The sequence below is a fragment of the Veillonella intestinalis genome (assembly GCF_943192895.1).
GTDB lineage: Bacteria > Bacillota > Negativicutes > Veillonellales > Veillonellaceae > Veillonella_A > Veillonella_A intestinalis.
Map to the genome: position 1 here is coordinate 1 of NZ_CALPCB010000007.1, position 115,343 is coordinate 115,343.

At 39.2% G+C, this 115,343-nt stretch carries 122 protein-coding genes (1 of these 122 running past the window's edge); 12 read left to right on the forward strand and 110 right to left on the reverse strand.

Going from position 1 to position 115,343, the window contains the following annotated elements; genetic code table 11:
- Nucleotides 1-165 precede the first annotated feature (165 nt).
- From NFR27_RS06525 to NFR27_RS06570, 11 genes are all read right to left on the reverse strand, one after another.
- Nucleotides 166-348: a hypothetical protein gene (locus tag NFR27_RS06525; RefSeq protein ID WP_251454735.1), complete on the reverse strand. Its 183-nt coding sequence runs from the start codon at nucleotides 346-348 to the stop codon at nucleotides 166-168.
- 9 nt (nucleotides 349-357) lie between these two features.
- Nucleotides 358-738: a single-stranded DNA-binding protein gene (locus NFR27_RS06530; RefSeq protein WP_251454738.1), complete on the reverse strand. Its 381-nt coding sequence runs from the start codon at nucleotides 736-738 to the stop codon at nucleotides 358-360.
- Nucleotides 739-741: 3 nt separating this feature from the next.
- Entirely contained in the window at nucleotides 742-1,341 is a 600-nt protein-coding gene (locus tag NFR27_RS06535; protein ID WP_251454741.1) for an ATP-binding protein, read from the reverse strand.
- Nucleotides 1,322-2,053 (reverse strand): hypothetical protein, encoded by a 732-nt coding sequence (locus NFR27_RS06540; protein ID WP_251454744.1) that lies wholly within the window; start codon nucleotides 2,051-2,053, stop codon nucleotides 1,322-1,324. The genes NFR27_RS06535 and NFR27_RS06540 overlap by 20 nt, the downstream gene beginning before the upstream one ends.
- Nucleotides 2,054-2,058: 5 nt before the next feature.
- Nucleotides 2,059-2,214: a hypothetical protein gene (locus NFR27_RS06545; protein ID WP_251454747.1), complete on the reverse strand. Its 156-nt coding sequence runs from the start codon at nucleotides 2,212-2,214 to the stop codon at nucleotides 2,059-2,061.
- Entirely contained in the window at nucleotides 2,192-2,503 is a 312-nt protein-coding gene (locus NFR27_RS10145) for an HNH endonuclease (protein WP_420910580.1), read from the reverse strand. Before NFR27_RS10145 ends, NFR27_RS06545 begins: the two co-directional genes overlap by 23 nt.
- Nucleotides 2,475-3,026 carry a hypothetical protein gene (locus tag NFR27_RS06550; RefSeq protein ID WP_251454750.1) on the reverse strand — a complete coding sequence of 184 codons (552 nt, stop codon included), beginning with the start codon at nucleotides 3,024-3,026 and terminating at the stop codon, nucleotides 2,475-2,477. Before NFR27_RS06550 ends, NFR27_RS10145 begins: the two co-directional genes overlap by 29 nt.
- Nucleotides 3,023-3,613, reverse strand: a complete 591-nt coding sequence (locus NFR27_RS06555) for an ERF family protein (RefSeq protein WP_251454753.1) — start codon at nucleotides 3,611-3,613, stop codon at nucleotides 3,023-3,025. The genes NFR27_RS06550 and NFR27_RS06555 overlap by 4 nt, the downstream gene beginning before the upstream one ends.
- A gap of 8 nt (nucleotides 3,614-3,621) precedes the next feature.
- The gene (locus NFR27_RS06560) at nucleotides 3,622-4,116 is read right to left on the reverse strand and encodes a siphovirus Gp157 family protein (protein WP_251454755.1); all 495 of its coding nucleotides are present in this window, start codon (nucleotides 4,114-4,116) and stop codon (nucleotides 3,622-3,624) included.
- A gap of 83 nt (nucleotides 4,117-4,199) precedes the next feature.
- Nucleotides 4,200-4,379 carry a hypothetical protein gene (locus NFR27_RS06565; protein WP_251454758.1) on the reverse strand — a complete coding sequence of 60 codons (180 nt, stop codon included), beginning with the start codon at nucleotides 4,377-4,379 and terminating at the stop codon, nucleotides 4,200-4,202.
- A gap of 4 nt (nucleotides 4,380-4,383) precedes the next feature.
- The gene (locus NFR27_RS06570) at nucleotides 4,384-4,686 is read right to left on the reverse strand and encodes a helix-turn-helix domain-containing protein (protein ID WP_251454761.1); all 303 of its coding nucleotides are present in this window, start codon (nucleotides 4,684-4,686) and stop codon (nucleotides 4,384-4,386) included.
- A gap of 52 nt (nucleotides 4,687-4,738) precedes the next feature.
- On the opposite strand from NFR27_RS06570, the gene NFR27_RS06575 reads away from it, so the two are divergent.
- On the forward strand, nucleotides 4,739-4,933 hold the full coding sequence (locus NFR27_RS06575) for a hypothetical protein (protein WP_251454764.1): 195 nt from the start codon (nucleotides 4,739-4,741) through the stop codon (nucleotides 4,931-4,933).
- On the opposite strand, the gene NFR27_RS06580 is transcribed toward NFR27_RS06575, so the two are convergent.
- Both NFR27_RS06580 and NFR27_RS06585 read right to left on the reverse strand, forming a co-directional pair.
- Nucleotides 4,920-5,135: a hypothetical protein gene (locus NFR27_RS06580; protein ID WP_251454767.1), complete on the reverse strand. Its 216-nt coding sequence runs from the start codon at nucleotides 5,133-5,135 to the stop codon at nucleotides 4,920-4,922. The genes NFR27_RS06575 and NFR27_RS06580 overlap by 14 nt on opposite strands.
- 33 nt (nucleotides 5,136-5,168) lie before the next feature.
- On the reverse strand, nucleotides 5,169-5,354 hold the full coding sequence (locus tag NFR27_RS06585; protein WP_251454770.1) for a helix-turn-helix domain-containing protein: 186 nt from the start codon (nucleotides 5,352-5,354) through the stop codon (nucleotides 5,169-5,171).
- Between the two features lie 219 nt (nucleotides 5,355-5,573).
- Here NFR27_RS06585 and NFR27_RS06590 point away from each other — a divergent pair, with 219 nt between their 5' ends.
- The 5 genes from NFR27_RS06590 to NFR27_RS06610 all read left to right on the forward strand — a co-directional run bounded on the left by NFR27_RS06590 (nucleotide 5,574) and on the right by NFR27_RS06610 (nucleotide 9,475).
- Nucleotides 5,574-5,954: a helix-turn-helix domain-containing protein gene (locus NFR27_RS06590; RefSeq protein ID WP_251454780.1), complete on the forward strand. Its 381-nt coding sequence runs from the start codon at nucleotides 5,574-5,576 to the stop codon at nucleotides 5,952-5,954.
- A complete protein-coding gene (locus tag NFR27_RS06595) occupies nucleotides 5,951-6,172 on the forward strand; it encodes an ImmA/IrrE family metallo-endopeptidase (RefSeq protein WP_251454783.1) in 222 nt (73 codons plus the stop codon). Before NFR27_RS06590 ends, NFR27_RS06595 begins: the two co-directional genes overlap by 4 nt.
- A gap of 2 nt (nucleotides 6,173-6,174) precedes the next feature.
- The gene (locus tag NFR27_RS06600; RefSeq protein WP_251454786.1) at nucleotides 6,175-6,681 is read left to right on the forward strand and encodes a hypothetical protein; all 507 of its coding nucleotides are present in this window, start codon (nucleotides 6,175-6,177) and stop codon (nucleotides 6,679-6,681) included.
- Nucleotides 6,682-7,054: 373 nt separating this feature from the next.
- Nucleotides 7,055-8,086 carry an Abi family protein gene (locus NFR27_RS06605; RefSeq protein WP_251454789.1) on the forward strand — a complete coding sequence of 344 codons (1,032 nt, stop codon included), beginning with the start codon at nucleotides 7,055-7,057 and terminating at the stop codon, nucleotides 8,084-8,086.
- A gap of 306 nt (nucleotides 8,087-8,392) precedes the next feature.
- The gene (locus tag NFR27_RS06610) at nucleotides 8,393-9,475 is read left to right on the forward strand and encodes a tyrosine-type recombinase/integrase (protein WP_251454791.1); all 1,083 of its coding nucleotides are present in this window, start codon (nucleotides 8,393-8,395) and stop codon (nucleotides 9,473-9,475) included.
- A 173-nt stretch (nucleotides 9,476-9,648) separates the two neighbouring features.
- On the opposite strand, the gene lpxA is transcribed toward NFR27_RS06610, so the two are convergent.
- The 49 genes from lpxA to NFR27_RS06855 form a co-directional block, all read right to left on the reverse strand.
- Nucleotides 9,649-10,461, reverse strand: coding sequence for an acyl-ACP--UDP-N-acetylglucosamine O-acyltransferase (lpxA, locus tag NFR27_RS06615; protein WP_251443450.1), 813 nt, complete (start codon nucleotides 10,459-10,461; stop codon nucleotides 9,649-9,651).
- A gap of 198 nt (nucleotides 10,462-10,659) precedes the next feature.
- Nucleotides 10,660-11,085, reverse strand: a complete 426-nt coding sequence (fabZ, locus tag NFR27_RS06620; RefSeq protein WP_251443453.1) for a 3-hydroxyacyl-ACP dehydratase FabZ — start codon at nucleotides 11,083-11,085, stop codon at nucleotides 10,660-10,662.
- A gap of 1 nt (nucleotide 11,086) precedes the next feature.
- Nucleotides 11,087-11,923 (reverse strand): UDP-3-O-acyl-N-acetylglucosamine deacetylase, encoded by an 837-nt coding sequence (gene lpxC, locus NFR27_RS06625; protein ID WP_251443456.1) that lies wholly within the window; start codon nucleotides 11,921-11,923, stop codon nucleotides 11,087-11,089.
- A 129-nt stretch (nucleotides 11,924-12,052) separates the two neighbouring features.
- Nucleotides 12,053-12,958, reverse strand: a complete 906-nt coding sequence (locus tag NFR27_RS06630; RefSeq protein ID WP_251443459.1) for a lysophospholipid acyltransferase family protein — start codon at nucleotides 12,956-12,958, stop codon at nucleotides 12,053-12,055.
- 9 nt (nucleotides 12,959-12,967) lie between these two features.
- Complete coding sequence (gene lpxD / locus NFR27_RS06635) at nucleotides 12,968-13,999, reverse strand: UDP-3-O-(3-hydroxymyristoyl)glucosamine N-acyltransferase (RefSeq protein WP_251443462.1); 1,032 nt, start codon at nucleotides 13,997-13,999, stop codon at nucleotides 12,968-12,970.
- 39 nt (nucleotides 14,000-14,038) lie between these two features.
- Nucleotides 14,039-14,518 (reverse strand): OmpH/Skp family outer membrane protein, encoded by a 480-nt coding sequence (locus tag NFR27_RS06640; RefSeq protein WP_251443465.1) that lies wholly within the window; start codon nucleotides 14,516-14,518, stop codon nucleotides 14,039-14,041.
- A 14-nt stretch (nucleotides 14,519-14,532) separates the two neighbouring features.
- Nucleotides 14,533-15,519 (reverse strand): hypothetical protein, encoded by a 987-nt coding sequence (locus NFR27_RS06645; protein ID WP_251443468.1) that lies wholly within the window; start codon nucleotides 15,517-15,519, stop codon nucleotides 14,533-14,535.
- Between the two features lie 51 nt (nucleotides 15,520-15,570).
- Nucleotides 15,571-16,080, reverse strand: a complete 510-nt coding sequence (locus NFR27_RS06650) for an OmpH/Skp family outer membrane protein (RefSeq protein WP_251443471.1) — start codon at nucleotides 16,078-16,080, stop codon at nucleotides 15,571-15,573.
- A 53-nt stretch (nucleotides 16,081-16,133) separates the two neighbouring features.
- Nucleotides 16,134-17,408, reverse strand: coding sequence for a hypothetical protein (locus NFR27_RS06655; protein WP_251443474.1), 1,275 nt, complete (start codon nucleotides 17,406-17,408; stop codon nucleotides 16,134-16,136).
- Between the two features lie 2 nt (nucleotides 17,409-17,410).
- Complete coding sequence (locus NFR27_RS06660) at nucleotides 17,411-19,537, reverse strand: BamA/OMP85 family outer membrane protein (protein ID WP_251443477.1); 2,127 nt, start codon at nucleotides 19,535-19,537, stop codon at nucleotides 17,411-17,413.
- A 73-nt stretch (nucleotides 19,538-19,610) separates the two neighbouring features.
- Nucleotides 19,611-20,267 carry a hypothetical protein gene (locus NFR27_RS06665; protein WP_251443480.1) on the reverse strand — a complete coding sequence of 219 codons (657 nt, stop codon included), beginning with the start codon at nucleotides 20,265-20,267 and terminating at the stop codon, nucleotides 19,611-19,613.
- Nucleotides 20,268-20,567: 300 nt separating this feature from the next.
- Nucleotides 20,568-21,200 carry a sigma-70 family RNA polymerase sigma factor gene (locus tag NFR27_RS06670; protein WP_251443483.1) on the reverse strand — a complete coding sequence of 211 codons (633 nt, stop codon included), beginning with the start codon at nucleotides 21,198-21,200 and terminating at the stop codon, nucleotides 20,568-20,570.
- A 19-nt stretch (nucleotides 21,201-21,219) separates the two neighbouring features.
- Complete coding sequence (locus tag NFR27_RS06675; RefSeq protein ID WP_251443486.1) at nucleotides 21,220-25,530, reverse strand: translocation/assembly module TamB domain-containing protein; 4,311 nt, start codon at nucleotides 25,528-25,530, stop codon at nucleotides 21,220-21,222.
- Between the two features lie 115 nt (nucleotides 25,531-25,645).
- A complete protein-coding gene (locus NFR27_RS06680) occupies nucleotides 25,646-27,133 on the reverse strand; it encodes a TolC family protein (protein WP_251443489.1) in 1,488 nt (495 codons plus the stop codon).
- An 18-nt stretch (nucleotides 27,134-27,151) separates the two neighbouring features.
- A complete protein-coding gene (locus tag NFR27_RS06685) occupies nucleotides 27,152-28,459 on the reverse strand; it encodes an MlaD family protein (protein ID WP_251443492.1) in 1,308 nt (435 codons plus the stop codon).
- The gene (locus NFR27_RS06690; RefSeq protein WP_251443495.1) at nucleotides 28,460-29,215 is read right to left on the reverse strand and encodes an ABC transporter ATP-binding protein; all 756 of its coding nucleotides are present in this window, start codon (nucleotides 29,213-29,215) and stop codon (nucleotides 28,460-28,462) included.
- Between the two features lie 26 nt (nucleotides 29,216-29,241).
- Complete coding sequence (locus NFR27_RS06695; RefSeq protein ID WP_251443498.1) at nucleotides 29,242-30,003, reverse strand: MlaE family ABC transporter permease; 762 nt, start codon at nucleotides 30,001-30,003, stop codon at nucleotides 29,242-29,244.
- Between the two features lie 311 nt (nucleotides 30,004-30,314).
- On the reverse strand, nucleotides 30,315-32,360 hold the full coding sequence (locus NFR27_RS06700) for a SpoIVB peptidase S55 domain-containing protein (RefSeq protein WP_251443500.1): 2,046 nt from the start codon (nucleotides 32,358-32,360) through the stop codon (nucleotides 30,315-30,317).
- Between the two features lie 18 nt (nucleotides 32,361-32,378).
- Nucleotides 32,379-32,681, reverse strand: a complete 303-nt coding sequence (locus NFR27_RS06705; RefSeq protein WP_251443503.1) for a biotin/lipoyl attachment domain-containing protein — start codon at nucleotides 32,679-32,681, stop codon at nucleotides 32,379-32,381.
- Between the two features lie 54 nt (nucleotides 32,682-32,735).
- Nucleotides 32,736-34,139, reverse strand: coding sequence for a phosphodiester glycosidase family protein (locus NFR27_RS06710; protein ID WP_251443506.1), 1,404 nt, complete (start codon nucleotides 34,137-34,139; stop codon nucleotides 32,736-32,738).
- A 240-nt stretch (nucleotides 34,140-34,379) separates the two neighbouring features.
- The gene (gene mreB, locus NFR27_RS06715; protein WP_277612540.1) at nucleotides 34,380-35,558 is read right to left on the reverse strand and encodes a rod shape-determining protein; all 1,179 of its coding nucleotides are present in this window, start codon (nucleotides 35,556-35,558) and stop codon (nucleotides 34,380-34,382) included.
- A complete protein-coding gene (gene murA, locus NFR27_RS06720; RefSeq protein WP_251443509.1) occupies nucleotides 35,530-36,792 on the reverse strand; it encodes a UDP-N-acetylglucosamine 1-carboxyvinyltransferase in 1,263 nt (420 codons plus the stop codon). Before murA ends, mreB begins: the two co-directional genes overlap by 29 nt.
- Nucleotides 36,793-36,963: 171 nt before the next feature.
- Nucleotides 36,964-37,929 (reverse strand): class II fructose-bisphosphatase, encoded by a 966-nt coding sequence (glpX, locus tag NFR27_RS06725; RefSeq protein ID WP_251443511.1) that lies wholly within the window; start codon nucleotides 37,927-37,929, stop codon nucleotides 36,964-36,966.
- 57 nt (nucleotides 37,930-37,986) lie between these two features.
- Nucleotides 37,987-38,631 carry a fructose-6-phosphate aldolase gene (gene fsa, locus NFR27_RS06730; RefSeq protein ID WP_251443515.1) on the reverse strand — a complete coding sequence of 215 codons (645 nt, stop codon included), beginning with the start codon at nucleotides 38,629-38,631 and terminating at the stop codon, nucleotides 37,987-37,989.
- 168 nt (nucleotides 38,632-38,799) lie between these two features.
- The gene (gene serS / locus NFR27_RS06735) at nucleotides 38,800-40,080 is read right to left on the reverse strand and encodes a serine--tRNA ligase (RefSeq protein WP_251443518.1); all 1,281 of its coding nucleotides are present in this window, start codon (nucleotides 40,078-40,080) and stop codon (nucleotides 38,800-38,802) included.
- Nucleotides 40,081-40,347: 267 nt separating this feature from the next.
- Complete coding sequence (gene lysS, locus NFR27_RS06740; protein WP_251443521.1) at nucleotides 40,348-41,889, reverse strand: lysine--tRNA ligase; 1,542 nt, start codon at nucleotides 41,887-41,889, stop codon at nucleotides 40,348-40,350.
- 47 nt (nucleotides 41,890-41,936) lie between these two features.
- Nucleotides 41,937-42,410 carry a transcription elongation factor GreA gene (gene greA, locus NFR27_RS06745; protein WP_251443524.1) on the reverse strand — a complete coding sequence of 158 codons (474 nt, stop codon included), beginning with the start codon at nucleotides 42,408-42,410 and terminating at the stop codon, nucleotides 41,937-41,939.
- A gap of 117 nt (nucleotides 42,411-42,527) precedes the next feature.
- A complete protein-coding gene (dusB, locus tag NFR27_RS06750; protein ID WP_251443527.1) occupies nucleotides 42,528-43,526 on the reverse strand; it encodes a tRNA dihydrouridine synthase DusB in 999 nt (332 codons plus the stop codon).
- Nucleotides 43,510-44,277, reverse strand: coding sequence for a type III pantothenate kinase (locus tag NFR27_RS06755; protein WP_251443530.1), 768 nt, complete (start codon nucleotides 44,275-44,277; stop codon nucleotides 43,510-43,512). Before NFR27_RS06755 ends, dusB begins: the two co-directional genes overlap by 17 nt.
- A 5-nt stretch (nucleotides 44,278-44,282) precedes the next feature.
- On the reverse strand, nucleotides 44,283-45,269 hold the full coding sequence (locus NFR27_RS06760) for a biotin--[acetyl-CoA-carboxylase] ligase (RefSeq protein ID WP_251443534.1): 987 nt from the start codon (nucleotides 45,267-45,269) through the stop codon (nucleotides 44,283-44,285).
- An 89-nt stretch (nucleotides 45,270-45,358) separates the two neighbouring features.
- Nucleotides 45,359-47,281: an ATP-dependent zinc metalloprotease FtsH gene (gene ftsH, locus NFR27_RS06765; RefSeq protein WP_251443537.1), complete on the reverse strand. Its 1,923-nt coding sequence runs from the start codon at nucleotides 47,279-47,281 to the stop codon at nucleotides 45,359-45,361.
- A 125-nt stretch (nucleotides 47,282-47,406) separates the two neighbouring features.
- Nucleotides 47,407-47,949 (reverse strand): hypoxanthine phosphoribosyltransferase, encoded by a 543-nt coding sequence (gene hpt / locus NFR27_RS06770; RefSeq protein WP_251443539.1) that lies wholly within the window; start codon nucleotides 47,947-47,949, stop codon nucleotides 47,407-47,409.
- Complete coding sequence (tilS, locus tag NFR27_RS06775) at nucleotides 47,950-49,332, reverse strand: tRNA lysidine(34) synthetase TilS (protein WP_251443542.1); 1,383 nt, start codon at nucleotides 49,330-49,332, stop codon at nucleotides 47,950-47,952.
- An 18-nt stretch (nucleotides 49,333-49,350) separates the two neighbouring features.
- Nucleotides 49,351-50,247 carry a Ppx/GppA phosphatase family protein gene (locus NFR27_RS06780; RefSeq protein ID WP_251443545.1) on the reverse strand — a complete coding sequence of 299 codons (897 nt, stop codon included), beginning with the start codon at nucleotides 50,245-50,247 and terminating at the stop codon, nucleotides 49,351-49,353.
- Between the two features lie 61 nt (nucleotides 50,248-50,308).
- On the reverse strand, nucleotides 50,309-50,794 hold the full coding sequence (locus tag NFR27_RS06785; RefSeq protein ID WP_251443548.1) for a S1 domain-containing RNA-binding protein: 486 nt from the start codon (nucleotides 50,792-50,794) through the stop codon (nucleotides 50,309-50,311).
- Nucleotides 50,795-50,925: 131 nt separating this feature from the next.
- Nucleotides 50,926-51,234 (reverse strand): cell division protein FtsL, encoded by a 309-nt coding sequence (gene ftsL / locus NFR27_RS06790; RefSeq protein WP_251443551.1) that lies wholly within the window; start codon nucleotides 51,232-51,234, stop codon nucleotides 50,926-50,928.
- Nucleotides 51,235-51,331: 97 nt separating this feature from the next.
- Complete coding sequence (gene folK, locus NFR27_RS06795) at nucleotides 51,332-51,805, reverse strand: 2-amino-4-hydroxy-6-hydroxymethyldihydropteridine diphosphokinase (RefSeq protein ID WP_251443554.1); 474 nt, start codon at nucleotides 51,803-51,805, stop codon at nucleotides 51,332-51,334.
- Between the two features lie 89 nt (nucleotides 51,806-51,894).
- Nucleotides 51,895-52,257: a dihydroneopterin aldolase gene (folB, locus tag NFR27_RS06800; protein ID WP_251443557.1), complete on the reverse strand. Its 363-nt coding sequence runs from the start codon at nucleotides 52,255-52,257 to the stop codon at nucleotides 51,895-51,897.
- On the reverse strand, nucleotides 52,257-53,093 hold the full coding sequence (folP, locus tag NFR27_RS06805; RefSeq protein WP_251443560.1) for a dihydropteroate synthase: 837 nt from the start codon (nucleotides 53,091-53,093) through the stop codon (nucleotides 52,257-52,259). The genes folB and folP overlap by 1 nt, the downstream gene beginning before the upstream one ends.
- A complete protein-coding gene (gene folE / locus NFR27_RS06810) occupies nucleotides 53,071-53,652 on the reverse strand; it encodes a GTP cyclohydrolase I (RefSeq protein WP_251443563.1) in 582 nt (193 codons plus the stop codon). Before folE ends, folP begins: the two co-directional genes overlap by 23 nt.
- Before the next feature lie 11 nt (nucleotides 53,653-53,663).
- On the reverse strand, nucleotides 53,664-55,220 hold the full coding sequence (locus NFR27_RS06815) for an ABC-F family ATP-binding cassette domain-containing protein (protein WP_251443566.1): 1,557 nt from the start codon (nucleotides 55,218-55,220) through the stop codon (nucleotides 53,664-53,666).
- Between the two features lie 148 nt (nucleotides 55,221-55,368).
- A complete protein-coding gene (locus tag NFR27_RS06820; RefSeq protein ID WP_251443569.1) occupies nucleotides 55,369-56,646 on the reverse strand; it encodes an amidohydrolase in 1,278 nt (425 codons plus the stop codon).
- Between the two features lie 148 nt (nucleotides 56,647-56,794).
- Nucleotides 56,795-57,739 (reverse strand): S66 peptidase family protein, encoded by a 945-nt coding sequence (locus NFR27_RS06825; protein WP_251443573.1) that lies wholly within the window; start codon nucleotides 57,737-57,739, stop codon nucleotides 56,795-56,797.
- Nucleotides 57,740-57,796: 57 nt separating this feature from the next.
- Nucleotides 57,797-59,395, reverse strand: a complete 1,599-nt coding sequence (locus NFR27_RS06830; RefSeq protein WP_251443576.1) for a peptide ABC transporter substrate-binding protein — start codon at nucleotides 59,393-59,395, stop codon at nucleotides 57,797-57,799.
- Nucleotides 59,396-59,415: 20 nt separating this feature from the next.
- Nucleotides 59,416-60,234, reverse strand: a complete 819-nt coding sequence (locus tag NFR27_RS06835; protein WP_251443579.1) for a serine hydrolase — start codon at nucleotides 60,232-60,234, stop codon at nucleotides 59,416-59,418.
- 172 nt (nucleotides 60,235-60,406) lie between these two features.
- Nucleotides 60,407-61,366, reverse strand: a complete 960-nt coding sequence (locus tag NFR27_RS06840) for an ABC transporter ATP-binding protein (protein ID WP_251443583.1) — start codon at nucleotides 61,364-61,366, stop codon at nucleotides 60,407-60,409.
- On the reverse strand, nucleotides 61,363-62,388 hold the full coding sequence (locus NFR27_RS06845; protein WP_251443586.1) for an ABC transporter ATP-binding protein: 1,026 nt from the start codon (nucleotides 62,386-62,388) through the stop codon (nucleotides 61,363-61,365). The genes NFR27_RS06840 and NFR27_RS06845 overlap by 4 nt, the downstream gene beginning before the upstream one ends.
- Complete coding sequence (locus tag NFR27_RS06850) at nucleotides 62,385-63,290, reverse strand: ABC transporter permease (protein WP_251443589.1); 906 nt, start codon at nucleotides 63,288-63,290, stop codon at nucleotides 62,385-62,387. Before NFR27_RS06850 ends, NFR27_RS06845 begins: the two co-directional genes overlap by 4 nt.
- Nucleotides 63,287-64,219: an ABC transporter permease gene (locus tag NFR27_RS06855; protein WP_251443993.1), complete on the reverse strand. Its 933-nt coding sequence runs from the start codon at nucleotides 64,217-64,219 to the stop codon at nucleotides 63,287-63,289. The genes NFR27_RS06850 and NFR27_RS06855 overlap by 4 nt, the downstream gene beginning before the upstream one ends.
- 259 nt (nucleotides 64,220-64,478) lie before the next feature.
- On the opposite strand from NFR27_RS06855, the gene NFR27_RS06860 reads away from it, so the two are divergent.
- The 3 genes from NFR27_RS06860 (at nucleotide 64,479) to NFR27_RS06870 (ending at nucleotide 66,613) form a co-directional block, all read left to right on the forward strand.
- Nucleotides 64,479-65,318: a pyridoxamine kinase gene (locus NFR27_RS06860; RefSeq protein ID WP_251443592.1), complete on the forward strand. Its 840-nt coding sequence runs from the start codon at nucleotides 64,479-64,481 to the stop codon at nucleotides 65,316-65,318.
- Between the two features lie 23 nt (nucleotides 65,319-65,341).
- A complete protein-coding gene (locus NFR27_RS06865; RefSeq protein WP_251443595.1) occupies nucleotides 65,342-65,854 on the forward strand; it encodes an ECF transporter S component in 513 nt (170 codons plus the stop codon).
- 237 nt (nucleotides 65,855-66,091) lie between these two features.
- Nucleotides 66,092-66,613, forward strand: a complete 522-nt coding sequence (locus tag NFR27_RS06870; protein WP_251443598.1) for a DUF805 domain-containing protein — start codon at nucleotides 66,092-66,094, stop codon at nucleotides 66,611-66,613.
- A gap of 64 nt (nucleotides 66,614-66,677) precedes the next feature.
- Here NFR27_RS06870 and NFR27_RS06875 read toward each other — a convergent pair whose 3' ends face one another.
- The 48 genes from NFR27_RS06875 to NFR27_RS07105 all read right to left on the reverse strand — a co-directional run bounded on the left by NFR27_RS06875 (nucleotide 66,678) and on the right by NFR27_RS07105 (nucleotide 113,863).
- The gene (locus tag NFR27_RS06875; protein ID WP_251443601.1) at nucleotides 66,678-66,827 is read right to left on the reverse strand and encodes a YvrJ family protein; all 150 of its coding nucleotides are present in this window, start codon (nucleotides 66,825-66,827) and stop codon (nucleotides 66,678-66,680) included.
- A gap of 50 nt (nucleotides 66,828-66,877) precedes the next feature.
- Entirely contained in the window at nucleotides 66,878-68,062 is a 1,185-nt protein-coding gene (locus tag NFR27_RS06880) for a hypothetical protein (protein ID WP_251443604.1), read from the reverse strand.
- A 77-nt stretch (nucleotides 68,063-68,139) separates the two neighbouring features.
- Nucleotides 68,140-71,823, reverse strand: a complete 3,684-nt coding sequence (gene cydD, locus NFR27_RS06885; RefSeq protein ID WP_251443607.1) for a thiol reductant ABC exporter subunit CydD — start codon at nucleotides 71,821-71,823, stop codon at nucleotides 68,140-68,142.
- Nucleotides 71,824-71,968: 145 nt separating this feature from the next.
- Nucleotides 71,969-72,595, reverse strand: a complete 627-nt coding sequence (locus NFR27_RS06890) for a PepSY domain-containing protein (protein ID WP_251443610.1) — start codon at nucleotides 72,593-72,595, stop codon at nucleotides 71,969-71,971.
- Between the two features lie 92 nt (nucleotides 72,596-72,687).
- The gene (locus NFR27_RS06895) at nucleotides 72,688-73,800 is read right to left on the reverse strand and encodes an AI-2E family transporter (RefSeq protein WP_251454794.1); all 1,113 of its coding nucleotides are present in this window, start codon (nucleotides 73,798-73,800) and stop codon (nucleotides 72,688-72,690) included.
- A gap of 77 nt (nucleotides 73,801-73,877) precedes the next feature.
- Complete coding sequence (gene hemQ, locus NFR27_RS06900; RefSeq protein ID WP_251443615.1) at nucleotides 73,878-74,669, reverse strand: hydrogen peroxide-dependent heme synthase; 792 nt, start codon at nucleotides 74,667-74,669, stop codon at nucleotides 73,878-73,880.
- Nucleotides 74,670-74,715: 46 nt separating this feature from the next.
- A complete protein-coding gene (gene hemG, locus NFR27_RS06905) occupies nucleotides 74,716-76,089 on the reverse strand; it encodes a protoporphyrinogen oxidase (protein WP_251443619.1) in 1,374 nt (457 codons plus the stop codon).
- The gene (gene hemH, locus NFR27_RS06910) at nucleotides 76,086-77,009 is read right to left on the reverse strand and encodes a ferrochelatase (protein ID WP_251454796.1); all 924 of its coding nucleotides are present in this window, start codon (nucleotides 77,007-77,009) and stop codon (nucleotides 76,086-76,088) included. The genes hemG and hemH overlap by 4 nt, the downstream gene beginning before the upstream one ends.
- 10 nt (nucleotides 77,010-77,019) lie before the next feature.
- A complete protein-coding gene (hemE, locus tag NFR27_RS06915) occupies nucleotides 77,020-78,048 on the reverse strand; it encodes a uroporphyrinogen decarboxylase (protein WP_251443625.1) in 1,029 nt (342 codons plus the stop codon).
- 42 nt (nucleotides 78,049-78,090) lie between these two features.
- Nucleotides 78,091-79,407 carry a tyrosine-type recombinase/integrase gene (locus NFR27_RS06920; RefSeq protein WP_251454798.1) on the reverse strand — a complete coding sequence of 439 codons (1,317 nt, stop codon included), beginning with the start codon at nucleotides 79,405-79,407 and terminating at the stop codon, nucleotides 78,091-78,093.
- A 370-nt stretch (nucleotides 79,408-79,777) separates the two neighbouring features.
- Nucleotides 79,778-81,484 (reverse strand): phage terminase large subunit, encoded by a 1,707-nt coding sequence (gene terL, locus NFR27_RS06925; protein ID WP_251454800.1) that lies wholly within the window; start codon nucleotides 81,482-81,484, stop codon nucleotides 79,778-79,780.
- Nucleotides 81,484-81,738 carry a hypothetical protein gene (locus tag NFR27_RS06930; RefSeq protein ID WP_251454802.1) on the reverse strand — a complete coding sequence of 85 codons (255 nt, stop codon included), beginning with the start codon at nucleotides 81,736-81,738 and terminating at the stop codon, nucleotides 81,484-81,486. Before NFR27_RS06930 ends, terL begins: the two co-directional genes overlap by 1 nt.
- Before the next feature lie 125 nt (nucleotides 81,739-81,863).
- Complete coding sequence (locus NFR27_RS06935; protein ID WP_251454804.1) at nucleotides 81,864-82,199, reverse strand: hypothetical protein; 336 nt, start codon at nucleotides 82,197-82,199, stop codon at nucleotides 81,864-81,866.
- Nucleotides 82,200-82,410: 211 nt separating this feature from the next.
- Nucleotides 82,411-82,920 carry a peptidoglycan recognition protein family protein gene (locus NFR27_RS06940; RefSeq protein ID WP_251454807.1) on the reverse strand — a complete coding sequence of 170 codons (510 nt, stop codon included), beginning with the start codon at nucleotides 82,918-82,920 and terminating at the stop codon, nucleotides 82,411-82,413.
- Nucleotides 82,920-83,378: a phage holin family protein gene (locus NFR27_RS06945; RefSeq protein WP_251454810.1), complete on the reverse strand. Its 459-nt coding sequence runs from the start codon at nucleotides 83,376-83,378 to the stop codon at nucleotides 82,920-82,922. Before NFR27_RS06945 ends, NFR27_RS06940 begins: the two co-directional genes overlap by 1 nt.
- A gap of 48 nt (nucleotides 83,379-83,426) precedes the next feature.
- The gene (locus NFR27_RS06950; RefSeq protein ID WP_251454813.1) at nucleotides 83,427-83,693 is read right to left on the reverse strand and encodes a hypothetical protein; all 267 of its coding nucleotides are present in this window, start codon (nucleotides 83,691-83,693) and stop codon (nucleotides 83,427-83,429) included.
- A 26-nt stretch (nucleotides 83,694-83,719) separates the two neighbouring features.
- Entirely contained in the window at nucleotides 83,720-86,068 is a 2,349-nt protein-coding gene (locus tag NFR27_RS06955; RefSeq protein ID WP_251454829.1) for a phage tail fiber domain-containing protein, read from the reverse strand.
- Nucleotides 86,016-90,689 carry a glucosaminidase domain-containing protein gene (locus tag NFR27_RS06960; RefSeq protein ID WP_251454832.1) on the reverse strand — a complete coding sequence of 1,558 codons (4,674 nt, stop codon included), beginning with the start codon at nucleotides 90,687-90,689 and terminating at the stop codon, nucleotides 86,016-86,018. The genes NFR27_RS06955 and NFR27_RS06960 overlap by 53 nt, the downstream gene beginning before the upstream one ends.
- A gap of 8 nt (nucleotides 90,690-90,697) precedes the next feature.
- Complete coding sequence (locus NFR27_RS06965; RefSeq protein WP_251454835.1) at nucleotides 90,698-92,860, reverse strand: hypothetical protein; 2,163 nt, start codon at nucleotides 92,858-92,860, stop codon at nucleotides 90,698-90,700.
- A gap of 6 nt (nucleotides 92,861-92,866) precedes the next feature.
- Nucleotides 92,867-93,532, reverse strand: a complete 666-nt coding sequence (locus tag NFR27_RS06970; RefSeq protein WP_251454838.1) for a virion core protein, T7 gp14 family — start codon at nucleotides 93,530-93,532, stop codon at nucleotides 92,867-92,869.
- 16 nt (nucleotides 93,533-93,548) lie between these two features.
- The gene (locus NFR27_RS06975) at nucleotides 93,549-95,876 is read right to left on the reverse strand and encodes a phage nozzle protein (RefSeq protein ID WP_251454841.1); all 2,328 of its coding nucleotides are present in this window, start codon (nucleotides 95,874-95,876) and stop codon (nucleotides 93,549-93,551) included.
- 4 nt (nucleotides 95,877-95,880) lie between these two features.
- The gene (locus tag NFR27_RS06980) at nucleotides 95,881-96,453 is read right to left on the reverse strand and encodes a hypothetical protein (protein WP_251454843.1); all 573 of its coding nucleotides are present in this window, start codon (nucleotides 96,451-96,453) and stop codon (nucleotides 95,881-95,883) included.
- 61 nt (nucleotides 96,454-96,514) lie between these two features.
- Entirely contained in the window at nucleotides 96,515-97,504 is a 990-nt protein-coding gene (locus NFR27_RS06985) for a phage capsid protein (protein WP_251454847.1), read from the reverse strand.
- Between the two features lie 21 nt (nucleotides 97,505-97,525).
- Nucleotides 97,526-98,263, reverse strand: coding sequence for a capsid assembly protein (locus tag NFR27_RS06990; RefSeq protein WP_251454850.1), 738 nt, complete (start codon nucleotides 98,261-98,263; stop codon nucleotides 97,526-97,528).
- A gap of 3 nt (nucleotides 98,264-98,266) precedes the next feature.
- Nucleotides 98,267-99,793, reverse strand: coding sequence for a portal protein (locus tag NFR27_RS06995; protein WP_251454853.1), 1,527 nt, complete (start codon nucleotides 99,791-99,793; stop codon nucleotides 98,267-98,269).
- Between the two features lie 10 nt (nucleotides 99,794-99,803).
- A complete protein-coding gene (locus NFR27_RS07000; protein WP_251454856.1) occupies nucleotides 99,804-100,088 on the reverse strand; it encodes a hypothetical protein in 285 nt (94 codons plus the stop codon).
- A complete protein-coding gene (locus tag NFR27_RS07005) occupies nucleotides 100,088-100,264 on the reverse strand; it encodes a hypothetical protein (protein WP_251454859.1) in 177 nt (58 codons plus the stop codon). The genes NFR27_RS07000 and NFR27_RS07005 overlap by 1 nt, the downstream gene beginning before the upstream one ends.
- Entirely contained in the window at nucleotides 100,257-100,739 is a 483-nt protein-coding gene (locus NFR27_RS07010) for a hypothetical protein (RefSeq protein ID WP_251454862.1), read from the reverse strand. The genes NFR27_RS07005 and NFR27_RS07010 overlap by 8 nt, the downstream gene beginning before the upstream one ends.
- Entirely contained in the window at nucleotides 100,727-101,464 is a 738-nt protein-coding gene (locus NFR27_RS07015; protein ID WP_251454864.1) for a hypothetical protein, read from the reverse strand. The genes NFR27_RS07010 and NFR27_RS07015 overlap by 13 nt, the downstream gene beginning before the upstream one ends.
- Entirely contained in the window at nucleotides 101,457-102,032 is a 576-nt protein-coding gene (locus NFR27_RS07020; protein ID WP_251454877.1) for an FAD-dependent thymidylate synthase, read from the reverse strand. The genes NFR27_RS07015 and NFR27_RS07020 overlap by 8 nt, the downstream gene beginning before the upstream one ends.
- 2 nt (nucleotides 102,033-102,034) lie before the next feature.
- On the reverse strand, nucleotides 102,035-102,238 hold the full coding sequence (locus NFR27_RS07025; protein ID WP_251454880.1) for a hypothetical protein: 204 nt from the start codon (nucleotides 102,236-102,238) through the stop codon (nucleotides 102,035-102,037).
- Nucleotides 102,239-102,255: 17 nt separating this feature from the next.
- Nucleotides 102,256-104,130, reverse strand: a complete 1,875-nt coding sequence (locus tag NFR27_RS07030; protein WP_277612541.1) for a DNA polymerase — start codon at nucleotides 104,128-104,130, stop codon at nucleotides 102,256-102,258.
- A 6-nt stretch (nucleotides 104,131-104,136) separates the two neighbouring features.
- The gene (locus tag NFR27_RS07035) at nucleotides 104,137-104,451 is read right to left on the reverse strand and encodes a hypothetical protein (protein WP_251454883.1); all 315 of its coding nucleotides are present in this window, start codon (nucleotides 104,449-104,451) and stop codon (nucleotides 104,137-104,139) included.
- Nucleotides 104,452-104,472: 21 nt separating this feature from the next.
- The gene (locus NFR27_RS07040) at nucleotides 104,473-104,646 is read right to left on the reverse strand and encodes a hypothetical protein (RefSeq protein ID WP_251454886.1); all 174 of its coding nucleotides are present in this window, start codon (nucleotides 104,644-104,646) and stop codon (nucleotides 104,473-104,475) included.
- Between the two features lie 167 nt (nucleotides 104,647-104,813).
- Nucleotides 104,814-105,590 (reverse strand): DnaB-like helicase C-terminal domain-containing protein, encoded by a 777-nt coding sequence (locus NFR27_RS07045; RefSeq protein WP_251454889.1) that lies wholly within the window; start codon nucleotides 105,588-105,590, stop codon nucleotides 104,814-104,816.
- 3 nt (nucleotides 105,591-105,593) lie between these two features.
- Nucleotides 105,594-106,457, reverse strand: coding sequence for a toprim domain-containing protein (locus tag NFR27_RS07050; protein ID WP_251454892.1), 864 nt, complete (start codon nucleotides 106,455-106,457; stop codon nucleotides 105,594-105,596).
- Complete coding sequence (locus NFR27_RS07055; protein WP_251454895.1) at nucleotides 106,436-106,615, reverse strand: hypothetical protein; 180 nt, start codon at nucleotides 106,613-106,615, stop codon at nucleotides 106,436-106,438. Before NFR27_RS07055 ends, NFR27_RS07050 begins: the two co-directional genes overlap by 22 nt.
- The gene (locus NFR27_RS07060; RefSeq protein WP_251454898.1) at nucleotides 106,596-106,964 is read right to left on the reverse strand and encodes a hypothetical protein; all 369 of its coding nucleotides are present in this window, start codon (nucleotides 106,962-106,964) and stop codon (nucleotides 106,596-106,598) included. The genes NFR27_RS07055 and NFR27_RS07060 overlap by 20 nt, the downstream gene beginning before the upstream one ends.
- Nucleotides 106,965-106,971: 7 nt before the next feature.
- The gene (locus NFR27_RS07065) at nucleotides 106,972-107,373 is read right to left on the reverse strand and encodes a PDDEXK family nuclease (RefSeq protein WP_277612542.1); all 402 of its coding nucleotides are present in this window, start codon (nucleotides 107,371-107,373) and stop codon (nucleotides 106,972-106,974) included.
- A complete protein-coding gene (locus NFR27_RS07070) occupies nucleotides 107,354-107,932 on the reverse strand; it encodes an ssDNA-binding protein (RefSeq protein WP_251454903.1) in 579 nt (192 codons plus the stop codon). The genes NFR27_RS07065 and NFR27_RS07070 overlap by 20 nt, the downstream gene beginning before the upstream one ends.
- Nucleotides 107,933-107,949: 17 nt before the next feature.
- Nucleotides 107,950-108,444 (reverse strand): dUTP diphosphatase, encoded by a 495-nt coding sequence (locus tag NFR27_RS07075; RefSeq protein WP_251454905.1) that lies wholly within the window; start codon nucleotides 108,442-108,444, stop codon nucleotides 107,950-107,952.
- A complete protein-coding gene (locus tag NFR27_RS07080) occupies nucleotides 108,416-108,889 on the reverse strand; it encodes a DUF3310 domain-containing protein (RefSeq protein WP_251454907.1) in 474 nt (157 codons plus the stop codon). The genes NFR27_RS07075 and NFR27_RS07080 overlap by 29 nt, the downstream gene beginning before the upstream one ends.
- Nucleotides 108,882-109,031 carry a hypothetical protein gene (locus NFR27_RS07085; RefSeq protein WP_251454909.1) on the reverse strand — a complete coding sequence of 50 codons (150 nt, stop codon included), beginning with the start codon at nucleotides 109,029-109,031 and terminating at the stop codon, nucleotides 108,882-108,884. The genes NFR27_RS07080 and NFR27_RS07085 overlap by 8 nt, the downstream gene beginning before the upstream one ends.
- A gap of 692 nt (nucleotides 109,032-109,723) precedes the next feature.
- Nucleotides 109,724-110,134, reverse strand: coding sequence for a hypothetical protein (locus NFR27_RS07090; RefSeq protein ID WP_251454911.1), 411 nt, complete (start codon nucleotides 110,132-110,134; stop codon nucleotides 109,724-109,726).
- A 239-nt stretch (nucleotides 110,135-110,373) separates the two neighbouring features.
- Entirely contained in the window at nucleotides 110,374-112,932 is a 2,559-nt protein-coding gene (locus NFR27_RS07095; protein ID WP_251454913.1) for a DNA-directed RNA polymerase, read from the reverse strand.
- 353 nt (nucleotides 112,933-113,285) lie between these two features.
- Nucleotides 113,286-113,420 (reverse strand): hypothetical protein, encoded by a 135-nt coding sequence (locus NFR27_RS10100; protein WP_277612544.1) that lies wholly within the window; start codon nucleotides 113,418-113,420, stop codon nucleotides 113,286-113,288.
- 13 nt (nucleotides 113,421-113,433) lie between these two features.
- Nucleotides 113,434-113,625 carry a hypothetical protein gene (locus NFR27_RS07100; protein WP_251454915.1) on the reverse strand — a complete coding sequence of 64 codons (192 nt, stop codon included), beginning with the start codon at nucleotides 113,623-113,625 and terminating at the stop codon, nucleotides 113,434-113,436.
- Nucleotides 113,626-113,641: 16 nt separating this feature from the next.
- Nucleotides 113,642-113,863: a hypothetical protein gene (locus NFR27_RS07105; protein ID WP_251454917.1), complete on the reverse strand. Its 222-nt coding sequence runs from the start codon at nucleotides 113,861-113,863 to the stop codon at nucleotides 113,642-113,644.
- A gap of 214 nt (nucleotides 113,864-114,077) precedes the next feature.
- Between NFR27_RS07105 and NFR27_RS07110 the strand changes: the two genes are divergently transcribed.
- The 3 genes from NFR27_RS07110 to NFR27_RS07120 form a co-directional block, all read left to right on the forward strand.
- Entirely contained in the window at nucleotides 114,078-114,251 is a 174-nt protein-coding gene (locus tag NFR27_RS07110) for a ribbon-helix-helix domain-containing protein (protein ID WP_251454919.1), read from the forward strand.
- A gap of 106 nt (nucleotides 114,252-114,357) precedes the next feature.
- A complete protein-coding gene (locus NFR27_RS07115; protein ID WP_251454922.1) occupies nucleotides 114,358-114,660 on the forward strand; it encodes a hypothetical protein in 303 nt (100 codons plus the stop codon).
- 1 nt (nucleotide 114,661) lies between these two features.
- On the forward strand, nucleotides 114,662-115,343 hold the 5' portion of the coding sequence (locus NFR27_RS07120) for a hypothetical protein (protein WP_251454925.1). 191 nt of this gene lie beyond the right edge of the window; 682 of the gene's 873 nt are visible here — the first part of the coding sequence; its start codon is at nucleotides 114,662-114,664; its stop codon lies off the right edge, out of view.

The following is a 115,343-nucleotide window of genomic DNA, read 5'->3' on the forward strand; positions in this document are numbered from 1 at the left end:
TCAAAGTGGATATCAGCTTTGCCTGTTACCATGCCCCTATACCGTGCAACCATCATCTGTGTTGCCTCGGTATAGTCTTTTTTTAATTTAGCGCCTTTAAAACGATTGAAGCGCTCTGCTTGGATATACTCATTAAGACTTGGGTACTCCAAATCAAGCCTAATCTTAATCATGCTTAAAATCCTCACATTGCTCTACACGCCAACTTACGGGCATTACACTGCCCCTAAAATTAATGCGTGTATTTGGGATTAATTTACGCTTGCCATCTTTAGTCTGATAGCACTTGTAATCGTCCTTTTTTCGATAACATTTAGTAGGACGTAGCCAGTCTGGAAATTTACTCATAAGCACCTCTTAAAACGGTATATTTTGCTCATTACCAAAGCTATCAAAGTTAGATGGCTCATTTGCCTGTACCTGTAATGACTGCCCTACAAAGTTAGCAATAACTTCCGTAATATAGCGTTTTTGCCCGTCCTGTGTTTCATAAGAACGGGTATTTAAACGACCTTCAACGAAACAACGGCTCCCTTTGCGCAGGTTACCAGCTGCTTCCCCTAATCTGCCCCATGCAACACAATTGATGAACGAAGTTTGTTCCTTCTGTTCATTGGTTGTAGAATCAAAATATGTGTTTGTCGCAGCCACTGTAAATGTCGCTACGGCTCTACCAGTTTTAGTAAAACGCACTTCAGGGTCACGCGCTAAGTTACCTAAGATTTGTACTGAATTCATGCTTTATCCTCTCCATTCTGGATGGCGTAAACTGGCACCACCCAACGTAATTAATCGATTAGTGCTACGCAAGCGATCTATCATACGCTCATCGTACTCAACCTTTAACTGCTCAACGGTAAGATTGGTTGTAATGATTGTAGATAGCCTACTATCGTACCTATCCGCTATCACAGAGGCAATCTTACGCCGTGTCCAACTCTCGTCACTCTTGCCTCTGTACTCACCACCCAAATCATCAAGGACAAGCAATGGTGTTGTCCTTAGCCGTTGCTCAAAAACGTATGACTCCTCTTTATCTCGCAATGTCAGTAACTTATCCAACAAACTCACCATCGAGATAAAATAAGCACTCCGTTTATTAGCTAACGCCGCTCTCATTACCGCAATAGCAGCGCACGTCTTACCTGTACCAACAGGCCCTTTTAAAATTAGCCCTAAGCCCTTATCAAGGTTTTGTGCGATGTTAGATGCGTAATCAAGGATAGTTTGATAAGCCTCTTCACTTGTATCTAATGTTGCAAGCGTTACATTTTCATAACGTCGTCCAATGCCATAAAACTTGTAGTCCAAAGGCTTATTATCACCACTCATCGGTTTCATTTTCCCATTTATCTGGTTTTCCTCCGCCTGCTGTTTGAGTTGTGCGATGAGTATCTGTATTTGACTCCCGATTTGTTCCGTTGTAATCATTCCTTTCCCATGTTCTTACGGCAGCTTGCCAATCTTTCATTTTGGCTTTACCAACAAGCCAACCATTGGATTCGTAGTAATCAACAAAACGATTAGCATCGACTCGATTATTTCGTTCTTTACAATACGCAATAACTTCACCAACAGAAGGCTTAACAAATTTGCTTGAAACCTTCTTTGTTTTACTTTCTTTACTATCTAGTCTAGTCTTGTCTAGTCTAGTCTTATGTATGTCATCGGATACTTTGTCGGTTACTTTATCGGTTGCTTGTTCGTCTACTTTATCGGTTACTTGCTCGGTTGCTTTATCGCTTACTTGTTCGTTTTGCTTTCCATTTTGGTAAGCAAAGTAATTCATTATGTATATCGTTGATTGTTGCCCTTGTCTTACACGGTAATCAATAAGTCCTGCCTGTTTGAGCGCATTGCGCGCTCTATGCAGGGATTGAACCGACAGACCTGTGTTAATGCTTAATACCATATTCGTCACATTAAATTCTCTTTTCCATCCACATTTGTTATTGATATGCATCAAACCATACCAAAGCGCTATAGCAGAACTTGAAAGAGGATTAGTCAGTAATAAATTATGGAATGCATTGATTTCATCAAGATATTTCATATACTTTACTCTATACAATCATCGTCATTGATGAGGTCTATAACATGTACTACAATGTCTTCTAATGCTTCAACAGCCAACTCACTACCGTATGGCTTATATTTTTTCAAATCATCAATCTTTTGATTCAATAATATTTCAACAACTTCTATCTTTTTCATAACTTTCAGTCCTTTCTTTGACTATTGTTAAAAGTAGTTTTTTAACTCGTCTACTATCTACCCCGTGTGCCACTTCGTGGTGGCAATGATTACAGAGTGTAGCTAAATTAGTTAACTCACTTGTACCACACTGCCCTCTACTCACTATGTGATGTACCTCACTCGGTCTATTACAGCCACATAAAACACAATGCGGATAACCATCAATGCTATCTCTCTCAATAGCCTGTTTACGTGTTCTTCGATATAATTTATCGTCCTCACGTTTCCTTTTGTTCAAGCTGCTCACCCCAATCCGCAATCAGCGATTTTATATAATCACTGGGATCAATAGCTATACCAAGTTGCCTACACTCGTCAACTAAGCACTCAATTAATCGGCTCATCTCGGCTACATTGTAAGTGCTAGAGCCACTATATAAGTAAACTCTCTTAACGCCCTCTAAGCGCTCATAATCATCAACAATTGCTAACCACCCTAAACCGTTGTGTCGCCATTTGCGTACGATACTATCTACTAAGTTAGTTGGTATACCTACTGGCTCGCCCTGTTGGCTATCAAGGATTGCTTTACGGTATACATCCTCTTTAGAGGTGTAGCCATTTTTACTTAATTCGAGTGCTATCTTTTGGCATAACAACCAACAGTAAGAGTTTGCATTCAATGAGCGTTTCTTGCTTTTCTTTTTAATTTCTACTGTATATTCATCATCAGGATTTAATTTACTAATTGAGTCATCGTGTGGAGCAGGTATTACTACCTGCCACCCGATTGACTGTAATAAGTTAATCCCCTTTGTTGACCATTTCATGACGATTTCTTGCTGTAACGGAAATCATTTACATAGTCATATAGTTTTTTGAAATCATCTTCCGTCAACTTACTCGATTCACTTCGTTTTAATACATTTTTGCAATAGTCCTTAAGCTGCTGTTCAGTCATACCACCTTGCAAAGCTCTATTTTTAATATTAGTCCATGTATAAGCCGATTTATCTTCTTGTTTATCATTAGATTCTCTGTTATCCATAGTGTCGGCATCTTCTACATCGTCAATAAGAAATAAACCATTTAAAGCATATTTCCGAGCATATGAAGATGTAGCTCCTGTCAGTTGTGAAGCATCCATCCCTTTTTTACTAGCTTCTTCTCTTGCGTAAGCTGTATTTGTGATAGTTTTATCACCATCTGTTACAGTGGCAGTCGTTTTAACGTAATAACGTCCATCAAGGTTAATTATTTCGTCGCTAATAGTTAATAACAAACCTTGTTTTTGTAACAACGGCTTAACTACTTCTAATATATCTTCACAACTACGGTACTTATATTTCCCAAAGCTATTGAATTGATTCTTCGGGGCTTTTAGTTCTGCTTGCACTGCTATTAATTTTTCAATCATAGTGCCTCCTATTTAATTTGAATATTTTGTTTAATCACTAATTCTGCTCCTGGAATATCTATCTTATTATTAATTGCTTGTTTTATAGCCGTCTTATCTGCATCAACAGTTACCTTAGTACGTTTATATTCATCAGGTATTGCTGCTAGATCCAATACATTTACAATAGTTGACTTCCTATAACCGATAGTAAAGCTATTAACATGAAGGCTCTTAACTCCTTTTACTTGCATAGCTATATCCAAATTAGCTTTAAGCATATCTATGAGTTTTTTTTGTCTCTCTTTACGTTTGCGCAATCGCTCTAATTCTTGCGTTACGCCTTCATTGTCAGCAGTGAGAATAGCAATAAATTTAGCCGTATTTTCAGCTTTTAATTCAATACTTTCATCAATCATAGCTAATGTATCCTGAATAGCCATAATATCATCTTCGTTTTCTGCCAATAACATCATATTTTGAAGTTCTTTATAACTATTAGTTAACTCATACATTCTTTCCATTTCAAAGGCTCCTGTGTTATACTAAAAATAGGTAATTTTACTGTGCCCCTTTAATCGTGTCCGCGATTGAGGGGCTTTTAATTTTATACATGACGTTTACCCAACAATTCCGCTGCGAAAAAACACGCAGCAGATGTTGCCACTACCGCCCAAATAGTAATACCATCGGCTTGCCCTACATCCACGGTACCAACGGTAGCAACAACACCAAAGCCTGTTATGCTGTACAAGATAGGGCGTATAATATCATCAATCACACGCATATTATCACTCCTCTACTAACCCACTACTCATCAAAAGTAACTCTGCTGTTGCTTTTTTGATGAGTTCTTTTAATTTTTGATTTTCTAGCTTAAGTTTTTCATTGTCAGCTTTGATTAACCGATAATTCCAAGCGTTAAACTCATCTTCTATGCCACATAATGCATCGATTTCTTTTTGGCTAAATTTAATCTTAGGTACATGCGGTAATCGGTGGATTACACGTTCATCAGCCATTTTATAAACTGATTTCTCTGATATACCTAAAATTTGAGCTACTTCTGGTACACCGTAAGTTCTACATTCCATAAGTCTCACCTCACTTTATGTTATAATCACCTTAGAAAGGGGGTGATTATAAATGAAAATCAATCAATTAGAATCTGCTGTTGTTTTTGAAGCACTAAAACGTTATGTTACTGAATTAAAATCATATCAATCAAATCACCCAGAACATGATTTTAGACTAGAGAAAGAAATTCAAATAGTTGATGATATAATGAAAAAAATTAAAGAAGAATACAAATCACTTAATATTCCAACTAATCTTTTATAGCTTTTTCTAGTTTCTTTCGTTTATTTTGGATAGATTTCCAATTAAGGGTCTTGTTATAGCAAGGCTCTTTTTTATTTTGTAACCTACATACCTCACAATAACGGTCTAATAACTGCGGTAACACAGGGTAAATGTCACCTATCTTACTTTTTGCAATACTCGTTAAAATTAATAACTTCAACTGCTTTTTGATTTTTTTCATATAATCACCTCTATTCTTTTACATTCCACAAAATCATTTAAGTAAAGTTTCAAGGGGCACATTAAAATAATTTGCAATTTTAAGTAACTTATCAGCTTTAGGAGTATATTTTCCATGCTTCCAAGCAGTCAAAGTAGCTGTAGGGATACCCGTTTCTTTAGATACTCTATAAGCAGTTACCTTATTTTTCTTTAGCAACTTTTCAAACTTTGTATACATGTATTTCTCCTTTCTGTAACTAATTTTTCTTTCATAAGCTATTGTCATTAACTAAGAAATGTGATATATTTTAGTTGCGACAATTATATAACAAAACTTAGTCATTCTAACCTATTCAGAAAGTTATCTTTGCTACAAGACTATAATATCAAAGTTTTCTTTCGCAGTCAATAGGTTTAAGAAAGTTTTCTTTCTTATTTTACGAAAGGAATTTTTGCTATGTATGAGAGATTTGAACAACTATTAAAAGAAAATAATATTACCCCGTATAGAGTGTCTAAAGAAACGGGCATCCCTACAGCAACACTTAGTTCTTGGAAAAAAGGCACATATACCCCTAAAAATGATAAACTCCAAATAATCGCAGATTATTTTAATGTTACGGTTGATTGGTTATTAGGTAATACAAACCTGCGCAATTTACCAACCGAAGGCTATTATGATGATCCAGAAGTTGCTCAACTAGCCAACGAAATAAAAAATGACCCCGAATTGCGAATTTTACTCGACGCAAAACGGAGCCTATCCAAAGAAGATATGGAAAGTGTTATTAATATTACAAAGTCTTTATTAAAAAAGGAAAGAGGTTTTGAGGATTGAATTTTTTTATCCATTTAGTTGATTTACCTTGTAGCGTTGGTGGTTATACAAGACAAAACGAAGATGGTACTTACACTATTTTATTAAATGCGCGCTTATCAGTAGCAGAACAACGTAAATCTTATATTCATGAGTTAAGTCATATTGAAGGCAATGATTTTGATACTGAAATGCAAGCAGATTTATTAGAGCGTATGAGGCATGAAACGGGGTATTAGTTATGAATATAAGCATAATTTTAAAATATATCGGTATTATTACCGTCTCATTACTTTGTATTATTATCTTTTTATTCTTAATAATAAAAATTAGAAGATTTTTTTTCGAGTTAGGAAAACCTTGGAGAGAAATCAATAGAAAAGGTATGTTACTTCATGCGCGATTATCCGGTCTAGAGTTAAAGAGAGCCCAAGACAATAACGAAGAATACGATAGAAATAACACTTATTTACTTTTGTATGAAGCCTGTGGTGGAGACAATCCTGAAATTATTATCAATTGCATTATTGATGACGATTATTTAATTAACGGACTAATAAACATATTAACACATTCAACTGTTTTTTCTTCATTACAATGGAATCAACAAGAAAATATACTTAATTTCATTGAAAATGAAATACAGATGTCTCCACAAATTGTATTAGTAATCAGAGTTAAAGAATTTTTTGGAAATGAATCTGCCGCTAATTATATACTGGATATAATTACAGGAAGATTAATATAACAATTAGTATTATCTTTTGGTCGATTGTTTTGTTATTGGTTAATTTGGTTTAAAGAGTAAAGGATTTTAGCCGAATTAGTGAATCTATGGAGTAGATATTGTAGTTAAATAAAAACCTCACCTATTGAAATGGTAAGGATAGCACTACAAACATATTCTATTTCATATATTTTTAAGCAATATTCTAACTATTTAAACTGATGTTATTTCGAATATTGTGTAAAACACACCTTAATTTCTATTTCCATATATTGACGACATACACGATGGGTGTTATTATAATATCAACAGTACCCATCACGCTTAGATATTGAATATAATTCATATCTAGCGCACCAGGATGGGTCTTTTTTTATACACGAAAGGTTTTTATATGATTATAAAGGAACCACTTACTATTAAAGAGCAAGTCAAACGACTTGCTTCTAGAGGATTAGAAATTGATGACGTCGAGGAATTAGAAACTTGGCTAAAAAATGTAGGATATTACCGCTTAAGTGGTTACTGGTGGGTATACGAAGATAAATATCCTAATGTAAGTCCCCGAAATCATAAATTTAAACCTGATATTTCATGGAAGAAAATAAAACATACCTATATTTTTGACCAAAAATTCCGCAACACTATGTTTACAGCTATTGAAAAAATAGAAGTCGCACTAAAGTCATTATGGGCACAACATTTATCAACAACTTATAATACTTCGCATCCTCACGAACGCAAAGATTTGTTCAAAGATGAAATATATCACAACAAAAACCCTTATACCACTTTAATAAATAACTATAAAGACAGCAAAGAACCGTATGCAATTCATTATAGAACTAAATATCCAGAGTTAAAAACTCCTCCTATTTGGGTCGTTACGCTAATCTTGACATTAGGTGATTTTTCTAATTGGCTAAAAGCAACCCCTAGCAAAGATTGTAAAGCAATAGTTAAGGATTTTCCTTATTCTCAAAAAGAAATAATCTCTATCTTAAGCCATTTACGTTGGGTAAGAAATGTATGTGCTCATAACGGACGCCTTTGGAACAAACGCACACCTTTTGTATTTGAAGCTCCAAATAGTGCTAAAGCAAGACTCATTTTTTCTAAAAAAGACCCAGCAAAACTAGATAGTAAAATCTATAATACTATCATTGTAATGTCAGATATATTAAAAGTAATCGATCCTAATTATCCTTTTACTTATTTTATAAAAGACATGATTCAAAAAAATAAGCATATCGATGCCGAACACATGGGTTTTCCATCAAACTGGTTAGAGCTCGATGAATGGAAAAATCCTACACCTGAACACAAATATAATAAAAAGAGAACTAGTCACAAACAAAACAAAAAACCTATCACTCTAAATCCAATTACACCATTATTCCATAGTCGATTGTGGAGAAAAAACTAAAAAAATCCCCCCTGCGCCAACAGGATAAAAAAACTAATATTCTACACTAAAGTCTAGACAAAACACTCTAGATTAATACCACTAAATTCACAAAATAGTTGGAGATAAAATTTTATCTCCACTATTTCGGTTAAAATGGTGGTGCAAATTATTTACTTTTTTCCAAACAAAAAAATCCCCCACCTGCGCCAACAGATGAGGGACGCCAATACAGCACTTAGAGCGCTATATCTACAGTAATTAAATTATAACACGCTCTAAGTCTATTCACTATACCTATTTTTAGACAAGGAGCGTGATTTTTTTATGCCGATAAAATTCAATAAAACCTTACGCAAAAAGGACAACGGTTGGCAAGTAATTATTAGCTATAAAACATCCACTAGTAAATGGCGTCAAAAATCCAAACAAGGTTTTGAAGAAAAGTGGATAGCTAAAAACTACGGTGACGATCTAATAGAGCAAATAAAAAAAGAGGCAGACCTTAATACTGACTACAAAGGAATCACTTTAGAAGAATTTACAGAGATATATAAAGCCGATAATAGAGATCGATTAACCTATAATACACTACAAGCAACAAAATATGCAGTAAAAGCTTTAGGTAATGTAAGATTTAAGTCTATTGAAGAAATAACCCTATTAGATATAAACAAGAAATTTAGAGAATCTAAACTATCAACATCTACTAAAAATTTATATATTCGCTTATTAAAAATAATTTTCAAGTACGCCGTATCTCCCTATAAAATCATAGCTCACAGTCCACTTAACGCTGTTAAAGAGCATAAAGAGAAAAAGAATATTACTCAGCACATATCATCTAAGGTTTACACGGCAAATGAGATAGAATCATTATTTACTGGGCTGAAAAATAAAAAGAAAAAGGAATACTATTACCAATGTTGCTTAGCTTATTACTGTGGCCTACGATATGGCGAAATAGTAGGGTTATCTTGGCTCGATATTAATTTTAATGAAAAAACTCTTTCTGTGTCTAGGCAAGTTGCTCGAACAAGTACCAAAAAATATAGCTTAACAGCCCCTAAAACAGCGGGAAGCATTCGAACCATACCGATGCCTCCGAAATTAATTGAAACGCTCTTAGAGTACAAAAAAATAGCCCCACAGAATGATAAACAACTATTGTTTCTCAGAAATTCCAGTACAAACTTTGTAAATGCCTATATCCATACTATCATCAAAGATAAAAATTTTCACGATTTACGGCATACATACGCAACAACACTCTTAGCGAATGGTGTTGATATAAAAACGGTTGCAGCCCTGTTAGGCGATACTGTACAGACTGTAATTAACAACTATATACACTACACCGAAGAGATGAGAAAAAAGGCAGCTATAGATGTTGCTAATATTTTTAAGTAGTTTTTTGACGATTATTTGCCGATTACTTGCAAAACGCCTGTATCTAAGCCTTTTATAAGTTTTATTACACTACACCATATTATATCAAATTTCGCCCTTTTTTTGAATAAAAAGAGCCTTCCCTTTCAAGGTCAAACTACTCCTTTGACCCGTTAAGGCAAGACTCTTACATTTTAATCACGGCGAGTTCGCATAATACCGCGGTCTGCATTGCGCAAGAAACGCAATAAATTTTCAATTTCGACGGAGGAATTCAATTGTAATTCCATTTCTTCAATAGCTCGCGATAAGCTATAACCAGACCGATAAATAATACGAAACGCTTGTTTTAAATCATGACGCACATCTTCTGAAATACCAGCGCGGGATAACCCTACTGAATTCAAACCAATAACACGTGCTGGTTGCCCATCAGCAATTACATATGGCGGAATATCTTGAACTACTTTAGCCATACCACCTACCATTGCATTACGACCAATTTTTACAAATTGATGCACACCAGCAATACCACCAATAACAACACGATCTTCTACTACTACGTGACCAGCTAGACCAGCGCAATTACTCATGATTACATTATTACCAACAATACAATTATGAGCAATGTGTGTACATGCTTGGAATAGGCAATTATTGCCAACTCTTGTTTCTTCACCTTCGCCAGTGGCACGACTAATGGTAACACACTCACGAATTACTGTTTCATCACCAATATTACAAAAACTTTTTTCCCCTTTGAACTTTAAATCCTGTGGTTCTAAACCTACAGCTGCACCAGGGTAAATTTCACAACGCTGTCCTATGGTAGTCCATCCACCAACTACTACATTCGCACCAATTTGAGTACCGTCACCAATGGTTACGTTTTCCCCAATTACGGCACCAGGACCAATAACAACACCTTTGCCAATTTTGGCATCTGGATGTACAACAGCTGTGCTATGTATATTGGAGGTAGCATTTTCCATGCCTACTACTATCATCTATGTCACTCCTTGCTCTGTTGAGATTGCGACTTTTGTTTCACATACTTTCCTTATTAATTACATAATCGTAGTAAAACAAAAATATTGAACTGCTATTTTACAGAACTTTTCACTCTAAAACAGAGAATTTTATCTAATAACATGGAGAAAATATACGCTTAACACACTTTCTCTTAATATTTCAACATTTTTCACTTATACAAGCGCAAACATGTATTCTCCAGTAACAGCTAATTTATCACCTACGTAAGCTTTACCTTCTACTTTACCCATTTTACCCTTGATTTTTACAACTTCTACTTCCATGCGTACTTGATCGCCTGGTTTTACAGGATGACGGAAACGAACTTTATCAATCCCTGTAAACATTGGTGTAAGTCCACGATTTTCTTCTGGATATAAGAGAGCAATGCCCCCTACTTGCGCCATTGCTTCAGTAAGTAAAACGCCTGGCATTACAGGATTTCCAGGAAAATGGCCTTGGAAGAATAATTCATTCATAGTAGCATTTTTAATGCCTACGGCACGTTTCATTGGTTCCAATTCAATAATGCGATCCACTAATAAAAATGGATAACGATGTGGTAAAATCTCCATAATTTCTTCAATATTAAGAATCATGTTAATCCTCCTTCATTTCTTGCAAAATTTGACGGGCTAAACGAGAATTTAATTCATGACTCGATTTTAACCCAATAATATGCCCTTTAATAGGGCCGAGGAGAAACAAGTCCCCTAAAATATCAAGTATTTTATGACGAACTAATTCATCATCATAACGCGGTACGGACAAACAAGAGGTATCATCATAGACTAACACATTATCCGTGTTACCACCTTTAGCTAGCCCCATAGCCTGTAACTGCTCGAGCTCATTCATAAAGCCAATTGTGCGAGCTGGTGAAATTTCCTTTTCAAAAACAGCTTCGGAATCTAAATGAATATCCACCTGCTGTGTTCCTAACAAAGGATGATTATTAATAGACGTAAAGGTTACGCGCAATCCATCATAAGGAACAATCAAAATATAGCGGTCGCCATCATAAATGGCATGAGATTGTTTCACCGCATACATAGCTCGTTTAGTATCTAATTCTTTAATGCCTGCTTTTTTCATCAAATCAACGAATACAGCGGCACTCCCATCACCAACAGGTGGTTCTGGTGAATTTAATTCTACATAGCAGTTATCAATACCTAAACCATAAAAGGCAGCTAATAAATGTTCTACAGTAAATACTTTAGCTTCGCCAGCTTCCAATGTAGTCGCACGATTAGTGTTAGTCACATTTTCAGGGCTTGCTTTTACTGAAGGATGTCCTGGTAAATCAGTACGTACAAAGATGATGCCTGTATTAGCCTCTGCGGGACGCAACGTCATGGTCACCGGCAAGCCACTATGGAGTCCTGTTCCTTCATAGGTAATCTCCTTAACAAGCGTCTTTTGCTTTAATACCATACGCCTCCTCCTTTCCTCTATTGACGATTCAACTCTTGCAATACACATACATCACTTCTGATGTCTATAGTCTTAAATGACACTGTTATTCATTATATACTATTCTCTAAAAACAAGGCAAGCTATTGCCTAGTCTTTCATTGGATCTGGTGGCACTTCAATCTTGCCGCCATAATAGCGACGAGTCCACTTCCAACGATTATGAATCCAGAACCAATCTTCTGGATAACGACGAATATAATCTTCAATCCATTCATTGAGTTGAGTCAATGTAACAGCGGTGTCACGTCTTTTATCCTCTGTATGCTCTGCATAAAATGGTTTATAGGCAGTCACAATATATTTTCCTTTATACTCATCATAACGAATTGTGACAGGAATAATAGGTACATCTCGCATACGTCCCATAACAGCTGGTCCTACAGGTGTTAATGTTTCATAGCCAAAAAATGGTACTAATTGACCTTTATCACCCGGGTCTTGGTCCATGATTAAACCAATCATAGCCCCGCCATGAAGTTCTTTAACCATTTCACGAACACCCGTTTTATAGGTAACATGTTGATGCATAATAGCTCTATATTCATTAATAAACTTATCTGCATCACCATTTTGCTTCATAGCCACAGAAATAAGCGGATACCCTTCAGACGCTAAGATGCCGCCTAGTAATTCCCAGTTACTACTGTGAATCGCCATTAAAACAGCTCCTTTGCCACCTTCCTGAGCATCATCAAGATATTCTCGGTCAACCCACTCAAACATCTCTTTATATTTACCATCTTTAATTTCTGGATAGCGCAATACATCGATAATCATACGACCAAAGCGAGTCGTGCTTTTCTTCGCAATGCGCCTAGCTTCGGCTGGATCATCTGTTATATTGCAAAACAAAATCTGTCCAATGGCCAATTTACGGCGCTTCGGTGGCAAACAAAGCCAACACAATTCCCCCAGCAGATGCCCAATGGCATACTGTAAGCTATGAGGTAACGCACAGATTACGGCGCTAAACAGTTTCATAAATCTATACATAGACGCTCCCTACTTTGCTGCTAATTGCTCTTTTAAAGCAGCTAACTCTTTTTCTAATTGTTTAATTGTCTTAGCCATTTCAGGTAAACGATTCTCATAGGCCGATAACTTAAGCCATTCCTTATGAGGCCGTTGTGGGAAACCTGCATAGGTACCATTCGATGGCACATTGCCAATAATCCCAGTCTTGCCTGCAAAGGTAACATTATCACCAATCGTAATATGACCAGTACAACCAGTTTGCCCTGCAAAAATTACATGATTACCGCATTTAGTACTACCTGCAATACCAACCTGAGCAATGAGGAAACAGTCTTCCCCAATTTCAACATTGTGGCCTAAATGTACAAGATTATCAATCTTCGTACCACGACGAACTAAGGTAGAACTCATGGTAGCATTATCTACACAGGAACAAGAACCAATTTCTACATCATCTTCCAAAATTACATTGCCCACTTGAGGAATGTGAGTATGTACACCATTTTCAGTAGCAAAACCAAAACCTTCGCCACCGATAACAGCTTTAGCCCGTAAAACAACACGTTTCCCTAAAATACAATTTTCATGGACAATAGCACCACTATAAATAACTGTATCTTCACCGATTTTTGCATTATGGCCAATATACACATACGGATGTAATACTACATTGTCACCAATAACCGCATTATCATAAATAACACAATATGGGCCTACTGTAACATTCTTACCAAAGGTTACATTATTACCAATAATAGCTGTCTCATGAATGCCTGTAGGAAATACAACTGGCGGATGGAATTTCTGTAAGATTTGTGCAAAAGCGACTTTCGCATTGGGCACTACAATTTGAGGAATACTCACATCTGCTAGGGGTGCCTCTACTATGACAGCACCTGCTTTACTTTGTCCAACAAATTCACAATATTCGCCCACGGCAAAGGAAATTGCCTGTGGCGCTGCTTGGTCAAGACTCCTAGTTTCAGCAATCTCAACTGTTCCATCACCTATTACTTTACCCTGTACACTGTTAGCTAGTTCCTCAACTGTATACGTCACTGTGAAAGTCTCCTCTCAATCCATTAATAAATGGTTAACTTATTTATTCTCTGCCTGCTGTTCGCCATTAGCAGCTGCTTGGTCTTTATTTTCAACCTTGCCCATTTTAGTCAATACTTCTTCTGTCAAATCAACGCCACCACTAACGAGTGCATTTTTTTCAACAACAGCAGTAATACTTTTTTCTTTAGCAATGGCTTGTACATTAGTATCAACAGCATTGCGGAACTCATTAATCATAGCTTGTTGATATACTTGCATTTCCTGTTCTGCTTTTTGTTTGCTCTGCATCATAGCATTAGCATCTTGCCCTGCACTTTGTTCCTGCGCTAAGCGTATATTAATTTCATTGAATTTAGCTTCTAATTTAGAACGCGTATCTTGGCCTTTTTGGCTTTCTGTCATAATTTTTTGCATATCTACATAGCCCACTTGTTCAGTCGTGCCACAACCAGCTACTAAACCAACGGATACCATCATAGTCAATCCAGCCAATACACGTTTTACATTTTTATTCATTCCTGAAAACTCCTTTATTGTGCTGCGCTATACGATGCAATAATAGCATCAGTTACATCTACAGCATTTACATTTGAAACTTCATTAATTACGATTAAATCTAAATTTCGTTCTTTTGCTACCACCATAGCTCGCATGCGTACATCTTCTAATATGGCATCATGCAATGCATCCACTTCACTTTGTTTAGCCTTCAAACGACCATCCCAAGCGGAGTTCCAATCTACAGGATTTGGCAAATTATTGGTAGCTAAAATAGAATCTGCTTTCGCTTTCATCATCTCATCGCGACGAGTTAATAATTCTTTTTGTAAATTAGCAGCATACTCATCTAGCTCTTTTTGTCCCGCTGCACGCAAAGACGACAACTCGCCATCAACTTTTTGCTCTAATACTTGTATATCATTGCTTTCAATAGACTGACTACGCTGTGCTAAAAGAGCTTTTAATTCTTCCTCTTTAGCCGCTCGTTCAGCCTCAAGTCTTGCCTTTTGTTCGTCTGTAAAAGCTAAAGGCTGCGTATTACTACTTAATTCTAATTGCAAATTAACAATTCGTAAATCAGCTTCTGTCATGTCAGTTTTTAATTCACTGCGATATTTAGCAATGAGTGCAATACGTTGCTTTTGATACGCAATATTTAATTCTTGTTCTTTCGCTTTTACTTTACTCATCAATTCTGTATTTAACAGGTCGGTAATTTCTTTATCAGAACCTAAAGATTGTAATGCTAAGGACTGTTCTTGAGATTTCAACGTTAAGGTTTGTTGCTCACTTTTATACTTAGCTTGCAAATCTTCTAATTCTTTTTTAGCTTTTGTATAGTCTTCATAAGCAGGATTAAATGAAATTACTTTCTCCATTTTTACAAGTCCCACTTTAGGCAAAGTAGCGACTCCTGTAGATTTTGATGAATCTAAGCGACTGTGAATAAAAAGCCCCAGTAATAAGGCGACAATCACAACGACAGCTACCAAAATCCAACGATAGGTTAGCTTCATTGTAACGCCTCCTTTCTACCTATCAGACTTTGCTCATCCTTAATCCATATATTATTTCTGAGTATTTGCATCCGTTGTTTCAGCACCACTGTTTAATTTTTTCTGTACTTGATCTGTAATATCTACGCCACCATATAAAACAGTACGTTTATCCATTACAATGGATAAACCTTTCGCATCAGCAACTGCTTTAGATGCTTCACCTACTTGGTCCTGAATTTTCTTCTGGATTTCCATCATCTTATCTTGTACTTTGCCTTGGTACTGAGCCGCTAATTCAGCTTTTTGATTGTCATCCATATTAGCGGTTTGATTATTAAATTCATCGCTAAGCTGTTTCTTGTATTCATCTAACTCTTTGTTAGCTGCCACAACCGCTGGGGAAGTAGCACTCAATACTTTAGTCGTATCAATCACACCAATATTACTGTTAGTATCTGCTGCCATGCTTGGAGTTGCCATCTGTGTATACGCGATAGCCCCAATACCTAGCAAGAAAATAACAGCAACAAACAAAGATACAAATTTCTTATTTTTTTGGTTATTAATTAACCGCATCATAGGCAATATACCTTCTTTCTTTCTAACATCTAATTACATTATAACCTATATTCTTAAATATAACCGATTAAACGTAACCATTTATTATCTTCTGTCACCACATATTCTAAGGTCAAGTAATTATTCAAATCATAGCCTAAACCAAATTCATTGCGGTGAATTTCAAAATCCCTTTGCGCTCTCACATGCCAACGTTCGCCGATAGTCTGACTAAGCCATACACGGCTATATTTATCAGATAGATTGTACTGATAAGCAATCGTTGTATCTGGCGTAATATGATACGCATAGGATGGATAAAACGACCACTTATACGTATCAGGGAAGAAATTGGTTTCTAAATACCAATCGCCCCGCCCCTGTTTTACCCCGGTAAAAAGCTTAAAACCTACATTATGCTCCGCTTCCGATCCCATGTCCAAATACGCTTCACCGCGCACAATATAGCGTGACGAATCCACCTGTATCTTAAGCAATAAATCAGTGCCTAATTGCAATTGTGGTGTCATAGATATACCAAAGCGTTCACTAGCCCGACTAGTATTTAAGCCTTGTTGAATATCCTTTAAAATATCACTTTCATGGCGAGCAATAAAAGCTACGGGAACACCTTCAAAACTCACTAAATAGGAGTCATAATAACTCTTGGTAGCAAAAAACAAACTAGACGGCAATGTATTAGAAGAAATCTCCGTGCTACTATGCCGCACCATAGCGCCTTGTGGAATTAAATACACCCGCACTTTTGTATCAGTGCCAGGTGTAATTTCTACTTGTGGAATAAATTCTGGTAAGGCCCCTTCTAATTCATTACGAACCAATTGACTGGTAACAGCACTAGCCCAATCTAAGGAATCTAACGGTGCCCCTAGCAAAATTTGTTCAATCCGTGGCTTTACAAATGCCACATCTTGAGCTACTAATTGCTGAGCTAAAGGTGTTAAATTACCATATTCAACTGACACCTCTACGGTTTGAATTGTCTGTCCATAAGGTCGTAAACGAACCTCTAATTGACTCGTTATACCTGGCGTAATCTCCAAAGACTCTACCGTATACCCATACAGAATGCGATCAATAATATCACTTGTCACTTTATGGTATGTAGCTTCACCAGCTCGTACAGTCTCTGTGTCAACACCAATATATAATTTATCAGCTGCCGTCTGCACCGCAGCGGTCATGCGTTTTGCCAATACGGCGGGCAGTGGTTGCCTGGCTCCTTCTAAACTCACTGTCACAGCCTCAATCGGCTCTGCATAAGCAACAGATGTAGCAGTAGCGGCCATATATATGGCCGCTCCCACCCGTAAGCCCCAACGCTTCATAATTAGAATTGTCCACCAAAGCTGAAGTGGAATTTTTTATCGTCTTTACTTACACCATAATCAAGACGAATTGGTCCGATAGGTGTAGTAATACGAACACCAGCACCTACTGAAATGTTGAAGGATTTATCATCATCATACCAAGTTACGTGTGGTGCATCCCAAGCATCACCCATATCAGTAAAGAGTACGCCCGTTACTTTCTTAAAGAGTGGTACACGGTATTCTAAAGTAGCATTGTACATTTTCTTACCGCGGAACTGATCATCTTCAAAACCACGAAGTGTATCAGCACCACCTAATGTATAAAGTGCGCTATAAGGTACATCCCCTTGAGCCCAACCAATACGGCCACGGAATGCAATTACTTGATCTTTACCAATCTGTTTGTAACTACGATATTCGCCAGTGAATTTATAGTAATCGAAGTCACCGCCTAAACCATGACCCGCCCATTGAACGGTACCAGATAAACGTTGACCACGTTTTGGATCATAGATGTTATCGCGGGAATCATATACTTTCTGCCAAGTAATACTATTAGTACGACCGAAGTTGTTCTTAATATACTTTTCACCTGCAAAGTCATGTTCTTCATTGTTCCAAGAATAACCAGAAAATCTTGCTCGTTCCTCTGGCGTTCCTGTCCCAGGACCAGCGGCATAGTTATAGCCACTGTTTTCATCTTCGTCAAATTTCCAGCCATCTTTACGAGTTTCAAGAGTCAAGTAATCTCGTGTATATTCGCCAGTCTGACGACCTAAGGAAATACTAATCCCCTTTTGCGTTTTTACATATTCAGAAATATCTTCCCCGTCAGAGTTGTAGTCTGTATAAGTATCTTCACGGTCAAAAATAGTTAAGCCAAGAGATGTCCCTTTATCATCAATCCAAGGACGCAAGTAGGATACAGAATAGTTTCTATAACCAGCTGTACCACCGAATTCCCAGTGAACTTTAATTTTATCACCAGTACCACGTAAGTTGTCTTCCCCAACTTCAACGATACCTACGAAGCCATCGGAATCAGAATAACCAGCACCTAAAGTAATCGTCCCAGTTTTATGTTCTAAAACGTCAATTTCAAGAACTACTTTATCTGGTGTAGAACCTTCTAACAAACGAACGTTAACATCGTCAAAATAACCTAAGTTATATACTTTTTCAACAGAACGACGAACTAAGAATTTATTGAAAGGTTGACCTTTCTTTTGGTTAAATTCACGAAGAATTACATAATCTTTAGTCTTTTTATTACCATGAGGTATGATATCTTCAACAATACCTTCTGTAATGGAAATATGAAGAACACCATTTTCATCTACAGCTAAATCATTAACACGCGCTAAAATATAGCCGTCACGATTATACGCCGCATTAATCCCTTGAATACGTTCGCCCACTTGCACTGTATTAAGCACTGTATTAGGCTGTACATTCAAGTAATTAACTAGCATTTCATTGCTGTATACAGTATTACCTTCAAATTGTACAGTTTTTACAATCGGATTCACGGTAACTTTATAAGCGACTTTAACACCTTCTGGCACAACAGTAATAACAGGGTTGATTTCAGATAAATAACCACTTGCACCAAGTGCCGCAATATCAGCTTTAATAGCCTCAACAGTTAAAGTATCACCAATATGATTTTTTAATAAAGCTACATATTCATCTTGTACTTCTGCTGGCAACCCATCTACAGAGAAACCAGTCATAACTTTACCAACATATGGTTGTAAGTCTTCATCAGTTACACTCGAAAAATAACGAGCATCTGGTGTAGTAATTTCAGTTTGTACACCGGCAGCTTGCTGTTCTTCTAATTTGGCCCCTTCCCCTTTAGCGACCGTTAATACACCTTTATCTTGTGTGGCCAAAGAGGAGTTGTCTAGTTCCTGACGCTTTGCTTCTTTTGCATCGGACTCCTGTGCCTCTTCAATACCACCACGAGCCGCGCTAATGGCATCTTGTGCTGCTGCATCGCTAGCTGCTACTGTACTAGCTACTGTTGTTGTATTCTGTGTGTTTGTGGCAGTTGTTTCATCTGCTGCCCAAACCGTAGTGCCACTTAATGCTGCGACTACAGCTACAGCCAACATGTTCTTATAGGCTCTCTTATTCATCATTTACTACATCCTCCTAAAAAATAATGCCTTCTTATTTTAAACATATTGTTATTACATATAAATGAATATATCCCTATTGTTCTTGTCCTCTCAGACTTCGTCCCCCTTCACGTACAGCCTCTTGAATCTGAGTTGTACTAATTACTGGTGTTGTAACTGTTTCGTTTGTTTGTGTTGTATTCGTGGCCGTTGATGTTGAATCTTCATAAGTATTGCCAACAGTTCCTGAAGTTGCATTAGCTTCCTGATTCTGACTATCTGTAGTTGCATTAGTTTCAACAATAATCTTTGAGTCAGTACTGGCCTCACCTTTAGACGTCTCAGTTGTCCTACTAGGAGCATTCATAGCTTCTGAATTAGTAGTTTTACCAACAGTGGTCTCCGGTGCTGATAAGGTAGTTGTACCCGTAGTACCATTAGATTTTTGCTCTGACTCTTGCAACAACTCTACTGAATTCGTAGCAGGCGTCTTTGGCACTGCTGACTGCTGCCATACATAATAGGTACCACTTAATACTATTATAATACCAATTACAACTGGCCAATACCCAATTCGTTGCCACAAGGTCGGCGTATGTTTTTCGTCTAAATGTTGCAATTCCGCCTTAGCTAGCATTAATTGTAGCTGTCCTTTAGTAGTCGAATCATCAGCATACGCTTGTTCAGCTTTATCAAGCCAAGTCTTAACTGAGCGAATGCGCTTCTCCATGTTGTCACTTGTCTTATTCATAACGGCCTCCTTTCATACTTACATACTCGTAAGAAAGGATGATTTTGTGAACTACTTATATCACATTAATCTGTTTTATTATAGCACAGATACGATATTTTATTAAGAATTCCTTGCAACTTCACGACTAGTTTATAATAATTTTTTAAAAAGTTTAACTTTTCAGCCTTTTTTAATCTAAAAATAAAATAAACTGCCCTGAAAGTTTTAACTTAACCGAGCAGTTCATCTTAATTTCTATATTTATTTTTACATTTATTTTCATTCAAAAACAAACTCTTTAGCTATTACAAAATAAGGTTAATCATTCCATATCTTGCGAGTGCGACTTAACATACCACGCAAACGTTTTATGCCTTGACGATGTAAACGATGAATATAGCTATTACTAGTAGATAATTCACCGGCTACCGAAGCAATGGAACGATCAGCTAAATACACCTGTTCCATTACATGGCGCTCATTGCCAGGTAAACGCTCTAAAGCCTCCACTACCACCTGTTGAAAGGCTTTTGATTCCACAGCCATTTCTATGGAAGGCCCTTCATCAGGTAATTGTTCCCACCAATATTCGTCATCTTCATTAGCAACACTTAATACAGTGCCACCCTTGCCCTCTTTTCGTAAGTAATCAAGGATACGCCCCCGTACACGGTGAACCGCATACAATGAGAAAGCAACACCTTTCGTATAATCAAAACGTTCCACCGCTTCAATTAAGCCTACCGTACCTTCTTGCACACAGTCCATCACATCATCCACTACTTGACGATGTGCCATAGCTTCGCGGAATACCAAGGGCTGGTAATGTTCAATGAGGGCCGTTCGTGCCGTTTCATCATCCCCATTGCGATACGCTTGCCATAAAGCTCGTTCTTCTTCTGGGGCTAATAATTTAATTTTTTCTAATTCAGCTAAATATGACGATAGCATAACGACCCTCCTTTCTTAATTAAAACTCATAACGCCATTGACCACCAATATACGAGTGATCATTGCTGTTCATCCAACCATTAATACTAAAGTTATTATTAATATCGTATTGAACACCATAGGACGTCAAATCATTATTAATCCCTTTACTTATAGTTACCATTAAATTAGGCAATAAATACTTACCAATTTCAATATTATAGTAACCATTTGTATCATCATTTACCGGTTCATTCGGATCTAACGAACCAGTTGTGATATTAATATGATCAAGGCCAAAAGTATCTTTTAAAGCACCTTCTACATAGCCCATTAAAGCTGAACGCACCCCAGCCGCTAATAACGCATTGGCATCATCAGAGGATACGCTACTATCATTGCCAGAGCTATAACCAAAAGTAAGTAAAGATACGATTTGACGATGCTCTAAATGAGGATCTGAGGTTAATTTTAAATCCATTTGCTCTACAGAGCCATTCACTTCCATATATACACGATATGAACGAACTCGCGATTCTGCCTTTACATGTAACCATGGTAAGAATGAGCCTTGCATAAAGTCAGCTTTACCTTCCGTAATCTTAAAGGTATTGTTCAAATACTTCAAAGTACCTTCTTTTACATGGAAGGAGCCTTCTACATGAGGGAACTCTGTAGTGCCACCAATATGAGCACCACCACCAAGAACAAAGTCATAAAGACCACTACTATATAAACGAACTTTTTTGCCCACATTAATCGTAAAATCTAAACCGATTGGGTCGCCCCCTTCAGTAGTTGTAAAGGATAAAGGAACCGTAATTCTATCTTTTTCTAAATCAAGATGTCCGACTACCGTTGGCAAGCCGTCTTTGAGCATAATCCCCACTTCACCATTTAATGGCCCTGAAAAATATTCATGTTCTACTTCTAAATTATTCAACTGCACAACACCAGCATAATTGGTTAAGCTAGTCCCTTGCCAACTTACTTCACCAGATAAACCTGCATTCCCTTTACCCATAGTAGCGCCGCCAATTAATTCAGCTTTCTGATTTTTGAAAATTAACTGCGCAGACACGTCCGCTAAATCTTTTTTCACTCCATCAAAATGAATTAACCCATTTTCCACACTAATGGTACCGTTAACCAATGGTTGATCATAATTACCAGTAATATGGAGGGCCCCTTTTAGTGGCCCTTCGCCTTTTGTAATAGTCGGGAACATAAGTGGCAATACAGCTAAATCAGCTTCATTCACATCTAAGGTCACATCCATAGCCGATGTATCCCCTGGCGGTAAATAACCTGATGTATAGAACGCAGCTAATGGCACAGTACCACGAAGTTTCGCTTTATACTCACCTCGTTGACCTACTAATTGTTGTAAGTGAATGACTTTATCTTCCATAGTCGCCATAGCATATACACGATCAAGGCCTACCCCATTATAACTAGCACCTGTTATTTCCGAAGATAATTCCACATGAGGATTTAAGGTCTTACCAGTTATATTAGCAATAAAATGGATATTGCCAGACGCAGGAATCGGTTCTTTCATCAACGGCATAAGCGCTTCAATAGCCACATTATTAGCCGCAATTTGAATATCACTATCTCCATCTAAATCGGCCGTCCCTACGGCAGCTAACATACCGCTACCAATAGGCAACTGACCTTTTCTAATTGTTACTTTTTTATCTTGTAGAGTTACTTCTAAATTAGCCGTGCCCCAAGGATTGCCACCTACTACAATATCATCAATAGTCCCTGTAAGTGTTATATCTGGATTCTTTAGCGTACCACCTACATCAACACGACCATTAATGAAACCACTTGTATCTGGTGCATTAATATTAGCAACCCGCAAGAAATTAGCTAGCTCACCATTTGTCATAGTCGCATAGCCAAATAGACGATGATTATCATCTAAGGACATCCCTCCATCAATGAGGAATTTGCCTTGTTCTCCTTCTTCAAAGGAAACTTTATCTAAATGAACTACCGTAGGATCTGCATAAATGCCACCAGCAACATTGCGTAAGGTCATACCATTAATACCGATTTCACTAGAACCTAAGGTACCTTGTACCACAGGCTTATCAAGCGTACCAGTAACAGTTCCTTCTACCGTAATATAGCCTTCCACATCTGCATAATCTTTAAGCCAAGGTCGTAAATAAATTGTATCGCCTAAAAAGTTAAAATTAAGCTGCCCATCTTTATAGCGACCATGGCCTCGAATAGTCGCCCCATACGCTTGTGCTATTAAATCACGAATACCAAATGAGTTATCACCATAACGGAACGCAAATCGGACATCACTAAATAGCTTTCCTTGCACTGACCCATCCCAAGCATGGACAAAGCCACGAGCTTGTGGATTAGCCAATGTCCCCTTAATTTCAGTACGCACATTAAGCCAACCCGTAACTGGCAATTCTGGTACAATGCTTTGCGCTACATTTTCAATACGCACAGAGTATGCACTAGCCTCTAAATCTAAAGCCTGAGAAGCCCCTAAATCAGCTGTCCCAACTAGATTATAATAGCCATGACCATCTTGCACAAAACCATTCGTAATAGTAACTAACTTATTTTGCATGGACAAATCAGCATATGCATTATCAAAACGAACACCTGCTACACGACCGCCTTCAGAGGCAAATTTAGCCGTTACCGTAGGGTTATTAAAAGCACCTTCTATCGTACCCGTAAGCGTGCCGGTCCCTTCCATAGGCTGTTGTGCATAATCACTAAACATACTTAAAGGAACATCTTTAGCATTAAAATTAAGTACTATATTCTCTGTAGTCGCTGTGCCATAAGCGGTAAAGCTACCTTCGCCAATGGTACCATTTAAGTAATTAATGCGATATTGTCCATCAGCACCATCAATCTGACCAGATAATGTATCAGTTACAATAGACTCATAGCCAATGCCATTCCCTTCAAACGTAGCAGCCACCGTTGGTGCCGCAGACTCTATATTTCCCTTCACATAGGCTTTACCACGAACAGCACCATGTAATGGCTCACCAATAGCTTGACCCACAAGCCCTAATGGAATATCTGTCCCTTCCAGCGACACTTCATAGTCTTGCGATTTTAGATTAAATTGCCCACGTCCACTTGCCTCGCCACCATTTAAGGCTAATTGTATGTCAGATATATCTAATACATCTTTGCTATAAGCTAACGTAGCAATACCTTTTTGTAAATTATAGCCTGCATAGGCAATATTATTAGCTTCCAAATTAGCATTTACAATAGGATCTGTGAAGGTACCATATACATGGGACACTGCACTCACAGAACCTGTAATGCCTTTGTCTAATAAAGTTTCAACTTGAATTTCTTGTCCCCGTAAGGTCAAATTAAGCGTTGGCGAATCCGAATCAGCCACGTCTACATTACCATGAGCAAAAAATTGTTGCCCATTAATAGCTACCCGACCATCCGTAACAGTAATCATCGTGCCATTAAAATTAACATGGCCTGCCCCTTGGCGGAGTTCATATGGCATTGGCCCTAAATCAGGATTGCTATAATCAACGGCCATATTCTTAATGTCAACGCCGCCTTCATAAGTTAAAGCACCCGCTTCACGTTTTATTGTCAATGCTACATTTTCAACAGTCCCCGCCAAAACTTGCGCACTCACATCAGCTGGAATTAAATCATTCAAGTAATCTAATGTTAAGGATGGCGCTTTAACAAATAAAGAAAAATCTGCTGACTCATCATTACTATACGACGCCTTTACCGTAACAGGCTGCGCATCTACATTAGCAGACAAAGCTCCATCAATAATCGGATAGTCCCCTAATTTAACAGCCCCATTGATGGCCGCGACCTCCGTCTTACGACCATTGAGCCAAGCTAGTTTAGCAAGCCCATTATTTAGAATAATATTGCCCCGAAATTCCATAGGCTTATCGCTGTCACTTTGTTTTACCAAGGACGTAATATTCCAAGTATTGTTAGTCGTTTCTACGGCATATACAGTGGGATCCGTTAATGTAACTGAATGAATCAGTCGCAGCGCTGACGATTGTGTAAATGGTAATTTAGCGGCTTCTAATATGTCTAATGATACTTCTGTATTAGGCACATCGGCAACTAACGCACCATGCTGATCCTTGATCTGCAAATCATCAATATGAACTGTCCCATCCCAGCCAATTTTAAAGCTTTTATACGAAGCAGTACCATTAATTGCTGTATTTAATTGTTCTTGTACGATAGGTCCTACTATTTGCTCGCCGACTGGCCGCATTAATTGTGCGCCACCAAATACTACAGCAAGCGCAACAGCTGCTGCCAGCCATCTTCGCTGTCCCTTTTTCATTTAAAACTCCTCGCACATAGCTAATACAATCTAAATATAGTAAACGTCAATAACGCTTTATTGGTTATGGTTATATCACTATTATTATACAGCAATCCCCACACTAAAATACACTTTATTTGCTAGCGTCAGCTACTAAAGCAGATAACATTTGACTTGCCTTAGCTTCATTAACTAACATTTCCGCACCACCAATTGGTGTTTCTAAAGGAACGCCCATAGCTGTTTCTAAAGAAGCTACCGCAATATTGTAATTAAATAAAGCATCTACATAATTATTACGAGCTGTTTCTAACTCTGTTTCTGCATCTAGTACATCAAGGTTAGTACCTACGCCAGCACGATAACGCAAGGATGCAATACGGAAGTTTTCTTGCCCTTGTTCTACCGCCACTTTAGTGCTTTGAATGGTCTGTTCTGCAGACTTCATATTTAAGTAGGCCTTACGAACTGCAAGATTAATGCTATCCATAGTTTGATAATTAGCTTCTTTTGCTTTTTCTAAATTTGCTTCTTGCACTTTAATGGTTTCTTTAGTAGCGCCACCGTCCCATAGACTCCAGGATACAGCTGCCCCAATTGTCCAGTTGTCATTATCGGTACCACCCCAGTCACTGCCAGACCAAGCCTGCTTTGCAGTAGCACTTAAGGTTGGTAAATAACCTGATTTAGCCGACTTAATAGCTTCTTCTGCTGCTTTTACAGCCATCGTACTCTGAACAAGTTCTGCACGATGAAGCATTGCATAAGCCTGAGCTTCATCAAGACCTACATTATAAGGTTTATACCCAAGGGTACTATCCGCTGTTTCAACACTAGTATTTACAGGTAAACCGATGGAATTATTAAGTGTTGCTTCTGCTAAATCAGCAGCATTTTTAGCTTCTACTAAAGAAGTCTGCGCATTAGCCAAGGAAGTCTGCGATGCTAATACATCGGACTTCGCAACAATCCCTACATTATATTGTTGATTAACATTCGTTAAATGCCCATCATAATCTTTTACAGCTTGCTGTGCAATATCTACCTTATTGCGAGCCTGAATGAGCGTAAAATAGTTAGTAGCCGCCGTTAATTTAGCCGTTTGGCGCTCAGCTTCTAAGGCTGCATTATAACCTTCACGAGAATATCGTGCTGATTCAATAGCTGCTTCTGTCTTGCCACCAGTATAAATAGGTACAGCTAAGGTAAATGTATTACTAGCAGATTCACCTACTACGGTAGCACCAGTTACTTGACTGGTACTACTACCACGACCACCACTATAGCCATAACTAATTGTAGGGTTTTTAGCTGCTGCCGTTGCACTTACTTGTGCTTTAGCTGCTTCATAAGCCCAACCAGCTTGACGTACATCACGATTATTATTTAAAGCTAATGCTACTGTATGAGGCAATGTTAACGATACTTTATCGCCAATAACTTCATCGGTAGCTATTTTATTCGCTACTGTTTGTTGTGTTGTAACTAAGGCCGCTTGCTGATATTTTTTAAGTTTACTATCTGTTACTGTACTATCACCTGTTGTAGTATCTGCTGCCCATACGCTAGTAGCTGTTAACGCTAACATAACAGCCAAAGAGAGTGCTTTTTTATTTACCATCCTTATTACCTCCAAGTATTAAAAGACATGTCGAATGCCATAGAAATTACCACCGTTTTCAGCACTAAAAGGTCGAATAAATTGCGCCACCGCATAGGTGTCTTCAAATAAACGAATCTCACTGCGAATACGGTAACGTGTATCGTTTAAATCCATAACAGCTGCTGAGATAACAAAGGGGCCATTTAAACCATAATCTAAACCGATGCCCACATCACCATCAAAGAGTCCGCCACGGAATAATAAATCATCAGCTACAAACTTACCATAAGTAAGTTCTAAATGACTATCGTCACCAATATTAGTCGCCCCTAAAGTAAACATACTCTTGCCAAACTGCAAACGAAAATCTGCATTTGGATTATATTTATTTAAAGTAGTGTTATATAACAGCTCCATATTGGCGCTAGCCTTAAAAGGGTACTTTTTTCCAGAATCATCACGGCTATCTACATCTCCACCAGTTAGACGATTTAACTTCGTTGTCAATTGAGCTGTATTATGCAACGTTTCTTTAATATCCTTACTACTTTGTGGATCTGTTACGACCCCTTCCATAGAGGCAGCCATATTATTTAAACTAGTGGTAGTCGTTTTTAAATTACTTAAAATTGCTCGCATATCACTAGCCGCTTGACCATCACCATTTAATTCCGTTAACGAGGTATCTAATTGTTGCGTTACATCAGTCATATTACGAGTAATATTCGCCATATTAGCAGTAATTTCATTTAAATTACCTTCATTAGCTGCTACCATCTGATTCATTCGAGCTGTAAGTTCAGCTGTATTATTAGCGATGGATTCTGTAGTCCGCAAAGCATTACGCAAAGACGTCTGAGTTTGCACATCACCAATAATATTATTAATGGAACCTACCGTTTTATTGATTTCTTCCATCAATACCGTAGCTTGTTTCATGGTCTTATCAATGTCACTTTGACCATCACCACGAATCTTATCACCGTCTTTTAAATACGATTTTGAATGACCTGGTGTAATCTGGATGAACTTATCACCTAAAATTCCATCATTAGCTAAAATAAATTCAGAATCTACCGGAATCTCCGTATCCTCTTTAATTTCCATCGTCAAAGTAACCCCTTTGGCGGTTACTTCCATATCCGTTACACGCCCTACAGCGACACCAGAATACTTAATCTGATTGCCTGTCTTTAAGCCTGTTACAGACTGAAATTCCCCAATAATCTGCATTTGCGGCGGTTGAAATAATTCTAATCGACCTAGGAATATGACACAAGCCGCAAATAAGCAAAGGCCAATTACGGTAAACAAGCCTACCTTAGCCTCCGTGCTCCACTTCATTTATTCGATCCCCCTATCTGCGGTTTCAAGCATATCACCGCCATGTATAAACTGTTGTACCAACGGATTCTTAGATTTTTTAAACTCCGCTGGACTCGAAACTTCAATAAATTTACCATTATCCAATAAAGCGATGCGATCCGCCACATAAAAAGCCGATTGCATATCATGCGTAACTACAATAGAGGTACAGTGAAAATGTTTTTGCATACCTCGAATCAATTGGCTAATGGTCCCTGACGTAATAGGGTCAAGCCCTGACGTAGGTTCATCATATAAGATAATACTTGGGTTTAAGGCAATGGCCCTAGCCAAGCTAATTCGCTTTTTCATACCACCAGATAATTCGCTGGGCATATAATCGCCTGTATCTGGCAAACCAACTAAATCTAACTTTTCTTGCACAATATCTTTAATATCAGCATTTTTCATTTCTGTATGTTGCCGCAAACCAAAGGCTACATTTTCTGAGACAGTCATAGAGTCAAATAAGGCAGAATATTGAAATACCATGCCCATTTTTTCACGTACCTTATTGAACTCATCTTCAGCTAAACCAACTACATTCGTTCCATCTACAAGAATTCGGCCACTATTTGGTTGTTGTAAACCAATAACGAGACGTAAAATTGTACTTTTACCGGCCCCACTACCACCCAGAACAACCAAGGTTTCACCATCTTCTATTTTTAAATTCACATGATCAAGAATGACTCGGTCTTCATAGGCCACTACCACATCTTGCAGTTCAATCATGAATCTATCCTCAACTTCTATTTAATTTAATATAACAACAACGATAAAAAGTAATTGAGTACAAATACCAAAATAATACTTGTCACTACCGAACTAGTTGTCGAATTACCAACCGCAGCGGCTCCCATCTTAGTATACATACCTTTGTAGGACCCCACTAAGGCTATAACGGCCCCAAATACACTGGCCTTAATTAAACCATAGGTTAAATCACTAGTTACGGCAAATAATTGAATGGAATCTGTATAGGTCATACCCGCCATGCCTTTGAACACAGTAGCCACTACATAACCGCCACCAATGCCAATAAGCACGCCATAAAAGGCCAAAATAGGCACCATAATCATACAAGCAATTACACGGGGTACCACTAAATAACCAATAGGATTAACAGCCATCACTTTAAGCGCATCAATCTGTTCGGTTACTTTCATAGTCCCTAATTCAGCAGTAATAGCAGCCCCTACACGCCCGGCTAGCACGACGCCTACTAAAACAGGCCCCAGTTCACGCCCCATAGCAATGGCCATAATGCCACCAACAGTACCTTGAGCGCCATAGCGAATCAAAATATCTGTAATTTGCAAGGTCATAACAGCCCCAGCAAATAATAATGTCAAACTAATAATAGGTAGCGAATCGACACCCAAATGAGCCATTTGATATATAACATGCCGCCAGTTAGCCTGTCGTAATTGTTTTATTGTTTGTCCAATTAAAATAACTGCTTCGCCACAACGCGTTAACCACAGCAGTACTTCTCGGCCAATCGCTTCTATCCAATGCAAGGATATTCCTCCTCTTACAACTAAGCCTATTCAGCTTTCAATTTCCATGTTAGCAAAAATTTTACTGAACATGATTACTACCCCTCATTTTAGCACAAAACTAGACGCATTGTCATCAGTACCAACGAGGAAACTGCCTATTTTTTTCGATTATTTTTAAAAATTTTCACTTCTTTTACAATTTGGGTCATGTATCATTCATACTCCCCTTATTCTTGTTTAAGAATATGCCAAAATAAAGAAAAAGCTATATGACCAATCAAGTCAGATTAGTCATATAGCTTTTTGTATGCGGAGGCCAAATCTTTAGCCTAATTAGTATTTGTTTCATCAGAAACAGTAGAGTCACTACTTTCATTTTCAGATTCTGTTGGTTTTACGTCCTCTTTATGGCTGTCCTCTACCTTTTCAGTGCTAACACTATCTTTTGCCGTGGCTGGCTCAGAAGCAGCTTTTTTAGAATCCTCTTTTGTAGCTGCGTCCTTATTAGCCTCTTCCTTCTTTGATTCTTCTTTTAACTTTTTAGCATGTTCTTTCGCCAGTTTTGCTTTGGCTTTATCTCGATCAGCTGGTGACATAATCGTTAAGACAAACTGACCGTCACCACGAATAACATACTCTGTATCGATTTTAGCTTTATATGGCTCTTTGTCATTTTTATCATCAATACCTGGAATATTTTCCTTAGCTTTAGCCTTTGGTACAGCCCCAGGAATTGGAGTATCTTCTACACCATCAATTTTAGCACTCTTAGTCGTTGTACTATCACCGTCTTCAACCATACTTACGCCATCTTCTAAAATTTCAACCACAATCTGATTATTCGTATCAGTATTGCGTAATTCCTTGTAGAACTCGTCAAAATCTTTATACGTTTTCAAACGGCGAATGATTTCATCTGTTAAATTGTATTTTTGCTTTTCTAACAGATACGGCAATGGTATAACGCCACCACCACGAACTTCTAAGGTCACTTCACCTAGTGGTTGATCCTTTGGCACTGTGAAGAAAATTTCCTTAGTTACCGGTTCACCACGAAACGGCTGTAAATTAACATTAATAACAATCGTATCACCAGGAGATGCTACAGCCGGTGACAAAGTCGCATCTGCAATCATAGCCGTCTTCGTATCTTTAGTAACCGCTGCATCTACTTGAATGCCTGCAATTTCATAATTAATGAAACGATTATTCATAAGCGCATCTAAAATATTATAAAATTCATCTACACTTTTTACGCCAATGGATTCAGACGAATAGAACATGTTAGTTCTCTCTAAGATAGGTATTTTATTATCTCTTGGTTGAATCTTCACCGTTACAGTAGAAGTACCTTCACCGCTGCGATCAAGGGTCTTACTTAAAAAGCTATACATAGCAGTGGCTCCTAAAGTTGGTGTCAACTCATCGGCTTCTACCACTTTTACACCTGCTTCACGAGTATGATTCATGTCTAAATCGCGAATAGTGATGCCCATCGGAATCCCACTGATAATTTTTCCTGAAGTACCAGCAATCCCGGCCCCTCGGTCTTCTGTAATGGCCCCAACTTCTGCACCCATTGAGCCCAACTTAAATCCAGAATCCACACTTTTTACAACGGTGAAAATAGAGGCATTATGCATAAAGTAACCTACAGATCCACGTTTCAAAAAGGGATGTCCAAAAGCAACTACTTTATCATTATCTACATATGTAACAGTACCAATGGCACCTAATTTTAAATCCCCATCGACTAACAACGCTGCCACTGAACCGCCAGCCTTCAAGGGTTTAGCTACCTCATCACCATCAGCAGCCGCCGTATCATAGGTACTATATTGATAATCTGGCAATTTATTTTTCATATATGTTAAGGACTCTGGATCAAATCCATATGCCATAAGTGGAGTTCCCAAAGGAATCAACTGACTATCACGCCAAGGATTCGCTAGATTTTTCTCATAAGGAATATTCCACATCTTAACCATATCTTCAATCGGTGTAATCATACCAATCGTGCCATCAGCAAAGCCCCAACCATAAGCAACAGCACCGACTAATTTGCCATTTATATAAGCAGGGCTACCACTCATGCCATGAACAATCCCGCCGGTCTGATCCATAATAGGGCCTGAAAACTTAGCTAAAATCAAATCACCTGAAGGGCCACGATCTTTCATAACACCTAATACTTTTAAATTAAAACTGGATATATCGTCACCAGTCACAACGGTATCAACATGCCCTTCCATTCCCGTACGCACATCTGACACAGGCAAGAAATCAACAGCCTGCGCTGAAGATGCTACTGTACAATAAAAGAAAAGCGCCAGTACACCTTTCATATACCGGCGTGATGAACGAATGAACTTCATTCATATCTCCTCTCTATACTATTTACCATCAACCACGGCTACAACCTGAGCACGTGTTACTTGATCGCCATTCTTTACGGATACATTGGTAACTACACCGTTAACCGTAGAACGAGCAGCTGGCATTGGACCCGTTAAAGATTGAACAGTAACAAGTACATCCCCTTCTTTAACAGCAGTACCTACTGGTACTACCGACACTACTTGTCCAGTTAACACTGACTCTTGGTTGACATTGGCTGCGGAGGCATTGAAAACAAAGCCGGTTGCTACGCTTAAGCCAATAGCAGCCATTACAAAAAATTTCATATATTTTTTCATATAAATTCCTCCTTTGACTAACGTCTATATATATTATAACACGAAATAGCAAATTTATTGGGGAAAGATTAGAAAGTGCGTATATTGAGCGGGGCCATTCGCCGTTTGATCACGGTGTAAATAGGTGCCATTAACCCATATATCAGTATCAGTTTGCCCCCCTATATCTAAGCCATTAATAGCGCCTAAGTTTTTAAGCAAACGACCACCTTGCGGCAAAGTAATACCTGTATACGCCCGATAATTACCGGTTGCTGCAAGGACAATTAATGTGCCGTCAGGGTTTACCCCTAGTAAAGTCCGTCCACGAAATTGACCATCATCATGGCCAGTTACTACTGAATCACGTAAAACAATAGCCTGTCCTTCAGCAACTAGTGTACCGGCTCTACTAATAGAAACTACAGGTTTTATAATTTGTAAATCTACCACATCACCAATCATGAGTTTATCCAATACTGGTATCATTGTGCCATGAGCAGATAATACAATATCCCCAGTCGTAATAGGTGAATTAGCTTTTGTTTTAGCCACTACTACATTCTTTCGAATCGTCACTTCTTGACCGTATACATTGGTATGGGTATACGTCCCATAATCCGTATTATAAGCAATTAATTCATTTTCACCACGAGGTTTATTAACACCATTTACAATATATGATGTTTCACCTTCAGTTAATTGCAAGGTTGGCGTCTCTAATGAAAATACATAACCTTGACTTGGTATATACTGAATCATTGCAGTAGGCGTAATCGCTGAAGCTTTTAAAATATTTACGCCATCAGCTTGACCTCTTTCAGGTTCAATTTTACCGTTTATGTCTTCAGCACTAAACTTATCTCTAACTGTGTCTACATTTACTAACCCTACAGCAATAGCACCTGCAGGCGCCACATCTTGTAACACTTCGCCATCGCCCGCAGCCTCTATTCGCTTACCCCCTTCTGAAGGAACAAATTCTAATACATCAACCTTCACTCGACCTGTATCAGTATTCGTATCCCACTGAGTATAGGTTACACCAGATTTCAAAGTCTTCATTGTCCGTTGCTCATATGTATTAAACAAATCAAGAACAACACGATCTGGTTGATTTAATGTAAAAATATGGTGTCGCACATTTTGATTCACTGTCAGACTCATATCAAGTCCATCGTCAGTAGTGCTTAAACTCACACCTTTTAACACCCCAGTAGTGCGATTATTATATTGAACGGGACCAGTAGTCTTATTAGTAGTATCTCGCAAATGTACTTTTAACTGCTGTGCTTTTTCATTATAAATGGAGCTCCAGCCATCAGGAAGACCCTGCATATCTAAAACGACTCTCGTCTGCCCCATTTCATTGGTTGCACGAACGGCTGTCAAATCTGCAGCAGTACAATGAAATAAAGCGCCCGCTCCCATAAGACCTGCTAACACAGCTATTTTGAGCTTTTGCTTATATGCGTTCATAGTCCCTCCTAAAATGATTACCTACTCTATCCCTTACAGACTGCAATACACTAACAGCCTTCACAAATACAAATTCATATATTCAAAATATATATATTTTATTATATACACACGCCTTAAAACGGCAAAAATAAAGAGCCTTATTTTTTATTATATCATATCCACTCGTTGAAATGATGAAATATCCCCATATAAAAAGTGAGCTCTTAAAGAGCTCACTCATAATGTATAGCTAATATTTTATTGTAATTCTTCCAAACTATCTTGGAAGCGATCCATTTCACGAAGGGCCCGTCCCGTCCCTACAATAACAGAATATCTTGGATTATCTACTAAATAAGCAGCCACGCCAATAGCACGTGTAATCAAACGGTCAAAACCACTGATAAGCGCACCGCCACCGGTCAAAATAATACCATGATCACAAATTTCTGCTACTAATTCTGGCGGGGTTTTCTCTAAGATATCCTTAATCCCTTCCAAAATAGTATTTACTGGCCGTTCAAGAGCCTTTTGTACTTCTTTAGATGTTACTGTAATCGCCTGTGGCAAACCACTAACGATGTCGCGTCCTCGTACGGTAATTTCCTCAATAGGCGCTTTTCGGTCTACAGTACCAATAGCAATCTTAACTTCTTCAGCAGTGCGACGGCCAATCAGTAATTTGCGGCGACGTTTAATATAGTCAATAATGGCTTCATCAAACTTATCGCCCCCCATCCGAAGGGACTTACTCACTACTACACCAGTAGTGCAAAGAACGGCTACGTCCGTAGTGCCACCACCTACATCCACAACAATCGCCCCTGCTGAGGCGGCTTTATCTAAACCCGTGCCTAATGCAGCGGCCAACGGTTCTTCAATAAGCACCGTTTTACGCGCCCCTGTTTGTAGTACGGCTTCAATAACAGCACGTTTTTCCACTGGTGTAATGCCAGAAGGAACACAAATTACTACACGAGGTTTAAATAATGTTGAGGCAGGCAATACACTTTTAATATAATAACGAAGCATAAACTCCGTCATGTCATAATTATTGATAACCCCATCTTGAAGCGGTCGAATAACTTCAATATCAGCTGGTGTTCGCCCTAACATAATCCGTGCATCTTCACCGACAGCCACTACTTCATGAGTATGAATATTCCAAGCTACATAAGCAGGTTCATCAAGAACAACGCCTTTACCTTTTATGAAAATCAAAACATTAGTTGTACCCAAGTCAATGCCGATATCGTAGGCCCACCACAAAGCTAAGCGTTCAAACGGTGAAATGCTAGTGCGATTCTTACGACTCTGATTCTTAGGCGTTGTCGTAGCAATAGGTTGCGTGCTTCGTTTGCGTCGCTCCGCCCGCTTCTGCAAAACGTCAGCACGACTTACTTTCTTCTTACTCGTCCACCCGAACAATGTCAGCACCTAGCCCTTTTAATTTGCCTACTAGGTTATCATAGCCACGGTCAATATGAGATAACTGTGTTACTTTGGTAACCCCTTCAGCTGCTAAACCAGCACAAACTAAGGCAGCCCCAGCTCGTAAATCAGTGGCCCGTACTTCAGTGCCCTTTAATTTAGACACCCCATCAACAATAGCACGACGCTCTTCAATACGAATCTGAGCACCCATTTTTTTCAACTCATCTACATGCATAAAACGGTTTTCAAATACCGTTTCCATTACTGTACTTGTACCTTCCGCAATAGTAGTAAAGGCCATAAACTGTGCTTGCATATCAGTTGGAAATCCTGGATATGGCAATGTTTTAATATCCACAGCCTTCACATGTCCATCAGAAACAACGCGAATGCCGTCTACGTCTTCTTCAACACGCACGCCTGCTTCTTTAAGCTTAGCTACAACTGGTTTCAAATGCTCTGACAAGGCATTCTCTACATATACATCGCCGCCAGCCATAGCCGCTGCAATTAAATATGTACCCGCTTCAATACGGTCAGGAATTACTGTATGAGTAGCTCCTTTTAACTCTTTAACACCTTGAATACGAATTACATTAGTACCAGCACCGCGAATATCAGCACCCATACTATTCAAATAGGTTACTAAATCAACAATTTCCGGTTCTTCAGCAGCATTTTCAATAATAGTCTTACCTTCTGCCATAGACGCTGCCATAATCACATTTTCTGTAGCGCCTACACTTGGGAAGTCTAAATAAATCTGATTGCCTTTTAGACCTTCTGGTGCAGTAGCTAATACATAACCATCACCCATTTCAATAGTAGCACCTAAAGCTTCAAAGGCTTTTAAATGTAAATCAATCGGGCGACTACCGATAGCACAGCCGCCAGGTAAAGAAATACGCGCTTCCCCACGACGCGCCAATAAAGGCCCCATCACTAAAAAGGACGCCCGCATGCGGCGTACTAATTCATAGGGAGCTTCTGTAGCCGTAATGTTAGCGGCATCAAATCTAATTTCTTCCTTAGCTTCATCTCTAGTAACTTTAACCCCTAAAGAGGCGATTACTTCGCAAATTGTATGTACATCCTCTAAATGAGGCACTTCTACTAATCGACTTGGTGTCGATGCTAACATAGTGGCCGCAATAATCGGCAACACCGCATTTTTAGCGCTACTTACACGTACGCGACCATTCAACGGTTTACCTCCGTTAATGATGAGCTTTTCCAACAATACTTCCTCCCATAATGCAATCTATTCATCTATAGTCAAGATAGTTTTATCCATAAATTCTACCTTATAGTATACTTTAAATCAGCTTGTTCAGCAAGTACCCTATAGACGTAAAAAGAGGAACCTTCTTACGAAGGCTCCCCCTTATAATCACTGAATTTTTAACAATTAACGAGCTTTCATGGATTTTAATTTGCGATCTAAACGATGAATAGTATCTACAAAACGAACTGTACCTGTTTTATAACGCATTACTACAGATTCAGTACGAGCACCACCAGCAAAATATTTAATACCAGCTAAAATATTACCTTCAGTAATAGCTGTAGCAGAGAAAATAACATCTTCTCCATGTACTAAATCATCAATTGTTAATACTTTATTTAAATCCGTAATCCCCATAGCATGGCAACGACGAACTTCTTCTTCATTTTCTGGTAACAAACGAGCTTGCATATCCCCACCAGTACATTTCAAAGCAGCTGCTGCCAACACGCCTTCTGGAGCACCGCCAGTACCGATAACCATATGGATACCAGAACCTTCAAGACCACATTCCATAGCTGGATTTACATCACCGTCAGTAATCAAACGAATACGAGCACCAGCTTGCCGGCATTCACGCATAATTTCTTCATGACGTGGACGATCTAACATAACAACGGTTAAATCATCAATACCACGTTCCATTTTTTCAGCTACACGACGTAGATTTTCAGTAACACTAGCATTTAAGTCGATAACCCCTTTAGCACGAGGACCTACACACAATTTTTGCATGTACATATCTGGTGCATGAAGAAGGCCACCTTTAGGTGCTATAGCTAATACAGCAATAGAACCATTTTGCCCTTTTGCAATTAGGTTGGTCCCTTCAATAGGATCCACCGCAATATCTACAGCTTCACCACCAGCACCTACTTCTTCACCAATATACAACATTGGTGCTTCATCAATTTCCCCTTCACCAATAACAACAGTACCAGAAATTGGCACAGTATCAAAGGTCTGGCGCATAGCATCTACAGCGAGTTGATCAGCGCCGTCTTTTTCACCACGACCTAATAAACGACCACTACGAAGCGCTGCAGCTTCTGTTACACGTACGAATTCCAAAGCTAATGTTCTATCCACAGTTCGTTACCTCCTTAAAATGCCCGTTTTACATAGGCAGGGCCACACCTGTTCCCATTATTTATTGGCTGCTTCCCAATCGGCTAAGAATCTAGCAAGGCCTGCATCCGTTAACGGATGCTTCATAGAGGCAGTTAACACTTTATATGGCACTGTAGCAATATGAGCACCCGCTTTAGCACATTGTGTCATATGCATTGGTGTACGTACACTAGCAGCAATAATTTCTGCTTTAATGTCATGCACCATAAATACTTCAGCAATATCTTCAATCAAAGTAATACCGTCCATGCTCATATCATCAATACGACCTACAAAAGGACTAACAAAAGTAGCTCCTGCTCGTGCTGCTAATAAAGCTTGGTTAACGGAGAATATCAAAGTAACATTTGTTTTAATGCCTTCTTTGCTAAGAATAGATACTGCTTTTAGCCCTTCTTCTGTCATAGGTACTTTAATCACTACATTACTACCTAATTTTACAAGTTCATGAGCTTCTTTCACCATTTCAGGCGCTGTTGTAGCAATAACTTCTGCACTAACAGGACCTTCTACTAAATCAGCAATTTGTTTAATTACTTCTTTTAAATCACGTTTTTCCTTAACAATTAAGGATGGATTGGTAGTTACCCCTGCGATAAAACCCATTTCATAGGCTGCTTTAATTTCATCAAAGTTGGCCGTATCAATAAAGATTTTCATAAGAGCTCCTTTTTATTACAACGATACAATATATTACATTCTATTAGGCTTGCGCAACAAATGTTACGTTCGCAATTACTTAGATTACGTTAAACAATGTTACACTCGCCATTACTTACGATACTTAAATCACTTATCTTAAACCACATACTTAGCGTAAACAACACTTTATTTTACTGGTTTAATAACTTCTACGCCACCCATATATGGTTGCAATGCTTTAGGAATACGTACAGATCCATCAGCTTCTTGATTGTTTTCTAAAATAGCAGCGACCGTACGACCTACTGCTAAGCCAGAACCATTCAAAGTATGTACAAATTCTGGTTTGCTCTTAGTATCACGACGGAACTTAATATTACCACGACGAGCTTGGAAATCAGTCATGTTAGAGCAAGAGGAAATTTCACGATAACAACCTTGCGCTGGCATCCAAACTTCTACATCATATGTCTTAGCGGAGCCAAAGCCAATATCACCAGTACAAAGTGTAATTACACGATGTGGCAATTCTAATAAGCGAAGCACTTCTTCTGCATTATCAGTCAAGGATTCTAATTCTTGATAGGAAGTATCTGGTGTTGCAAATTTAACCATTTCAACTTTGTTAAATTGATGTTGACGAATAAGACCACGTGTATCACGACCAGCCGAACCTGCTTCAGCACGGAAACATGCTGTAAAAGCTGTATAATATTTAGGCAATTCATCAACACTCAAGATTTCACCACTGTGGAAATTAGTCAAGGTAACTTCCGCGGTTGGAATTAAGAAATATTCTGTATTTTCTACTTTATACATATCTTCAGCAAATTTAGGTAATTGCCCTGTATTAGTCAAGGTCTGACGAGTTACCATATATGGTGTCATCATTTCTGTATAGCCTTGCTGTTCTGTATGAAGATCTAACATAAAGTTGATTAACGCACGTTCTAAACGAGCACCTAAGCCTTTATAGAATGTGAAACGAGCACCACTTTCTTTAGCAGCGCGCTCCCAATCTAAAATATCTAAGCTTTCGCCTAAATCCCAATGAGCTTGAATTGGAAAATCAAATTCACGCGGATTGCCCCAGCGACGCATTTCAGGATTGTCATTTTCATCTTCCCCAACAGGAACAGAGCTATCACACATATTTGGCAACATAAGTGCAATATCTTGAAGGGCTGCTTCAGTTTCACGAATTTTACCATCTAACTCTGAAATGGTATCCCCTACTTTTTGCATTTCAGCAATTTTATCATCAGCGTTTTCTTTATTACGCTTTAATGCACTAATTTCAGCAGTTACTGCATTACGTTGTGCTTTTAACTGTTCTACTTCTTGAATCAACTCTTTGCGCAAATCATAGAGTTTTGCAAAGTTTTCTAAATCACCAGTGGTGTGGCGATTATCTAAATTTTGTTGTACTGCTTCTAGGTTTTCTCGAACAAAACGTAAATCTAACATATCCATAACCTCTTACTAAAAAAGTGTCCCCTTAGGACCCATGTATTATTAATTACACTTAATCATACCACATCTAGTTAATTTTTACCACGGAAAAGGACTTTTTTGCAATGCAAAAAAGATAGTTTTGCATTACAATAAAGCCCATTTTGCATTGCAGTAAAGCTCATTTTGCATTACAATAAAGCTCATTTTGCATTACAAATGACCGTTCGCCTATACAAAAAGGCTAGCAACGGCAACTCCGTTACTAGCCTCTTAGCTTTTTTATTTATCAGCACCTTCGCTGTCTTCTGTATCAGTTGGTTTTACATCCAACTCAGGTTTCATGAGTGGGAATAATAAGACATCACGAATAGAAGCTGAATCAGTTAAGAACATAACTAAACGGTCAATACCAATACCAAGACCAGCAGTTGGAGGTAAACCATATTCAAGAGCGGCTACGAAATCTTCGTCCATGCGATGAGCTTCATCATCACCAGCAGCACGTTCTTGTAATTGTTTTTCGAAACGCTGACGTTGGTCAATTGGGTCATTTAACTCGGAATAACCATTTGCTAATTCACGACCATAAACAAAGGCTTCAAAGCGTTCTGTAGTCAATGGTTTCTCACGGTTTTGTTTAGCCAATGGGGAAATTTCCATTGGATGACCATATACGATAGTTGGTTCAATTAAGTTTTCTTCTACATAATCTTCAAAGCAAAGATTAATGATTTTACCAATACCATCGCGTTCGCTATATTCTACATTCAAACGATCCGCAATAGCACGAGCTTCTTCTAAAGTTTCTACCGCATCGAAATCTTCGCCGGTATATTTTTTAATCCCTTCTTGCATCGTAATACGATTCCAAGGTGGCGTTAAATCAATTTCAGTGCCTTGATAATTAATCTTAGTTGTACCTAATACTTCTTGAGCACAATAAGCTACGATATTTTCAGTCAATTCAATAGCATCTTCAAAATTACCATATGCCTGATAGGATTCCATCATTGTAAATTCTGGATTATGACGATTGTCAATCCCTTCATTACGGAAAGAACGGTTGATTTCAAATACTCGCTCTAAACCACCTACAATTAGGCGTTTCAAATGTAATTCTGGAGAAATACGCATATAAATGTCAATGTCCAAAGCATTGTGGTGGGTAATGAACGGACGCGCTGCCGCACCACCAGGAATCGCATGAAGCATTGGTGTTTCTACTTCCATGAAGTTATGAGCATTCATATATTGACGCATTTTAGCTACGATTTGTGTACGTTTCACAAACGTATCGCGCACTTCTGGATTTACAATTAAATCTACATAACGTTGACGGTAACGAAGTTCTGTATCTTTTAAACCATGCCATTTTTCAGGTAATGGACGCAAGGATTTAGAAAGCAATGTTAATTTATCAACTTTAATCGTGATTTCACCCATATGAGTGCGGAATACATGACCTTCTACACCTACGATATCGCCCATATCAAGCATTTTAACATGCTTATATGCCTCTTCACCAAGCATATCTTTACGCAAATAAATCTGAATATCTCCCGATAAATCACGAATATTGGCAAAGGCAGTTTTACCGTGGGATCGAATTGTCATAACACGACCTGCCACAGTTACTGGTTGGTCCTCAAAATCACGGAAGTTGTCTTTTATTGTTGCCGCATGCTGCTGTACTACAAAACGCTGGCCAAAAGGATACACTCCGTCTGCCTCGTATTGTGCAAGCTTTTCGCGACGAATTAACATTTGATCATTTAATTCTTGTTGTTGTTCTTGTACGGTAGTCGCTTTTTCTTCGCTCACTTACATGGCCTCCTAACTTCATACGTCATCGTATTGAATACTTCTACTTAGCTAATTGCTAAAATTTTAAATGTTGCTACTCCATCAGGTGTGTTTACTTCTACTTTAGCACCTTTTTTCTTGCCTAAAATAGCACTACCTACAGGGGATTCATTGGAAATACGATTATTGAAAGGATCTGCTTCAGAAGACCCTACAATTACATACTCTAATTCTTCATTGTATTCTTCGTCAAATAGTTTAACTTTACTACCTACGGATACAACATTCTTACGAGTGCTTTCATCAATAATTTTAGCCGTATTAATTTTGTTTTCTAATTCGATAATATGGCCTTCAATGAATGCTTGTTCATTTTTTGCATCATCATATTCTGAGTTTTCACTAATATCACCATATTCAATAGCTGTTTTAATACGCTGAGCTACTTCAATACGACGTACAGATTTGAAATGCGCTAATTCTTCTTCTAGTTTTTTAAGACCTTCTGCGGTTAACAGCGTTTCTTTTACTTCTGCCATAATAGAACTCCTCTTTCTATATTTCATTTAGCTATAAAGAAAAAGTGTCAATATACTGACACCTTTACTTTATCATCACATATATTTACGTAATTTACTCGTAACATTATATCAATATTACATTGCCGTTGTCAATTCTGCTTCATAAGTGGCTAAGGCCTCTTTAAAAGACTCCATCGTATGTAATGTGTTAATCCGATTGCGCCACTTGGCCGCTTCTGGTAATCCTTTAATATACCAGCCCGCATGGGTCCTAATTTCTCGAACTCCTAGCGGCACACCTTTATATTTACATAGTAACTCAAAATGGCGACGCAACATATGAAGGCGCTCTACTGCCGTTGGCTTAGGTAATATTTCACCAGTTTGCAAGTAGTGATTCACCTCATTAAACACCCACGGATTCCCTTGTGCACCACGCCCTATAAGTACGGCATCACAGCCTGTCTCCTCTAGCATCGCCTTAGCAGATATGGCATCCACTACATCACCATTCCCCAAAACAGGAATCGACAAAGCCTCTTTAACAGCTTTAATATACGTCCAATCAGCCTTACCCATATACATCTGCTCTCGAGTACGGCCATGAACAGCTATAGCTGCTACACCAACAGACTCAATCCGCTGAGCAAAATCAAGCACATTTTTAGACGTCTCATCCCAACCTAGCCGCATTTTCACCGTTACTGGTATCTTCACGGCTTGCACGGCCGCTTCTGCCACACGCGCTGCTAAATCTGGTGTTTTCATAAGCGCAGAGCCATCACCAGATGAAACTACCTTTTTCACAGGACAGCCCATATTAATATCTACTATGTCAGCGCCCGCGCGCTCTACCACCTTAGCCGCTAAGGCAATAGCTTCAGGATCAGAACCAAAAATCTGCATAGACACAGGATGTTCTACGTCTTCCATAAACAGTAAGTCTTTTGTATGCTCATTTTCATATTTAATGCCCATAGCACTTACCATTTCCGTGCATACTAACGCTGCGCCCTGTTCTTCAGCCAGTAAACGATACGCAATATCGCTAACCCCAGCCATAGGTGCTAGTATAGCGCGTCCAGAAATAGCCACTGAACCAATATGCCAAATGTCATTATTTATTTCTTTCATACAATAATCGTAATCCTTCTAGTGTTAACATAGGTTCAATATGATTAATTACATTTGTTTCCGCATTGATTAAATGAGCTAACCCACCAGTAGCAATTACTTTAACATTCGGCGGCATTTCTTTTTTCATACGCCCTACAATACCTTCTACTTGGCCTACATATCCAAAGAGTACGCCTGATTGCATGGATGTCACCGTATTGCGACAAATAACTTGCCCTGGATTACGCACCTCAATACGAGGTAATTTAGCAGCTCGTTGGAATAATGCTTCTGCTGAAATTTGTACCCCTGGTGCAATAGCCCCACCAATATAATCACCATTTTCTAAAATGGCACAATATGTAGTGGCTGTCCCAAAATCAATGACGATTAATGGGCCACCATATTTTTCATAAGCCGCTACAGCATTTACGATGCGGTCAGCCCCCACTTCGCGAGGATTGTCATATTTAATGGCCATCCCCGTTTTAGTTCCAGGTCCTACAATAATCGGCTTTACATTAAAATAACGTAAACATACCCGTTCTAAGGTTGGCATCAATGGTGGTACTACGGACGAAATGATAATTGCCTCAATATCATTCACATTAACCTGACGGTCATGGAAAAATAAATTCATAATAATAACGCCATACTCATCAGTAGTGCGTACTCGATCCGTAGAAATGCGCCAATGACCTACCAATTCCTTTTTATCATATACGCCTAGAACAATGTTGGTATTTCCTACATCAATCACTAATAACATGTAAATTAGCCTCCTACTTTATGTGCTGGTCGTATGGATACGTCACCGGCCACCACTCGTTCTACGGAGCCATCAGCACGTTCTATCATAAGATTGCCATCTTGATCAAGGTCGATGGCCTTACCTTCATAGGTACTACCTGGAGCCCGCACTTCTACTTGCTTGCCTAGGGTAATACTTAGTTCTTTCCATTCTGCCAAAGTACTATTAAATCCTTCAGCCAATACTTTATTATACTGCATTTCTAATTCTTCTAAAATAGTATTTAATGCTTCACGCCGGTCTACCTCAACACCTTCCATAGCAAAGGAGGTAGCAATGTCTTTTAAAAAGTCAGGAATTTCCTCTAAAGTGCTACTCGTATTAATTCCGATCCCCATGACAATGTAAGAAATTTCTTCCATAGAACCGTTCATTTCAGTTAAAATGCCCACTAATTTACGACCATTGACAAGAATATCATTAGGCCATTTAATGCCAGCAGTCTGTAAGCCTAACCGACGAAAGGCTTTGATTAACGCTACAGCAGCCATAAGAGTACATTTAGGAGCCTCTATAGGTAAAAATTTAGGACGCAAAATTATACTGAACCATAAACCTTTACCATAGGGAGAATACCAGCCACGATCCAAGCGACCTCGACCAGCCACTTGCTCTTCAGCCACAACTACAGTGCCTTCCGGAGCACCCTCATTAGCTAAATCGCGACCAATCCGATTTGTAGACTCTACACTCTCTAAATACTGATAATTGCGTCCAAATGTCTTAGTGGTTAATACGGATTCCATTTCAAGCCAGCTCATTACATCAGGCTCTTCCATGAGTCGATACCCCTTTTTAGTAAATGATTCAATAACATAGCCTTTTTTGCGCAGTGCTTCTATATGTTTCCAAATAGCTGTGCGGGATACATCACAATGTTCTGACATACGCTGACCTGACACAAAATTCCCTTTATTCTCACGTAACAATTCTAAAATTGCATCTCTCATAACGCCGGTGCCTCCTTTATGAAAAAGGGCCGCCTACCGGCGGCCCTATGCCAATCGGTGTATACCGATTATTATTCGCTTGTATAAGGCTAGTTATCTTTTGCAGTTGATTCTTCAGTCGTTGCTGTAGATTCTGTTGCAATCGCATCTGGCACAATAATACCAGCTGCTTCTAACGCACTTTTTGCTTCATTTACTTCTACCTTATTAGGGTCTGTAATGGTACCGTACTTATACAAGTTTTCAATTTGTTCATGATCAATGGTTTCTTCTTCTAATAACACATTGGCCATATTATGTAAAAACTCAATATTATCCGATAACAATTGCATTACATCATTGTATGCTTCAGATACTATTTTATGCATTTCTGCATCAATTTTCTCAGCTACTGCTTCACCATAGTTACGTTCATGACCAAGGCTACGCCCTAAGAATACTTGTTCTTGATGTTCCCCAAATACAAGTGGTCCTAATTCATCACTCATGCCAAGACGAGTAATCATATGACGAACAATGTTTGTCACTTGCTGTAAGTCACCAGAAGCACCACTACTGATTTCCTTCAACACTAATGCTTCTGCACAACGACCGCCTAAAGCTACACGGATGCGTGCTAACATTTGTGATTTTGTCATATAGTTTTGCTCTTCTACTGGTAACATCATAGTGTAACCACCAGCACGGCCACGAGGAATAATCGTTACCTTATGAACTGGGTCTGCTTCTGGCAATAAATGAGCCACAATCGCATGCCCTGATTCATGGTAAGCTGTTAAACGACGTTCTTTATCACTTACAACATGACTACGACGTTCTGGACCATAGCTTACTTTTTCACTAGCTTCTTCTAAATCAGCCATGGATACCTTTTTGCGGTTTTGACGAGCGGCTAACAAAGCTGCTTCATTAAGTAAATTACTTAAATCAGCACCAGTAAACCCAGGTGTTTTCTTCGCAATAGTTTGCAAGTTAACATCTTCATCTAATGGTTTATTGCGAGCATGCACTTTCAAAATAGCTTCACGACCACGGAGGTCTGGTTTATCTACTGTTACTTGACGGTCAAAACGACCTGGACGAAGTAATGCTGGATCCAAAATATCTGGGCGGTTAGTTGCCGCAATGGTAATGATCCCTTCATTAGCACCAAAGCCATCCATTTCTACAAGCAACTGATTCAAGGTCTGTTCACGTTCATCATGACCGCCACCAAGACCAGCACCACGTTGACGACCTACTGCATCAATTTCGTCAATAAAGATAATACAAGGCGCATTTTTCTTAGCTTGGCTAAAGAGGTCACGCACACGAGAAGCACCAACACCAACGAACATTTCTACAAAGTCGGAGCCACTGATGCTAAAAAATGGAACGCCCGCTTCACCAGCTACAGCACGAGCTAATAAAGTTTTACCAGTCCCTGGAGGGCCAAACAATAGTACCCCTTTAGGAATTTTAGCGCCAATCGCATTAAATTTACCTGGATTACGTAAAAACTCTACTACTTCTTCAAGTTCTTGCTTAGCTTCATCAGCACCAGCTACATCCTTGAATGTTACATTTACTTTGCCTTCACCCTGCATTTTCGCACGGCTTTTGCCAAAATTCATTACGCGCCCACCACTACCTTGAGTTTGTTGCATAATGAAGAACCAAACACCAATTAACAAGAAAATTGGTAATACAGAGCTAAGAAGCCCCATCCACCAAGATGGTTGTTCTGGTGGTTTTGCTGTAATTTCAACTTCATTTTGAGTCAGTTGATTCATTAAGGTAGGATCTGTTGGTGCATATGTACTAAACTCAGTACCATTCTTTAATGTACCTACAATGGAGTGATTATCAGTAATGGTAATCTTTTCTACCTTTTTCTGAGCTACTTGCTGTAAGAAGCTCGTATAGCTAATCTCTGACTTTGCCGTATTTGTACTGGAAAACGAATTAATCACTGTAGCAGCCGCTACAATAATTAAAATGTAAAGCAGTGCATTTTTCATAAAACGACCCAATCTATTACCCCTTTCACAAAGTTCTCAACATGGAATCTGCCATTTCTATATCGAAAAATATACTCTGACAAACATATTAACATATTTTCATCGTACATACAATGCATTTCATTGTATACATTCGATTACTTCGATTGATACACTTCTTCTTTCAATATACCAATATACGGTAAATTGCGGTATTGTTCGGCATAATCTAGGCCATACCCCACTACGAAATAGTCAGGTACAACAAAGCCTTGATAATCTACATGAACTTCAACAGTACGACGATCTGGCTTATTAAGTAAAGCTACTAAACGCACACTTTTAGCATTACGCGCTTTTAAATTTTCCAATAAATAATGTAGTGTATTACCCGTATCAACAATATCTTCAACCACGATGACATGCTTGCCATCCACTGGTTTATCAAGGTCTTTTAAAATACGTACAACCCCACTACTTTCAGTGCTATTACCATAACTAGAGCAGGAAATAAAATCAAGTGTCACATTTCCCTCAATAGCACGTGCTAAATCGGCAAAAAACATAACCGCCCCTTTAAGGACGCACACAAGTACAACGTCTTCACCTTTATAGTCAGCAGAAATTTGTTTACCTAATTCAGCAACGCGTTCCTGTAATGCTTCTTGTAAAATCAATACTTCCTTAATGGAATCTAACATTTAATCTTCCTCCTCGATAGAACAAGCCCAATACGTAGTTGCCTGTTCGTCCCATACAATTGTGAGCGCCTTAGGCTTAACTAAAGCAAACACTACCGCATCACCACATAAAAACCATAACGAATCTCGCTCGGCTTGTGGAATCTTTTGATCAATGAGCCAATCTTTTAGCTTATTATGACCCCAAATGTATCCATCTTTACGACGTAACGCTATGCGATCACCGGTTTGACGATGGCGCAAGTTAGGACCTTCCTTGGCTAAGTGTTGTGGCACAAGTATGGTCTCACCAGCCTGCAACGGCGGTGCCTCTTCATGCGGTCCTAACCAAGTAACCAATCGCTGTCCTTTCAAGCGATATCTTATGTTTGCCTTCGGTGTAACGTTTAAACGTCCAACTTGTATTATATCATATTGTGCCGTAACCTTCATCTGAGAACGAATAAAATATTTCCTTTTTTTTCCCTTAACCACAGCTCGAAGTTCTTGTAATTGTGCTTGTGAAAAGGTGCCTGTATCCTGGAAGAAAGCCATAATTCGCTGCCACAAACGATAGAATAAAGCCTCAGGCAACGCCGCTACAGCTGCTCGTTGTAAGATAATTTCGGGCTTTGTTTCATCAATAGAGCAACAGACCCGCTCCCATACTTCGTCGGTTGCACCCTGCAAATACGTTTCATCAGCTACCATATTCTCCCCTAAACGAGCTAATGTAGCCACTATATTAGGATTGTAAGTCTTCAATAGAGGCAACAACTCTAAGCGTAAACGATTACGCAAATATAAGGGTTCATCATTTGTCATGTCATGAGCATATGTAAGCCCCAACTCTTTTAAATATGTTAAGATTACTTCCTTAGTTACTCCTAAAAAAGGACGCCATAAATCCTGTTCCACACAATGCATCCCCTGAAGTCCTTTAGTACCAGCCCCACGCAGTAAATGAGCCAATATAGTTTCCCCTTGGTCATCTTGATGATGCGCTGTGGCAATATACGCATAAGCTTCTTTCTTCATTATGTCTCTAAAAAACGCATACCGCAAATCACGACTCACCGTTTCTATCGATTGTTTACGTTCTTTAGCCACCTTCGCTGCCTCAATGGTGAATTCATAAAATGGTACCCCATATTGACTAGCATATGCCTTCACCAACAGTAATTCATCTCTGCTCTCAGAACGCAAAGAATGATCTACACAAGCTACGCCTAATTGTAAATTTGCTTCTGTGTTCGCCCCTTTGCAAGTAACTAACCAATGAAGTAAAGCTACTGAATCAGGACCACCTGAACAAGCTACCAAAACACGACTTCCCTTTGGTACCGTTCCATGAGTTCGTTCATACGCCAAAACTTGAGATTCAAAACGCTGAATACTATTCATTGTTCCTTCCTCTTACTCTTATTTAACTAATCTAGCGGCCATTCCCTCCATGCCATCTCGTTCACTAACAATTACATAAGGGATTTCATACCAATCCATAAAGGATGTTAGAATTTCGCCACCGGCTACAATAATATCAGCCCTATTACTAGGAAGCCCTGGCACTGCCAAACGCTCTTCTGGCGTCATATAACGCAATTCTAATAGCATCGCTTCGATAACCTCACGGCTTAACTGATGGCCTTGAATCACACCTGGATTATAAACCTCCAGCTTCAAATGCATAGCCGCTAAGGTAGTCGCGGTGCCGCCAACAGCTATAAACTCACCAAAAGGCCCTTCTATAGGTAATGGCTCAAACCAAGGTCTCGTCTCTTGCCACACTTCTTGTGGACCTTCATCCGAACGCTCTTTCAAACGCACCGCCCCAATAGGATATGACCGTTGCCAATAAGTCCGCTCATGAGTCCCTAAAGCTATTTCCGTACTGCCACCGCCAATATCAATAAGCCCATAGTGACGACTATCTGCAGGAAAAGTTGTTACAGCCCCTTCAAAACCAAGAGTCGCTTCTTCTTCACCACTAATAATGTGTGACTCCATAGGGCAAACCTCCATAGCCTTCGCCATAAAGTCAGCCCCATTGCTCGCTTCTCGTATAGCACTAGTAGCCACTCCTACCACCTGAGTTGCTCCATAAGCTTTAATGGCCTCTTGAATCTCTACAAGAGCGTCAAGACTACGTTCTATCGCTTCAGCTGTTAAATTTCCATCAGTGCTTCGCTTACCTAACCGAGTACTCCACAAACGTTTAGGCTCCCACTGCCATTGGCTAGCTTCATAGGTTCCTAACAAAAGTCGAAATGAATTGGATCCTAAGTCAACAATGCCAATTTTCTTTATATTTTCACTCATATCGTCACCTCAATATATGGATATAAAAAAGATGATGCGGAGCTCCGCATCATCTCATACATTAATCTCTGCGACCGCCTCGACCGCCTCGTTTGGATTCTGTATTACGTTTTAAATCAGTTAATCGTTCTTCGCTATCTTTTAAGAAACGACTCATTTTATCTTCAAAGGACATGCCACCACTTTTACGGTCAAAGGAATTACGACGATTCCCTTCATGAGCTGCACGATTATGTCCATCATGTTGATAAGGACGAAACTCTTTTGGCTCACGCCCTTCACCTTTAGGAGCGCGTGCTGCCACTTCTGGCTTAGGCTGTGTTTGCTTAATAGATAAGCTAATTTTACCTTTTTCATCTACACTAAGAACTTTAACTTTTACCTTGTCTTGTTCTTTAATAAAATCTGAAATATTTTCCACATATTCATTTGCTACTTCTGAAATGTGCACTAACCCAGTTTGTTTGTCACCTAAATCTACAAACGCGCCAAATTTCGTGATACCCGTAACTGTGCCTTCAAGAACACTACCAACTTCAATGGCCATGCTAACCCGATGTCCTCCTAAATTCAAAAAACTGTTGTTGCACCTAATCTATGCACACTATGTTCATTATATAGGTCTATGAAAAACCTTGTCAACTGCTATTTCACGAATGTCCTAGCTTACTTTACAGTTTATTTTACATACGGTACCTCGCCTGGTTTTACGAGGCCCAATTCTTCGCGCGCCACCTCTTCAATTGACTTAGGATCTTGCAATCGTTGACGCTCTTGTTCAAGGGCTTCATTACGTTCTTTTAAATCCTTAATTTGAAGTTCTAATTGCTGTTGTTGTTGCTTAATCATATAAATCTCATAGCCTGTACGAAAAATGATAAACACACCAACTACAACAAAAATAATCTGTAACCAAAACACTACAGTGTTTCGTCTAGGTTGTGGCCGTTTGCGCTTTATATTTTTTTCTCTCGCCTCATCTGCCATAACTGTACCTCTTTGTCTATCAACCTTGTGAATGAACCTATTATAACATCATTACCAAAGGGGTTCAATTACATTTTAATGGCTTTTTAACAAGATATTATGCTTGTAATTCTGCGATACGCGACGCTATTGATTGCCCATGAAAGGCAAAATCAGGATACACTTCCTGCAATGGTACCAATACGAAAGTTCGCTCCCACATATAGGGATGAGGAATTTGTAATTCTTCGGTAGTAACAGACAATGGCACGCCATCCTCAGCTTCAGCCCAAACAATATCCAAATCTAAAGTCCTAGGCCCCCAATGAATAATACGCTTACGGCCTGCCGCCTGTTCTAATTGCTGCATAGTATGTAACATATCCACTGGTTCTAAGGACGTCACCACTTTCGCCACTCCATTTAAAAATGGCCCTTGTTCTGTATTGCCCCAAGGTGGCGTTTCAAGCCAAGTAGACGGTTCTACTACCATGATACCATCAGTAGCTCGTAACCCTGCAATAGCCTGATCTAAATAAGCTTGGCGATCCCCTAAATTCGAACCTAAACTAATATAATACACATAGTTCATATTATAACCTCATCTGACATGCAGTGATTTAATCCTATTATTAAATACGACCAATTATTAAATACGATCAAACGGTGACACCCAAACCTTTACATCTGCCCACGAGTGATTGTAATTTCTGCATAGTCCAACATACCTGGAATAGGCACTGCTGGTTTTCGTACAGCGACAGCCAAACCAACTATACCGCGATAATTATTCCACAATTCATCAGCAATTAAAGTGCCTACCTTTTCTAATAGCTTATGTGGTTCGCCTGTAACAATCCGTTCTACCGTATTATAAATTTCTACATAATTAATAGAGTCTTCTAACAAATCAGACTGTCCCGCTTTTGTTAAATCTGTCACAACAGTTACATCCACAAAAAAACGTTGCCCTTGGCTTGTTTCAGAATCTAAATGGCCATGATAACCAAAAAAGCCCATGTTCTTTAAGACAATCTTATCCATTAAAACTCTCCTCTCAACAAGGTATCCGCCACTGTTAAGGCTTTCTTATGCATGTCCACATTGTGAACGCGAACCATATCAATACCTTGAATTAAGCCGGTAATACAAGCTGCCACAGTACCTTCATCCCGTTGATCAGCGGGGCACTCATTGAGCATAGTACCAATAAAACGTTTACGGCTAGGGGCTAACAATACAGGATATTCATAGGCCGTTAGCTCGCCTAAACGTTGCATAACCTCAATATTTTGCTCGCCTGTTTTACCAAAGCCAATACCCGGATCAAGCCAAATATTCTGTGGCATAACCCCTTCTTTTAACGCAATATCTACAGAAGCAAAAAAGAAAGCCTTCATATCTTCAATAATATCACCATATTCTGTATTATCTTGGTTATGCATAATAATAACCGGTACTTTATATTTAGCCGCTACAGCAGCAATATCAGGGTCATACCGAAGCCCCCAAATATCGTTTAAAATATGAGCCCCCTGAGAAAGTGCATAATCAGCTGTTTCAGCGCGGTATGTATCAATTGATACGGGCACCTTAGACGCCTCTAAAACAGGCCCTAACAAAGCTTCCATACGGCTAATTTCTTCTGCCACGGAAATATGAGTATGCCCTGGTCGTGTAGATTCTACACCAAGATCAATCACATCAGCCCCTTGAGCAACCATTTCCTTAGTATGCGCTACCGCCGCCTTAGGATTATTATATTTCCCCCCATCAGAAAAAGAATCGGGGGTGCCATTTAAAATACCCATGATGAGAGTGCTATTATTCAACTCTAAGGTTTTACCGTCACTCCATTTATAACTGCGTCGTTTGAACATCCGTCGTACCTCCTAATATAGCCATAGCTTCTTCTCGAAGTTGACCTGTCTTACTTAGTACGCCGCGACATTCCATCGTCACCACTGCCGTACCTTGCTGTAATTCACCTTTTATAAGCATACATAAGTGCGTCGCCTTAATGCGAACTACAACACCTTCCGCTTGTAAATCCGTTTCAATAGCTGTTGCTAGCTCTCGTGTCATCCGTTCTTGCAACTGAGGCCGTTTTGCAAAAACATTTACCAGATCACTCAATTTGCTAAGGCCTGCAACACGCCCTTCTTTTGGTTGATACACAATATCTACATGACCAAAAAAAGGCATTAAATGATGTTCACATACAGAATAAAAAGGTATATCAGTAACCGCTACCAAACCTTTATACTCCGTAGGAAATATTTCACCCCATATATCTGCACTATTAACATGCATACCGGAGAACAAATCTTCATATAAAGTAGCTACACGCTGAGGTGTTTTTTCCATCCCAGCCGCCTGTAAATCAATGCCCAAAGCTCTTAAAAATTGAGCAATACCCTCACTGGCCTGTTCTTTCATAACAAGACCTCCTATACGATTTTAGTGGTCCAATCCTCTACATTCCACTCATGAGTAATCCAAGAGCGGTAAAATTCTGGTTCATGGCTTACCAATAAAACCGTTCCTTTAAAACGACGTAGGGCGTCAGCTAATTCTTCCTTAGCTGCCACATCTAAATGATTCGTCGGCTCATCTAAAACCAACACATTATAAGACTCTTGCATCAACTTGCAAAGCCTTACTTTGGCGTTTTCACCACCAGACAACACACGCATTTGACTTGTAATATGCTCATTAGTTAACCCGCATCTTGCTAAAGCCGCTCGCACCTCCGCATTAGTCATAGCCGGATACGCATTCCAAATATAATCTAATGCAGTCATATCATTATGAGCACTGTCTTCCTGCTCAAAATAACCTACCTGCAAAAAGTCGCCTCGCTCAACGGTACCTGCATATGGTTTAATAAAACCTAACAGTGTTTTTAATAAGGTTGTCTTACCTAAACCATTAACACCTCGAACGGCTACCTTTTGACCTCGTTCTAAGGACACTTTAACAGGTTTTGTTAAGGCTTCATTATAACCCAGTACTAAATCTTCACTCGTCACAATGAAACGACTTGGCGTACGCCCTTCCTTAAAGCCAAAGGAGACTTCCAAATGCACCTTAGGTTTTTCTAATAAGTCCATTTTTTCTAATCGTTTAGCTCGGGAATTCGCCATACCGCGCGTAGCAACGCGAGCCTTGTTGCGCTGAATAAAGTCTTCCATACGAGCAATTTCTTGCTGTTGTCGCTCATAGGCTTTTAACGCCTGCGCCCGCTGTACTTCATAGGCCGCTAAGAATTGTTCATAATTGCCTGTGTAACGCGTTAGCTGAGCTTGTTCAATATGATAAATTACATTAACTACAGAATTTAAAAATTCCATATCATGAGAGATGAGAATAAAAGCATTTTCATAAGCCTGCAAATAAGTTTGCAACCAAGCAATATGCTCCACATCTAAATAGTTAGTTGGTTCGTCTAATAATAAAATGGTAGGCTTTTGAAGTAATAATTTAGTAAGCAATACCTTGGTGCGCTGACCGCCACTCAACTCATTAACTAAACGGTCTAAACCAATATCCACTAGACCTAATCCTTGCGCAGTCCGTTCAATGGTAGCATCAATTTCATAAAACCCTCGTTGCTCTAATTCTTCTTGCCACTCACCAGTTTTCTCTAGCAATTCATTCATACGATCTTCGTCACAATCTGTCATTTCATTATAAGCGGCTTGTAACTGACCTTCTAATTCAAATAAATCACTAAACGCATCGCGCAATACATCACGAATAGTCTGTCCTTCAGCCAACACACTGTGCTGATCCAAATAACCTACAGTCCCTTTATTAGACCAAGTAACCGTTCCTTCATCAGGTAAAATTTTACCCGTAATGATATTTAAGAACGTAGACTTACCTTCACCATTAGCACCAATCAATCCAACATGTTCACCCTTTAACAAGCGGAAAGAAGCATCATCTAAAATTTGACGTGCTCCAAATCCATGGGTCACATGGGATACTGTTAATACACTCATCAGTCATCTCCCAACACGTATATCTAATGTAAAAGCCGCCTGAAACAGACGGCTTTATTAACCATATTATATTTTACCTTTATTTTATAGGGATGTCAAAAACGCCACCTATAGCCATTACTTTCATGCATACTATCACTTTTAGTAATCAAGATTGTCCTTGTTGTTGCCACCAATGACGTAATGCCATAATAGCCATAATATGGGCGCCTTTTTGAATGGCCGCCAACCCTGCTGGCGAGCCTGTAGCTTCAGCAAATTCTGGTGTATGTAACCCCATATGCTCACCAATCGCTAATGTCAATTGTACCGTTGGTATCTCATGCGACACATTACCCATGTCAGTGCTACCCTCTGCTACATCATCAGGCAGAATAGTCGGTGCCACGCCCCACTCAGTCATGACTTGCGCCGCCAACTGTTGCCACCCTTTATCTTCACGCAAATCTTTAAAAAGTGGCTCATAGTGTTGGTATGAAACTTGTGCCCCTTGTGCTTTAGCAATCATATCAGCGGCACGCTTTATCGTAAGCAACACTACATTTTCTAAAAAATCCACTGTATGAGCTCGTACAGTCATATGTAGGGTAGCTGTATGAGGAATCATATTAGGCGCTTCACCAGCTTCAGTAAATATCTGACCTATGACGACCTCTGATCCCCATTGCGCTTTTAAGCGATTGACTTCACTATATAAAGCTACAGCACAATCGAGTGCATTCACACCTTTATCGGTCAAATTCGCCACATGAGCGGTTCGCCCATGAAACGTAACTTCCAATGGATGACTCGCTAATGATGAACCGCCCAATTCATTTACATCCGCTGGATGTGTTAACAAAGCACCTGCATAGCCTTTAAACACACCAGCTTCAGCCATAAATACTTTGCCACCTACAGTTTCTTCAGCGGGACAACCAAAAAATGTAGTGTGCGCTTCTGGTACAGCTGCGGCAAAGCCAATAGCAGCTCCTGCACTCATAGCGGCAATTAAATTATGACCACAACCATGTCCTAAGCCTGGTAATGCATCATATTCACCAAGAAAAGCCATCTTATATACGTCACTTTCTCTAGGATTTTCTTTAGTGCTTTCTTTAGTGCTTTCTTTAGTGCTTTTGCTAGTACAGTCGCTATCACTTCCACTAACACTTTCTAGACCGCCTTTATCAGCACGTAAAGACGTTGCTAATTCAGGAATCCGCCCCTCACTTACATCCACAGTAACTGCAAACCCATATTGCTCTAACAACTGACTGATAGCAGCTACAGCTTTATGTTCTTGCAAACCAAGTTCAGGATTTTCATGCAAATAGGTAGCTAATTCAATTAGTGACCCGTCTGCCTCTTGAATCGCCTGACGAAGGCGTTGTTCACGAACTGCAAGCGACTGACTCACCGCTAATACGTCTTCCTTATTATGCATGAATACACATTCCTTTCTAGTTTCTTACTAACTTCTTTCTAGCTTTTTCTAGTTTTCTTTAGATTTCCTAGCTTTTTTCTAACTTCTTACTAAATTTTTGCTAACTCTGTCCTAGGCCTACCTTCTGCCTGCAACGTACTAACATAACCTATGAATCACCATGAGGCAATATCAATAACGTATTAGAAATAGCACGAAAACTTACATAGGCCCCTAATGGAAGCGCCCAATGAGGCGCCCCATGTCCAACGGGAACATAACACACAAAGGGTTCAGGACTCTCGTCCGATCGCTCAGCCATCATATGATCTAATACTTGAGCCCCTATTTCATAGACCTCATCCTCTGCATCCCCTTCACAATCTGTAAAAGTGCCTAAAGCAACACCTTTCACTTGTGACAATATACCTTGCCAACGAAGCTGCTGTAACATTCGGTCAATTTTATAAGGCGGTTCACCAATATCTTCTAGGAGCAAAACAGCATCACGCCAATCAGTTAAATCAGGCATATATGGAGTCCCTCCTAAACTACAAAGCATGGCTAAATTACCACCTAATAAACGTCCTTCCTCCATATTAGCACCAATAAATCCACGTGGTGGTGCCAATAAAGGTTCAATAACCGAAGTACGCCCTTCTAATAAATCAAATAGATGTTCTATATCGCTTTCACGATTTGCTTGTAACCAATCTACCCCCATAGGCCCATGATAGGTAATTAAACGGCTATATTTCCCAATGGCACAATGCAACGCGGTACAATCACTATAGCCAACGAAAGGTTTTCCATGGTGGCGAATGCCTTCATAGTCTAATAAATGTAGATACCGTACGGTTCCATAGCCACCACGCAAAGCAATCACCGCATCACAAGACGCTGTAGTCATTAATTCATTAAATTCTTGAGCCTGCTCTTCCGGGGACCCACCATATAGGCCTTCACGAAAACAACTAGACCCAAACAAGACATCATAACCACGTTCCTTGGCTATAACCTCAAGCTTAGTTAAATCCTCTTTAGCCGCTGATGCAGGAGCCGTAAACCCTAAGGTCATACCAGGCTCTATTCGTTTAGGCCATATCCAATCCATTCTAATCTCCTACTTCAAAACATGTGTTCATACACTTACATACACAATTTAACAGAATTATTTCCGATAGGCTTCTTTAAAATCTACGGTGCCCAAACTGGACCAGAAGAAACCATCAATTGTATCGCGTACTACATACGGTGTAGTCGTGAAATAAATCGGCAATATTACCGTATCTTCAAAAAGCATTGCTTCCGCTTCATGCATTAATTGACTGCGCACAGTTAAATCCGTCGTCATATGAACCCGTTCCATTAACGCATTATAAGCAGTGCTATGATACTGCGCATCATTAGCTTCATCAGAAAATACATCTAAGAAAGTCTGTGGATCCGCATAGTCACCAATCCACGAAGCACGAGCCACTTGATAGTGGCCTTCTTCACGATTAGCCATAAATACCTTAGTTTCTTGATTCTGCAAAGATACCGTAGCACCTAGCTCATTTTGCCAAATTGCCTGCACCGCTTCAGCAATAGCCTTATGCATTTCATTCGTATTATACAATATAGTCACTGGTGGTAGTGGTTTATTAGGCCCATAGCCAGCTTCTGCTAACATACGTTTAGCCTCCGCCACATTATAAGCAACTAAAGCACCGCCTTCTTGCCGAAAATCCTGCCCTGTTCCTTCATCCGTAAGCCCTGGTGGCACAAAACCATAAGCTGGTGTTTTGCCCCCATGAACAATGGTATCAACTATCACTTTCCGGTCAATTACCATGGAAAAGGCTTTTCGCACCAATGGATTATCAAATGGTGGCGCAGTAACATTAAATACATAGTAGTAGGTCCCTAATGATGGCGCCACTTTGAAAAGCCCTAACTGACTTAACCGCTCTTGGTCGGCTACTGGCGGTTCTACCATAATATCCGCAGCCCCACCTTCTACCAAAGTAAGACGCGTACTTTGAGATTCGCTAATAGGCCACTCCATAGCGTTTAAGCGTACTTTAGCAGCTTCCCAATAGCGTTCATTTTTTACAAATTGTAACTCTGCGCTATGTTGCCATTTTACTAATTTAAATGGACCATTGCCAATCAATGTGTCTGCATTAGTAGCCCATGTATCAGGTGCAGCCTCTACAATATCAGCTCGCACTGGATAATAAGCATGAAAAGCTGTCAGCCCTAAAAAGTAAGGCGCCGGTGCTGCCAAGGTAACGACTAACGTATGATTATCGATAGCTTTTACCCCTACTTCATCTGCGCTTGCTTTTTCTGTATTATAGGCTTCCCCATTTTTCAATACATAGAGCATATACGCATTGTTAGCAGCTACAGCAGGATTTAACGCTCTTTTCCAAGCATATTCAAAGTCATGAGCTGTCACAGACTTGCCATCCGACCATTGTGCGTTAGGGCGAATATGAAAAGTATACACCAAGCCATCAGCTGAAATCGACCAAGATTCCGCCATCCCTGGTTCTGGTATATCCTTTTCATTTAAACGAGTGAGCCCTTCAAAAATAGCCAACTCTACCGTAGATTCAGGCAACGTCGATGATTTGGCTGGATCCAAAGTAGACGGTTCTTGCTCTAATGCATAACGCAATGTATCTGCTGGTATGGTTTCACCACTGCGACTACATCCAGCCAATACAGTTACGCTCAATATTAATATAAGAATTATACTTACTATTCCCAGTCGTCTCATACACAACTCCTTACGCCACCTTAAGGCAGTTTATTATCTAAAAAGTCCTTCATACTTCGCCCCATCTGAGCGCCAAGCAAGATACCTTCCGTATTAGGAACCTGTGAAATAAAAGCAATTAAACCAAAAGTGCCTTTCACTAATGGCAAAAGACCTCCATCATGTTCTACTTCTTCAAGCACCCCTGTTTTGTGATAGAACACCACATCTTCCCCCCAATAAAAGGGCAATTTATCACGAAATTGTTGACGTCCTAATAATTGCCACATTTCATAGCCTAAAGGCCCCGTTTCACGTTGACGATAAATATATTCATACAAAACCATTAAATCCAATACCGTCATTACATTCTCTTGACCCGCTTCACGAGCTACCGTATCCATCATAAAACGATTAAGGCGTGTATCTTTTAAACCTAAAGTTAAGGCAAATTCATTGATAGTATCCATGCCTAAATGGTGAATTAATAAATTAGTAGCCCAATTATCACTCAAAACCATCATGAGCCGACAAATTTCTAAATAGGTAAAACGATGGTGCCCCTCTAACTCTTGCAAAGCGCCACCACCTAATACACGAGCTACATCGCGAAGACCAACTGTATCCTGTATATTAATCGCCCCTGCTATCGCCTTACTGAAAAGAGTTGCCATAATCAACACTTTTATCATACTAGCACTGGCATGAACAGCTTCCATCTTACGGCTAGCAATCTCTACCATGGGCAATTCGTCATCTAAACGAACTACTAAATACGACACCTGTCCAGTAGGTGCTAAGCGATTAATTAAATCATTTAATTCTATTTCTAAGCCTTTCCCAGCTAGTAATTTTTCCATCTACTGCGCCCTACTTTCTTGGCTACTACCATACCATGCCTACACTTACACTTACACTTACACTTACACTTACACTTACACTTACACTTACACTTACACTTACACTTACACTTACTATCAATTGTACTCTATGCCTAGTACAAATATCTAATGTTACGTTTCACTCAATTAGCTATCGCCGCCAACAAGCTACCTTTTGTGAGCCACGAACCACTAATGGTGGTTTAGCTTCCTCACATTGTCCTATTTTTTCAGGGCAACGGGAAGCAAATGGACAGCCCTGAATCTCAGCTAAAGGACTTGGCACTTCACCACTAAGAACTGGGCCTATTGTCATATGTGGCGCCAACGGAGCATTCAATGTAATCAACGCTTGCGTATAAGGATGTAGCGGCGTTTCATATACAGTCGCAGTAGAGCCTTCTTCCACCACATTACCTAAATACATAACGGCAATGCGCTGGCTCACATAACGCACCATATTCAAATCATGGGAAATAAATACATAACTAATGCCTTGCTCCGCTTGTAATCGTTCTAACAAAGATACAATTTGTACTTGAATAGATACATCTAAAGCGGAAATTGGCTCATCGCAAATGATACATTGTGGCGAACTAATCAGTGCCCGTCCAATGCCAATACGCTGCCGTTGACCGCCACTAAATTCATGAGGATACCGTTCGCCCTGAGCCTTACTAAGGCCCACCTGCTCTAACACCGCCTCTACCTTAGCTCGTTTATCCCCATCACTTAAAGTAGTTCCTACAGCGGTGCGCACATTCAAGGGCTCCATTAAACTTTGCCGCACAGTCATACGGGGATTCAAAGACGCATACGGATCTTGAAACACCATTTGAATATGATTCAGCACATGTGCCTGGTCATTAGAACTGGCAATTTCACGACCTGCTACGGTCAAACGGCCTGCTGTCTTAGGATATAGCCCCATAAGCGTTCGCCCAAATGTGGATTTACCACACCCAGACTCACCAACAAGCCCTAAAGTTTCACCTGGGGCTTGTTGCAAAGACACCCCTTCTAAAGCTCGCACTACTTGTCGCTGTTGTTTCAAAAGGCCACGCCGTAAAATAAAGTGTTTGGTTAAATTCTCTGTTTCCCAAATATTCATACGTTCACCGCCTTTTTCTCCTCTTGAAGCCAACAACGTACACCATCCGTAAGACTTGGAATTTCACGAGCACAAATACGCATGGCCTGCTTACACCGAGGGTGAAACGCACAGCCAGCAGGTACACTAAACATATCAGGTGGTTGCCCCCCAATAGCTTGTAAAGTGGTAGTCGCACTAGTTGGTAAAGAACCTAATAAACCTTGTAAATAAGGATGTTGTGGATTACTTAACAGTCCTTCTATAGTCCCAGTTTCCACAATTTGACCTGCATACATAACAGCCATGCGATCACATAATTGAGCAATGACACGCAAGTTATGAGAAATAACCAGCAAACCCATATGCTCTGTTTTCACTAATTCTTTTACAAGTAATAAAATTTGCGCCTCTGTCGTTACATCAAGTGCTGTAGTTGGCTCATCGGCCAATAATAAAGCAGGACGACCAGCTAGTGCCATAGCAATCACTACACGCTGGCGCATACCACCACTCAATTCATGAGGATATTGTGTCAAACGACGAGCTGCATCAGCAATGCCTACCTTTTGTAATAAATGTAACGCTTCTTGTGTTTCATCGCCTACTGTTTGCTTATGCCGCTCTGCCCCTAAACGAATCGCTTCTTTCAACTGAGTACCAATTGACAAAATAGGGTTCAATGCTGTCATCGGATCCTGAAATACCATTGCCACCGTAGTACCACGTAATTGACGCCATTGCGATTCTTTATAATTTTTACAATCTTGACCATCTACCGCCAAAGTATCTACAGTTAAATTAACTCTATCTTTAGGCAACAAACCCATCAAAGCCTGTAAAGTTACTGATTTTCCACAACCAGACTCTCCCACCAAGCCCACTACTTCACCGGGCTGAACGCTGAGGGAAACGCCTCTAACAGCGGGTACAGGACCAGCAAAGGTCTGAAACGTAACTTGTAAATTTTCTAAAGATACTAATGGATCCTTTTTCTTTTCCCTTACATTTCCAGTTTCAGTTACATGCATACTTTGACTCATCGTTTCACCTCCCCTTTTGGATCTAAGGCATTACGCAAGCCATCTCCAAAGAAGGTAAAACCTAACATAGTAACACCAATAGCAACGGCAGGAGCAATGAGTTGAAACGGATATGAACGCATAGAGTTAATACCTTCTGCGGCCAATACACCCCAACTAGCCATCGGTGCGTTTACCCCAAGCCCGATAAAGCTTAAAAAAGCTTCCGTAAAAATAGCTTCAGGAATAGCTAAAGTCATGGTAATAATAATAGGCCCCACGCAATTTGGCAACATATGGCGGAATAAAATGCGCCATGCAGGCACGCCCATAGAGCGAGCCGCTAATACATACTCTTCATTCTTTAAGGTCACAATTTGGCTACGTACAATACGAGCCATCGTGAGCCAGTAAGCAATCCCTAATGCAATAAAGATCGAGGTTAACCCTGGCGATAATACTACCATCAGTAAAATTACATATAGCAATAGAGGAATGCCATATAAAATATCCACAAAGCCCATCATCAGACGGTCTACTTTACCACCAAAGAAACCAGCTACGCTACCATAAATTACACCAATGACAAGATTAATAGCGGCCGCCACAAAGCCAACAGATAGTGAAATGCGCGCGCCATATACAACCCGTACATATAAATCACGGCCTAGTGTATCTGTGCCAAACCAGTGCTCACTAGATGGACCCTGATTTGCATGAGCTAAATTTTGATCTGCATATGTATACGGGGATAACCAAGGCCCTACAATAGCTAAGCAAAGCATACATACAATAATAGCTAGCCCCACTAAAGCTAACTTATTTTCTTTTAAACGTTGCCACCCATTTGGCCGTGGACGATACGTCGTTTCAGCCACCACCGCTTCCGGTGCTAATGGTAAAAAATCATCAACAGCTCTCATGGCGTATCCTCCTCTTCCATTGTTACCCGTGGATCCACTAAAGGATACACTAAATCGACTAATAAGTTAAAAGCAACTACAAGAGCACTATAAAATATGGTGACCCCTAAGATAACGGTATAATCTCGATTGTAAATTGATGTTACAAAATACTTTCCAAGACCAGGAATTGCAAAAATTGTTTCTACAATAAAACTCCCTGTTAATAAAGCCGCTGCTAAAGGTCCTAAATAAGTAAGCACTGGTAAAATAGCATTGCCTAACGCATGTTTTATAATGATAGTCCCATTAGACAACCCTTTGGCGCGGGCTGTTTTAATATATTCTTGTTGTAATACATCTAACATTGTTGCTCTAGTTAAACGGGCTATAAACGCCATAGGCTGTGCTCCTAAGGTCATAATAGGCAACACCGTATAAGCTGGTCCCTTCCAAAGCGCTACAGGGAAAATCGGCCATACAAACCCTAGCCAATAAACTAATAAGGCACCAATGATAAACGTTGGTACTGATAGCCCCAAAGTAGAGCCAAAGGTGATTACATAATCTAGCCAAGTATTTGGTTTCAGCGCACTGCCAATACCCGCTGTAACACCACCAATTACAGCAAATAACAATGCCCCCAAACCAAGTTGAGCCGATACAGGGAAGGATTCCCCTATAATATCATTAACTGAGCGGCCTAAATATTTATACGATGGTCCTAAATCAAGCTGTACTACATGTTTCATGTAATCGATGTACTGTTGCCACACTGGGTCATTAAGATGATAGGTCGCTTCAATCGAGGCCTTAATCTGTGGTGGCAATTTTTTCTCTTCGGTAAAAGGGCCTCCAGGTATAGCATGCATAAGCATAAAAGTAATAGTAATTATGGCCCACATAACTACTACAGCGCCGACTAACCGTTTTAGTAAATAGGTCCCCACTGCAATCACTCTCCTTAGTTGATAATATTTATATATCTATTATACACGAGTCTGCCTCATTTCCTATGATTGAATATCAAATCTAGCTCATGTGTTCTGTATACATTATTACACAAAGCTCCATCTGTCCTATGATAAATAAAAATTCTGTATATTTACATATGACACATAATTTCCTACAATGTATTTCATAAAAGAGAAGTATCAACTAACAAGCGCCATATCCGGCAAAACTATCAAAAGAAAAGAGGGTTATTATATGCAAAATCCAGTTCCAGTTGTACTATCAATCCAAGATATGAGTTCTATTGGCCGTTGTTCTTTAACAGTTGCTATGCCAATTTTAAGTGCCTTCGGTTCTCAAGCAGTGCCATTTCCAACAGCACTTTTATGTAATCATCTGGAATATCCCAATTATGAAATGGTCGATTTCTCTGAACACCTTCGTCCTTTCATGGATTGCTGGGAAAAAAATAATATTACTTTCGATGCTATCCAAAGTGGCTTTTTAGCTTCACCAGAACAAATTCATATTGTTATTGAAGCGATTAAGCGCTTTGGCAAAGATAAACTCATCATCGTTGATCCTGCCATGGCCGATGATGGCAAACTATATTCTGTATATAATGACACCATGGTACAAGAAATGAGTAAACTCATTGCCCATGCTCATATCATTAAGCCAAACTATACGGAGGCAAGTTTCCTCTTAGGACAACCTTATGAGCCAGAAAGTGTAGATGAAGCAAAAATTCGTCAACTATGTAAAGAACTTCATAAATTAGGACCACGTCATGTTATTATGTCAGGTGTCCCTCATACCTCAGAAGCTATCGTTGCTGTATATGATGGAGAAACAGATGATTTACAGCTTGTGAGTACTACCTTAGTCCCAGTCAAAGCACATGGAACAGGCGATATCTTTACAGCCACCTTAACGGGTGCTTTAATGCAAGGGTATGATACATTAGAAAGTGCTAATATTGCCGCTAATTTCACTACTGATGCAGTAAAATATACACATGAAACTATTGGTTCTATGCATGATGGTTTATTATTTGAACGCCTCCTAGGACGTTTAAGCAATTTAATTAAATAAAAAGACTAAAGGAGGTCTAACCATTGAAATTTTCTATTCGTGATGTTATTTATATCGGTATGCTATCTGCCCTTTGTGCCTTAGCTACCACTCTATTAATTCCGTTACCTACGGGTGCTATGGTTCATCTTGGCTCAGCCGCCCTCTTCACTATTTCCGCCTTATTTGGCGGTCTCTATGGTGGTCTTGCGGGCGCTATCGGCTCTGGCCTTTTCGACCTTGTTATGGGCCATTCTGCGTATACCCTATTTTCAATTGTTATTAAAGGGATTTCAGGGCTATTAGTAGGCTATCTAGTAGTTGGCTTTAGACCCAATCCTCGTAAAGCGCGTGAGTCTAATTGGCTCCGCCTCCTAGCTGCTATGTTAATTGGCAGTGTTTGGACTGCACTGGGCTATTTTGTAGCTTGGCACTATGTACTTAATAGTTTTGCCGCTGCAGTTAGTCGCTTACCTGCCACATTCTTAACTAGTGGTGTAGGTATCTTAGTGGCCTTCTTCTTAGTAAGAGCCCTACGGAATGTCATTCATAAGTAGATATAAAAAGGCTGTCATCAAATGTGTATTCTATGCTACATTTGATGATAGCCTCTTTTATTCTGACTTTTATTATAACTTTTAATTTATCTTTTATTCTATCTTTTTTCTATCTTTTATTGTAGCCGTTCTTATGCTTATTAACGTGTAACTTCACCTACTACTTATTTTTTCTAGTCACCAACTACTATCTCATGATATAATAATAAAATTGAAGAACTAGAAAAGGAAGATTTCATGGATGTTTTATTTAATATAGGTCAAGCATTTCTAATGGGCCTAATTGCCTTCGCCATTACACGCTGGGGCTATGTCAACAATATACAAATATTATATCTCCACGGTAGACTTAATCGACTACAATTCTTATTAGGTCTTATAGCCTTAACATTTGCAGTAAGTCTATTTAATAATTTAATCAATACTATGATGGCCAATGTAGTTATATTAATTTCCTATTGGGGGGTTCGCATATTAAGCTTTTTGGGTCATGCTGTAATTTTGTCCCTCTATTATGTACTCTATGCTCGGCGCTTACAAGATTTCTCACTTCATGGTATTATCGGGATTTGTTGGTGTATCTTTATCGCCTTTACCTATCCCTATTTACCTATAAAATCAACTAGTGCCGCGTTTATGGTCATTATTTGGCTTGTTAATTTTGTATTACTCGTTATCCCTGGTAGTGGTAAACCAAATCGCTATGGAATGCCTGCGATTTGGCCACAAAAACGTGTACGAATGCAAAAAGAGCGATAGTCTTATGTAGTAATCATTATTGCTAAACAATATAGATTACGAGTGAGACTATCGCTCTTTCTTTTTACCTTCGTTCGTAAGTTTTTAATGTAAACACTAATTCATTAATAGACGCACTTAAAGAATCCATTTTATGTTCCAGCCGAATCAGTAGATAAGCGGCTACAACCATTGGAAATCCATAATTCGCCGTAGCTGTTAAGATGGCTTCCATAAAAACACCTCCTCACTGTTATACATTCCAGTGAGGAGGTGTTGTAAAGATTACCTAATAAGCAACATCCATTCTAATAAAGTACAGACGATATAGGCAATAATAAATTTAATTTTTTGTTTACGATCACGATCTTCATCAGCAATTTTTAAGCGTTGTGCCAAAAAGCGTTTATCTCGAATTTGAAGTAATAAGTCACGAATACTAGCTTGACTTTTTTCATCGACCTCTTTGCCATTCTTTTTCAAAGCTTGTTGTTGAATTAGAATGCGGCGCTGTAGTTTACGCATCTGTATCTTAATATTATTATGGACAAACACACTTTGCCATTTTTTTCGCGAATCAAAGTACATATAAATATACCTTGGAATGTTCATCACAATAAAACTAATACACAGAATACCTAAGGAAATTAAGAAGTATGTTGAAAAAGAAAATTCAATCGTTTCTGTTGGTAAATAGTGATGTAAGATGACAAAACTTATCCAAACCCCGATAGGCAATAGTAAAGCTGCTGCCATATCAATGGAACGAACCCAACTCGTTTTGACGGGTACCTCTGGCACATTGTAAGTTTCTACTTCATCACGAAAGGCATAATATTCTAACCGTAAAACAGACTGCTCTGTGCGCGCATTAATTAAAATGGCTGGTCCTTTTGCTTCAGGGCAACGATTAGGCCAAGAAATTAAGCGACGAATCGGACTATCTGGGGCTAAATCAAAACGAATAATCCCCTTCTTTTCAAAACGAACTGTAGAACTATCTTCGCCAATTTCAAACGGATTAAAGAATGTACCTAAAAGGCTTAAACTCCAATTGCCCATTAAATGAACAATCGTATTTAAAATAAAGCCGCCCATATCGACATCGGACATATTAAGTTTCACAGAAAAGCTTGATGCATAATCATCAAACCACAAATCTTCAATGGTAAATTCTATGGTAATTACGTTACCTAAGGTAGTAATAATCCCTAGATACACTTTATTATTTGCTTCAAATTCAAATGTAACAGAATAAAACAACCAATGATTGCGCAATTGTGCTTTGAGGATACGATTGATCGCATCTTCTTCTACATTAATAATGCGATGATCATATAAATCGACCTCACTCGGTGTCGACGGCGTTGACTCAACTGGCACGGGCGTAGCAGTTTCAACTGGCTGCTTGCGTGATCTAGCTGTCATCGATTCTGCTATCTCCAATAATCGCGTGACTAGATTATTCATAACGCCTCCTATGGATTTAGCACATTGTTAACATTCCAATTATACCATGAAACGTCCTTTTTTTGAACCTTTTAAAACTATACCGTTTCCATTGATAGTCTACGGTATGCATAAAAAGCACCTCGTTTTGCCATCAACTCATCATAAGAACCATCTTCTACAACCCGACCAGCTTCAATAAATAAGATGCGATCCATCTTTTCTAAGCCACCTAAATGATGCGTAATATAAAGCACCGTTTTATCTTTCATAAGAGTATATAAGGAAGCCTGTAATTCCTGACGGACAACTTGATCAAGACCTTCCAATGGTTCATCCAATAATAATACAGGACTATTACGAAGCCATAAGCGAGCCAAGGCAATACGCTGTCTTTGACCACCACTTACGCCAGCGCCGCCACTCCCAATGATAGTCTTTAGGCCTTGTGGTAAAGATGTCACCCACTGTGTAAGGGCCGCAAATTCTAGTGCTTTCGCCAATTCTTCGTCGGTAGCTGTCGGTTTAGCTAAGCGAATATTATCCTCTACTGTAGCATGGAATAAATAGGTATCCTGAGTTAAAGCGCCATAACAAGCTCGAGCGGTAGCAATCGGCATGTCTCGCAATTCTTGATTATTTAAATAAATATGGCCTTCATATTCATAAAAACGTTCTAGCATCGTTAATAAAGTAGTCTTACCAGAACCACTCGGCCCTACAATGGCGACTTTTTCCCCCGCCTTAATATGAAGGGACATGTGACGATACACATATTCTCTATCATAAGCAAAACTCACCTTGTCTAAGCGGATGCCGATTGGTCGTCCTACTTTCTCACTAGCATCTTCACCAACTACTGATTTGGATAAATTATGACTAGCTGCCACATCAACAACTGCTGGTGGTTGCTCGGCTAATTGAACTAAGCGTTTCATAGCGGCTAAACTTTCACGCCCATGATACCAAGCAATTGTCAATGGCCCTAAAGCTTCAAAGTAAGACTGCAAAGAAATCGCCACTACAGCAATAAAAATCCCCGTCTGCTGACTGCCATGAGCCAAAGGAATCATAATAATAGCCCCAGCAACCATAGTAAATTGAGTAAGACCAAGGAATAATGTATCGCCTAAATTAGTACCACTATGAACTCGACTTTGTGCGGCAGTCAGTTTCTCAAATTGCTGACTAACTAACTGAGTAACACGAGTTTCTTGCTTGTACGTAATAATATCCATAATGCCAGCTAAGCTTTCTACAATCGTTTCTTTAATTGTACTGCGCTGCGCTAATACAGCTTCCGTTGCCATCTGATTATGACGATACACCAAGAAAGGAATAACTATAGCCCCTAAAAAGAACGCCAAAGCTAGTAACCAGACTAAAGAATAGCTAAAGAAACTCAAAAAATAAAAACCCAAGGCCGTTAATAAAACAGCCCCTACTGGTGGAATAATGACACGTAAATAGAAGAATTGCAAAGTTTCAATATCTGCCATAATACGTCCCAAGATATCTCCTGAACCAAGACGATTTAATGCAGCTGGCATCAATGGTTCTAACTTTTGATAGAACCATACACGTAAGCCATAAAGCCCTTGAAATGCCATATGATGCGATACATAACGTTCTACATAGCGACAAACAGCACGGCTAATACCAAAGAAACGAACGCCTACAATGGATAAACTCAATGCCGCTAATTCAGGGCGTAAAGCCGCTGATGTTATCAACCAAGCTGACGTAGTTAAAAGTCCTACATTCATAAATACGGTTAAAAAGGAAAAGAGTAAGCTTAGCCATAAAGAATTACGTGCTGGCCCTAATACGGCAAACAAGCGACGTAAAGAATCAAACGCAGATATGTCTTTATTAACTTCAACTTTCGCATTCTTTGTTTCAGTATCTGTACTAAAGCCGCTAACCTCTGCTGAGGAATCGCCAGAAGTAGTCCCTATACTAGCCTCACCAGAAGTAATAGCTATACTAGCCTCATCATAAGTAGTATCCTCTACTTCAACAGGAGGAATTATGCCTCCACCTAGGCCTGCTTTAACTAATTCACTAAAATACCCTTGATTATTCACTAATGTTTCAAAAGGCCCTTGCTCTACCAAAGCACCTTCTTTAAGCACTAATAAACGATCAGCCCAACGCATAGTTTGCAAACGATGACCAATGAGTAATACAATTTTATCTTGCATCAACCGCTGTAAAGCGGTAGCCAAACTTTGTTCAGTCGCCACATCCAAATGGGCAGTTACTTCATCAAGCACCAAAATAGGTGATTGTTTTAAAAAGGCCCGCGCTATGGCAATACGCTGCCGTTGGCCCCCTGAAAGACCTAAGCCACCTTCACCAATTAATGTATCAAGACCTTGAGGCAATGAATTGACAAAAGACTCTGCTTCTGCTGCCACTACCGCTTGCTGAATGGCTTCTTCTGAAACAGTTTGCCCAAATGCAATATTTTCACGCAAAGTCCCTCGGAACAAATGAGGCTGCTGAGGTACAAAAGTAACCGCATCACGCCATGACTCACTTGCTAGCTCCAATAAGTTTGTGCCATCTACTAAAATTTCACCAGCCGTTGGTTGCATGAGGCGCAATAATAAATGAGCTAATGTACTTTTACCAGCTCCGCTACCACCAACTAACATCGTCACTTCACCACGACGCAACGTGAAATTAATATTTTCTACAGCCCAAGCCATATTACTATTGGATCGAGCGGAATCCCCTACCTTATGACCTTGCCCATAAGCATATGAAACATTATTAAATGAAATCGACTCTATATGAGTAGCTGGCTGCAAGGAACCTGTAGTTGGTTCTTCAATAGGCAGTGCTAAAAAGTCATCAATTTTAGCTAAACTCACTTGCCCCGCCATCCCTGTATGGAAGGCTGCCCCCAATTGGCGCAAAGGTGCATAAAACTCAGGTGCTAATAAAAGGACAAAGAAAGCTGGTAAAAAAGTTTCATGTCCATACAATAAGGCCATCCCCATATAGACAGCAATAAGGGCCGTACTAATTGTGCTAACTAATTCAAGAACTAAAGCCGACAAAAAAGCCACCCGCAACACGCGTAGCGTAGAGTCTCTAAATTCGGCTGATAAACGAGCAATAACCTCTACTTGTTCTTCCGAACGGCCAAATAACTTAAGTGTAGCAATCCCTTGAAGCACATCAAGGAAATGGCCGCTTAAAAAGCTCATGCGCTCCCATTGTTCCTTATTCATAGATTCAGCTTTTTTGCCAATCAAAATCATAAAGAAAGGGATTAATGGAAATGTAATTAATAAAATAATAGCAACCCAAGGCGCAGCATCAATGATAGCAATCGCCATGACCAAAGGTATCATCATAGCGTAGAGCATCTGCGGTACATAGCGAGCGATATAAGCCTCTACATTTTCTAAGCCATCGGTCATTAAATGGACCACATCACCATGTCGTTCGCCAGTAAAAGGCCCCAAATCTAATAAATGATACCATATTTTTTGTCGTAAATCTTGCTTAGCCAAAACAGCTAAATGCCCTGCGGTCCGTTCTTGGCAATACGTGGCAACCATCCGTACTATAATAGCACCAATAAGACAAAGGATTGTTCCCCACACAGCCTCGAGCGACTGACCTTCAAAAAACGTTTTTTCAATCAATACTGCAAAGAACCAGGCTTGCCCTACAATGCCCAATGTTCCTAGCAAACTAAAAATCCCTAAACCTATAGCCTTTCCCTTAAACCGAAGTAACTCTTCACGAGCGGTTTTGACTATCACAGAAGCCTCCTACTATAAAAAAGGAAATGCACATGTTACGATGTGCATTTCCTAACTCTTACATAATGCGTATCATTTATAATACACAAACTCATTATGTCATTAATCACTGCTCATTAGCAGTTTATTAGCAATTAATTCCTAATTAATCGCCCCAAAGCACAAAGCCGTCATCATCTTCATCAGGAATTTCAACTTTTTTAGGTAATGTTTTCGTAATAACATCACCAGTGGATGCATTAATCAATACATCTTGCTGGACAAGGCCTAATTTATCATCTGTATGATAAATTGTCACTTCATATTTAACATTGCCTTCTTCAGCTTCAAGTTTCCAACCTTTGCTAAGCGCATCGCCACCAATATTAGCAACAGCTACGGCTTCAGCTTTCTTAGGTTCAATCACGTTCAATGGATTGAATACTTTATTTGGAATATCTTTTTCTTTGCCATCAACTTCTTCTTTTAATATTTTAGAAGTAATAACATCTACGGAAATTTTATACGTATTTTTTAATGTATAGCCAGTTACTTCATAAGCAAAACGGCCACGATCTGGTTTCAAAGCAATAGAATGAACTGCCGAATTTGGATATTTTGCTAGAAAGATTCCTGCCACTTGGCGCATTGTCAAAATCATAGACTGATTCGGACCTTCAACAATTATTGTAGGATTCATATCCGCCGCTGCCACTGGTTGTGGTACTGCTATAGACGCTATGCCTACAGCAAATGCGCAAGCTAGCACGCTAGCGAAAGATTTCTTTTTCATATACTAACCTCCTGGACATATGTATACGTTGTTATTCTTTAAGTATACCATAGAGACTTATGAAAACTCAATTTTGAATCTAAGTTTAAATTTTATGCCTCTTCCAAACGTTTATCTACATCTTCTTTAAGCAATTTGTAAATAGTTGCTGCCAATGGCACACTTAATAAAATACCTGGTACACCATATAAAGTGCCACCAATTGTAATCGCTGCAAATACCCAAATACCTGGAAGCCCTACAGAACCACCAACCAAACGGGGATAAATAACATTACCTTCAATTTGTTGCATAACCACAAGAACAATAATAAAGATTAATGCATCCATCATACTTACGGATAACAGCATAACGAGTCCCATAAATCCGCCTATATAAGCACCTAATAAAGGTACTAATGCGGTTAAACCAATAACGCAGCCAATGGTCATAGCATATGGTACGGAAAGACACCATAAGCCAATCCCCACCATGACACCAAGAATAACCGCATCTAGAAATTGTCCTACAAAGAAGCTACTAAATACTTGGCTAGCTACACGCCATACATGAACAACCCCACGTATATGTTTTTCTTTACCATAAGCGCGCGCTAATCGTCCAAACTGACGGCGTAAGGCTTCTTTATCCAACAATACATAAATTGCAAAAATAAGACCAATGACTAAGTTAAACACCATTTCAAAGGCATCGCTCATAGTCTGCACAATATATCGTCCACTATCAGCCCCAATTTGTCGCAATTGTTCTACAATATTCTCGGTTGAAATGGAATTCATCACATCAGCCGTTGATAAATATGGTGTATTATTAATAAACTGATTTACCCATTTAGACGATTCTTTATACAAATCTGGCAAAGCCTGTACGATAATCCCTAACGAATGAACTAGCTGTGGAATCGCCATACGACCTACGAGGAAAATAGCTAACAATACTGCTAAAATGGCTAAAACTACGCATACCGGCCGTCTTGTGGCATGTTGCCAACCACTCACTTTCGTAGGGAAATAAATACGCTCAAATCGTTTTACAATAATATTTAAGATAAACGCAATTAGAACTCCCCAGATAAGCGGCATAATCGCATTCATCGCCATACGGAAGGATTCCAATACAGAGTCAAATTTGATTGTAAATAATAAAACTAAACCACTAAGTATAATTAAGCCTATAATCGACTTATACTCTTTAAAAAAATTCATACGCCTCTTTCCTTACACTTATTATATTGTATTGTTAAACACTCGACTTCATATCAGTAAACATAACTAGCATTGAATTATGCAAATAGTGCGTCTAAACCCGCTTCATCTAATATAGTCCCTACTGTAAATGGACCAAACAAACCAAAACGAGCACTTACTTCATCAAAACGCATTTCATTAACAATTTTCTTAAACTGTACTGCATCATCAGACATAAGGGTAATACCCCATTCCCAATCGTCAAGACCGCAAGCCCCCGTTGTAAATTCTTTAATCGTTTCTTCGTACTTCTTACCAATTTGGCCATGGGAACGCATCATACGACCACGTTCAGCACGATCAGTCATATACCAGTTATCCTCTAAATTACGTCGTTTACTCATAGGATAGAAGCACATATATTGTAAGCGAGGAATATGTGGATATAAACGAGCCTGCACTTTTGGATGATTAATATCCGTTCTCATATAATTGCTTACTTCAATAACCGACACAAAGGAAGCGGTTGGCTCTAACACAGCACCAATTGCCAATTTACGAAGGGCGATTTCTTTGGCTGTTACAGCTTCTAAAGTTGGCTGTAAGAACCAAATCATAATGTCCCCTTTACCACCGGCTACATTATATAAAGCATAACTTGATGTTTCCGCTTGATGTTCTGCTTCTAACTCTGCAATAAAGGCTTTAAACTGTGCTAAAGCTTTTATCTGGCGTTCAGTATCCCAGGACTGCCATTTTTCAAAATTAATTTTATATGTTGCATGAATACTAAACCAGCCTTCATAAGTAAGAACCGCTTTTTCATCAACACTTGCAGCATCACTATGTCCAACGTGACCTGGATGGCCCATATGTTGTTCACTCATTATAAATTCCTCCTTAAACATATCTATTTTTATATTTTATTACAAATTAACGTTCATTAACCATATGCTGTACTAATTCCTGAGCTTGACGCACGCCATCAGGCATGCCCACTCCATCAAAAGGAGTACCAATCATATGTAACCCTGGATAGGCTTTAGCCGCATAATCTTTTAAACGCCCTACCAATTCACGATGTCCCACCTTATATTGTGGCATACTTTTATTAAGTCGTGTTAATTCCACCCAAATCGGCGTTGCTTTAAATTTCATAATACGCTGGATTTCACGGATAGCTAATTCTTTAAGAGCCTCCTCATCAAGACGTTGTACTGTATCATCACCAGGCTTACCCATAAATACCCGCAATACAACTTTATCTTGTGGCGTTGTCTGTGGCCATTTAGCGGTAATATATGTACAAGCCGTTAACGGCGTTTCACTCTTACGCGTAATTACAAAGCCCGTGCCATCTAGCGGAGCATCAAAGCTAGCACGATCAAAGCCCATCACGGCAATTGCACAAGATGATAAGTCCATATTCATTAACTGTTCAAAATGTTTATCTTCAGCAAACCACGCTTTATAACTCTGTGGTGGCGTAGTAATGATAACATCATTGTATGGACTTTTAACCGTACCACCAAGCACGTAACCTTGGGATACCTTTTCAATGGATGTCACAGGCGTACTCTTATGAAGCGTAACATTAGCTGGCATTTGCCCAACTAAGGCATCAATAATAGATTCTAAGCCTCCTGTGAGTTGACGGAATTGACCACTCGGTTTAATATGACTATTCGCCCGTTGCTTACGCGCAGCCAGCATACCTTTAACCATATTCCCATGTTTTCGCTCTAAGCTATGAAACTCTGGAAAAGTAGCATCTAGGCTAAGTTCATAAATATCGCCCCCATAAATACCTGATAACAGAGGCTCTATCAATTTATCCATCATCTCTTGGCCCAAATGGTATTTGAAAAAATCACCAATGGACACATCCCCATCCGTAGGGTATGGGCTTTTGAAAAAGTCTTGCATAGCCCGAATTTTACCAGGCCAGGATAACAAGGTCGACTTAGCAAAGGGTACAAATTCTGTAGGAATGCCCACAATAGCACCACCAGGCAAAGGATACATAGCGCCACGGTCATAAATAAATGCCTGACCAGTCGCATTTGTTACAATCGTATCACCTAGACCTAATTCATTAATTAAGTCAGTCATCGCTTGCTTACGCGCTAAATAGGAGTCAGGCCCTACTTCTACAACATAACCGTCTACACGTTTTGTCTTTATTTTACCACCAAAGCGGTTATCTTCTTCAAATACATCAATTTGCCAGTCTGGTTTGGCTTGACTTAAATAATAGGCTGCACTTAGCCCTGTCAAACCGCCACCAATCACAGCTACTCGACTCATTCTTTCACCTCGTCTTTTATCGGTAAATGTCGCACTGCCTGTGCCATAGCCTTTACAAAGGTTTCATCTGTATTTGGCATGGACACACGCCAATAGGACACATTTAATTCATCACAAAGCGCCTTACACGCTATATCATTATCATAGAGTATCTCTAAATGATCACATACAAAACCTATAGGCACATACACAATAGCGTCAGCTTCTTGTGCTACTTTTCGTGTCACTTCCATTACATCAGGCGTTAACCAGTCACCACGCACACCTGCACTTTGCCAAGCCATCTCATACTTCGTAAGCCCCACTTGTTCAGCAATACGTTGAGCCGTAGCCTCTACCATTTGAGGATATGTATCCCCCATATGAATTACATGATAAGGCAAGCTATGCGCTGTAAAAATAACCGCCACATGCTGCGCCTTCACCTTAGCCAATGTCTGAGCTAAAGCCTTGCTCCAGTACACTAAGAATTCGGGCTCCTCATTCCAAGCCGTTACCTCACCAATAGATAGACCATAGCGAGCTGCTCGACGTTTAGCCCGTTCAAAATATGAAGCTGTAGCAAACATGGAGAAATACGGAGCCATAACAATGGCAACTGCCTCCGTCAAACCAGCCTCACCCATAGCAGATACAGCATCTTCAATAAATGGTGCCATATGCTTATGACCAATAAATAATTCGTACTCTACAGTTTCACTTGTTTCATTGAGCTGTTTTGCTAATAACTCCGCTTGTCCCTTTGTAATAGCTGCTAATGGTGACAAGCCTCCAATAGCCTCATAACGGCTTTTTAAAACGGCTACCTCAGCCTCCGTCGGGGCATAACCTCGACGAATACTTGTATAATACGGCATTAAATCCGCTTCTGTTTCGGGCGTACCATACGCCATCACTAATAAACCTATCTTTTGTTTCATCTCGCCCCCGTTAGCAACTCGATACTTCATGCACATACGTTACAATCCGTTTGAGCACTTCCGGATTCGCTTCTGGTACCACCCCATGGCCTAGATTGAAAATGTGCTTACCATGAGCCTTACCAGCTGCTAAAATGCAATCAATTTCACGCTGAATAATCGGCCAATCAGCAAATAAATAGGCCGGATCTAGATTACCTTGTACAGCCTGTGTAATACCCATAGCCTGCGCTTCTTCAATGGAACAACGCCAATCAAGACCAATTACGTCGACAGGCAATGTTCGCCATTGAGGTAATAAATGATATGTACCTACCCCAAACATAGTAATCGGCGTTGTCGGATATTTAGCTTTTAATGAGGCAATCAACTCTTCCATAAATGGATAAATTCGAGTGGCATATTCACTAGCACTTACAGCGCCAACCCAAGAATCAAAAATTTGTACAGCACTCGCACCTGCTTCAATCTGTGCCCCTAAATAAACAATACTCATGGCCGTTAATTTAGCCATCAACGCATCCCATAAATCAGGACGAGCCACTAACATTTGTCGTGTTTTTTGATACGTTTTAGAAGGACCACCTTCTAGCATATAACTGGCTAACGTAAAGGGAGCGCCACCAAATCCAATAAGTGGCACTTCTAATTGCTCTTGTGTCAAAATGCGAATTGTTTCTACTACATGCGGCAATGAAGCTGCCACATTTAATTCCTGCAAAGCTTCAATATCTTCAGCAGTACGAATCGGGTTGCCAATTACAGGACCAATGCCAGCTTTTAATTCTACATCAACTCCAATAGGCACCAATGGAGTCATAATATCTTTGTATAAAATAGCGGCATCTACATCATATTCTTCTACCGGTAAGCGTGTAATATAAGCACATAATTCCGGTTGTTGGGTAATCTCGAACAAGGAGTATTTTTCCTTAATACGGCGATATTCAGCTTGACTGCGACCAGCTTGTCGCATAAACCATACAGGGCAATGAGTTGTTTCTTCCCCGTGGATTGTTTTTAAATATGTCATATTCATAGTTAGTCCTTTAGTTATCTAGTGTCAACCAGTTAGTTTGACCTAAAAGTTTGACATTGATTTATATATAGATTTTCTATCTTCAGTTGCTTTTCCGTACACACTATATATCATTTTGGTATCTGCATGACCTACTTGAGGTGCTATATATTCAGGTTTGATACCATTGTGAAGACACATGGATATATAAGTATGCCTTGCGATGTGTGGAGTTAACCTGTGAGGTAGTCCAATAGCTTCCCCTGCTTCTCTTAGTTCTCGTCTAAGTACCTCATAGTTAACATGTGAGATATTCCACTTGTTCACTATAACCCACTTTGTCTTAGCAGTCTTCATTGCTTCTTCCAAAAGTTTCCATAGGTACTCGTCATACACATACACTTGACGCTTACTGTAGACATTCTTAGGGTCTTTCACGGTGTACCCTACATCAGTGTACCCTATGGCTTTAGACACATCAATAATTACTAAGTTGTCATCTAGTAGTTCTATGTCTGTCCATTGGAGTGCCAATGCTTCACCCGCACGTACCCCTGACTTGAATAATAAGTGTATACATAACTCTAATCTATGAGATACAAAGTAGTCAAAGACATCATGTAGTTGAGATTTTGAAAGTGGTACACGTTTGTCTAAGTGGTTTTGCTTAGGATATTCTACAAATGGTCTTAGGTCTTTCTCAAGGACTTCACTGGTGTACAGTGTTTTTAATGCTCTTGTGATAATTGCCTTGACGGTCTGTACGTTGCTGTGTAGGTGTCCTCTAGTAAATTCATTGAGACACTTAGGGTTTATCTTAGACACTGGTACTTTTTTAAAGAAGTCTTTTAAGTGTTTGTCTATAGCGGTAACGTATTGAAGTCTTGATGAATCTGTTAAGTTCTTATTGGTTTTGTAGAGGTTTCTACAGTACCAATAGAAGCTATCATGATATTCGTCAAGTTCCCTTTTGGTCTTCGCTATGTCACCCCGTTCAGCTATCCACTGTTTCCTAAGTTCTTGACAGGCTTCCCTTGTGGGTAGACCAGTTGATTTCCTATATATTTCCTTTCCATTGTCATCGTAACCTATCGGAAACTGTGAAAGATAATAATAGGTCTTACCATTAGGCTTAGTGATTTTATTAATTTTTCCTGTGCTTATCATATGGTGTCCTTTCTCATGGACTACCACTGAACAACGACTACTTATAGCATATCGTTTAGGATAAAATTTGTAAAGGAATTTACTATATATTTCTTCAGTTAATATAAAGTGTCCCCTTTCATCTCTCTCAACGTCTTCCATTTGTTTTAGTTTTTTTCTTATTGTCGCTTCGGTAACGTTAAGGTCACTTGCAATATTTCTTACTGTTAGCATGTAGCACTTCCTTTTAAATAAAAAAAAAAAGACCCCTACATTACTCTTGTAAGAGTTTTGCAAGGGTCTTCAGGAGAACCGATATTTATTTAACTGGTGGGGTTTGTCTTTAGGGTGACGCATGGAAACCCCTATATGAACATAGTGGGTTCCCCTTTAGTACACTAAAGGACTTCTCACCAGTGGTAAAAGGGTGGAGATACTTTAGTAAGCTAAAGGACATTCCACTAGAATCTATAGGTATTCTATATGTATATACCTTTTGCTTTCTTTTATTTTCCCTTTCTCCAATTAGTGTGCCAATTAAAAGTGTATATAGTGTTCCAATTACATTAATCAAAAACATAATTAGTTAATTCGTCCACTGCCACTAGAATTTCTTTAAAAAGTTAAATCTGCCCCTAGTGTCAGCTTCTTTATCTTCTTTCCACATAACACCTCTATCAGGGTCTAACCACTGTTCCAGTTGCTGTTCAATGATTTCATCTCTACCAAACTGCTCGTCCCTATCCATTTGTTCAATCCAATATTTGACTGCCATTGTAACTGCGTCAAGTCTATCATCATGAGCAAGGCTACCCCTATCTCTACTTAAACGTGTCATTTGGTAGAACAATGAATACTGTTGGTTCATCTCATACACTGAAAAGTCATCATGGATAACTTGAGTGTTCACTATGAGTTTGTGTCTCATCATTACTGGTTCAAGAGTGTCAATAATACGTGCTTCCTTTTGTGCATAGTTTTTAACCTCACTGATAGTACAAGGGTGTGTACGAATAACCACTGGTGTAAACAATTTGGTAAACATACCATCACCAAAGTTACCCTCAATGACTATCTCATTGACACCGTGATATTTTGCTTTGTTAGCTAACTGCTGTAAGACACTATCAGCGTACCCATCACGATACCCACCAACTTCCATGAGGAACAAGTAACCATTGAGATACTTAATGACTGCATAAGCGGTTTCGTCCTTACCTCTACCACTGGGATCAATCGCCATGACTGTCCCACTGTATGGTAAGGTGTCTGTACTGCGACTGTTAGGTTCGTGGTAATAGTCACCTTTAAGACCAACACAAGGCACATCAGCAAGCCTGTGCATTCGTTCATTAGACCAACTGTAGGTGATACTGGCTTCATTAGGGTCAAGGCTAGACACAATTAGGTCTGAAACCTTCAATGGGTATTTCTCAACATCACTTAAATTAGTATTAAGCATAAACTGTAAGGCGAACCCTGCTTTACCATAAGACAACCTACGTTTATATATTTCTTCCTCATTGAAACGTTTTGGGTCTGTTGGTTTTCCAGACCATAGTTCAGGGTCACTATCGTAACGGTCAGCAATTACTTTAGCTAAACGGTCACCATAGAAGTCCCTTTCGCTTTGTGTTTCAGGATACATAACTGTCCATATGCGTGCCTGATAGCCACGATTAAGTAACTCATTGTACAAACTCATTTCATTTTGAGGTGTACCCAAATAAATAATGAAGCCATCAGGTTTGATAATAGCGTCAAACTCTTTTACGGCTTCGCCTAGTTTATCCCTTTGAACTTGTGTACCACTGTTGTTAGGAATTTCAACGTCATCTGCCAATAGAATATCTGCACGACTACCAGTGATTTGTCCTGTGATACCCACTGATTTAACTGATGGGGAAATGTCAGGAACTGCTTCGCCAACATCAAATTGGTTCTGTGTGTCACGTTGTCCTCGTCTTGGTAGCAGGTGTTCAAGGAAGTCAAGAGTACGAATGATACTCCTAATGAATACTGCATTGGCGTCTGCACGGTCTTTACTAGCAGAAACAATTTCAATCTTTAACTGTGGGTCACGCCACAAAGACCACACACAAAAAGCACAACTGATAAATGACTTAGCTACCCCACGAAACCCTTCAATGATAAATCGGTCATTCGGTAAGTTCTGTAGGGTGTGTGCAATGTCATACTGTAGTTCAGTAGGTTCAGGTAGACCAATGGCTTCCCATACCATAAATAGAAAGACACGAAAGTCTTCCTTAGCTTTTTGAACCTGTTCTTTTGTCCACTGCGTACTTGCCATTAGTCTATATCCTCATCATCAAAAATAGGAATTTCTTTAGGTGTAGCGTTGACTGCTTGAGTGACAATAGTTGTAAGGTTAGAAGTCGTTTCAAGTCTATGGTCTTTCATAAACCGTCTGACTTTCTCAAGGAATGCAGGATTTTTTCTAAGTTCAGGGTCTTCTAGTCCCTCTTTAAGTGCCATTACCTCGAGTTCTGCTATTGTGTCTATTTCAGCCCGTCTATCAAAAACTTTAGGTTTATTATCTTTCATATCTTCCTTTCTATGCCTGTAGAACGCCATATGAGCGCCTGCACTACTATTCAGGTATTAAATCCTTAGAAGTATCACAAACGCTCTCTACGGCTCTTCTAGCGCGCTTATTTTAGATGTAATAGTTAGAACCACTTTGTAACTGTGGCTTCAATTCGTTTATCTTTGTCATTTTTCTTTGTCCATAGTTCAGCCTTTAGGTCTACATCAAATTCTCGTGTCTGATAACTCGCACGTACACCTACGGTAATATCCTGTGTACCTCTTGTCAGATCATTCTCAATGTAGACACCTTTTTTAAACTTTGGCTGTTCAGGTACGGTCAATTTGAGTTCTACTTGTCGTTCTTCAGTAACTACCAGTTTTCCATTGTCTAACTTGTGTGTTTCTTTAACGGTATCAGTGGGTACTTCGTGCTTAGTCCCATTGATAGACACAACGATAGGCTTAGGTTCAGACACAACTTCTACATCTGCGTCTACTGGTGAAGTCTTTGGAACATACTGGTAAGTAGTCTTGGTGGTTGTCTTGTTGTCTACTTTAACTTGGTCTTTCTTGATTTCCTGTTGTATTTGTTTGGGTGGCTCTTGTGGAGCATTTGAAAGATAACCCCACAAGATAGACCCTATTAGTGAAATAAGAAGAATACCAATAATTAAGTAGACAATCTTTTTAAAGTCCCCACTCATGAGCGTACTCCATGGCTCTTGCACGAATACTATCACCTAGACCATACAAGTCCCATCGCATATCAGGGTCATCACCATAGATACCATACCCGTCAATATCAGCGACTTCTGCATGGGTCATTACACGATAACTTGAAATAGGAACTCCTAGTTCAATACATAGTTTTGCCACAACTTTAGACATCATGTCTAACTGGGCGTCTGTTGGGGGAAACCCTTGATGTCTTACGTTACCATTAGTATCAATAGAAGACCCTAATGCACAATCAAGGGCTATACCAATACTGTTACTGTTTCTACGCCATGTGTGAGATTTGTAGTCTAATAGACTGTCCATGTCAGTCCAAAGATTACCTACGTCATCAATATTGATGTGATAAGCACCAAAGGCTTGGTCGTATCGTCCTGCTGTCCAGTGCAGGTAAATATTATTGATTTGATAAACGGCTTCTCTTGTATAATCACTTAGTTCGTAAAAATCAATTTGTCTCATTACTTGTTGTCATCTTTCCTTTCTACACTATCTTGAGATGGGTTCACACCAAATTTACGTAAGACTGCCAATAGACCGTCACGTACAAAACTTGCTTCTTTAACTCCCATCTCTTTTAGGTTTTCTACAATAGAAAAGCACTCAGCTACCACTACTGTTAAGTAGATGATAAAACTGAGTGCTTCATCGGCTAATATTCCATTGATTTTAAAATCAGGAAACAAATAGACTGCAATGGCAATAACCACTGCTGTTCCATATGCTTTTGATTTCTTTCCTATTTCTTCCCTGAATTTACGGCTTTCAAGGTAGCCATCTTGCCATGCTCTAAAGAATAGACCACGAAAGGTATTAACGAAACTACATTCTAAATTGTGTTCTCTATTGTATTTGTCAACAATGACAAACCATTTAGTAAGCACATCGGTAAATACAAGAATAGCAATTAAGAGTGTCATGCTGATTGCATTGTAGAGTGCTTTATACGGAATACTAATTTCCAATACTTACTCCTTTCTGTTTTCTTCTTGTACCTTTGTAAGATTAGCTACTGTGTCTTTGTATTCAGTCGCTAGTTTTTCTGTGTCAGACCCCATGAGTACTGCCCCCATGTAAGCGTTCTTAATTGTTTCAAGTTTATGTAGTAGTTCAGCTTCTTTGTCTATTGGTACGACTTCTTGAGTAACTGGTACTACTTCATAATAAGCTTCATGTTCTTTTATAGTTGCTTGGTTTTCGTTACACCACAAAGCAACTTCCGTGTACTTATCCATGTTGTCTTTGTATATCTTTGTTCCTATCATGCTTTCCACCCCTGTGCTCTCCATGTCACACCTACATAATAATCAGCTCGAGTTCCAATATTGGATGTATCTACAGAAAACTTTGTTTTATCATATTCATAAAAGTGTGGTAGCCTAATATTGCTAAAGTTACTTCTTAAAGAAAATGTAGTAGTAGGAACGCTTCTAAAAGCTTTAGGGTACGTTACAGTTGTATTGTGGTATGTTACAACACTTATACTTGGGGCTTTTTCTTTCATAACATCTACTGTCCCCCCCATTTCAAGCCAACCATCAGACCATTCACGCCACCATGTACTACCACTTGTACCAGTATTAGTTACACATCGTCGATTTTTAACTGCTACTTGTTGAACGTAATCTTGTGTTGCTATTACACCTGATTCTTTAGGTATATTTAATTGGTATACATTAACGCCTTTATCTGATTGACTAATCAAAGAACCTAATCTGTCCCTATCATTAGGTGCATTTTCTAAAAATAATTTATAACCTTGTGGATTAACTAGCTGAATACTACTGAAGTTACCTGTACTAATAGTTAAGTTGCCTGTTATCGTACCGCCTGTTTTCAATAATACGTCATCTAATGTAGCAACTGTCCCGCCTTGTTTAGGAAAGTTAAAATAGTATTTCCCTTTCTTTTCAATGGTATCATACAGAAATAATGAAGCGATAATATCTCTATTATCAGGTTTACCTTCCAATATCAACTTATTTCCTGTTGTATTCTCAAGGATTACTCCGCTAAAGTCACCACTTTTTATGATAGGGTTGCTTGTAAAAGTACCACCATTTATGGGCATTTTAGTATCTAACTCAGACTTAGTTTTTTCTAATTCATATGAGGTAGAAGTAGTAAAGCCCTCTAATTCATTTTGGAGTACCTTAACAGTATCTTTATCAGCCTTTGTTTCAAGGATAGTTGCTACACCTTCTCCCCACGAATTGAACTCCTCTTGACTAGCTTTACTACCAATCAAAGCTTCCATATCATTCAACACATTGGAGAAATAAGTAGTGTCTACTTTATTACCTAGTTCTTTATTAATGTTAGCTAACAGACCACCATGGGCATTGACATCAGTATCATGTGAGTTGATAGCGGTAGTCAATGCGTTTCCCATTTCTTCTAATGCTTCATTAAAAGTTGTATTAGTAATGAAGTCACCACCACTGGCTTCCTTAGCTTGTTCTGCATAATACTTGGAAAGTGTCGCACTTGATTCACTTTCAGTAGCTTTTTGAGTTGCAATGTTAGCACTGTCTACTGCTGTGGTTGCACTGGACACTGCGGTAGTTGCATAATTGTTAGCACGGTTAGCTTGTGATTGAGCATTGGTCGCACTGGACTGTGCATTATAAGCACTGGATAAAGCACTCTTAGCACTATTCTCCGCACTCGTACTGTAACCCCTTGCACTATTCGCACTTGCCACTGCTGTGTTAGCATTTGATACTGCTGTATTAGCACTATCTATTGCCGTATTTGCACTGGCTACTGCTGTATCTTTATTAGCTTCAACTTCTTTTGCTGTAGACACAACTGTACTCCACTGGGTGTTTACTACTTCACTTTTTGAAAGTACAGTGCTGTGTAATGCTTTAGTTTTATTGTAGAGTTCACTAGTTTCGTCACGGTCAAGTTCAATATGTTCATGAATAGATTCAATGGTCTTTAAATGGTTAGCAATGGTTTGTCTGTCATCACTCGTTTGGTTAGCCATTTGACTTGCAAGAGTAGCACTACTGGTAGCACTTTGAGCCTGCTGTGTAGCTACTTCCGCTTTTTCTGTAGCGGTATTCGCTTTAGCTGTTGCAATGTTAGCTTGATTAGTTGCTACATCGACTTTAGCTTGAGAAGCATTTAAATACGATTCCTGTGTCTTAGAAAGCCACCCTAGATTAACTGCATGGCTACTTTCAGTAGGGTCAGCAACATTCTTAATCTGTTTTCGTCTAGCGTCCCACTTCATATCTAATTTGTCTTCACGAATACCGCTATCTAGTAATTCATCTTGACTTTCTTCGTTAATGTGTAGAATTTGAGTATTAAAAAGGTTCATATCCTTAGCCCTTAAAATACTACTGTCGTACCATTCTACAGTTCTATCAGTAGGGGTAGCACGATAGATTAATAGTAACGCCCCTTGAGGTGGATTGTTAACTAATGTTAGGGTATGACCTTTTACTGTGTAATCAGTACCCCATTGAAGAACTTGAGTGTTATTAATAGTAGCCTTAACGTATCTACTATTGATGTAGTCAAAGGCAAAATTATAGTTCTTCTGACTATTTGAGCAAGTCAAGTATACTTTCGTTCTGTACGTTCTGTTGTCTGCCATCTCGTTCCTTTCTTTGTTCTATCTTCTTCTTATTTCTATCTTCACGCTTCTTATGAATTTCTTTCCTACGTTCCCTTTCAAGTTCAGCTTGGTCGGCTGTGATAGACAAAATACCCTTAACTGGTAAGTATCTATCAATAGGGAATAAACGCATTAGTGGATCATAGTCAGCTTCCTTGTTTGACATTAGGTTAGCCATAGCTTCAGGTACACTTGTGATACCATTGAAGGCTCTGTACGCACTCTGAACGGCAGGAAACTGGGTAATAATGTTGTAATATGGGTTATCACTTTCAGGCATACGGTCTACAGTAGTACGATTTGATGTACCACCTGCGAACATCTCATAGCCATCGTTGGCGAAAGATAGACCACTTAAGACACTACTTCTCATAAGACCAGTAGCTATTAGTCTTTCAGGTGTGAGTGTCTTATCAAGGTAAGCCTGTCGTTTTTCTTCATTGTCCCCAAAATACTTATAAGAATTGAAGAAGACCGATGTAGCCCACACTGCACCATTACTCAATGCTGTACTCATAAGTAACGTAAAGTTTTCCCGTTCGTTATTGTTTAAGACACGCCCTAAGTGATTGTTGAGGGCTACTTGTGAGAAGTTCTTGAACTGCCACATGATACCTTGTACAAGACCTGCCCACCCTGTTTTCTTTCTTGCATTGTTCCAAAGTGACGGCTGTAGGATAGCACGTTGACTACTTAGGTCTAAGAATGTTTCTAACTTCATGTAGCTAGTCATATCCTCGTCTTGCCACTTAGTCATTGCTTTAGATAGGGCGTCTTTTTCATCACCTAGATTCAATAAGCGTTCCTGAAGTATCTTCTTGAAAGCTGATGGGTCTGTAATTCCTGCTTCAGCTAAGTGTCTATCACTGAAAAGCTTCTTACGTAAGAAGCTATTGTATTCCCCTCTAGCCCACATCATCATTTCAGGAAGAATATCTGCTTTAATTCCTGATACACTCAAATGTGTCATCTTAGTAATTTGGTTAATTGTGGAAGTAAACTTCGCTCCAAAGTCAACAACACTTTCAATTCCCCCTAAGGCTTTCATCATGACACCTTGTTGTTCTGCTTGTGTACCAAATGCATTCCGTTTAAGTTGTGGATTAAACCAAATGTATTCGGCTAATTGGTGTCCTAAGTGATAGTCTTTAAAGTGGCGTAACTGTTCAGCACTGAAGTCTTTAGAGTATTTCAACTTATGGATTAAGTCATGCAATGCAGGTACATAGTGAGTTAAGGCTCGTGAACCTACTACACTTAGTCCACCTACCATTTCTGCCACCTGATTGACACCAAAGTTAAGACCATTTTGTCTATAAGATTCCGTTAATAAAATCTTCTTGAACATGTCAGGGACATCTTGTGGTCTAACTGCTTCAGGGAATATCAAGACACCACCGCTTACATTGTGGAATACATCTTTGAGTTCCTCTAGTTCCCGTGTCATTTGTGTAGAGGAAATTGTACGGTTCTGTACGGCTTCTGCTAGTTCACCCTCTACACGTTCATAAATCTTTCTTAGGTCTGTCACTGGGTTAGAAATACCTATACGATTTAACGCCATTGCACCACTGGAACGATGAGCAACATACGCCATGATAGACCCTAAGTCTTGATTACGTAAACTGTCGTTAAACGTGAAGACTTGCCCATTAGGTAACTTAAATAACTTGTTGGTGTCCATAGGAATACGTGACTGGTAGTAACCCATCTTGTCTGATCCTATATGAATATCACTCATTAAGTCATCTTGTCTTCTTGTTACTTGTTCCGCCCAATGACCCGCTACAACATTCTGAAAGGCTTCATCATCATTGACTAATAGGTCATTCTTAATGAAGTTCTTCATATCATCAAGAGTGTTGAAAGAGTATGGGTGTCCCTCTACGACTTGACCTATCTTAAATTCAAGACCACGACTACGCATAATCGCTTGTGCTTCCACATCAGACAAATCAAGATTCATTAGGTACTCTTGACGATATGCAGGTGTAATATCTTCCCATTGGATTGATTCTTTGGCAACCGTACGCATAAAACTAGAAAATTCTTCGTCATTGTTGAATACTGTACGTAAGACACCTTGCTTGTCATAGTCTATCCTTCGCCATAACTCGCCTGCCCCTTGGAAGTCTTTAGGAAGCGTCCCATTTAACTTATGAAGTCTTAGGTCTAAATCACGAAAGGCTTTAACCGCTTTGACTGCTTGATTAATGCTTGGACTATCAGACACATAGTTTTCTACGTTATATGGGTTGTACAAACTGTCATAAACTCTACTTACTTCCTCATTGAATTTTCTACGAACATTATTAGTAACATTAATATTTCCAGTATCAATACACCATTTTTTGAATGCATTCATAAGGTCAACTTGGTGTTTCGAATACTTGTTCATTAGGTTTTGCTTAATCATAGACACTGGTGGAACAGTTTGGTTGTTATTAGCCCGTAACCGTGGGTCAATCCCCATTGTTCTTGCTATTTTGTTCATTGTCTTCGATGGTGAATTAATAAAGACACCATATCGATTTCCAATCCAACTACTTGTTTCTAATTTACGTCCTGATACTTTTGCAATACGATTCCCTGACAACTGCTGTTCGTCATCTATCGTTTCCTGCTTGCGGATATTACCTTTGTTATTTTCAGCTCTACCCTGTTTCTCATTACGGAACACATCAGGAAATTCCTCGTCTTTTGCCATTGCTTTCGCAATATCTTCAGGGTCAGCGAAAATAGGGTCATCATTTAATGCTTTAGTAACAAGACTATTAGGGGAATGATGAACACCATTAAGGAACACACTGCCATCATTAAGGTGTATTTCAAGGTCATTAAAAGTACCGCCTGATTTGATGTGTCTAGCAACGTCTAAAAATTGAGCGCCTGTCAGCTTACCACCAACGATTCCCTCAAAGTATTCCTGAATTGCGTCTGTCTTAGCATGCTTATTGTAAGCTACTGCGTGTTTCGCCATGTCCTCAATGGTGTTAAGACCATAAGCGTCCATTAGTTTGACTAACTTAGTTGGTCTTAAATACGTACCATCAGGTTCAGTATGCAGGTACTTCAATAGAGTATCACCAGTGATTTCACCTTTAATCTTTAGACCATAGCGGTCATTCAAGGTGTCTACAAGACCCTTACGGACTGGTTCGGTCTTCTTTGACGCTACTGCTATAACTTCTCCTAAGAGGTCATCATCAAGAGGTTTAAGCCCTGATAAAGGTTTAACCACTGGGGCTTCCTTAGTAGATGGTGGTATGTCCTTAACTTCAGTTACTGGTGGTTTCTTTGGTTTTACACCAGTTAGATTCTCAATAGCTTTGTTAGCGGTATTGTTTACTTCGTCCTCAAATTCAAGTTCGTACTTACCTTTGGGTGTCGGTTGATTACCTCGTGTACGCATTCTACGTTGAATAAAAGAAAGACCTGCCCCTGCACCAGTACCTAATAGGAAAGACAAAGCATAGTTTTGGTTATTCCAGTATCCTGTCTTATTAGCAATATATTGGTCACCCACATTAATTAGACCATTAGTCAATCCAATTTCAGCTAATTGTGCTAACTGTGAGCCTGCTAATTTACTTGCTAATGCTCCCCCTGCTTTACCTGCAAGTTTAACTGCCAATGCTTCTTGACCTATTAAAGGTACAAAGTTAAGGGGGTCTAATAATGTACCTGCTACTGTACCAGTTATACCCATTACAGTAGTACCACGTCTTTCAATACGTTCTTCCCTATCAAGGTCTTCGCCTTTCATTTTTGCAAGTGCCAGTAATTGGTTTCTGTCCCATGCTTCTGATTTGATGTTCTCAAAGGTTTCATAGCGTCTACCAGTTTTTGACTGATAGTCTGATTCAGAAAGACCGAGATTAGCTAGTGCTTGCTTTAAAGTATAGTCATCAAGATTTGATAGGTCTTCTCTTGGTGTCCCCATAACAGTATTATTATCAGCTACTAAGGCACGTCTAACAACACTAACTGTACCATTGTTATACCATGAGTCTAAAAAGCTATCCGCAAAAGAAGATAGTCCGCCACCTAGTTCTGTAACGTTTCCCTTACTGATATTCTGCCAATCACTGTTTCTGTCTAAATACCCATCTTCGCCATATGGTGACACTGGGGCATTCTGCATTACATACAATGGGTTTACACCACCATAATAGTTAGTGTTCTTCCATTCTTCACTTGACGCACCATACATACCCGCTATGTAGTCCTCAAGAGGAGCTGTAAAGTACCCATTATCATGGAGAATAGTAGCGTATTCTTCAATAGACTGTGCGTCATAAATTGCAGGATAGTGATTGAAGAAGTCATTAACAATAGCGTCTGTATATTCTTCAGGTGTACCAAAGACACGATAATAATTAGTACCACCATCAGTTTGTCTATTTTCTTCCCCATTAGGTTCTGTTTGGGTTAAACCACCAAAGTTATTATTCTCTCTAGCTAACCTAGAAGTACCATAGGTAGATTCAAGATTCATTTGGGCTACTGCATAATTCGCAAATCTTTCAGTCTTACCGTATTTTGATTGAAGTAACCTACCTACTTCTGCAATAAAGCCATTTTGTTCTATTGCTTCCACTCTCCTTTCTAGCCACCTAAGTAACCCATAGGGTTCTCAACAATGTATCGTTCACTGTCACTCAAATTACGTGGGCTTTCTTCTTCTGAAGTGTCACTGGTACTATTTTGTGCATACCATGTGACATCATTTAAAATTTTACTCAAAGGAATACGCTTCATAGTCCCATATTCGTCAACACTTAGATACACTTGTGAGCCATCAGAATACCATTTACTTGGATAGGCATATTTACCAGTATGATATGAAATAGCTTTCTCAAGGGCAACATTAGTGTTACCATTTGTATCATTTACAATTTGTTTGTAATCAGTAGCAGGTATAAAGATACCATGCACGGCTACATATTGTTGCTTCACGGCTTCCATCGCCTGTGCACGGGCTTGTTCATTGCTACTTCCACTAGCCCTGAATATTAAAGACAACTGGTCTACCTTTTCCACCATGTCAATCGGCATGCTATCTCTATTGAAACTATAAGGTGTACCTGCGTCATAATATGCGTCATACACTGTGAAGTCAGGAACGCTTGTGTAACGTAACTCATTAGAAAGTGCTGTACGTTCTTCAGTATTAGCTAGTCGTTTTCGTGTTTCTGCATACCTCAACATTCCTTCGTCAGCACCAAATACATCTGAAAGAGTCTTCAATGCACTAATTTCAGAAGCAAATTCTTTACCTACGGCTTGCTCGATGTAACTCCCGTTAGACCCTGCAAGTTTAAGTGCTTGGTCTGTAGCAGGGGTTCGTTCCCCTCTCACTAAGTCAATAGATAAGTGTTGCTTAAAGTAAGCCTGCATACCTTTAGAGAACAGTGGGTGTCTTGCGATTTTAGCAATGTTAGCGTCATCACCCGCACTAACCAGTTGGTCTATACGTGCCTGCATGGCTTGTGCAAGGTCATCTACTGTAAGACCCATTGCTTCAAGGTCTTTTTCAGTTTGAGGTATACCTGTTACTTCTTCCCTTAAGTATCTATCAAGAATTAAGTTAGCCGTATTCAAACGTTGCTCTTGGTTGCCCATGAGTTTAGTTTCTTTAGCCTTACGTTTTCGTTCAGCTTCCTCTTTACTTTCAAGGTACTTAACCCGTGGATCAATCATATGAGCAACACGTCTTGCCTTCTCTTTGTCTTCAGGGTTATCTGAATTAATCAACTTTTCATACCATTGTTTAAGACCTACAGAAGTTGTTTGACCTTCTACTTCCTTTTGGTCTGACAATGCTTGCTGATTTTGCATACGTTGAGACTGTGCGGTAGTCATATCAGCGTATGCTTTAGGGTTCAATGTTTCCTTAATTGGTCTTCCTCGATAGTCTGTAAACTCACCTAAGAAGTCAACAATGCGTTGGTCGCCAGTATGTTCAATAGCTTTCTCCATGATAGCCTTAACTAACTTAAATTCAGTCTCAGGGTTCTTACCTTGAGTAATGTTTACTTCTTTCATAAGTTCCATTAGCATAGGCTGTAGTTCTTCATTTGTGATGTCTTTACGATATTGAAGACCACGGAATAAATCATCAGCTTTAGACAAAAGGCTAGTATATCTATCCTGCTGATACTGTGCTTCTTTATTGTCAAGATAACTTTGGGCTACATTTACAACATCTTGAGGTTGATTCTTCAAGTAGCCATTATAGAACGCATACTGGTTATTAATGGTACTTGGGTTTTCCTGTTGCCATTCCTCAAACTTTCCTTGCATGTAGTCATGGTATCTTTGGTTTTCTTCTTCTAATGTTCCTGCCAGTGGTTGATTCTGTGACCATATTTGATACTCTTGATTCCATCTTGTGTTCAAGTGTTCCCCTCGTAACTGGTCTAAGACACCAATGGCATACCTATTGTCAATCAATTTGTACTCACCAGTATTCGCTAAAATTTCAGCATTGGTGAGCCTTCGTTTTTGTTCATCGGATAACTTGTGAAAGAATTGAGGGGCAACGGCTTGTGCCACCTCATAGTCCCTCTTTTCTTTCTCTAAGTCATTGTTGCCTAGTGAAACACCTAGTGCTTCCAGTGCTTGACCTATTTTTGCCCCACTGTCGTTTCTTTCAGCGGTCACGTTCCAGTTCTGCTGAACACCTAGTAAGCGTTTCTCATAGACAACTTTTTGGTTAGGCATATACTGTTGTGCTGTGCCTACTGCTTGTGCTACTTTACTTGGCATACTTTATTATCTCCTTACTACTCTTACTGGTGGATATGGGTCATCACCAATGGTAACACCACTACGCTTCACTACTCGAATTGGTGCATAATCACCCATAGGTTCACCATAAGACACAACTGAATTAGAATACTTATTAGTACCAAAATGAGACTGCCTATAGGCTTCTACACTCTTATGTTGCATGTACGCATTGAAACCTGTATTAGCAAGCCTAAAGAATAACTCACCTTTACTTGGAAGTCTGGGTGGGTGTAGACCTGCGGTGTAACTTTTGGTATATTCCAACTGCTGTTCCTTATTGAGGTCAACCTCATTACTCTTGCGTCTGTAGTTGTCTTTCTCGGCTAATGCACTTCTAAGGGCTTCTGCATGAGTGGCTCTACTAAGTAACCGCCCTGTGTTACTATCCCCCATTTCTTCAGACACTGCATTGTCTACACTTCCTGTAAGACCACTTGCATTGATGTTGAGTTTCTCAAGGTTGCTTAATGCACTTTCAAAGGCGTCCCTACGTTCTTCTTCATAGTTTTGGAATGCAAAGTTCATTGTACGAATAGCATTGGTAGCCTGTTCAGCCATTTGTCTACCTACTGCTTTTGCTTCCTCACGTTCTGCTTTCCACGAATTATAAGACCCTAATAAGGATAACCCTAGCGATAACCAACTCATCTATTCACTTCCTTTCTTAAACTTGTCTTGAGCGGTATGTGACATTACCACGCCATGTATACCCTACAAAACTACTCGGTAACGGGCTGTCATTACTAATAGATATTCTTGTATCAGTATTTTTACCATGAAGTGGTACTCGGAAAGCCCCTGTAATAATAGGGTGTACTCCTAATTTATTTTGGGCGTGTCCTAAAATACGACTTGTAAACTTGTAGTTACGTTTAGGCTTACCTGTAGTCGATACATTTACAGTAAACTCCCCACTGTCAGCATATTGTAATTCCATATCTTGTAATACAAGCCTGTAATTTTGTAAATACTCTGTGCCAGTTTGTTCTACTCTTTTTAGATACAATGTTGATAACTCTATGTTCATCGTATAGGCAACGCCAACGATAGCTTTTTTACCTGTCAAGTTTTCTGTATTGGTACACTCTATAACACCATCTTCGTTACTTTCAAAGACACGTCCATCAGTCAAGACCATATAATACTTCTTGTCTTTGGTGTCTTTAAAATGATATTTAGCGTCCCATCTGTAAGTAGATAAGTAATCATTGTAAGTACCCGCTAGTGTTACTTCTGTCTTTCTATCAATTAGACATCGATATGGTTCAGAAGAAAAGTCTTTTGTATTGAAGTTGATTAAGAGTTTTTCAAGGAATACCTTACCATTACGTTTAATAACAAGATATAAGGTACTTCCTATAAAATCTGCACCAATGACTTCCCCACTAAAGACCCATTTAGACCAACTAGCTTGAAGCTTTTGTTCCTGTACGTACAAATACTTGTACACATAGATAGTGTTAGTAGCTCCTGTGGATAGTGCCATTAGTAAGTTCTCATTTTCACACGCAATAAGACTATACACATTATTAGGGATATAGTTAGGAATATGTGAGGTAATGTTGTTACTGTCCTTACCATTGTTACCATCATATACTGCATAGTATTCTCGTACTGTCGTATGATTAGAACGCTTTGATGTGTAGTAAAGGTTTCGTCCAACACCAATAGGTTTAATATTAGGGTCACTTTGGAACTCTGTTACTTGCTTTAATTGAGCGTTCTTTGGTGACAATGCACTATCAGCTGTTAGAATAAACTGTGTGTTTCTTGAAAATAAATATAGGTCTTGGTTAAAAGGTACTGCACTGTATAACTCTGTGATTTGATTATGAGATACATTCATGTCTATTGGGTCTGTATCAACAATGGTTGTTGCACTGTCTACCCAGTAGTTCCAATAGTCACCACTCTTAGACAAAATAACTGATTCTCCTGACACAACACCTAATCTATTACGATAGCTAAAGATATCGCTAATAGTACGCCCTACGAATGATGGTGTGGGGTTGCTATCTTCATCGCCTGATTCACGTTGTGACCATTGAATGGTTTGAAACTTAAAGCTACCATCAGCTTGTCTTACAAGTTTATGTGGCATGGTACTAGCATTGAACGCCACTGTTATATTAGGTGCAGGACATTCTTCCCAAAGTAAGGTACTTGCGTTGTACTTTAAGTAATAATCATCATCACTACTTGATTCCCCATAGACTTTTACTATGTAACCATTGATATGATTCCGTGGCAAGTCAGAAAACTTTTGTACGTTTTGCTTAAAGGCACTAATGGCTTGACTATTAAAGCCGTCACGAACACGAATGTTTTTACCATTCATTTTCCTAACAACAAACCAACTCTCACCACCATAGTATGTGACCTCATATCCTTTAGCTCTAATTTGGTCTACCAGTTTTTGGGCAATGTTATTTGTACCAATTTCTGTAGTGTGTTCAGGTTTATCACCATTAGGTGTCGTAAAGGTTGCTACAAGTGTGTCCGCAATGATGACCTCATACTTACGCCCATACTGCCCACTTTTGACATATACTGTAGCCCCATCATTGATACCAGTAGGACTTTTCCTTCCTGTGTCCATTTGTGTCTTAATTGCCTTATTTACAATAAACGTGTGGTCGGCTATGGTAATAACTCTAATGTCATTCAATGGGTTATTTGTTTTGAGATAGTTAGCACTCTCAACAGTTACCTTTTTGGCTACACCTGCTACGTCCCATACTTTAACTGTTGTTCCGTCAAAGGCTAGAATGTATTTCTCCCTGTCGTCACGGTCAATTACATGTATTTTTGGTCTTTTAGATGTGTCTAAAGATAGTTCCGCTACATGTACTGTAGGCGGTCTTTTCTGAAGACCATCAGCTTCTGTCGAGAACCCATTGACTTGTTCTTGTAGCTGTTCCATATGACGTAAGATAGCAGGCTGTTGCGATACCCCTGAAATTATATTCTTAACTACTTGTGCTACTCTCATGTCATCAACTCCGTTTCATCATGGAAGACACATCAGTATTATTAGCCATACTTGGCTGTTCAATTTCAAGTTCATAATTAAAGACACCCATACGTGCATTTTGTTCTTCCATATGTAACTGTTGTGTCATTGCTTCGTCACCTAAATAACGACTAGCGAACACCCTTGCACTTCTTGCTGTAATGTAATCACGGAATGCTTCAGGGAGTTCTTCAAACTCTACTAAGACAACTGCACTAACTTCAATAGCATTGGTAAATTTGTCTGTATTGTTTGTGATGTCATAAACGATACCCCCACGGTTTCGCAAGATACTACCATCGGTTGTTTTAACTCTTAGCAATGTGCTATCCCATGCGATTTCATGAGTAAACGTATCAGGACTTAATAAGTAGCTTTCAATGGTATTAAATGTGTATCCATCAAGCTGTACTTGGCGATTTACACTTGTTAAAATTCTATAAGCATTTTCAACATCTACATTCCCACTGTCTTCAATGGTATCAACAGGGGCTTCACCAATAGCTGATAGTATCTCATTGATAGCGTCCAGTGGTGTCAGTGGTGTTAGTATCATTCGCTACTCCTTTCTGATAAAAAAAAATAGGGACTACCTAAGTAGCCCCTGTGAGAATTAACTAAGCACTTGCTTTGATGGTACAAATACCACTAGCTTCAGGGCGTAAGCCACCGTGACCCATTGCGTATTTTGCAATGATTTGGTCTGCTTGGTATTCAGGTCGGCGTGCCTGTTCCAATGCAAGGTCTTTAAGTTTAACTGTACCTAATGCTGTACGATGACAAGCAAGATATGCTACCTCATTCTTTAAAGCTGTAGGGAAGTCATGACCTTGAGGGGAAGTACCTACCATACCTGTTTTGTCTGCCCCACCAATAGTTAAGTGAGGAACTTCAACAATAGTAAAGCCACAAAGTTTAGTAAGTTCACCATCAACGATAGTTGCTACTGCACCATAGTCACGGTCAATAGCTGTCTTGTTAGCAATAATAGAAGCCACTGCTTCAGGTTTCATGTAGACAAAACGGTCAGTCGTTGGTACATAGTTGTTAGACAACTTAGCTTTCATTTCAAGTAAAGACTGAACGATTGCCCCACCATATTCTTCGTTGATGTCAACTTTGGCAACAGTCTTAGCAATTTTAATTGGTTTACCTGCGCCAGTGAAGTTCTCGTTTGTTTCCTGAGTTAACTTAGCAAGTTCTGCAAGCATAGCCCCATCAGCACTTAATGCTAATGCTTCACCTAATTGTGTTGCGTATTCAGAACGTACATCAAAATGGTTCATTGCTTCGAATAAATCAGAAATAAGTACATCAGCTGTTAACAAACCGTCAATGTTGATAACACGTTCGTTGTGTTCCATTGCTTCACGTTGGTCGTCCAAAGAGTTACCAACTTTTAAGTATTTAGCTTTTGTACGCCCCATAACTGGGAAAGAAGCGGACTTACCGCTAGAGATAGTTTTAACCATGTGGTTGTTAACTACTTTAGATGTACGAGTAAATGCTGTTAAGACTTCACCACTGAAGACCTTGAGTAGCATTTCTAACTCATTACCTACATTTTTAACTTGACCTTGTTTTGTAATACCTTGAATTTCTGCCATGTTCTTTTAAATCTCCTTTGATTATAAATTAGAAAAATCAGTCATTTTGACTTTTGCTTCAACTTCAGCACGATACACTTTGTCATTTTTGTAACGTGGGTCACTAATGGCGTTAACCATTTCATGCTGTGTCTTAAACCCTTGCGTGTTACCTTGAGGTACTACACCATTACCCATGATGGTCGGTTTAGTAGACCCATAAGCATTTCCCATTTGTGCTTTGATACCGTTGATATGAGCCTTGATAATTGCTAGATTTCCTGTCTGTAAGACACTATTGAAGACATCGGTTGCTTCCTTACCTTGCGCCTTTACGAACTCCTGAAGATTTGCAAAGTCCTGTTCAGTGCCTGCATAAGACACAACTGCATTTGCAAATTTCTCTGCTCGTAACTCAAGGTTGTCAAGGTAAGCACTAATGGCTGTCCGTGGATAACCCGCCTTTTCAAGTTTCTTTAGGGTGTCTTCTGATAAATCCCCGTTTTCGGTGAACTCTTTGTCTAACTCCTCAAAACTAATTCCTTTCGTGTTTAGTTCCTCTTTAAGTTGACTTTCAAGTTCTACCTGTTTATCCATTTCAACTTGCACTGGGTCAGCTTCAGGTGTTTCCTGCTCTTGTTCCTCAGTGTTCTGCTGTTGTTGCTGTTGTTCGGTTTCTTGTACCTGCTGTTGGTCTTCCACTTTTGGGGTCGCTTCGGTGTCAGCTGTGACCTCAATAGTTTCAGCGGTAGAAGATGTATTAATTTCAATTTCTGCCATCTATTAAATCTCCTCTCCTGTCATTGGTGGCTGTTCTTCCTGCATACCCTGCTGTACTGCTTGCATTCCTAACTGTTGTTGCATTGCTTGTTCTTGTTCCATCATGAGTTCTTCTTGTGTCTTAACTAGACCAGTAGTTTCAATACCTAGGCTTGTAGCAATACTTGTCACAAGATTACCTGTGTTAACAAATTGCATAGCGTCAGGTATCTGTGCCAATGTACCCATAAGTGTCATGTATTTGTTGTAATCATGACCTCGTCCTAAGGCTTCCATACCAGTAGTAATAGTAGGATCAACAACACCATCAGGTAATTGTGCAATTTCCCCTTGGCTCATTAATACGGTCATTACACGTTTAATCAGTGGTAACTGTAGTTCTTGCGATAAGATACTGTAGATACCACCTAGTGTGTCTTCAAGTTCAGTCGCAACTGTTCTGATTTCTTCAGCCGTAACTCGTTCTGCATTTCGCTGTACAACACTGGATAATAGAAAAGAAAAAGATAGCCGTTGTTCCAGTCGGTCTTGCAACTGTACGGCTATCTGTAAATCAGGGAATTTATTTAGTTGTAATGCTTGGACATCATCGGCGCGTCCTGAAACAAAGTCACCACTCTTAGCGTCTTGTAACTTTTTAGGTCTTGTAAGACCATTAGGGTTTACCATGAATATTACTTTTGACGCTACCATTGATACAAAGTTCAATGATTTAGACAAGTTTTCTAAACTCTGTAAGTCACCATAGTATTCTTCTACGAAAGACCTACCATAACTCTCACCGTCTTGCTTTGTCATTCGCAATGGAATATAAGGTGATTTGTCTAGTGGATAGTTCTGTTCACTTCCTGCTACGATTTGTTCGTTGATTTCCTGAAAAGAAACCCATTGGTCGCCATCACGTTGTATCTTCGTGTAGACCTCAATGTTATCTTCAGGTTTGTTTTCAGCGACTAATCCTTGCACTTCTTCAGGGAGTGCCATTTTAGCCACCTTGTCAACTGTAACCATCTGCAATACGTTTCCCATAGGGTCACGTCTGATTACATATTGTCTCATTGTGTACATTCTTGCTCCACCTTCGGCAGGCGGTAAGAATAACAAACAGTTTCCTGATACCAGTAACTGAAGAAGACACTCATTAATAGTGATACGGATTTGGTTGTCTTCAATGAAACGGTTTACCCGTTCCTCAATCCTCATGAGTGCTTGGTCTATTTCTGCAAGTTTTTCCTCATCAACACCTAATGCTTGTAATTCAGTTGGTGAAATACCTAGTCTGAAAAATCGTTCATTCGGTGGGAATAATGCAAGGTTTAACTTACTGGATAAATTATTGATACCTCTAGCACCCACTGATTGATACGGCTGTTCATACTTTGTCTGTTCGTTATCGTTTTCTTTTGGGAACAATGCAGGAATTGTTAGTTTTGCATTGCTCTCTGCCCGCTGTGTGTATGGGTCACGACTGGTCTTTAGCTTAGTGTACGTCTGTTTAGCGTCTGGAATAAGCTGTAAAGTTTCTGCCATAGGCTACCACCTACATGTTCAGCGGGTTTCCGCCACTACCACCAGTTGCATTCGTACGGTCAATCATTAGTGACTTACGACTGGTCTTCTTCTTTTTCTTTGTAGTACCTAGTTCAGGTGCTTCAGGGGCAACTGCTTCAGTCTGTGGGACTAACTGTGTTGCCGTCACGGTAGGCTGTGGAATTTGTACTGGATTACTTTCAGCTTTCTGACTACCGCCTAATCCTAAAATACCACCTACTACCCGTGTGATAGGTTTAAAGATTTTTCGTATACCTCGTCCTATTCCGCCCATTAATAACTCCTTTCGTCAATACATGTGTGTAAATAATTAATAATTTCATCTCGTATCATAATGCACGCAAGTTTACCTTCAGCATTGAGGTCTTCACGTTTCAATATGTACTCATTGTTAAATGCTTTTAAGAGGTGTTCAGGTAGTTCTTCTGCTACTCGTGGATACTCACTCATCGTCTTCACCTCTCATTACTTTCAAAAAGCTACTTGATTTATGATGATAGCCCCCACTTTTCATGTATCCATTCTCTATTAACTTTTGGTTAGCAGAAATTATGTTACCACCAACAATAAGTTTTGCTCCCCATGCATTAGCAATACGTTCAAGTTCCCGCATGGCTTCTCGTTGTATACCTGCATATTCAGGATTAAGACACAAAACAGTTTCTTCTGATACACAAATTGCGTCAGACCACCATTGTTGCCCTATCTGAAACATTAAGACACCCACAAGGCTATCCTTACTGTCATACCATGTGCGGATAATACCAACCTCTTGTGCTTCTGCTAAAGTTTCCATAATAGCTTTCTTTGAGATTAAATGATTGACAATATTATGGGGTTTAGCAAGTCGTATAATTAAGTCTGCCACCTGTTCATATTCAACTTCAGGGTGGCGAAACTTGTGGTCTTTGATTACGGTGTCCACAATTTCACCTCTTTCGTTTTCTTGTTGTAATAGCCCTTACGTAAAATAAAGGCTAGTCGTGCATTCATCAATGCGTCTTCTTCGGTACTCCCATTTTTAATATAGGTTTCTACCACACTATCCCATGTGGCGGACTTATCAAGAATACGCTTAGCACGCACATCACCAATATGAGGGCAACCTTTGTAACCATCTGTAGCGTCCCCTATTAACGTTTGATATAAGTGGTAATAATCTGCGTCTTCTTTAGACACATCAAAAAATTCATTACGCATAAAGTCATATTGCTTACATGGAATACAACGAAAGTCCTTGTCACCACTAATGGCAATATCATCTTTACCCACTGTGATACCCACTACGTCATCGGCTTCAAGTCCCTCGTACATCAATGTAGTGTACTCTTGGGCTATCCACTCACGCATTGGTTTGTAACATAATGGTCTTCGCAATGTATTTCTGTTAGCTTTATACTCTTCTGTTACCATTGTCTTTCGGAAATTTGTAGGGTGGCTTAGACACATCACTATTTCATACTCCCCGTGATGATTGTAGTGTTCCAGTACAACATCTACCAGTTCTTCTACGTGTTCATCAAAGGCTCGTTTAACGTCATCAAAATAGCAATGTAAAGTAAACAACCCGTCTTCCCATTCGATTACCTGTTCGTTTCTATTGCAGGCAACATAAAGCAACATATCTGCGTCAAAGATTAGTTTAGTCAAAACTACAACTCCTCTCTGTACACGCTTTACAGTTCAGTAAGTCCCTGTCAAAAACCAATGGGAAAACTTTAGCAAGTTCTTCTTTGATACCTTTGGCAAGTTCTCTATGTTCCTTTTGAGTTCTATTACATAATCGTTTCGGTAGATACTCATACCATGCTCTAAGATTCCCTGTGATTACCAACTTGTACATCATTGCTTTTGGCGCAAGTAATGCTCTGTCTTCATTATTGATGTCTTCGCCAATATTACAGTTAACATAGTTGTGTACTTGTTCGTTAAGTAGTTCTTGTAGTTTCGGGTTGTCTACCTTTAAACTTTCTTGTAATACTGTTGCACGGCTAGACTGAACAGTCATAGAAAAGTGCCTGTGTCTTGAAAGTTGTAATAGTGTCTGAATACTACAAGTAATCTCAAAAGTCGCATATGCATGCTCTAAGACACTTAAATGTCCTGCTTCAATGCAATGCTTTAAGACCCGTTCCGTTGCTTCTTTTTGGTGACATTCAGAAATGGCTTTACATAATACTTTGTCATACTCTTGTGTATAATTAATTAGTTCTACCACGTTTACTCCTTAATTAAATCTTCAATGTCATCATAAAAGTCTTCTAATTCAGTTGTTAAGTCACCCCACATAGCAACAACTTCTGATGGGTCACATGGGTCAATATCTAATATGTCTTCGACTTCCTCAATCAAGTTATTAAGTTTAGTTAAGACATCATCACCTTTTACAAATGTCACGCCATTTATATTAATTGTAGTCATCATTACTTCGTTCTCCTTTCTTAGTGACATTCAGCCCAGTTCTTTCCAATTTTACCCTCGGTGTCTAACTGCACTCTAAAGTCAAATTCCTGCTGTACATCTCGTACTGCTTCTTGTGCTTCCCTCACTACAATTTCTGCAATTTCTTCTGTCTTACATGCACATTGAAACTCATCGTGTACCCACGCCATCATTGCATAGTCACCATTCCAACCATGCGTAAGCCCAATAGCTTCCAGTCTTTCTTCTGTGCGTGTAATCCATCGTTTACAAATTAGTGCGCCTGCCGACTGTAGCAATAGGTTCAATGCACTGTGCAATGAGCGTACATGTAGTTTTCTACCATCAAGACCAACTAGATACTTACGTTTCCAGTCACGTTTCTTTTTGGCAATACTATAAGGCGCTAATGTGTTCTTGATACTGCTAGACAAATTCTTAATAGCAGGGGTGTTCTTCAGGAATTTCTCTTTGAGTTTCTTACCGTGTTCTGCACTACCACCAACGATTTCACCGATTTTAGCATTACCACCACCATACAGAAATGCATAGATAAATGTCTTAGCTTGATTTCGTGTTTCAAGTCCTGCATTCATTTGATTAGCCGTATGAATATCACCATTTAGAATTTCGTGGGCATACTCCCCTTTATCGTATGGATACAAATAGTGAGCAAGACAACGCAATTCAAGACCACTACAGTCTACGCCTGCTTGTACCCACCCTTGAGGTACTCCAAAGAGTTCCCTACACTCTTTTCCATATTCAGCATTCACGGCAGGTACTTGTGCTACATTTGGTCTGTTGTGCGTGGCTCGTCCTGATACTGCACCATTAGGATTGATACGCCCATGTATCTTTCCATCTTCGCCTACCATTTTTAGCCATGCGTTTTGCCCGTCTACCAACTGACCTAATCGTTTAGACAACATAAAAGACTTACTGTAAAGATTAGCTATGTGTCTTACTTCAGCGCCTGCATTTGGGTCATGGTTGATACCCTTTAGTGTTTCATCATTTAACTTGAGTTTCCTACTTGTTTCATTCCCATCAACGTCATATTCAATCTCATACATGCTGTCTAAAAATTTGTACTTGTAGTAATCTTGCAAGATGTATTGTAACTGTAATCTACTATTAGGGTTAAACTCTTTGTACTTCTGCACTGGTACATCTTTCTTGTATCCTAATCGTTTATTATCACGTTTAGGTATAAATACCTTATCAGGTATCTTTGGCGCATACTCAGTGAGTTCTTGAGTTACTTTTAGGTACTCTTGCTCTAACTCCATTTTGAGTAATAGGGCTTTCTTTAAATCAAAAGGAAACCCATTGTGTTCCATCTTCTGACACAACCATTGTGCCTTATGTTCAATCACACTGGCGTGTTCAGTAAACCCTGTAGACACCAGTTTGTTATATAGTGTTTGAGTTACAACAACGTCTTGTTCGCAATACTCTAACATGTCTTCGTTAAAGTCTACCCATGCTGTTTCGTTGTCTTCAGCGTATGTGCCTTTTAGACACCCTAAACGATAGCCAAAGGCTTTTAGACTGTATCTACCAAAAAGATTACTTGGTAATATCTTACGCCTTACTAATGGGGCGTCATAGTCGTTGATGTTAGAGTAGACCAATCTAGCTAATACTAATGTGTCTACCACTTTATCTCTGTCAAACTTTACGTCATACAGTTTTTCAAGTGCAGGTATATCAAAGGCAATGACATTATGTCCACAAATTAAATCACCGTTACATAAGTGTGAGATAGCCTTTTGTATTTCATTTGGTCTATACATAAAGCGTTCGCCTGTGTTACTATCAATGATTACCATGCAATGTACCTTAGTAATTGTGTCTAGTAAACCGTCTGTTTCAATATCAAAAAATAGCAAGACACATCACCAACTTACACGATACAATAACTGTTCCCCATTGTTTTCTTCAAGGTCAATCATGTAGCCTTGTTCCACAAGAATACCTGTTACTTCCTTGTCTACATCAGCTTCTACTTCGTCTTTATAAAAGTAAACTGGGATAGATGATTCTTTTTCAAGTTCATCAGCAAGGCGGAACGTGATGTTCGCATAGATTTCTGCAAGGCGTGCCTTAATGATTTTGCTTTTCCACACCTTTTCTTTTTCGCTTTGTTGCTCTTTTGCTTCCGTTGCAACGATCACATTAATCGGTAATAGTTCTTCAATATGTTGTTCCATAATGTGTTCTCCTTTGAATAATTATTTTAAGCGTTTTTCAAGGTTGTCAATGTCCTGTTTGTTACGCTTCATTGTGATAAAGTGCCATTCGTTTTGAGTTTTCAAAAGTTCAATCTTCTTCTTAATGGCTTTAATTTGTAATGCTCGTAAACCTTTAATGAGTAAATCAAGCGTATTAACTAGAAAGACTAACATATCTTCACTCCTCTACTAACTTGTTCCATTTGGTTAAGATTTTGTTGAGTAAGACACGCTTAATTGCTAACTCATAGATTTCGTTGCGTTTATCTTACGTACATAGTTCGTCTAATAAATCTTCAGACATGTTGTTTAAATACGTATCAAATTCTTCAAACATTTCTTCAAAAGTTTTCATTTTGCGTGCTCTCCTCATCAAAGTCAGGTACTCTCAATCGGTTAGTACCTTTGTCAAAATATAAATAACCACCTAGACCAGTATCACCTGTACACCTACATTTCAGTATGCGTACTTTTAATCGGTTCTTTTCTTTGGTTTCAGTGGCTTGTTGATTCCGTTCTAATGCAATAATGGTGTCTGATAGTTGTGCCAGTGACTGGCTACCACGTAAATGATTAAGGCTAATTACACCACCTTCTTCGTGATTACTTGTGTCTGTACGTTTAAGGTGACAAATAGCTAATAACCCTACACCAGTTTCTTCTACTAGACTTCTTAAACGGGTCATCAATACGTCAATCATTTTACGTTCGTCTTTAGTATCAATCCCTGATACCGCTATAGACAAATGGTCTAATACCAAAAAGTCGCATTTTTCAGACACCGCCATGTATCGCATTGCTGTCAATATTTTGTTTTCTGCTAGACTACCAAAGTGGTTATATAAGACAAATTTACCTGTGCCTAATGTTTCATCAAAGGCTTTCTTATACTCCTCATCAGTTAGTCCTTTACGTGATATGTGTAGACTTAGCCCTGTGTGTATACTCATGATACCCTTAGCTGTTCGCCTAATGTTTTCTTCTAACATCATCACGCCTACTTTTAAGTTTTTATTCATGGCAAGGTCATAGGTCAATTCTCTTGCCATGGTTGATTTACCAATGCCAGTTCCTGCGGTCAATAATATTATTTCACCTTTGCGTATTCCTTTTGTCATCTCTTAAGCAGGAATGTCCCACGGTAAGCTATAGCCCACTTCTTCTTCAGGTTCATTCTTCAGTTCGTCCCATAGTGTACTACCGTTGATAATGTTTTCAGGGGTATATGATTTTGCATTGTCAATAGCTTCCATGAGTTCTTTACCATGGTTAGCTAATAGATACTCGTTTGGGTCTTTGTGTTGGCTTAGTAACACAACCTTGAGCCTATCAGCTTCCAGTATTCCCTCAATGTCTTTTATTGCTTTTCTCCCTGCTTCGTCATTATCAAAGATAACTACAACTGTATTAAACTGCTGTAGCCACTCGAGATTACTTTCAAATGCCTTCTTTGCACCTTTTGCACCTTTGGGTAGACTTACCACTGGTACTCTGTTCGCATACATCTGTGACACTGTAAGACAATCAATTTCACCTTCTGTAATTATTAATTGGTTTCCGCCATTGAATAGCTGTTGTCCAAAAAAGGTTTCCTTTAATTGACCTAAGACACAAAATGTTTTGTCTGCAAATCTTAATTTCTGCCCTGTGAGTTCACCATACTCGTCATAATAATTGGCAACTTGTACGGGCTTCCCTTTGTAGTTCGATTTATGGTACTGATATTTTCTGCACGTGTGTGCGGTTATACCCCTTTTGGGTAAATCTCCAAAGTTGCTTGAACCTAACAACTCGGAATGCTTCGTATAGGACTTATTTTCTTCACCAATTTTAGCAACACTTGTAAAATCATCATCATTAATAAAAAGTGTAGTACCACACGAAAAACAATGGGTGTGACCGTCAGAATATCTTGACAAAGCGTCACTGCTCCCACAAGACTGACACGGTAAATGTGCTTCTATTAATCGTTGTTCACTTCCCATGCTTCACCTACGCTTCCGCTTATTGCTTCCCATAGGGTCGGGTCATCAAAAGTGCAACCTTTTGCAATATTAATAGCTTCTTCTTCGCTACTTGCTTCTACTATATCTTCATATTGTTGTTCTCTTAGTAAGACAACTTTATAAAATTTGGTCTTCATTGATATACCCCTCATACTCAATAAATTCTGCTTGAGGATATTCTTCACATACCTTTACTACTGCTTCACGTTGTGCAACGGTAACTCTAGTCGAACTCGGTGCGTCAACAAGGATAGTAAAGGCTTCTTCTGTTGTATCAATTTCAGCATTGCCTACTGCATTCTTCTCACGCCCCTCGTGAATTACTCCTTGATAATCAATAAAGGCGTGGTATGGGAAGAATAAGTAGCCTGCCTGTTTAGCTTTGAAAGACACATCATTAAAACCTTGCTCGTCCATATTTTTGTAAAGACACAAGATTTTAGTAGTGGTCTTACGCTCTCTTAACTTACCTCTAATAACTGCCACGCTTCTCCTACTTTCTCCATTCTACTGGTACTTTATCTCCGATGTGATACTTAAAGCCATGCTTCTTACACCAATCGGAATACTTATTTTTCTTACTTTTTGTTAACCACTGGTCTTTCTGAAAGATAAACCGTATGTCAAGTTCAGGGTGTTGTTTCTTTATCCGTAAATGTTTCGTACGGTCTTCAGGCAAGAACAACCCTTTTGCTTCAATTATTACCCCATTGCCTAAAACAAAGTCAGGCGTGTACTTATGAGTAATCGTGTAGGGGTAAGTCACTGATTCATACTCAAAGTTCACGCCATCTTGTAATAAGTTCATCTTAATTTTTGCTTCAAAGTTTGACCTTACTGATTTATCTACTCGTTCCCTGTAGCCACGTTTTCGGTTAAAACTCCATCTCGCCATCTTGTAATTCGTCTTCTTCTACTTTGTCTTTCGTGGCGAACCCATAAGAGTCCGCATTCTTAGATCCATAAGCAACTAAGTCAGTTACACAAATAGCGTTCAAGCGTAAAGACACACCAAAGTTCTTCTTGTTTGTCATGTAAACCCGTGGGGTCACATTGACTTGTACTTTACTACCGTTACCAATATATGTGCCTTTAGGCAACGGTTCGCCATACTCATCAAAGACTGGTACTTCACGTGCGATAATCTCACCTGTTTTCTTGTCTTGATACTCATGTACGCATTTAGCTTTGGCACATTCACGGGTTTCACCGTCACCTACTTTAGTTTCTTTCAGTGGTAAGTTTGGTGTCATCTTAGGGTCAGTCTTCCATGTGTCTTCTTTATTAGCTTCATAAAACTTTTCCATGTAGTCTTGAAAGCGTGCCAACTTTTCGTCATCTTCAAAGTCAACAATAATGGAGTAACCAATAGGTGTTCCATTGTATTCTTCAGGTGTAACTACATGTGCCCAGTAGGCTGTTCCGTTTAAAATAATTGTTTCTTGTTTTGCCATTTTGTTCTCCTTTACTATTATTTACCAGTGCTACCGTTGGTTTCCCCACGGTCAGTTTCTTTAGTATACTCACCTAATACTTTAGTTTTCATTCGGGTATCTTTCACAACTTCGATTTGAAATAGTCGTTCACCCTTACGGAAGTAATGTGCTTTATTTGTGAGGTTTCTCACGATTGCTTTCACTTCATCAGTAAAGTCTTCGTCAATGATTCCTTCTTCATTTGCCAACTGAATTGGATAGTTCATTGCTACACTCGACCGCAAGTGTACTCGTACGGAATACCCTTCAGGAATATCTAATTTGAAACCAAATGGTACAAATTGAGATGTACATTCGTGTTTACCTGCAATGCGTAAGTCGTCAATTAGATAGACATCAAGACAACTTGCTTTGTCTGTTTTGTATTCAGGTGGCTGACCGTTTGGGTCTAACATAAAGACACCCAAAGTAGGTTCAGACACAACTGCTACTTCTTTGGTCTTACTTGCTGTTGTTGCTGTTCTTGCCATGTTCTTTCACCACCTTTACCAATTTATTTCCATAGTTTACTAACTTTTCATAGTCTTTTAGACCTTCTTTGTTTCGATGTAGATACTTTTGGATATTGCCTTTTAGAAACCCAACAACTTCTTCATGGGTCATGTTCGCTTCCATAATATCCCATGGTTCAGCTTTTAGTTTCTTGTAATGGGCGTCATGTAGATTCCCACTTGTCGCTTGTTCAGGTTCTGCTACTTCTTTTTCTTTGAGTTCCTTTACACTAATAAGTGTTTGTTTTACACCAAAGACTTCATTACTTAAGACGTAATATTTATGATTTAGTTCAGCGTATCGCCAATTGAGAATACGTAAAGATTCTTCAGTTTCTTTAGCTTCTTTGTGGGCGTAACATACATAAACCATCAGTAACAAAATAGGTGCTACTAATAGACACCAAAATAAATAATCAAACATCTTCTTGTTCTCCTTTCATTGCTTCAAGTTTCTTCTTGAGTTCTTTAAGTTTTTCAATTTCTTTTTCTGCATGAGATATTTCTATGTCAATATTGGTGAGTGCCATTGCTAACACCATTTGACGACTATTAAGTTTTGCCATTGGTTCGTCTCCTTGCACTCTCTGCATTCTTTTTGAGTTTCCTCTTGTAACTACACTCTGTACTACATGTATTACTTTTGGACACCTTTACAAAAGGCTTACCACACTCTATACAATAAGACACCAGTTGTTCTTTCTTACGCCTTACTCGTTCATTGTTGGCGTCATTGGAGCATTTCTTACTGCAATACATTCGGTTCTTTCGTTCAGCTTCAAATGGTTTACCACAAACGGCACATGTAAGACTGTGATAATGCTTCTTTTTGTAGTGGCTTTTAATTGGTGTCTTTGAGTTTTGAATTGCTGTGTCTATCTCGACTACTTCCGTGGTCTTTAGACACCCTGTCCCCTCGGTAATGTACTTCCAGTCAGGTGACACCCAGTAGCCCCTTGTGTTTTGTATGGGGTACGTTTTGTGTGCTGTTTCGCCACCTACATAGTCCCTTGTGATAAACCTGTAGCCATTCTGTTTGGCTTCATAGTAATTCATAGCGTTATCACCACTGTGTATAAGACAAAGCATATGCTTGCGATAATCTTTAGGTCTTCCATAGTTCTGTTCTCCTTTTGTTTAACACCAGTTACTTCTACTAACTTTGAAAAATATTCATTAAAGACTACCCCCAGTTTTATAAATTACATATGCGAATGCACATAACATCACTGGCACACCGATTAAGACACATAATGTTTCACTGTCCATCATTGCCACCTGCTTTGGTTAACTTACAAGTTGCACAAAACTTGATTTCATTATAGGTTTCAATTAGGTAATTAATGGTATCAATGCGGTCTTGACTGATTACATCACGATACTTTTCTAAGTAATCTTCTAAGACACCAATACGTATTCTTGCTTTATCTTCAATGTCTTTACATGCAATAAGGTCAAGAACTTGCATTTCCCCCCACTTTTCAGTGGCTTCTGCAATGTGTTTCATCTTGACTTGATTCTTTAATGCTGATTCTATCATGCTGTATACCACTCGGGTCGCTTCCATGACATTATCAGGACTACAAAATAGGTCTTCTTGTAGATCAAGGGTTACATCGCCATCTTTTTCATAATCCAAAACTTTAACTTCTACAATTACTTTCTTCATACTTTGGTTCTCCTTTCAAAGTAACAAATAAATAACTAATGGAGTTCTTGTGGTTTACCATAGGTCACGATAACCTGCCCGACGGTTCTTAATGATAAACCACAAGAGAACGATTAATGTTTCTTTAGGATTTCTGTCAAGGATATTTTATGGATTGCAATGTGTGTTCTTTTGGGAAACATTTTGATTCGTTCTTTTCTCCAATTAGTGTGCCAATTAAAATTTATTACATTTGTCTATCAGTGAAAGACATATTTAGACACAAGTATTTCCTCAAGATTAAGTTTTCCCGTCTTAGGGTGTTTAATCTTTGGTAACTCTTTATTCAGTTCTGCTTCTACATACTGTTTAAATGTTTCAAGAGGTTTAAACTCGGTATATAGTTTGTAAAGCTGTTCACGCAAGACCTGCTTTAACACTTTTGTTTCACCTAAACTCGTGCCAAAGCTATCATGAATAGTAGTATAATTCTGTAGACCCGCTTCATTTACTACCATCATTAGATGTGTACTATCCAAACTATGAATAAAGTTAGGAGCAATTCCATTCTTTTGGTGTGTCTTGTTTATTTCCTCATTTTCCTTTGGTTCGTCCCAGTATAAACGTACTCTTTTAGTACCACCTAAACGTGTTTGTATGTATTTCTTTTCAGTATTTAGATAGTTTTGCTGTACTGGTAATCCTAAAGGTGTCCACCAGTTAACTGGAATATCAGATTCATTCATGGCACTAGCAAGTTTTTTCAAAAAGTCCATACCACTGACCGCTGATACAACTACATCTTTTACTACTATTACGATTTTTTTAGCTAGGTAGTTGCTCGCTTTATGTTCAATACCACTAAACTCTTTTTGTTTATGGACAATATCACTGTAGAGTTGCTCCCCAAAGCCATATTGACCGCTACCATAAGCTAAAGTCATTACTGGTCTTTTACAAACCTTGCGGGTAATCCCATAAGACAACCACGCTTGTGCTAGGGTCTTTGTGCCGACTTCTGTATGTTCTATTTCTTCAGGGTCATCTTCTGTCTTTTTAAATTTATTCTTAATGACCTTGCGGGTATCGGCTGTCCCCTCTTTGGCGTCCTTTTCAACTAGCTGTAAGACACCATCAGCCACTTGTTGGTAGATGTCTTCAGGGCGTTCTCCACCTGCTGTTAGGTTGACCGCTTTCCCGCCTACAGTGTCTAAAAGCATAGCACTGTAATGCTGTAGACCGCTACATGTCCCGTCAAACGCAATAGGTATCTTACATACATAGCCCTTAATACTTCCATGGTCTTTTATATAAGCTAGACACTCCGCATACTCATAGCAAAACGCTAAGAATTGTAATGGTTCATCAGCTTGTTGCCACCAGTCACTAACTAGGTAGTCATGGGCGGTAAGTAAAATCTTATCAGTGTTTTCTTCCACCCACTCACATTGAGCCTGATAGCCTATCTTATCATTTCCCCACAAGTTAGACCCTTGTATTTGTAGGGTTTGTAAGTCTTCCTCATGTCCGCACGCTACTGGTTCAGCGTATAGTAGCATTGCTTTCATTAGGTCATCTCCCTGATGATTAAAATAAGGGATTGGATAGATACGCCCTCTAAAATCTATGTTGCATGGGAAGTAAATCTTATCGTACTTTGAAAAGTCTTCAGCGAAATTTACTGTTTTATAAACCCGCATGGCTCTGGAAATGCTAGACCTATTTTCTTCTCTGATTTTCTTTATCAGTTCTTTATGCTTCTTTAGGTCTTCAGGTGTGTACTCCCCTACTAATTCAGGTGGTAATTCTTTCGGTTCAAGGTTAACAATTCCTGCACAGTCGCCCCCTTTTGAAACTAGGTACTTAACAGCGGTTAAGACCTTTTTATTAATACAGTATGCTGTTTCCTGTATCTTGTTGACCGCTCCCATGACTTCGGTTAGGTCGACTTCAGATAATTTTCTTATGTATGCTTTACCTGTTCTTGTTCTTTTAGTCGTATAGTCTAACCTCATAAAATCAACATGCTGACTAGCTACATCGTAATAGCCACCGTCAGAAAGGCTTGTCCACGGTTTAGGTGGTATTATTGTAGGTGTTACAAGGTTAACTCTTGTGCTTATGTTATCGAGATTTTTAGACCATATTTCAACTAGGTACTCACTCGGCATAACAAACATTGACTTTTTATCAGTTGTTACTAGTTCTATAAGACCAGTTGATTGCTGAAAGACATCAATTAGTGCCATTCCTAAACTTTGTATTGCTTCATGTGTAGGCTTAAAAAAATCAAACTTTTCTGTTTCGGTGACTTCCTCTATGTAGTTCCATTTATAGCGGATTAAATTTCTCTTTTCGACTTCTGCAATGATTACTTTTGATTGCTGATAAGTATTCATATTTAGTAAAAATGCGGTTAACTTACACTCATAAAATAGTGCTTGCCCTATTGACCTTGCTACACTAGATACTGATGTATAAGCACCTGTCCCCCTTACAACGCTACTTATTAAACTTTCAAAAGCAAAAGCACATGCGTTCAGGATAACTTCTTCACTTCCCACGGCTTCGACAAGGGCGACTAACAAGCTTTTGTATATCTTCTGCACTCCCCGTTTAGGTGCTAGTTCAGCTTCAAGCCATTCTGTGATAGCTGTTAGCAAGTCATCGGTAATATGCTTTTGTAGTCCTTTACCTGTTTGCGTGCTTGCTCCACGCCCTTTCTGCTGTTCCTTTTGGTGACGGCTAATAAACAACTCCCTTGCGTATTCCTTGTACTGTCTTTCTAGTTTAATTTGATCTTGTAATGTTGCTTCCATAATGTGTTCTCCTTTACTTATAAAAAGTTAAAACTAGGGTCTTACGCCCTTATATGGCTATATATAAAAGCGTTGTAAAAAATCACTACAAATTTATTACTGGTACATTTTGTGTAATTACACATGGTTGCCCAAAAATATTTGTAGGGCTTTTCTTACTTATTATATCGAACATTTGTACGAATTTAATAGATTGTATGTTCGATAAAATAAGCGTATAATTAGAAAAATGCGTACAAAAATAGAGGTAGCTGTTTAGTGCTTCCTTGCCACCTCTATATACGGTTGTTTGTTCGATTAATTGACAAAGTAATCACAATGCAATTCAGACAAAATATTGTTAATGTCTTCTTTTAGATAAGATTTATACAAGGATTACTCCTTGCTGAATCATTAACAATAGCATTAAATACGCTTTCAGCAACTCCATTGAATACAAACACACTTTCCCCACCAGTAATTCTTTTGCGTAATTCAAACTTTTCCATAGTAAACACTCCTTTACTTGCAAATATAGTAATCACGATAACAGTATTGCGTGGTGTCCCACCGTGGGCGGTCGATGGTATAACCTTTACCAAATCGCCCTTCGTATTCGCTTACAACGCCTTCAGATTTACGGGATATATATTCACGTCTTGCACTTGTATGGTGTAGTGTACATGTTTCTTTTATTTCTGCTATAGTTTTCATTTTTGTTCTCCTTTTATTAAATTACTATAAACAAGTTTGATGTCCGCCCCACGATTTTATAAGTGACGTTATCAACCGTAAATACAACTCCATTACTCCCATATACACCAAAAGAGCGATACAAAACTTCTTTTCCTTTTCCTTTTCCTTTTATAATGTTATAAACTTCACTTGACTTTACTGTTGATAAATCAATAGCAGGATAATTTCTAATTTCTCTTTGAGTTACTTTTTCCATTTTGAGTTCTCCTTTGTTTTAACTTTGTTTAAACATAAACCTTAAAATTTTTTGGGACTTCTGTTTGTTGTCCCTTTCTATGGTTAATTATACGCTATTGTTTAAACATTGTCAAGCATTTGTTTAAACTTTTTTATTTTATTTTTAGTTGTAACAATGTGAAAACAATGTTATAATATAAATATAATACATTATAATATAAGGGGGTGACAAAATGAAGACAAAAGAATACTACGATAGCTTACCCGCTGATACAAATCACGGTTTTAGACTACCAAAAGAACTAAAAGATGATTTTAATAGTATCTTTTATCGCCACGGTGACGCAAGCCGTGTAATCCGTGATATGATTACTGATTATGTTATTAATCATAAGCAAAAAGATTAAAATTGTTTAAATTTTGTCTTGACATTGTTTAAACAATAGTGTATAATATAAATATAGAAAGGTGGTAGACACCAAATATATTTATATTAATCGAAAGGGGTATTTTATGGATTATCAAGTAACTAAAAATGGTAAAGTAGTAATGACTGGTGATGACCTCAATACTATTGTTGAGGACTTATTAAGTGGAGATATCTCACTTATTACCTATAGCAATGTCATGGAGTGGCTAGAAGATAAGCCAGTAGATGAGCCAGTTTTACGAAAGATACTAAAAGAAATGGAAAGTAAACAAAGCGAGTATGCATACTGGATAGACAACAAATACTTTATTGTCCCTATTGAGTGGGCTGTAAAAAGTGTAGAAGATTGTTTGAATACTTTTGATAATGGTTATGAGGTGAAATAATATGGACAGACAAGAAGTTTTAGAAATGTTAAAATCAAAGGCACACAAATGTAAGCGTTACCCTTACCCACTTGATTTTCATATGTTTATCGGTATTACTGGCGTGAAACCAGTATGTTTCGAAAGGGTCACTGTTGGTTATCCTGACAGTAACAACCCAGTTCACCTTGAGTACATCGAGAAAAATGGTGCTGATGTGCTATGTGCAATGATGTCCCATAAGGTAATGTACGGTGGCAACTTTGACCCAAAATATATGGCGTCAAGACTACTTGCAGGGCTATTAATCCAGTTTACATATAACATGTTAGATTGGGTACACTGGCAAAGGACAAATGACGAAACAATTACAAACCAATACTGTAAAAAACTGTTAGAAGACATCGGTATTACTCCTACATTATCAGCTGTAGCGGAAGACCTACAGTATGATGATAATGAAATATTTTACATGGACTTGATAGCCACTGAGCGTTGCACTATAGACCCACAATATACAGGTCGTATTGGTGCAAGTATCCCGTTAAGACCAACAAGAGAAAGTAAACTTTGTGAAGCATTATATGCAGACATAGAAAGCGTCATTGAATTTATGGATAACAATGTAAAGTTACTTGATGTTGACATGGAAGAAGTAGAAGGTAAAGCGTGTTACCCTCTTTCAATTTACAAAGACAACACAA

What these genes read in the sequence shown, in the direction of transcription:
- NFR27_RS06890 (WP_251443610.1), bottom strand. Translation starts at nt 72,595, where the DNA reads ATGAAAAAGAAATCTTTCGCTAGCGTGCTAGCTTGCGCATTTGCTGTA.
- hemG (WP_251443619.1), bottom strand. Translation starts at nt 76,089, where the DNA reads ATGAGTCGAGTAGCTGTGATTGGTGGCGGTTTGACAGGGCTAAGTGCA.
- NFR27_RS06645 (WP_251443468.1), bottom strand. Translation starts at nt 15,519, where the DNA reads ATGAAGCTAACCTATCGTTGGATTTTGGTAGCTGTCGTTGTGATTGTC.
- NFR27_RS07070 (WP_251454903.1), bottom strand. Translation starts at nt 107,932, where the DNA reads ATGGCAAAACAAGAAACAATTATTTTAAACGGAACAGCCTACTGGGCA.
- NFR27_RS06940 (WP_251454807.1), bottom strand. Translation starts at nt 82,920, where the DNA reads ATGAGACAAATTGATTTTTACGAACTAAGTGATTATACAAGAGAAGCC.
- NFR27_RS06755 (WP_251443530.1), bottom strand. Translation starts at nt 44,277, where the DNA reads ATGTTATTAGTGATTGATGTAGGAAATACCAACATTGTTCTAGGCGTA.
- NFR27_RS06540 (WP_251454744.1), bottom strand. Translation starts at nt 2,053, where the DNA reads ATGAAATATCTTGATGAAATCAATGCATTCCATAATTTATTACTGACT.
- hpt (WP_251443539.1), bottom strand. Translation starts at nt 47,949, where the DNA reads ATGTTAGATTCCATTAAGGAAGTATTGATTTTACAAGAAGCATTACAG.
- NFR27_RS06995 (WP_251454853.1), bottom strand. Translation starts at nt 99,793, where the DNA reads ATGGCAGAAACTTTACAGCTTATTCCAGACGCTAAACAGACGTACACT.
- NFR27_RS06780 (WP_251443545.1), bottom strand. Translation starts at nt 50,247, where the DNA reads ATGAGTGAAAATATAAAGAAAATTGGCATTGTTGACTTAGGATCCAAT.
- NFR27_RS06880 (WP_251443604.1), bottom strand. Translation starts at nt 68,062, where the DNA reads ATGAATAATCTAGTCACGCGATTATTGGAGATAGCAGAATCGATGACA.
- NFR27_RS07075 (WP_251454905.1), bottom strand. Translation starts at nt 108,444, where the DNA reads ATGGCAAGAACAGCAACAACAGCAAGTAAGACCAAAGAAGTAGCAGTT.
- NFR27_RS06555 (WP_251454753.1), bottom strand. Translation starts at nt 3,613, where the DNA reads ATGATTGAAAAATTAATAGCAGTGCAAGCAGAACTAAAAGCCCCGAAG.
- NFR27_RS06690 (WP_251443495.1), bottom strand. Translation starts at nt 29,215, where the DNA reads ATGATTGAACTGCAAGATGTGGTAGTGGCCTATGAAGACCGAGTCATT.
- NFR27_RS06895 (WP_251454794.1), bottom strand. Translation starts at nt 73,800, where the DNA reads ATGAATTTTTTTAAAGAGTATAAGTCGATTATAGGCTTAATTATACTT.
- NFR27_RS06590 (WP_251454780.1), top strand. Translation starts at nt 5,574, where the DNA reads ATGTATGAGAGATTTGAACAACTATTAAAAGAAAATAATATTACCCCG.
- NFR27_RS07005 (WP_251454859.1), bottom strand. Translation starts at nt 100,264, where the DNA reads ATGAGTGAGTATCCACGAGTAGCAGAAGAACTACCTGAACACCTCTTA.
- NFR27_RS06610 (WP_251454791.1), top strand. Translation starts at nt 8,393, where the DNA reads ATGCCGATAAAATTCAATAAAACCTTACGCAAAAAGGACAACGGTTGG.
- NFR27_RS06525 (WP_251454735.1), bottom strand. Translation starts at nt 348, where the DNA reads ATGAGTAAATTTCCAGACTGGCTACGTCCTACTAAATGTTATCGAAAA.
- NFR27_RS06530 (WP_251454738.1), bottom strand. Translation starts at nt 738, where the DNA reads ATGAATTCAGTACAAATCTTAGGTAACTTAGCGCGTGACCCTGAAGTG.
- NFR27_RS06835 (WP_251443579.1), bottom strand. Translation starts at nt 60,234, where the DNA reads ATGGAAAAATTACTAGCTGGGAAAGGCTTAGAAATAGAATTAAATGAT.
- NFR27_RS06650 (WP_251443471.1), bottom strand. Translation starts at nt 16,080, where the DNA reads ATGATGCGGTTAATTAATAACCAAAAAAATAAGAAATTTGTATCTTTG.
- NFR27_RS06680 (WP_251443489.1), bottom strand. Translation starts at nt 27,133, where the DNA reads ATGGTAAATAAAAAAGCACTCTCTTTGGCTGTTATGTTAGCGTTAACA.
- NFR27_RS06955 (WP_251454829.1), bottom strand. Translation starts at nt 86,068, where the DNA reads ATGGCAGACAACAGAACGTACAGAACGAAAGTATACTTGACTTGCTCA.
- tilS (WP_251443542.1), bottom strand. Translation starts at nt 49,332, where the DNA reads ATGAATAGTATTCAGCGTTTTGAATCTCAAGTTTTGGCGTATGAACGA.
- NFR27_RS07025 (WP_251454880.1), bottom strand. Translation starts at nt 102,238, where the DNA reads ATGATGACTACAATTAATATAAATGGCGTGACATTTGTAAAAGGTGAT.
- NFR27_RS06930 (WP_251454802.1), bottom strand. Translation starts at nt 81,738, where the DNA reads ATGAAAGATAATAAACCTAAAGTTTTTGATAGACGGGCTGAAATAGAC.
- folP (WP_251443560.1), bottom strand. Translation starts at nt 53,093, where the DNA reads ATGTTCAAACGACGCAGTTATAAATGGAGTGACGGTAAAACCTTAGAG.
- NFR27_RS06990 (WP_251454850.1), bottom strand. Translation starts at nt 98,263, where the DNA reads ATGGCAGAAATTGAAATTAATACATCTTCTACCGCTGAAACTATTGAG.
- lpxA (WP_251443450.1), bottom strand. Translation starts at nt 10,461, where the DNA reads ATGATAGTAGTAGGCATGGAAAATGCTACCTCCAATATACATAGCACA.
- NFR27_RS07095 (WP_251454913.1), bottom strand. Translation starts at nt 112,932, where the DNA reads ATGGAAGCAACATTACAAGATCAAATTAAACTAGAAAGACAGTACAAG.
- folB (WP_251443557.1), bottom strand. Translation starts at nt 52,257, where the DNA reads ATGGATAAGATTGTCTTAAAGAACATGGGCTTTTTTGGTTATCATGGC.
- NFR27_RS07115 (WP_251454922.1), top strand. Translation starts at nt 114,358, where the DNA reads ATGGATTATCAAGTAACTAAAAATGGTAAAGTAGTAATGACTGGTGAT.
- NFR27_RS06685 (WP_251443492.1), bottom strand. Translation starts at nt 28,459, where the DNA reads ATGAAGTGGAGCACGGAGGCTAAGGTAGGCTTGTTTACCGTAATTGGC.
- NFR27_RS06860 (WP_251443592.1), top strand. Translation starts at nt 64,479, where the DNA reads ATGCAAAATCCAGTTCCAGTTGTACTATCAATCCAAGATATGAGTTCT.
- NFR27_RS06820 (WP_251443569.1), bottom strand. Translation starts at nt 56,646, where the DNA reads ATGCATAATAAGGAAGACGTATTAGCGGTGAGTCAGTCGCTTGCAGTT.
- NFR27_RS07000 (WP_251454856.1), bottom strand. Translation starts at nt 100,088, where the DNA reads ATGGGCGGAATAGGACGAGGTATACGAAAAATCTTTAAACCTATCACA.
- NFR27_RS06760 (WP_251443534.1), bottom strand. Translation starts at nt 45,269, where the DNA reads ATGAGAGATGCAATTTTAGAATTGTTACGTGAGAATAAAGGGAATTTT.
- NFR27_RS10100 (WP_277612544.1), bottom strand. Translation starts at nt 113,420, where the DNA reads ATGGAAAAGTTTGAATTACGCAAAAGAATTACTGGTGGGGAAAGTGTG.
- serS (WP_251443518.1), bottom strand. Translation starts at nt 40,080, where the DNA reads ATGTTAGATTTACGTTTTGTTCGAGAAAACCTAGAAGCAGTACAACAA.
- NFR27_RS06830 (WP_251443576.1), bottom strand. Translation starts at nt 59,395, where the DNA reads ATGAGACGACTGGGAATAGTAAGTATAATTCTTATATTAATATTGAGC.
- NFR27_RS06965 (WP_251454835.1), bottom strand. Translation starts at nt 92,860, where the DNA reads ATGCCAAGTAAAGTAGCACAAGCAGTAGGCACAGCACAACAGTATATG.
- NFR27_RS06570 (WP_251454761.1), bottom strand. Translation starts at nt 4,686, where the DNA reads ATGGAATGTAGAACTTACGGTGTACCAGAAGTAGCTCAAATTTTAGGT.
- hemQ (WP_251443615.1), bottom strand. Translation starts at nt 74,669, where the DNA reads ATGAGTGAACAACATATGGGCCATCCAGGTCACGTTGGACATAGTGAT.
- NFR27_RS06845 (WP_251443586.1), bottom strand. Translation starts at nt 62,388, where the DNA reads ATGAGTCAAAGTATGCATGTAACTGAAACTGGAAATGTAAGGGAAAAG.
- NFR27_RS06815 (WP_251443566.1), bottom strand. Translation starts at nt 55,220, where the DNA reads ATGAGTGTATTAACAGTATCCCATGTGACCCATGGATTTGGAGCACGT.
- fabZ (WP_251443453.1), bottom strand. Translation starts at nt 11,085, where the DNA reads ATGATTCTTAATATTGAAGAAATTATGGAGATTTTACCACATCGTTAT.
- NFR27_RS06825 (WP_251443573.1), bottom strand. Translation starts at nt 57,739, where the DNA reads ATGGATTGGATATGGCCTAAACGAATAGAGCCTGGTATGACCTTAGGG.
- NFR27_RS06550 (WP_251454750.1), bottom strand. Translation starts at nt 3,026, where the DNA reads ATGAAATGGTCAACAAAGGGGATTAACTTATTACAGTCAATCGGGTGG.
- folK (WP_251443554.1), bottom strand. Translation starts at nt 51,805, where the DNA reads ATGAACTATGTGTATTATATTAGTTTAGGTTCGAATTTAGGGGATCGC.
- NFR27_RS06710 (WP_251443506.1), bottom strand. Translation starts at nt 34,139, where the DNA reads ATGAACGCATATAAGCAAAAGCTCAAAATAGCTGTGTTAGCAGGTCTT.
- NFR27_RS06785 (WP_251443548.1), bottom strand. Translation starts at nt 50,794, where the DNA reads ATGGCCATTGAAGTTGGTAGTGTTCTTGAAGGCACAGTTACGGGTATC.
- dusB (WP_251443527.1), bottom strand. Translation starts at nt 43,526, where the DNA reads ATGAAAGAAATAAATAATGACATTTGGCATATTGGTTCAGTGGCTATT.
- NFR27_RS06640 (WP_251443465.1), bottom strand. Translation starts at nt 14,518, where the DNA reads ATGAATAAAAATGTAAAACGTGTATTGGCTGGATTGACTATGATGGTA.
- NFR27_RS07110 (WP_251454919.1), top strand. Translation starts at nt 114,078, where the DNA reads ATGAAGACAAAAGAATACTACGATAGCTTACCCGCTGATACAAATCAC.
- NFR27_RS06585 (WP_251454770.1), bottom strand. Translation starts at nt 5,354, where the DNA reads ATGTATACAAAGTTTGAAAAGTTGCTAAAGAAAAATAAGGTAACTGCT.
- NFR27_RS07080 (WP_251454907.1), bottom strand. Translation starts at nt 108,889, where the DNA reads ATGTTTGATTATTTATTTTGGTGTCTATTAGTAGCACCTATTTTGTTA.
- NFR27_RS06975 (WP_251454841.1), bottom strand. Translation starts at nt 95,876, where the DNA reads ATGAGAGTAGCACAAGTAGTTAAGAATATAATTTCAGGGGTATCGCAA.
- NFR27_RS06920 (WP_251454798.1), bottom strand. Translation starts at nt 79,407, where the DNA reads ATGCTAACAGTAAGAAATATTGCAAGTGACCTTAACGTTACCGAAGCG.
- NFR27_RS06980 (WP_251454843.1), bottom strand. Translation starts at nt 96,453, where the DNA reads ATGATACTAACACCACTGACACCACTGGACGCTATCAATGAGATACTA.
- NFR27_RS06560 (WP_251454755.1), bottom strand. Translation starts at nt 4,116, where the DNA reads ATGGAAAGAATGTATGAGTTAACTAATAGTTATAAAGAACTTCAAAAT.
- hemE (WP_251443625.1), bottom strand. Translation starts at nt 78,048, where the DNA reads ATGAATATGACATATTTAAAAACAATCCACGGGGAAGAAACAACTCAT.
- hemH (WP_251454796.1), bottom strand. Translation starts at nt 77,009, where the DNA reads ATGAAACAAAAGATAGGTTTATTAGTGATGGCGTATGGTACGCCCGAA.
- NFR27_RS06565 (WP_251454758.1), bottom strand. Translation starts at nt 4,379, where the DNA reads ATGCGTGTGATTGATGATATTATACGCCCTATCTTGTACAGCATAACA.
- NFR27_RS06600 (WP_251454786.1), top strand. Translation starts at nt 6,175, where the DNA reads ATGAATATAAGCATAATTTTAAAATATATCGGTATTATTACCGTCTCA.
- NFR27_RS06630 (WP_251443459.1), bottom strand. Translation starts at nt 12,958, where the DNA reads ATGTATAGATTTATGAAACTGTTTAGCGCCGTAATCTGTGCGTTACCT.
- NFR27_RS06970 (WP_251454838.1), bottom strand. Translation starts at nt 93,532, where the DNA reads ATGAGTTGGTTATCGCTAGGGTTATCCTTATTAGGGTCTTATAATTCG.
- NFR27_RS06660 (WP_251443477.1), bottom strand. Translation starts at nt 19,537, where the DNA reads ATGATGAATAAGAGAGCCTATAAGAACATGTTGGCTGTAGCTGTAGTC.
- NFR27_RS06535 (WP_251454741.1), bottom strand. Translation starts at nt 1,341, where the DNA reads ATGAAACCGATGAGTGGTGATAATAAGCCTTTGGACTACAAGTTTTAT.
- NFR27_RS06545 (WP_251454747.1), bottom strand. Translation starts at nt 2,214, where the DNA reads ATGAAAAAGATAGAAGTTGTTGAAATATTATTGAATCAAAAGATTGAT.
- NFR27_RS07105 (WP_251454917.1), bottom strand. Translation starts at nt 113,863, where the DNA reads ATGGAAAAAGTAACTCAAAGAGAAATTAGAAATTATCCTGCTATTGAT.
- NFR27_RS07035 (WP_251454883.1), bottom strand. Translation starts at nt 104,451, where the DNA reads ATGGAACAACATATTGAAGAACTATTACCGATTAATGTGATCGTTGCA.
- NFR27_RS07100 (WP_251454915.1), bottom strand. Translation starts at nt 113,625, where the DNA reads ATGAAAACTATAGCAGAAATAAAAGAAACATGTACACTACACCATACA.
- folE (WP_251443563.1), bottom strand. Translation starts at nt 53,652, where the DNA reads ATGAAAGAACAGGCCAGTGAGGGTATTGCTCAATTTTTAAGAGCTTTG.
- NFR27_RS07040 (WP_251454886.1), bottom strand. Translation starts at nt 104,646, where the DNA reads ATGTTAGTCTTTCTAGTTAATACGCTTGATTTACTCATTAAAGGTTTA.
- NFR27_RS06850 (WP_251443589.1), bottom strand. Translation starts at nt 63,290, where the DNA reads ATGAGAGCTGTTGATGATTTTTTACCATTAGCACCGGAAGCGGTGGTG.
- NFR27_RS07055 (WP_251454895.1), bottom strand. Translation starts at nt 106,615, where the DNA reads ATGAAGACCAAATTTTATAAAGTTGTCTTACTAAGAGAACAACAATAT.
- NFR27_RS06655 (WP_251443474.1), bottom strand. Translation starts at nt 17,408, where the DNA reads ATGAAGCGTTGGGGCTTACGGGTGGGAGCGGCCATATATATGGCCGCT.
- NFR27_RS06665 (WP_251443480.1), bottom strand. Translation starts at nt 20,267, where the DNA reads ATGAATAAGACAAGTGACAACATGGAGAAGCGCATTCGCTCAGTTAAG.
- NFR27_RS07085 (WP_251454909.1), bottom strand. Translation starts at nt 109,031, where the DNA reads ATGGCAAAACTTAATAGTCGTCAAATGGTGTTAGCAATGGCACTCACC.
- NFR27_RS07065 (WP_277612542.1), bottom strand. Translation starts at nt 107,373, where the DNA reads ATGGCGAGATGGAGTTTTAACCGAAAACGTGGCTACAGGGAACGAGTA.
- NFR27_RS06605 (WP_251454789.1), top strand. Translation starts at nt 7,055, where the DNA reads ATGATTATAAAGGAACCACTTACTATTAAAGAGCAAGTCAAACGACTT.
- NFR27_RS06870 (WP_251443598.1), top strand. Translation starts at nt 66,092, where the DNA reads ATGGATGTTTTATTTAATATAGGTCAAGCATTTCTAATGGGCCTAATT.
- NFR27_RS06985 (WP_251454847.1), bottom strand. Translation starts at nt 97,504, where the DNA reads ATGGCAGAAATTCAAGGTATTACAAAACAAGGTCAAGTTAAAAATGTA.
- NFR27_RS06575 (WP_251454764.1), top strand. Translation starts at nt 4,739, where the DNA reads ATGAAAATCAATCAATTAGAATCTGCTGTTGTTTTTGAAGCACTAAAA.
- fsa (WP_251443515.1), bottom strand. Translation starts at nt 38,631, where the DNA reads ATGAAAATCTTTATTGATACGGCCAACTTTGATGAAATTAAAGCAGCC.
- NFR27_RS06840 (WP_251443583.1), bottom strand. Translation starts at nt 61,366, where the DNA reads ATGAATATTTGGGAAACAGAGAATTTAACCAAACACTTTATTTTACGG.
- NFR27_RS06705 (WP_251443503.1), bottom strand. Translation starts at nt 32,681, where the DNA reads ATGAAAAAATATATGAAATTTTTTGTAATGGCTGCTATTGGCTTAAGC.
- NFR27_RS06875 (WP_251443601.1), bottom strand. Translation starts at nt 66,827, where the DNA reads ATGGAAGCCATCTTAACAGCTACGGCGAATTATGGATTTCCAATGGTT.
- greA (WP_251443524.1), bottom strand. Translation starts at nt 42,410, where the DNA reads ATGGCAGAAGTAAAAGAAACGCTGTTAACCGCAGAAGGTCTTAAAAAA.
- NFR27_RS06580 (WP_251454767.1), bottom strand. Translation starts at nt 5,135, where the DNA reads ATGAAAAAAATCAAAAAGCAGTTGAAGTTATTAATTTTAACGAGTATT.
- NFR27_RS06700 (WP_251443500.1), bottom strand. Translation starts at nt 32,360, where the DNA reads ATGAAGTTCATTCGTTCATCACGCCGGTATATGAAAGGTGTACTGGCG.
- NFR27_RS06675 (WP_251443486.1), bottom strand. Translation starts at nt 25,530, where the DNA reads ATGAAAAAGGGACAGCGAAGATGGCTGGCAGCAGCTGTTGCGCTTGCT.
- terL (WP_251454800.1), bottom strand. Translation starts at nt 81,484, where the DNA reads ATGGCAAGTACGCAGTGGACAAAAGAACAGGTTCAAAAAGCTAAGGAA.
- NFR27_RS06945 (WP_251454810.1), bottom strand. Translation starts at nt 83,378, where the DNA reads ATGACACTCTTAATTGCTATTCTTGTATTTACCGATGTGCTTACTAAA.
- lpxC (WP_251443456.1), bottom strand. Translation starts at nt 11,923, where the DNA reads ATGGTATTAAAGCAAAAGACGCTTGTTAAGGAGATTACCTATGAAGGA.
- ftsL (WP_251443551.1), bottom strand. Translation starts at nt 51,234, where the DNA reads ATGGCAGATGAGGCGAGAGAAAAAAATATAAAGCGCAAACGGCCACAA.
- NFR27_RS07090 (WP_251454911.1), bottom strand. Translation starts at nt 110,134, where the DNA reads ATGAAGAAAGTAATTGTAGAAGTTAAAGTTTTGGATTATGAAAAAGAT.
- NFR27_RS07045 (WP_251454889.1), bottom strand. Translation starts at nt 105,590, where the DNA reads ATGACAAAAGGAATACGCAAAGGTGAAATAATATTATTGACCGCAGGA.
- NFR27_RS06670 (WP_251443483.1), bottom strand. Translation starts at nt 21,200, where the DNA reads ATGCTATCGTCATATTTAGCTGAATTAGAAAAAATTAAATTATTAGCC.
- NFR27_RS07050 (WP_251454892.1), bottom strand. Translation starts at nt 106,457, where the DNA reads ATGGGAAGTGAACAACGATTAATAGAAGCACATTTACCGTGTCAGTCT.
- NFR27_RS06950 (WP_251454813.1), bottom strand. Translation starts at nt 83,693, where the DNA reads ATGGATAAGTACACGGAAGTTGCTTTGTGGTGTAACGAAAACCAAGCA.